The 115,343-nt window shown below is 64.5% G+C and carries 96 protein-coding genes, 1 tRNA gene and 1 pseudogene (2 of these 98 only partly in view); 49 read left to right on the forward strand and 49 right to left on the reverse strand.

Annotated features, from left to right (window positions below):
• Positions 1–1,564: the 3' portion of a LuxR C-terminal-related transcriptional regulator gene (locus OG874_RS25775; RefSeq protein WP_330249712.1), read on the forward strand. It extends 458 nt beyond the left edge of the window; the window shows 1,564 of its 2,022 coding nt (coding positions 459–2,022); its start codon lies off the left edge, out of view; its stop codon occupies positions 1,562–1,564.
• A gap of 159 nt (positions 1,565–1,723) precedes the next feature.
• On the opposite strand, the gene OG874_RS25780 is transcribed toward OG874_RS25775, so the two are convergent.
• Genes OG874_RS25780 through OG874_RS25800 form a run of 5 tightly spaced genes read right to left on the reverse strand, consistent with a single transcriptional unit; the run spans position 1,724 to position 6,217 of the window.
• Positions 1,724–2,095 (reverse strand): hypothetical protein, encoded by a 372-nt coding sequence (locus OG874_RS25780; RefSeq protein WP_330249713.1) that lies wholly within the window; start codon positions 2,093–2,095, stop codon positions 1,724–1,726.
• Positions 2,092–3,264 carry an aminotransferase-like domain-containing protein gene (locus tag OG874_RS25785; protein WP_330249714.1) on the reverse strand — a complete coding sequence of 391 codons (1,173 nt, stop codon included), beginning with the start codon at positions 3,262–3,264 and terminating at the stop codon, positions 2,092–2,094. The genes OG874_RS25780 and OG874_RS25785 overlap by 4 nt, the downstream gene beginning before the upstream one ends.
• Positions 3,261–3,719, reverse strand: a complete 459-nt coding sequence (locus tag OG874_RS25790) for a cupin domain-containing protein (protein WP_330249715.1) — start codon at positions 3,717–3,719, stop codon at positions 3,261–3,263. Before OG874_RS25790 ends, OG874_RS25785 begins: the two co-directional genes overlap by 4 nt.
• A gap of 24 nt (positions 3,720–3,743) precedes the next feature.
• Positions 3,744–4,976: an MFS transporter gene (locus tag OG874_RS25795; protein WP_330249716.1), complete on the reverse strand. Its 1,233-nt coding sequence runs from the start codon at positions 4,974–4,976 to the stop codon at positions 3,744–3,746.
• 17 nt (positions 4,977–4,993) lie between these two features.
• Positions 4,994–6,217 carry an ATP-grasp domain-containing protein gene (locus OG874_RS25800; RefSeq protein WP_330249717.1) on the reverse strand — a complete coding sequence of 408 codons (1,224 nt, stop codon included), beginning with the start codon at positions 6,215–6,217 and terminating at the stop codon, positions 4,994–4,996.
• Between the two features lie 294 nt (positions 6,218–6,511).
• Between OG874_RS25800 and OG874_RS25805 the strand changes: the two genes are divergently transcribed.
• On the forward strand, positions 6,512–7,519 hold the full coding sequence (locus OG874_RS25805; protein WP_330249718.1) for a DUF4389 domain-containing protein: 1,008 nt from the start codon (positions 6,512–6,514) through the stop codon (positions 7,517–7,519).
• A gap of 4 nt (positions 7,520–7,523) precedes the next feature.
• Here the strand turns inward: OG874_RS25805 and ligD are convergent, their stop codons facing one another.
• Positions 7,524–8,489 (reverse strand): non-homologous end-joining DNA ligase, encoded by a 966-nt coding sequence (ligD, locus tag OG874_RS25810; protein ID WP_330249719.1) that lies wholly within the window; start codon positions 8,487–8,489, stop codon positions 7,524–7,526.
• 9 nt (positions 8,490–8,498) lie between these two features.
• Between ligD and OG874_RS25815 the strand changes: the two genes are divergently transcribed.
• Positions 8,499–9,140: an SAM-dependent methyltransferase gene (locus OG874_RS25815; RefSeq protein ID WP_330249720.1), complete on the forward strand. Its 642-nt coding sequence runs from the start codon at positions 8,499–8,501 to the stop codon at positions 9,138–9,140.
• Here the strand turns inward: OG874_RS25815 and OG874_RS25820 are convergent.
• A complete protein-coding gene (locus tag OG874_RS25820) occupies positions 9,133–10,473 on the reverse strand; it encodes an MFS transporter (RefSeq protein ID WP_330249721.1) in 1,341 nt (446 codons plus the stop codon). The two genes, OG874_RS25815 and OG874_RS25820, sit on opposite strands and share 8 nt — an antisense overlap.
• Positions 10,474–10,570: 97 nt before the next feature.
• Here OG874_RS25820 and OG874_RS25825 point away from each other — a divergent pair, with 97 nt between their 5' ends.
• Both OG874_RS25825 and OG874_RS25830 read left to right on the forward strand, forming a co-directional pair.
• On the forward strand, positions 10,571–11,452 hold the full coding sequence (locus OG874_RS25825) for a LysR family transcriptional regulator (RefSeq protein WP_330249722.1): 882 nt from the start codon (positions 10,571–10,573) through the stop codon (positions 11,450–11,452).
• Between the two features lie 103 nt (positions 11,453–11,555).
• Positions 11,556–12,089, forward strand: coding sequence for a phenolic acid decarboxylase (locus OG874_RS25830; RefSeq protein ID WP_330249723.1), 534 nt, complete (start codon positions 11,556–11,558; stop codon positions 12,087–12,089).
• 5 nt (positions 12,090–12,094) lie between these two features.
• On the opposite strand, the gene OG874_RS44855 is transcribed toward OG874_RS25830, so the two are convergent.
• Genes OG874_RS44855 through OG874_RS25850 form a run of 4 tightly spaced genes read right to left on the reverse strand, consistent with a single transcriptional unit; the run spans position 12,095 to position 14,275 of the window.
• Positions 12,095–12,409 carry a cytochrome P450 gene (locus OG874_RS44855; RefSeq protein ID WP_442943103.1) on the reverse strand — a complete coding sequence of 105 codons (315 nt, stop codon included), beginning with the start codon at positions 12,407–12,409 and terminating at the stop codon, positions 12,095–12,097.
• Complete coding sequence (locus OG874_RS25840) at positions 12,358–12,993, reverse strand: SanA/YdcF family protein (protein ID WP_330249724.1); 636 nt, start codon at positions 12,991–12,993, stop codon at positions 12,358–12,360. Before OG874_RS25840 ends, OG874_RS44855 begins: the two co-directional genes overlap by 52 nt.
• Positions 12,994–13,011: 18 nt before the next feature.
• Entirely contained in the window at positions 13,012–14,031 is a 1,020-nt protein-coding gene (locus tag OG874_RS25845) for an ArsR/SmtB family transcription factor (RefSeq protein WP_330249725.1), read from the reverse strand.
• 49 nt (positions 14,032–14,080) lie between these two features.
• Positions 14,081–14,275, reverse strand: coding sequence for a hypothetical protein (locus OG874_RS25850; RefSeq protein ID WP_330249726.1), 195 nt, complete (start codon positions 14,273–14,275; stop codon positions 14,081–14,083).
• Between the two features lie 201 nt (positions 14,276–14,476).
• On the opposite strand from OG874_RS25850, the gene OG874_RS25855 reads away from it, so the two are divergent.
• Positions 14,477–14,893, forward strand: coding sequence for a lytic transglycosylase domain-containing protein (locus OG874_RS25855; RefSeq protein ID WP_330249727.1), 417 nt, complete (start codon positions 14,477–14,479; stop codon positions 14,891–14,893).
• Positions 14,894–14,960: 67 nt separating this feature from the next.
• Positions 14,961–15,140, forward strand: a complete 180-nt coding sequence (locus tag OG874_RS25860; RefSeq protein WP_330249728.1) for a hypothetical protein — start codon at positions 14,961–14,963, stop codon at positions 15,138–15,140.
• A 13-nt stretch (positions 15,141–15,153) separates the two neighbouring features.
• On the opposite strand, the gene OG874_RS25865 is transcribed toward OG874_RS25860, so the two are convergent.
• From OG874_RS25865 to OG874_RS25895, 7 genes are all read right to left on the reverse strand, one after another.
• Positions 15,154–15,747: a hypothetical protein gene (locus OG874_RS25865; RefSeq protein WP_330249729.1), complete on the reverse strand. Its 594-nt coding sequence runs from the start codon at positions 15,745–15,747 to the stop codon at positions 15,154–15,156.
• 93 nt (positions 15,748–15,840) lie between these two features.
• Positions 15,841–17,214 carry an aldehyde dehydrogenase family protein gene (locus OG874_RS25870; RefSeq protein ID WP_330249730.1) on the reverse strand — a complete coding sequence of 458 codons (1,374 nt, stop codon included), beginning with the start codon at positions 17,212–17,214 and terminating at the stop codon, positions 15,841–15,843.
• Positions 17,214–18,296 (reverse strand): phenazine antibiotic biosynthesis protein, encoded by a 1,083-nt coding sequence (locus tag OG874_RS25875; RefSeq protein WP_330249731.1) that lies wholly within the window; start codon positions 18,294–18,296, stop codon positions 17,214–17,216. The genes OG874_RS25870 and OG874_RS25875 overlap by 1 nt, the downstream gene beginning before the upstream one ends.
• A 248-nt stretch (positions 18,297–18,544) precedes the next feature.
• Complete coding sequence (locus OG874_RS25880; protein ID WP_330249732.1) at positions 18,545–19,750, reverse strand: cytochrome P450 family protein; 1,206 nt, start codon at positions 19,748–19,750, stop codon at positions 18,545–18,547.
• A 223-nt stretch (positions 19,751–19,973) separates the two neighbouring features.
• Positions 19,974–21,245 carry an ABC transporter substrate-binding protein gene (locus OG874_RS25885; protein WP_330249733.1) on the reverse strand — a complete coding sequence of 424 codons (1,272 nt, stop codon included), beginning with the start codon at positions 21,243–21,245 and terminating at the stop codon, positions 19,974–19,976.
• A gap of 37 nt (positions 21,246–21,282) precedes the next feature.
• The gene (locus OG874_RS25890; RefSeq protein WP_330249734.1) at positions 21,283–22,059 is read right to left on the reverse strand and encodes an ABC transporter ATP-binding protein; all 777 of its coding nucleotides are present in this window, start codon (positions 22,057–22,059) and stop codon (positions 21,283–21,285) included.
• The gene (locus OG874_RS25895; RefSeq protein ID WP_330249735.1) at positions 22,056–24,743 is read right to left on the reverse strand and encodes an ABC transporter permease subunit; all 2,688 of its coding nucleotides are present in this window, start codon (positions 24,741–24,743) and stop codon (positions 22,056–22,058) included. The genes OG874_RS25890 and OG874_RS25895 overlap by 4 nt, the downstream gene beginning before the upstream one ends.
• Positions 24,744–25,075: 332 nt before the next feature.
• On the opposite strand from OG874_RS25895, the gene OG874_RS25900 reads away from it, so the two are divergent.
• Complete coding sequence (locus OG874_RS25900; protein WP_330249736.1) at positions 25,076–26,125, forward strand: hypothetical protein; 1,050 nt, start codon at positions 25,076–25,078, stop codon at positions 26,123–26,125.
• Here the strand turns inward: OG874_RS25900 and OG874_RS25905 are convergent.
• The 4 genes from OG874_RS25905 to OG874_RS25920 form a co-directional block, all read right to left on the reverse strand.
• Complete coding sequence (locus tag OG874_RS25905; protein WP_330249737.1) at positions 26,103–27,083, reverse strand: helix-turn-helix transcriptional regulator; 981 nt, start codon at positions 27,081–27,083, stop codon at positions 26,103–26,105. The genes OG874_RS25900 and OG874_RS25905 overlap by 23 nt on opposite strands.
• A gap of 18 nt (positions 27,084–27,101) precedes the next feature.
• On the reverse strand, positions 27,102–28,346 hold the full coding sequence (locus tag OG874_RS25910) for a hypothetical protein (RefSeq protein ID WP_330249738.1): 1,245 nt from the start codon (positions 28,344–28,346) through the stop codon (positions 27,102–27,104).
• A gap of 96 nt (positions 28,347–28,442) precedes the next feature.
• On the reverse strand, positions 28,443–28,973 hold the full coding sequence (locus tag OG874_RS25915; protein WP_330249739.1) for an ROK family protein: 531 nt from the start codon (positions 28,971–28,973) through the stop codon (positions 28,443–28,445).
• 443 nt (positions 28,974–29,416) lie between these two features.
• The gene (locus OG874_RS25920) at positions 29,417–29,776 is read right to left on the reverse strand and encodes an Rv2640c family ArsR-like transcriptional regulator (protein WP_330249740.1); all 360 of its coding nucleotides are present in this window, start codon (positions 29,774–29,776) and stop codon (positions 29,417–29,419) included.
• 99 nt (positions 29,777–29,875) lie between these two features.
• Between OG874_RS25920 and OG874_RS25925 the strand changes: the two genes are divergently transcribed.
• The 4 genes from OG874_RS25925 (at position 29,876) to OG874_RS25940 (ending at position 32,014) form a co-directional block, all read left to right on the forward strand.
• Positions 29,876–30,406, forward strand: a complete 531-nt coding sequence (locus OG874_RS25925) for an ArsI/CadI family heavy metal resistance metalloenzyme (protein ID WP_330249741.1) — start codon at positions 29,876–29,878, stop codon at positions 30,404–30,406.
• 68 nt (positions 30,407–30,474) lie between these two features.
• Positions 30,475–30,852, forward strand: coding sequence for an ArsR/SmtB family transcription factor (locus OG874_RS25930; RefSeq protein WP_330249742.1), 378 nt, complete (start codon positions 30,475–30,477; stop codon positions 30,850–30,852).
• A complete protein-coding gene (locus tag OG874_RS25935) occupies positions 30,849–31,589 on the forward strand; it encodes an MIP/aquaporin family protein (protein WP_330249743.1) in 741 nt (246 codons plus the stop codon). The genes OG874_RS25930 and OG874_RS25935 overlap by 4 nt, the downstream gene beginning before the upstream one ends.
• Positions 31,589–32,014 carry an arsenate reductase ArsC gene (locus OG874_RS25940; RefSeq protein ID WP_330249744.1) on the forward strand — a complete coding sequence of 142 codons (426 nt, stop codon included), beginning with the start codon at positions 31,589–31,591 and terminating at the stop codon, positions 32,012–32,014. The genes OG874_RS25935 and OG874_RS25940 overlap by 1 nt, the downstream gene beginning before the upstream one ends.
• A gap of 212 nt (positions 32,015–32,226) precedes the next feature.
• Here the strand turns inward: OG874_RS25940 and OG874_RS25945 are convergent, their stop codons facing one another.
• The 3 genes from OG874_RS25945 to OG874_RS25955 form a co-directional block, all read right to left on the reverse strand.
• Entirely contained in the window at positions 32,227–33,540 is a 1,314-nt protein-coding gene (locus tag OG874_RS25945; protein WP_330249745.1) for a cytochrome P450, read from the reverse strand.
• A gap of 117 nt (positions 33,541–33,657) precedes the next feature.
• Positions 33,658–50,796: an amino acid adenylation domain-containing protein gene (locus OG874_RS25950; RefSeq protein WP_330249746.1), complete on the reverse strand. Its 17,139-nt coding sequence runs from the start codon at positions 50,794–50,796 to the stop codon at positions 33,658–33,660.
• Between the two features lie 652 nt (positions 50,797–51,448).
• Entirely contained in the window at positions 51,449–52,318 is an 870-nt protein-coding gene (locus OG874_RS25955) for an SDR family NAD(P)-dependent oxidoreductase (protein WP_330249747.1), read from the reverse strand.
• Positions 52,319–52,628: 310 nt separating this feature from the next.
• Here OG874_RS25955 and OG874_RS25960 point away from each other — a divergent pair, with 310 nt between their 5' ends.
• The 3 genes from OG874_RS25960 to OG874_RS25970 are packed head-to-tail and all read left to right on the forward strand — an operon-like array spanning position 52,629 to position 53,975.
• Positions 52,629–52,901, forward strand: a complete 273-nt coding sequence (locus tag OG874_RS25960) for a hypothetical protein (protein WP_330249748.1) — start codon at positions 52,629–52,631, stop codon at positions 52,899–52,901.
• A 41-nt stretch (positions 52,902–52,942) separates the two neighbouring features.
• Positions 52,943–53,287 carry a PEP-utilizing enzyme gene (locus tag OG874_RS25965; RefSeq protein WP_330249749.1) on the forward strand — a complete coding sequence of 115 codons (345 nt, stop codon included), beginning with the start codon at positions 52,943–52,945 and terminating at the stop codon, positions 53,285–53,287.
• A complete protein-coding gene (locus OG874_RS25970; RefSeq protein ID WP_330249750.1) occupies positions 53,262–53,975 on the forward strand; it encodes a hypothetical protein in 714 nt (237 codons plus the stop codon). Before OG874_RS25965 ends, OG874_RS25970 begins: the two co-directional genes overlap by 26 nt.
• 717 nt (positions 53,976–54,692) lie before the next feature.
• On the opposite strand, the pseudogene OG874_RS44860 reads toward OG874_RS25970, so the two are convergent.
• Positions 54,693–55,151, reverse strand: a pseudogene (locus OG874_RS44860) (MerR family transcriptional regulator); the annotation flags it as partial.
• Between OG874_RS44860 and acpM the strand changes: the two are divergent.
• The 3 genes from acpM to OG874_RS25985 all read left to right on the forward strand — a co-directional run bounded on the left by acpM (position 55,036) and on the right by OG874_RS25985 (position 56,848).
• Entirely contained in the window at positions 55,036–55,341 is a 306-nt protein-coding gene (acpM, locus tag OG874_RS25975) for a meromycolate extension acyl carrier protein AcpM (RefSeq protein ID WP_330249751.1), read from the forward strand. The pseudogene OG874_RS44860 and the gene acpM overlap by 116 nt on opposite strands.
• A gap of 41 nt (positions 55,342–55,382) precedes the next feature.
• Positions 55,383–55,826 (forward strand): SRPBCC family protein, encoded by a 444-nt coding sequence (locus OG874_RS25980; protein WP_330249752.1) that lies wholly within the window; start codon positions 55,383–55,385, stop codon positions 55,824–55,826.
• Between the two features lie 224 nt (positions 55,827–56,050).
• Positions 56,051–56,848: a hypothetical protein gene (locus OG874_RS25985; protein ID WP_330249753.1), complete on the forward strand. Its 798-nt coding sequence runs from the start codon at positions 56,051–56,053 to the stop codon at positions 56,846–56,848.
• Positions 56,849–56,989: 141 nt separating this feature from the next.
• Here the strand turns inward: OG874_RS25985 and OG874_RS25990 are convergent, their stop codons facing one another.
• The 4 genes from OG874_RS25990 to OG874_RS26005 all read right to left on the reverse strand — a co-directional run bounded on the left by OG874_RS25990 (position 56,990) and on the right by OG874_RS26005 (position 61,488).
• Complete coding sequence (locus OG874_RS25990; RefSeq protein ID WP_330249754.1) at positions 56,990–57,760, reverse strand: hypothetical protein; 771 nt, start codon at positions 57,758–57,760, stop codon at positions 56,990–56,992.
• A 195-nt stretch (positions 57,761–57,955) separates the two neighbouring features.
• Complete coding sequence (locus OG874_RS25995) at positions 57,956–58,510, reverse strand: N-acetylmuramoyl-L-alanine amidase (protein WP_330249755.1); 555 nt, start codon at positions 58,508–58,510, stop codon at positions 57,956–57,958.
• Positions 58,507–59,151, reverse strand: coding sequence for a DUF1906 domain-containing protein (locus OG874_RS26000; protein WP_330249756.1), 645 nt, complete (start codon positions 59,149–59,151; stop codon positions 58,507–58,509). Before OG874_RS26000 ends, OG874_RS25995 begins: the two co-directional genes overlap by 4 nt.
• Positions 59,152–60,723: 1,572 nt before the next feature.
• Positions 60,724–61,488, reverse strand: a complete 765-nt coding sequence (locus OG874_RS26005; RefSeq protein WP_330249757.1) for a class I SAM-dependent DNA methyltransferase — start codon at positions 61,486–61,488, stop codon at positions 60,724–60,726.
• A gap of 681 nt (positions 61,489–62,169) precedes the next feature.
• Here OG874_RS26005 and OG874_RS26010 point away from each other — a divergent pair.
• Entirely contained in the window at positions 62,170–63,066 is an 897-nt protein-coding gene (locus OG874_RS26010; protein ID WP_330249758.1) for a replication-relaxation family protein, read from the forward strand.
• Positions 63,011–63,253, forward strand: a complete 243-nt coding sequence (locus OG874_RS26015) for a hypothetical protein (RefSeq protein WP_330249759.1) — start codon at positions 63,011–63,013, stop codon at positions 63,251–63,253. Before OG874_RS26010 ends, OG874_RS26015 begins: the two co-directional genes overlap by 56 nt.
• Before the next feature lie 251 nt (positions 63,254–63,504).
• Here OG874_RS26015 and OG874_RS26020 read toward each other — a convergent pair whose 3' ends face one another.
• On the reverse strand, positions 63,505–64,665 hold the full coding sequence (locus OG874_RS26020) for a hypothetical protein (protein WP_330249760.1): 1,161 nt from the start codon (positions 64,663–64,665) through the stop codon (positions 63,505–63,507).
• 426 nt (positions 64,666–65,091) lie between these two features.
• Between OG874_RS26020 and OG874_RS26025 the strand changes: the two genes are divergently transcribed.
• The 3 genes from OG874_RS26025 to OG874_RS26035 all read left to right on the forward strand — a co-directional run bounded on the left by OG874_RS26025 (position 65,092) and on the right by OG874_RS26035 (position 75,372).
• Complete coding sequence (locus OG874_RS26025) at positions 65,092–70,146, forward strand: hypothetical protein (RefSeq protein ID WP_330249761.1); 5,055 nt, start codon at positions 65,092–65,094, stop codon at positions 70,144–70,146.
• A 329-nt stretch (positions 70,147–70,475) separates the two neighbouring features.
• Positions 70,476–70,973 (forward strand): hypothetical protein, encoded by a 498-nt coding sequence (locus OG874_RS26030; RefSeq protein WP_330249762.1) that lies wholly within the window; start codon positions 70,476–70,478, stop codon positions 70,971–70,973.
• Positions 70,974–70,983: 10 nt separating this feature from the next.
• Positions 70,984–75,372 carry an HsdR family type I site-specific deoxyribonuclease gene (locus tag OG874_RS26035; RefSeq protein WP_330249763.1) on the forward strand — a complete coding sequence of 1,463 codons (4,389 nt, stop codon included), beginning with the start codon at positions 70,984–70,986 and terminating at the stop codon, positions 75,370–75,372.
• A gap of 145 nt (positions 75,373–75,517) precedes the next feature.
• Here OG874_RS26035 and OG874_RS26040 read toward each other — a convergent pair whose 3' ends face one another.
• Positions 75,518–76,675, reverse strand: coding sequence for a helix-turn-helix domain-containing protein (locus tag OG874_RS26040; protein WP_330249764.1), 1,158 nt, complete (start codon positions 76,673–76,675; stop codon positions 75,518–75,520).
• Between the two features lie 184 nt (positions 76,676–76,859).
• On the opposite strand from OG874_RS26040, the gene OG874_RS26045 reads away from it, so the two are divergent.
• The 5 genes from OG874_RS26045 to OG874_RS26065 all read left to right on the forward strand — a co-directional run bounded on the left by OG874_RS26045 (position 76,860) and on the right by OG874_RS26065 (position 80,392).
• Entirely contained in the window at positions 76,860–77,036 is a 177-nt protein-coding gene (locus OG874_RS26045; RefSeq protein ID WP_330249765.1) for a hypothetical protein, read from the forward strand.
• A 3-nt stretch (positions 77,037–77,039) separates the two neighbouring features.
• Positions 77,040–77,297 (forward strand): helix-turn-helix domain-containing protein, encoded by a 258-nt coding sequence (locus OG874_RS26050; protein ID WP_330249766.1) that lies wholly within the window; start codon positions 77,040–77,042, stop codon positions 77,295–77,297.
• Positions 77,294–77,641, forward strand: coding sequence for a hypothetical protein (locus OG874_RS26055; protein ID WP_330249767.1), 348 nt, complete (start codon positions 77,294–77,296; stop codon positions 77,639–77,641). The genes OG874_RS26050 and OG874_RS26055 overlap by 4 nt, the downstream gene beginning before the upstream one ends.
• 319 nt (positions 77,642–77,960) lie before the next feature.
• Positions 77,961–78,179 (forward strand): hypothetical protein, encoded by a 219-nt coding sequence (locus tag OG874_RS26060; RefSeq protein ID WP_330249768.1) that lies wholly within the window; start codon positions 77,961–77,963, stop codon positions 78,177–78,179.
• Positions 78,180–78,349: 170 nt separating this feature from the next.
• The gene (locus OG874_RS26065) at positions 78,350–80,392 is read left to right on the forward strand and encodes a recombinase family protein (RefSeq protein WP_330249769.1); all 2,043 of its coding nucleotides are present in this window, start codon (positions 78,350–78,352) and stop codon (positions 80,390–80,392) included.
• 471 nt (positions 80,393–80,863) lie between these two features.
• On the opposite strand, the gene OG874_RS26070 is transcribed toward OG874_RS26065, so the two are convergent.
• Positions 80,864–82,147: a serine/threonine-protein kinase gene (locus tag OG874_RS26070; RefSeq protein ID WP_330249770.1), complete on the reverse strand. Its 1,284-nt coding sequence runs from the start codon at positions 82,145–82,147 to the stop codon at positions 80,864–80,866.
• A gap of 144 nt (positions 82,148–82,291) precedes the next feature.
• On the opposite strand from OG874_RS26070, the gene OG874_RS26075 reads away from it, so the two are divergent.
• The 5 genes from OG874_RS26075 (at position 82,292) to OG874_RS26095 (ending at position 85,056) form a co-directional block, all read left to right on the forward strand.
• Positions 82,292–82,636 (forward strand): type VII secretion target, encoded by a 345-nt coding sequence (locus OG874_RS26075; RefSeq protein ID WP_330249771.1) that lies wholly within the window; start codon positions 82,292–82,294, stop codon positions 82,634–82,636.
• Complete coding sequence (locus tag OG874_RS26080) at positions 82,633–82,932, forward strand: WXG100 family type VII secretion target (protein WP_330249772.1); 300 nt, start codon at positions 82,633–82,635, stop codon at positions 82,930–82,932. The genes OG874_RS26075 and OG874_RS26080 overlap by 4 nt, the downstream gene beginning before the upstream one ends.
• Before the next feature lie 4 nt (positions 82,933–82,936).
• A complete protein-coding gene (locus OG874_RS26085) occupies positions 82,937–84,244 on the forward strand; it encodes a hypothetical protein (protein WP_330249773.1) in 1,308 nt (435 codons plus the stop codon).
• Position 84,245: 1 nt separating this feature from the next.
• Positions 84,246–84,770 (forward strand): hypothetical protein, encoded by a 525-nt coding sequence (locus tag OG874_RS26090; RefSeq protein WP_330249774.1) that lies wholly within the window; start codon positions 84,246–84,248, stop codon positions 84,768–84,770.
• A gap of 124 nt (positions 84,771–84,894) precedes the next feature.
• A complete protein-coding gene (locus OG874_RS26095) occupies positions 84,895–85,056 on the forward strand; it encodes a hypothetical protein (protein ID WP_330249775.1) in 162 nt (53 codons plus the stop codon).
• Between the two features lie 715 nt (positions 85,057–85,771).
• Here OG874_RS26095 and OG874_RS26100 read toward each other — a convergent pair.
• On the reverse strand, positions 85,772–85,930 hold the full coding sequence (locus tag OG874_RS26100) for a hypothetical protein (RefSeq protein ID WP_330249776.1): 159 nt from the start codon (positions 85,928–85,930) through the stop codon (positions 85,772–85,774).
• 448 nt (positions 85,931–86,378) lie between these two features.
• Here OG874_RS26100 and OG874_RS26105 point away from each other — a divergent pair, with 448 nt between their 5' ends.
• Positions 86,379–87,041: a hypothetical protein gene (locus OG874_RS26105; RefSeq protein WP_330249777.1), complete on the forward strand. Its 663-nt coding sequence runs from the start codon at positions 86,379–86,381 to the stop codon at positions 87,039–87,041.
• Here the strand turns inward: OG874_RS26105 and OG874_RS26110 are convergent.
• Positions 86,932–88,503 carry a hypothetical protein gene (locus OG874_RS26110; protein WP_330249778.1) on the reverse strand — a complete coding sequence of 524 codons (1,572 nt, stop codon included), beginning with the start codon at positions 88,501–88,503 and terminating at the stop codon, positions 86,932–86,934. The genes OG874_RS26105 and OG874_RS26110 overlap by 110 nt on opposite strands.
• A 768-nt stretch (positions 88,504–89,271) precedes the next feature.
• On the opposite strand from OG874_RS26110, the gene OG874_RS26115 reads away from it, so the two are divergent.
• Positions 89,272–89,805, forward strand: a complete 534-nt coding sequence (locus OG874_RS26115) for a hypothetical protein (protein ID WP_330249779.1) — start codon at positions 89,272–89,274, stop codon at positions 89,803–89,805.
• A 216-nt stretch (positions 89,806–90,021) separates the two neighbouring features.
• On the opposite strand, the gene OG874_RS26120 is transcribed toward OG874_RS26115, so the two are convergent.
• Positions 90,022–90,094 (reverse strand) — tRNA-Ala (locus OG874_RS26120).
• A gap of 122 nt (positions 90,095–90,216) precedes the next feature.
• Here OG874_RS26120 and OG874_RS26125 point away from each other — a divergent pair.
• The 3 genes from OG874_RS26125 (at position 90,217) to OG874_RS26135 (ending at position 95,056) form a co-directional block, all read left to right on the forward strand.
• A complete protein-coding gene (locus OG874_RS26125; RefSeq protein ID WP_330249780.1) occupies positions 90,217–91,731 on the forward strand; it encodes an HNH endonuclease signature motif containing protein in 1,515 nt (504 codons plus the stop codon).
• A 610-nt stretch (positions 91,732–92,341) separates the two neighbouring features.
• On the forward strand, positions 92,342–92,674 hold the full coding sequence (locus OG874_RS26130) for a transglycosylase family protein (protein WP_330249781.1): 333 nt from the start codon (positions 92,342–92,344) through the stop codon (positions 92,672–92,674).
• A 423-nt stretch (positions 92,675–93,097) separates the two neighbouring features.
• Positions 93,098–95,056 (forward strand): MFS transporter, encoded by a 1,959-nt coding sequence (locus OG874_RS26135; RefSeq protein WP_330249782.1) that lies wholly within the window; start codon positions 93,098–93,100, stop codon positions 95,054–95,056.
• Positions 95,057–95,096: 40 nt separating this feature from the next.
• Here the strand turns inward: OG874_RS26135 and OG874_RS26140 are convergent, their stop codons facing one another.
• The 7 genes from OG874_RS26140 to OG874_RS26170 all read right to left on the reverse strand — a co-directional run bounded on the left by OG874_RS26140 (position 95,097) and on the right by OG874_RS26170 (position 102,230).
• Positions 95,097–95,798, reverse strand: a complete 702-nt coding sequence (locus tag OG874_RS26140; protein WP_330249783.1) for a DsbA family protein — start codon at positions 95,796–95,798, stop codon at positions 95,097–95,099.
• A 208-nt stretch (positions 95,799–96,006) separates the two neighbouring features.
• Positions 96,007–97,395, reverse strand: a complete 1,389-nt coding sequence (locus tag OG874_RS26145) for an MFS transporter (protein WP_442943105.1) — start codon at positions 97,393–97,395, stop codon at positions 96,007–96,009.
• Positions 97,388–99,028, reverse strand: a complete 1,641-nt coding sequence (gene pgm, locus OG874_RS26150) for a phosphoglucomutase (alpha-D-glucose-1,6-bisphosphate-dependent) (protein WP_330249784.1) — start codon at positions 99,026–99,028, stop codon at positions 97,388–97,390. Before pgm ends, OG874_RS26145 begins: the two co-directional genes overlap by 8 nt.
• A gap of 47 nt (positions 99,029–99,075) precedes the next feature.
• Positions 99,076–99,438, reverse strand: coding sequence for a fluoride efflux transporter FluC (locus tag OG874_RS26155; RefSeq protein ID WP_330249785.1), 363 nt, complete (start codon positions 99,436–99,438; stop codon positions 99,076–99,078).
• A complete protein-coding gene (locus tag OG874_RS26160; RefSeq protein WP_330249786.1) occupies positions 99,435–99,827 on the reverse strand; it encodes a DUF190 domain-containing protein in 393 nt (130 codons plus the stop codon). Before OG874_RS26160 ends, OG874_RS26155 begins: the two co-directional genes overlap by 4 nt.
• A gap of 31 nt (positions 99,828–99,858) precedes the next feature.
• Positions 99,859–100,284, reverse strand: coding sequence for a fluoride efflux transporter CrcB (gene crcB, locus OG874_RS26165; RefSeq protein ID WP_330249787.1), 426 nt, complete (start codon positions 100,282–100,284; stop codon positions 99,859–99,861).
• 446 nt (positions 100,285–100,730) lie between these two features.
• A complete protein-coding gene (locus OG874_RS26170; protein ID WP_330249788.1) occupies positions 100,731–102,230 on the reverse strand; it encodes an MFS transporter in 1,500 nt (499 codons plus the stop codon).
• Positions 102,231–102,347: 117 nt separating this feature from the next.
• Between OG874_RS26170 and OG874_RS26175 the strand changes: the two genes are divergently transcribed.
• Together OG874_RS26175 and OG874_RS26180 are read left to right on the forward strand one after the other, a co-directional pair.
• A complete protein-coding gene (locus OG874_RS26175) occupies positions 102,348–103,022 on the forward strand; it encodes a TetR/AcrR family transcriptional regulator (RefSeq protein ID WP_330249789.1) in 675 nt (224 codons plus the stop codon).
• Between the two features lie 55 nt (positions 103,023–103,077).
• Entirely contained in the window at positions 103,078–104,373 is a 1,296-nt protein-coding gene (locus OG874_RS26180; RefSeq protein ID WP_330249790.1) for a D-arabinono-1,4-lactone oxidase, read from the forward strand.
• A 31-nt stretch (positions 104,374–104,404) separates the two neighbouring features.
• Here the strand turns inward: OG874_RS26180 and OG874_RS26185 are convergent, their stop codons facing one another.
• A complete protein-coding gene (locus OG874_RS26185) occupies positions 104,405–105,151 on the reverse strand; it encodes an SIR2 family NAD-dependent protein deacylase (protein ID WP_330249791.1) in 747 nt (248 codons plus the stop codon).
• Between the two features lie 132 nt (positions 105,152–105,283).
• Here OG874_RS26185 and OG874_RS26190 point away from each other — a divergent pair, with 132 nt between their 5' ends.
• The 3 genes from OG874_RS26190 to OG874_RS26200 all read left to right on the forward strand — a co-directional run bounded on the left by OG874_RS26190 (position 105,284) and on the right by OG874_RS26200 (position 107,408).
• A complete protein-coding gene (locus tag OG874_RS26190; protein ID WP_330249792.1) occupies positions 105,284–106,189 on the forward strand; it encodes an oxygenase MpaB family protein in 906 nt (301 codons plus the stop codon).
• Positions 106,190–106,543: 354 nt separating this feature from the next.
• On the forward strand, positions 106,544–106,957 hold the full coding sequence (locus tag OG874_RS26195; protein ID WP_330249793.1) for an arsenate reductase ArsC: 414 nt from the start codon (positions 106,544–106,546) through the stop codon (positions 106,955–106,957).
• Positions 106,958–107,012: 55 nt separating this feature from the next.
• A complete protein-coding gene (locus tag OG874_RS26200) occupies positions 107,013–107,408 on the forward strand; it encodes a VOC family protein (protein WP_330249794.1) in 396 nt (131 codons plus the stop codon).
• Between the two features lie 26 nt (positions 107,409–107,434).
• Here OG874_RS26200 and OG874_RS26205 read toward each other — a convergent pair whose 3' ends face one another.
• Both OG874_RS26205 and OG874_RS26210 read right to left on the reverse strand, forming a co-directional pair.
• Positions 107,435–108,151 (reverse strand): helix-turn-helix transcriptional regulator, encoded by a 717-nt coding sequence (locus tag OG874_RS26205; protein ID WP_330249795.1) that lies wholly within the window; start codon positions 108,149–108,151, stop codon positions 107,435–107,437.
• Between the two features lie 72 nt (positions 108,152–108,223).
• Complete coding sequence (locus tag OG874_RS26210; protein ID WP_330249796.1) at positions 108,224–108,709, reverse strand: hypothetical protein; 486 nt, start codon at positions 108,707–108,709, stop codon at positions 108,224–108,226.
• Positions 108,710–108,888: 179 nt separating this feature from the next.
• Between OG874_RS26210 and OG874_RS26215 the strand changes: the two genes are divergently transcribed.
• The 3 genes from OG874_RS26215 (at position 108,889) to OG874_RS26225 (ending at position 111,025) form a co-directional block, all read left to right on the forward strand.
• Positions 108,889–109,335: a dienelactone hydrolase family protein gene (locus OG874_RS26215; protein ID WP_330249797.1), complete on the forward strand. Its 447-nt coding sequence runs from the start codon at positions 108,889–108,891 to the stop codon at positions 109,333–109,335.
• Positions 109,336–109,464: 129 nt separating this feature from the next.
• Positions 109,465–110,418, forward strand: a complete 954-nt coding sequence (locus tag OG874_RS26220; RefSeq protein ID WP_330249798.1) for a threonine/serine dehydratase — start codon at positions 109,465–109,467, stop codon at positions 110,416–110,418.
• A 58-nt stretch (positions 110,419–110,476) separates the two neighbouring features.
• Positions 110,477–111,025: a thioredoxin family protein gene (locus OG874_RS26225; RefSeq protein WP_330249799.1), complete on the forward strand. Its 549-nt coding sequence runs from the start codon at positions 110,477–110,479 to the stop codon at positions 111,023–111,025.
• On the opposite strand, the gene OG874_RS26230 is transcribed toward OG874_RS26225, so the two are convergent.
• Entirely contained in the window at positions 111,022–111,312 is a 291-nt protein-coding gene (locus OG874_RS26230; RefSeq protein ID WP_330257409.1) for a hypothetical protein, read from the reverse strand. The two genes, OG874_RS26225 and OG874_RS26230, sit on opposite strands and share 4 nt — an antisense overlap.
• A 327-nt stretch (positions 111,313–111,639) precedes the next feature.
• Here OG874_RS26230 and OG874_RS26235 point away from each other — a divergent pair, with 327 nt between their 5' ends.
• Both OG874_RS26235 and OG874_RS26240 read left to right on the forward strand, forming a co-directional pair.
• The gene (locus OG874_RS26235) at positions 111,640–112,323 is read left to right on the forward strand and encodes an SGNH/GDSL hydrolase family protein (protein WP_330249800.1); all 684 of its coding nucleotides are present in this window, start codon (positions 111,640–111,642) and stop codon (positions 112,321–112,323) included.
• On the forward strand, positions 112,320–112,973 hold the full coding sequence (locus tag OG874_RS26240; protein WP_330249801.1) for a TetR/AcrR family transcriptional regulator: 654 nt from the start codon (positions 112,320–112,322) through the stop codon (positions 112,971–112,973). The genes OG874_RS26235 and OG874_RS26240 overlap by 4 nt, the downstream gene beginning before the upstream one ends.
• 6 nt (positions 112,974–112,979) lie before the next feature.
• Here OG874_RS26240 and OG874_RS26245 read toward each other — a convergent pair whose 3' ends face one another.
• Positions 112,980–113,297 (reverse strand): META domain-containing protein, encoded by a 318-nt coding sequence (locus OG874_RS26245; protein WP_330249802.1) that lies wholly within the window; start codon positions 113,295–113,297, stop codon positions 112,980–112,982.
• A 188-nt stretch (positions 113,298–113,485) separates the two neighbouring features.
• A complete protein-coding gene (locus tag OG874_RS26250) occupies positions 113,486–114,259 on the reverse strand; it encodes a helix-turn-helix domain-containing protein (protein ID WP_330249803.1) in 774 nt (257 codons plus the stop codon).
• Between the two features lie 347 nt (positions 114,260–114,606).
• Here OG874_RS26250 and OG874_RS44865 point away from each other — a divergent pair, with 347 nt between their 5' ends.
• Positions 114,607–115,343, forward strand: the 5' portion of a protein-coding gene (locus tag OG874_RS44865) for a Rieske 2Fe-2S domain-containing protein (RefSeq protein WP_442943107.1). 199 nt of this gene lie beyond the right edge of the window; only the first 737 of its 936 coding nucleotides appear in the window; its start codon is at positions 114,607–114,609; the stop codon falls past the right edge of the window.

The raw sequence follows: 115,343 nt of genomic DNA on the forward strand, positions 1-115,343 counted from the left end.
CCAGCTCGTCTGTCTGGAATGGCGGATCAATCCCTCGACCCGCTCACGGCAGTTCACCCGGTTGCGGGCGGCGCTGCGGGCGGGCCGGGTGCCACATAGCGAATTGCCCGCCGCCATCATGTACCTGCTGTGGCACGGACAGGTACCGCAGGCCGATCACGCACTCGCCCAACTGAATTCCGGCAACCCGGACGAGGCGACACCCGAGATCGACTTCTTGCGCGCCTGGCTGCGGTATTCCTATCCCCCACACGTGCAACGCCATCCGCGACTGTTCGCGGCCCCGGCACGGCCACCGCGGGTACGCATCGATCAGCACTCGCCGCATCGCCACGGCGCCGATCTGCTCTCCGGATTGTTCACCCATCCGCTCGACGAGATCGCCACGCTCGCACAGCGTCTGCTCACCAGCCACCGGCTGACCTCGACCACCATCGAAACCCTGGTCGCCGCGGTGCAGTGCCTCATCTACAGCAACCGTCTCGACACCGCGGCGGCCTGGTGTGAATCACTGCTCGCCGAGGCCGACGCGCGCCGGGCGCCAACCTGGCAGTCGGTCTTCGCCGGCCTGCGTGCGGAGACCATGCTGCGCAAGGGCGCCATGCGCGACGCGACCACCGACGCGGCGCTGGCGTTGAATTACGTACCCGCCGAACATCTCGGCGTCTGGGTCGGCGCGCCGATCGCCGCGATGGTGCGCGCGCTCACCGTGACCGGTCGCCATGCCGAAGCGGCGGCGCAACTCAAAAGGCCGGTGCCCCGAACGATTTTCGAATCGCGCTTCGGGCTGCCGTATCTGCACGCACAGGGCCATCACCAGCTCGCCGTCGGCCACGCCGACGAGGCGCTGCGCACATTCCGCCGCTGCGGCTATCTCATGCGTCGGTGGAATATGGACTTCCCCTGGTTGGTGCCGTGGCGCAATGACATCGCCGCCGCCCATCTCGCACTCGGCGAGCACCGGCAGGCGCGCGAATTCGCGACCAGACATCTGGATCTGCTCGGCGCACCCGACCGGCATCGCTCCGGCGGCGTCTCGTTGCGATTGCTCGCCGCGACCAGCGACCGCTACCAAGGATTCCGATTGCTGCGCGAATCCGCCGCCATCGCCCGCACCGGCGGCGACGACGCCGAATTGGCGACAGTCCTCGGCGAACTCGGTAAGGCGCACCGAGCGGTCGGCGATCTGGACCGCTCCCGAGCGCTGATCCGCGACGCGATCCGCCTCGCCGAATCCTGCGGTGCGCAGGTGCTCCTGAGCGAACTGCTCGACGGCAAACCCCAGTCGGCCACGCAGCCGACCCAACCCATGCCCGCGCTGCGCCCGATCCCGGGCGGCCTCGCGACACTGAGCCCGGCCGAACGCCGCGTCGCCGAGTTGGCGGCCCGCGGCAAGGCCAACCGCGAGATCGCCGACAAACTCGCCATCACCACCAGCACCGTCGAACAACATCTCACCCGCGTCTACCGCAAGCTCGGCGTTGCCCGCCGCAGCGAGCTGTACTTCGTCCTGCCGACCAGCCGCACCGGAGCACCTGACACCGCGGTATCCGCCACTGGGTAATCGAATCGAATTCTCTGAGCGGACAGGCATCGCTCGACGCCGACGTCACTCCGGAGATGACCGCCCACTTCGAACACAAGTGGACACCACCCAGGCCGACCGCGCCTGGCAAGCCGAGGCCGCCACCAACCTCGACGAGCACGCGAACCTGATCGCCGATTACCCGGCGGGGTCGAACCGACGGCCGGTCAGCGCTGTGACGAGTGGGCCGCGCCGCAGGGGCCCGGCCAGATCGTAGAACTCCGCACTGGCGGATCCGGTGAACTCGTCACCATCGACGGTGAGCTCGAATCGCACGATCCCCTTCTCCACCTGCCGCGAATCATCGCGGGCGACAGTGAATTCCAGGAATGCGCCCGACACCTTCGCCCCGTCGGCACGCCAGGTGCCCATGCCATTGCTGTCGCTGGTGACCCGGTTGCCGTGGTCCGGATTCGACTGCAGCATCGTCCCGTCCGTGTGGAACGTCATGACGTGGTAGCCGAACGGCGCATCCGCGGCCAGCACCTCCCAGACACCGACGATGGTCACGGCAGCTCACACAGTCTCGCCAGCACCGCGATGCCGCGATCGATCTCGCCAAGCGGCGCGCCCGCGAAGCTGAGCCGCATCGCGTTGCGCGGCGCGGCATCGGTGAAGAACGCCGAACCCGGTAGAAACGCGACACCCGACTCCAGCGCCGGACCCAGCAGCGCATCGGCGTCGAATCCGGCTGGGCCATCGACCCAGAGGAACATTCCGCCGTCGGGCACTGTCCAAGTGAATTCGGCCGGAAAGTGTTTCGCCAGCGCGGTGACCACCGTATCGAGCTTGGCCGCATAGGCTGCGACGACGCGTTCCAGATGCGCGGAACCGACTGGGCTGGCGAGGAATTCGGCGGCAATCGCCTGGTTGAAGGCCGAGGTCTGCATATCGATGCCCTGCTTGAGCGCGAATACCGGCTCGCGCAGGTTGTCGGTGAGCACCGCGATGCCGATGCGCAGCGCCGGGGCGAGCGTTTTCGACAGCGACGTGATGTAGACGGTGTGCTCGGGCGCGAAGGACCAGAACGCGGGCAGCGACTCACCCCAGTACCGCAGGTCGACATAGACGTCGTCCTCCACAACGAGCGCCCCGCGCCGGGTGATCACCTCGGCGATCTGCTCGCGCCGTCGCGTTGGCATGGTGCGCCCGGTCGGATTCTGAAAGGTCGGCAACAGGTAGACAAAGGCCGGATCATGCTGCGCCAGTGCGACATCGAGCGCATCGGGCATGATGCCGCGGTCATCAGATTCGACCGCGACGACCGTCGCGCCGTGGCTGCGGAACACCTTCACGGCCGGGCCGTAGGTCGGGGTTTCCACCAGCACCACACTGCCCGGCGCGAGCAGCGCCATACACACGTTGTGCAGTGCGCCGGAACCGCCGGTGGCGATGTGCAGTTGCTCCGGCCGACATCCGATACCACGGTTGGACAACAGGATTCCCGCCTGGTCCAGTAGCGGCGGGAAGCCCTGGGTCAGTCCGTATTGCAGTGCCGCGCTCCCGTATTTCGCGATGGCGTCAGCCGCCAGCGAAGCGATCAAATCACCAGGCAACAGCGCCGGATCCGGCGCGCCGACCGCGAACGAAATCACATCCGGACGGCGCACCAGGGTCGCGAAGGCATCATCTATCGGCCCGCTGCGCACCTCCGCGACCCGGCCGAGTGCGCTGCTCATGCTCTTACCGAGGCGTTGTCGCGCCACAGCCGAGCCGCGACTTCCGCTGCCGGCGCGTCGTATTCGGGCGTCAGCACCAGATCGGCACTGAACTGCGGATCGGTGCGGATATCCAATGCCACCAAGCTCTCGGTCGCGCTGTGGTTCACCGCCACATGCACCACACCCTCGGGGATGTACAGGAATTCACCCGGCCCGTGCTCGTAAGGCACCAGATCCGGCCCGATCAGCGTCACCGCGCGCCCGCTCAGGCACACCACGACGGTCTCACTGTGCGCGTGATAGTGCGCCAGCGCCACCTTGCCGGGCACCATGTTCACCATGGCCGCCGAGATCCCTTCGGACCCACAGGTTTCCCGCGTCACGCACGGAATCAGGTGCTGCTGCTGCGGACCGACTACCTCCGCCATCTCGGCCGCGGCCACCACTCGCGCGGACTTGGTCACTTCTGCCATCGAAAATCCCATCTAACTTGTGAATTACCCTGCCGGGACCAGTGCGTACCGGTCACGCCGCGATTCGGCCCTGGCGACGACGATCGGCGCGAGCAGACCGGCGGCCAGCAGGATCAGCCCGGCCACCGACCAGCCGAGGACGCCGATCCCGATGCACAACCAGGTCAGCAACGCCGGCCCGAGCGCATCGGCCAACCGGAGTCCGGTGCCGAAGACGCCGAGGTACTGACCGATGGCCTCCGGTGGCGCCAGCGCGTTCGACACCTCGAAACCGCCTGCGGTCTGCCACAATTCGCCAATACTGAGGATCGTGGCGCCGGTCGCCAGAATGAGTACGGCGATCCAGCCGCGCTGGCCGTGGGCCGCCGCGAGCACCAGGCAGGCCAGCAGGAATGCCCATCCGGCCTTGCGTAGCGCGACACCGCCCGATCGGGCGTTATCGATCCGGCGGCTCGCGCGGACCTGGAAGAACACCACGATGAAAATGTTCAGCATGTCTATCGCGGCGATAGACCATCGCGGTGCGGTCGTCGCCTCGATGATCCACAGCGGAATCGCGACGGACTGAATGCGATATTGCAATGACAGCACCCCGTCCAACAGGGTGAGTGCCAGGTAGGGCCGATCACGCAGTACCGCCCAGCGCTCTGCGCCCGATTCGGCCTCCACCGCCACCGGCCCGAGCGCGGGCAGCCGTCCCACGAGCAGGGCGGACCCGCAGACACAGCCCGCGCCGATGACGATGGCCACATGGTAGAAATCCGCCGAATCCCACTGCACGGCAACAGCGGAAAGACCGATGCCGATGGCTATGCCCACATTCAGCACCGAGCGGATGTAGGCCCGGAATTCATTGGCCCGTTCGGTGACGACGCGAGTGACGATCGTCGAGATCATCAGCTGAACGCAGGTCTGCGCGGCCGCGGTGGCCGGGATGACGACGAGATAGAGCGCGAAGTCACCGACCGTGAGGAAGCCGAGAGTTCCGCAGCCCGCCAGAATCAGGCTGACCCGCAGCACACCGAGTGGGCCGCGGCGATCCGACAGCTTGCCGACCAGCACCGACACGATGATGCACACGGCCCCCGCGATACTGAGGCCGACGCCGACCTGCATCGGCGAGATGTGCACGATCCTGGTGAAGTAGAGAACGACAGTGGACAAATAGATCCCGCTGAAGACGGCGGACGCCGCCGTGATCAGCGTCAGCACACGCTGCGGGCCGACCGGCGGCAATACAGCGGACGAGCGCGACACGATTCGTTCCCCGCAAGTCAGACGACGGCCGCGTCGTATGCGACGCAGTCCATTCGGAAGCCCGCGGCGGTATATCGCATCGCATTCACGACTTCCGCCGTGGAGCTGCCCCGGAAACGGAAGGCGGCTCCGACATCGGCATAGCCGAACGTCTCGGTGATGGCTGTACCCGGCTGCGGCACCGAGGAGTGGTACGGCGCATGGGTCGGCGGGACCTCGAGTCGGACGTCGACCACGGTGCAGGGTGGAGTCACCGGCGGATGGATGAGCAATTCGCCGACAACCGAGTCGTCGATGAGCGGATCGGCGGCCGGAATCCGGCCCAGCTGGATGTCCACCGCCGCGCCGAGCAGATCGTAGCAATGCACCTCCCGCCACATATGGGTGGTTTCCCCGCCCGAAGCCCGCGCCGCCACTTCGAGGAACTGAATGCGCGGCGTACCACCGGTGCGGCCGAGGAAGAATTCGAGATGGAAAACCGTCGGCGTGCCCTTGCTGAGGGCGGTGAGCACGGCCTCGGTGAAGGTCGTCAGCGCTGCGATCACTGCGGGGTCATCGATCTCGACATAGCCGAGACTTGTTCCGCCACTGGCGAACTCGAGACAGGTACCGAGATATTGCGAGGCCCGCCATGGGCCGAGTTCGGTACCGGTCCAGACGCCATCGACGGCACCTACTTCGTCCGGGCAAAACCGCTGCACCAGAAACGGTTCGGAACTCAGATCGGGTAGCGCCGCGCAATCATCGATGGAATTCAGTCGGATGATGTCTTTGCTGCCGGCGCCCAGACACGGTTTGACGATGAGCGGGAAGCCGTGCGCGGACGCGAAGTCGGTGATGGCGGTGAGCTCGGTGGCCTGAGCGAACGGCGGTGTCGCCACGCCCGCCCCGGCGACGGTGGCACCCATCACCAGCTTGTCGCGAAACGGGAGAACGTAATCGGGGCGGTCACCGGCGATACCGAATTCCACCCGCAATTGGGCCGCGATCAGCAAATCGAATTCATGCAGCGCGACAATACGGTCCGGCGTGCCGAATCGAGCCGCCAGTGCACGCACGGCATCGGGCGCGCGAGTCATATCATCGAGCCGCTCGACGGCGGCCGCCGCATGCACCGGAATTCCGTCGATGAGATCCTTCGCGCAAACATAGGTTACGACGTAGGCATTGTGGTCGATGCGGTCGAGATAGGGGACTTCGACGCCGCGCACTCTATGAATGACGGTCACGTGTGGGGGCACAGGTTCCTCCGCTGACACTGTCACACCGAGCCCGAGGACCCGGTTGTCGGCTGTGGATCATTAGGTCCGACAACGGAATTGTGCGCGCCGCACACCGGCAACGCTTGTTCGGCGAACAGCTGTTTATAGTCCCTTAAGACAAGGTATGGCCCGGATAGCGCCCGGCCCGGCCGCGCTCGGCCTGCGCCGAGGTCGGCGCGGTTACCAATCGTTCAGCGAACCGCGAGCTACATTCGTCTGGCTCATCCGATTTCTGGACAGTTCCACTGGACGATGGAAGCGAGTGAGGTCGCCGTGGCTACGTACGAAGGATCGCCGACCATTAGCGAAGCTTTGGTCGAATTGGACGTCTTTCCGCCCGCGCAACAGCGCCGCTGGACCGTGCTGCTGCGGCTGCTGTTGGCCATACCCCAACTGATCGTGCTGTGGGCGCTGAGCATCGCCGCCTTCGTGGTGGTGGTTTGCGGCTGGTTCGGCGCACTTGTGCTCGGTCGGCTGCCGGACTGGTGTGGTGAATTCCTGCGTGGCTACTTCGGCTACACCGTTCGGGTGTACGGCTACACGATGCTGCTGGTCGACGACTATCCGCCGTTCGCGTGGACCGCGCCGGACTATCCCGTCCGACTGCTCTTCCCTGCGCCGACGCCGTTGAACCGACTGGCGGTGCTGTTCCGGCTCATCCTGGCCATCCCGATCCTGGTGCTGTCGAGTTGGTTCAGCACGGGCTGGGCGATCGTCTCGTTCATCCTGTGGCTGATCGTCCTGATCACCGGCCGGATGCCGGGGGCGGTCTTCGAGGCCAGCTCGGCGGTGCTGCGCATCGAAATGCGCGTGTCGACCTATCTGTACCTGCTGACTCCGGCCTACCTGAAGGGCGTCTTCGGCGATAAGCCCGCGGTCATGGCACCGGTGCCCGGTGGGCAGCTGACCGCCCCGCCGCCACAGTCCCCGACCCGCCCGCTGCTGGTCTCCAGCGGTGGCCGCACCCTGCTGATCGTCATGCTGGTCCTCGGCATCCTGGGCAGCGCGCTGCAAACGACGACGAGCGGGGGCGACAATGACGACGATGACAACGCCCTCGCCAGCTCACATCTCGCCGAGCAGGTCGCCGTCGACTTCACCGATCAGACCGGGCACACGCCCGACAATGTCTACTGCCCCACCAGTCTCGACGCCGATATCGGCGCGACCGAGATCTGCACGATCGCCGACCGCGGTGCCGAGTTCCGGGCCAAGGTCACCGTCGACACGATCACCGACGGCGCCGCGCACTTGCGCACCGTCATCGAACAACAGCACTGAAACGCTAAGTCGCCCTGCGTGCCCGGGCCCGGCGCTTGCCCTCGTGCATCGCCTGGACCCGGGCCACCGGGATGGTGTGGCCCTCTTCGATGAGATCAGCGGGTAGGGCCTGCGGCGCGGGCATCTCCTGCGCCCACGGATCGCGATCGCCCAGGAGCTTCGGTGCGGTACGCACGGTGAAATCGGTCGGGCTGATATCGGGGAGTTGGGACCATTCGATGGGGAACGACACCGGCACGCCGGGACGCACGCGCGGACTGTAGGCGGCGACCACGGTCGCGCCACCGGCACGCGTCGAGTCCAAGAAGACCTTGCCCGCGCGGTCCTCGCGGATGAAGGCGGTGGTGGCCAGCTCCGGGTCGATGCGTTCGGCCCTGGCGGCAATCGCCCTGGTAGCCGCGGCGACGTCCTCGATCGGGAGGCGCGGCTCGATCGGCACGAAGACATGCACGCCCTTCGCGCCGCTCGTTTTGACCGCGCCCGCGAGTCCGTCGTTCGCCAGTGCCTGCCGGATCAGTTCGGCGGCGCGCACGACCTGCCGGAACGGGCCGCCCTCCGGCGGATCGAGATCGAGGATGAGATGGGTCGGGCCCTCGGCGTGATCGGCGCGCAACAGCGTCGGGTGATATTCGACCGCGCGCTGGTTGCCGAACCACAGCAAGGTGCGCACGTCATCGCACAGTGCGTATGTCACTTCACGCTTGGAAGACTCGGCCCACACCGTCACCCGGTGCACCCAGTCCGGGGTGTATTTCGGCAGGTTCTTCTGCATGAACGGTTCCTGCCCCGGCCGGATGCGCACCACCGACAGCGGGCGGTCCCGCAGTTGCGACACCAGCCGAGCACCGGCGAATTCGAGATAGTCCAGCAGATCGCGCTTGGTGGCCTGCGCACCGTCGAACAGGGGTGCGTCGAGGTTGGTCAGTTCGACGCCCGAACGGACCTCGTCGCCGGGCTTCACCGAATCCATCGGCCAACCATGCCCCGCGTATGGGGCATGGTCAACCATCGGCGGCTAGCGCGGGGTGACCGTGATATCGGCACCGGATTGCCCACAGCGGGCAATGTGCACGAGATCGCCCAGGGCATTGCCCCCGAATCGCGCATCGTCTACGTGGACAACGACCCGATCGTGCTGGCACATGCCCGCACCCTGCTGAACAGTTCCACCGAGGGCGCCACCGCCTATCTCGACGCCGATGTGCGAGCGCCCGAACGCATTCTCACGCACCCGGATCTGCTCGCCACCCTCGACCTGTCGCAGCCGGTGGCGCTGATGCTGGTCGCCATCATGCATTTCATCACTGACGACGATCAGGCCTACGACCTGGTGCACCAGCTGCGTGCTGCCCTCGCGCCCGGCAGCTACCTGGTGATGTCGCACGCCACCGGCGACTACCTGACCGCCGAAGACCTCGACGAGACCATCGCGGCCAACCGGCGCAGCGGCGTTCCGTTCCGGCTCCGCTCTACTGCCGAATTCTCCCGCTTCTTCACCGGATTCGACCTCGTCGCGCCGGGGCTCACCTCGGTGATCACATGGCGTCCCGAACAGTGGCGGCCGCATCCACGCCCCGAGGCGGTCTCCATGCTCGGCGGTGTCGGCCGGCTGGCTACCTGAACCTGCGTCCGAAGACGGCGAAGGCGAGTGCGCAGGCTGCCGTGGAGGTCAGCATCGCCCAGCCGATGCCGGGACCGACGAGCGCGCCCATGACCGCGACGCCCAGCGTCGCGCCGACTTGGCGGACGGCATTGAGCAAGCCGCCGACCGCACCCGCCGTACCTGCCGGGGCCGCGTTGACGATGGCGGTGACCACCGCCGGAAGGGCAAAGGCGACACCGAATCCCGACAGCAGCAGACCCAGCGCCAGGACCGGATAGTCCAGGGTGGCGAAGATAGCGCACGCGAGCACCGTGCCGCCCGCCGTGAGCAGGGCGAGTCCGGCCAGAATCGGGCGACGCGCACCGACCCGGGACACAATCTTGCCGGCGATGGGCGGGATGACGGCGAACGGCACGGTGAGCGGCAGGAACGCGAGCCCGGTCTGCAGCGGGCTCAGGTCGCGCTGCTGTTGGAGCAGCAGCGGCAGGACGAACAGTGCGCCGGTGAGCGCGAAGTTCACCGCCGCACCCACCAGCAGTCCGGCCCGCACTCGGCCCTCACGCAGCAGTTCCCGGTTCAATACCGGTGCGGCACTGCGCCGTTCGAGCAATACGAAGACGATCGTCGCGAGTACCGCGCCACCGAGCGACCAGGCGGTGTGCCGCCACGACTGCGCGCCCGCCGCGATCAGCGCATCGGTGCACAGTGCCAGCGCGACGGCCGCGCTCAGCTGGGCGAACCAGTCGATGTGGCGATCGCCCCGGGCGCAGATCACCGCTGATCCGGTGCTCAGCGCCAGCACGACGACCGCGATGGGCACATTGACGAGGAAGACCGCCCGCCAGCCGGCCAGACCGACCAGCGCACCGCCGACGATCGGCCCCGCCGCGACCGCGGCACCGCTGATCGCCGCCCAGGTCGAGATCGCCCGTGCCCGCAACGCCGGATCCGGGTAGAGCCGGGTGATCATTGCCATCGAGGCGGGCACGCACGCCGCCGCGGCGGCACCCGACAACACCCGCAACCCCACCAACACCCACAGGCTCGGCGCGAACGCGCTCAGCAGCGAAACCAGCCCGAAAGCCGCTGTGCCGAAACGGAATACCCGATGCGCACCGTAGCGGTCGGCGACCGCGCCCGCCGAGAGCAGCAGCGCGGCGAAGGCGACGGTATAGCCGGTAGTCGCCCATTGCAGGCCCGCGATCGAGGTACGCAGCGACGCCGCCAGATCCGGTTCGGCGACCGACAGCACCGTCATATCCAGCAACACCATGAAGTACCCGAGGGATATCCCGAGCAGGGCGCGGGTCCGCCCGGCCGACGTGTCCACCCGAGATTGCAGAATGCTCATGGCGATCGACTCTGGCCGGGCGGGCGCGGCAGCTCCACCGGCTGCGGCGCACGCGACATTCGGAATATCCGAATGCTCCCGTGCGGTTGGCCAGTCCATGGAGTTACGTCAGCTGCGGACCTTCGAGGCCGTGGTGCGCCACCGCACGGTCACCGAGGCCGCCGTAGTGCTCGACCTCGCGCCGTCGTCGGTATCGCAGCAGATCCGCACGCTGGAGAACGCACTCGGCGTCGCGCTCTTCGTGCGCGATCCCAAGGGCATGCGCCTCACGTCCGCTGGTGAACGCCTCACCGGATGGGCGCGGCGGCTGCTCGAACAGGCCGAGCAGGCCGAGCGCGAGGTGCGCGAGCAACGGCCGGTCCTGCGACTCGGCGCGCTGGAAACCCTCGCCGGCGCCTACGTGCCGCGAGTACTCGCGCGGCTGGCCGAGCGGCGACCCGATATCGAGGTCGAGGTGCGCTCCGATCGGGCGCGCGACGGACTGCTCGCCGATGTGGTCGGCGGCGTACTCGATGCGGCGCTGCTGCTGGATTCCGGTGGCGCCGTCGGCGATCTGGGCTTTCCGGCCCCGGCCGAACCGCTGGCCTTCCTCGACCTGGACCCGGTACCGCTGGCCCTGGTCGCGGCGCCGACGCATCCGCTAACCGCGAGATCCAATCTGACGCCGGCGGACCTCATCGATGAGCGGCTGCTGGTCAATGTGCCCGAATGCTCGTTCTGGATGGCCGGGGAAAGGCTGTTGGGGTCGGGTCCGCGGCGCGTCAAGGCCGGCGCGGTGCCGGTGATGCGGGCATGGGCCGAACATGGACTCGGCATATCCCTGCTCCCGGAGTTCGCCGTCGCCGATGGTCTCGCCCACGGCACGCTCGTCCGGTTGGACTTTCCGATGCCCGATCTGAGCCTGCGGCTGGTGTGGCGGGCGGAGCAGGAGTCGATGCCGGGAATGCGCGAGATCCTCTACGCGGCCGCTCTGCCCTGATTTCATCGTTCCGGGCAAATCGGCCGCAACGCCCGCCGAAGTCACTAGGCTGACCTGAAAGACCCAGGTCCCGACGGCAGATGTCGACCGAGAGGAGTCACCGATGAGCGCGAAGCAGCGTGCCAGTACCACGCCATCAACCCTGATCGGCGATCTGTCGGGCATCATCGGCAAGCATCTGATCTACGCCTACGACAACGGCTGGAAATACGAGCTGTATGTGCACGATTGGCAGACGATCGAATCGCGGTGCCTGATGGGACCGAGATTCGGGAGCTGGTCCAAGAATGTGGCGGCCAAGCTGGTCCAACTCAACGACGATCTGTACAAAATCGCCTGGGTGGATCCGACCGGCACCACCACGGTGATCATCGTGTGGCTCGGAGACCGCCGCGTGCACGCCACGATCTCCTATCCGCAATGGATGCTCGACTATCCCGAGAGCACCCTCACCCGCTATGAGGACAACCTCGACGCGATCGTCGCCGACCGCGACAAGGGACCGACGTACCCGCTCACCCTCGTCTCCGCGACCGGACGCATCACGTTTCTGGAATCCCGGGATGCCGACGACGACACGGTGATCGACTGCCCGCCGAGCAAACTGCCACTCGGGTACGCCTGGCAAACCAACTGACCGCGTCAGCCGTCGAGGTGCACCGGGAATGCGGCCAGATCGTTCTGGGTGAGCACCGGGAGGTTGCGAATTTCCTCGACCGGCACCGCGAGCCGCAGATTCGGAAAGCGCGCGAACAGCGCGGGCAGCGCGATGCCCGCCTCGACGCGGGCCACTGCCGCGCCAGGGCAGATATGCGGGCCGTTGCCGAAGGCGAGGTGGCCGCAGTGCGTCGATCTTCTGTACGAGCCTAACCGCGCGAACCGACGAAGGGAATCGGCAGAATGAATCAGAGCAGCGAGGGTATCAGTGCGGCGACCGCTTTGGGTGCGGCCAACCATTCGCGGATGTTGTTGCGCACCTTGGTTGTTCGTCGGCAGTCGCAGTATGCGGTGACGCCGTCGGCGTCGATTCCTGCGGCGCGGCACAGGGCTACGGCGCGCGGGAGATGCTGGTACTGGGTGACGATGATCGCGCGATCGATGCCGAACAGGGTCTTGGCGCGTTCACATGTCGCCCGTGTCGACAGTCCTTCGCCGTCGGAGCGCACCAGCGCCGGATCGACGCCGTGGTCGGCGAGATACTTTGTCATCGCGGCGATTTCGTCACCCGAGGTACCCGCGGCATCACCGGACACCAGGATCTCGTGCGCCTTCCCGGTCCGCAGCAATTCGATCGCGATATCGAGCCGCCCACGCAGATACGCCATCGGCGCACCGTTCGGCCCGACCTTCGCACCCGGCACGATCACCACCGGGACTGTCGGTGCGGACGCGAGCCCGAACCGATGTCCGGACGACACCATCCACAGCCGGAGATTGGATCCGGCGACGACCAGCGCCGATCCGGCCATCAGCCCGACACCCACCCTGCGCACCCAATGCCGCTTACACGACCCCTGATCGTCTACCGCGGCGAACTGCACCTGCCCGACGATACTGGCTCACGCGCTGCGCACACCGCTGTCGAGATCGCCGTCGAGCAGAGCGATGCCGAGCGTCGTCACCTGGTGCCGCATGGCATTGCGGTGCCGCCAGCTCTCGATGAGCCCGGCAGCCCGCAGAATCGACGCGTGTTCGCTGGCCGTCGCGGGTGAAACTCCCAGTCGGCGGGCGAGTTCGGTCGTCGTACAGCCTTCCGCGATCACCTGTAGAGCGGCGGCTCGGGTGCGGCCGAGCAGCGCGGTCAGCGCCTCGTTGGTCGCGCGCGGACCCCACGCCGTCGCGAAATCGGCGATATCGCGCAGCACCGGAACGACCAGTGTCATCGGCGCGTCCTTGTCCATGGTGGACTTCAGCAGCAACGGTCCCGGCCAGGCGAACAGCGACGGAATGATGACCAATCCCCGGCCGTCGAGGTGTTCGTCGTGGCAGCCGGTTTTGGTGAGGACCTCCAGCACCGGCGCGTGCCACCGCGCGAAGGGCCGCAGCCCGGCGAAGAGCTGTTCGACACCTTCGGTCGCGATGGTGCGGGCCATCCGCTCGGCGGCTACTTCGAGATAGGACTGCACATGCGCCCACCGCCCGGCGAAGGCCACCTCGTGAAAGGACTCGACGGCAACCGCGACATCGCGGCGCGCGGCACTGTCGCGGTCGGATAGATTGCGCGCCCACGCGGGCAGCGGACGCCCGCTGTCGGCTCGTTGCCGATCCGTCGCCTCCACCTCGCGCCGGAGTTCATCCCGCGAGGCCAGATGCAATGCCTCGATCCCCGCGGACATCGACCGCCCACCCCGGGTGGGCGTGATGAGATCGACGAAATGCTCGACGCCGGGAACGATATCCGCGAGCACACCGAAGTTATCCGGAATCGCGGGCCGCACCTGGCTGCGCCAACCGTCGTACACCGGCGCGTCGGTGCGCTGCAACACCCTGGTGGCCAACACCGTTTCGCCCATCGCGCCGAGCGGCGCCCCGATCCGGACGCGCATGAGATCCTCGGGCGTGAACTGGATCCGCTTCATCCGCTGCCCCGCATCGCCGTGCTCCGATACCGCATCACCGTACCCGTGATCACCGCGGACCTCGCCACATCACCGCGAGGACCGGATCGAGTTCCGCTACCCGATCAGCCGTCGACGGCAGCGATATCCATCGCGACCACATGGACCACGACCGCTTCCGCTGCCCGGCCACCACCACCCGATCGGCCACGCGCCCGAACACCGGCCCGATACCGCTGGGCCGCATCACTGCATCCTTCAACATCTCCGACTCCTGAATCGTCACTGGTCAGAAGCCTAGGAATGACCGGGCCCAACCCCCACCATGTTTCGGCCGTGGCCTAAACACCCCGGCACGACTTCGCTGACACGCCGGAGTCGCTGCGCCGCCATCGAGGTAACTAATGGTTTGCTGACGTTCGTCATCGTTTGCACGGAGATCAAATGCGAAGGGATTGGATCGTCGATGTCGCATGTCATACGCGCAGTCATCGCAGCCGTCTTCGTGTCACTCGTCTGCGTCGCTCCCGCGGCGGCCGCACCAACCGACGAAGAAGTCTCCAGCTCATCGGTCGGGCTCGCAGTGACGCTGGTCCGTGCGAGCACCAAAGCCCTCGCGTTGACCATCGTCCCGATCCACCAGTTCGCGTCCTTCGACAACATCATCTCCAACGAGAGTGGCTGGGATGTCTTCGCCACCAACCCGAGCAGCGGCGCCTACGGCCTCGGCCAGGCCCTACCACCGGAAAAGATGGCCACCCACGGCGCCGACTGGCGCTTCAACCCGATCACCCAGCTCCGCTGGACCTACGACTACATGATCGCCCGCTACGGCGGCCCCGACCAGGCCTGGGCATTCTGGCGAGCACACCACTGGTATTGACAGCGGTGCCGCCGAATCCGGACAAGACTTGACCTTCACGTATAGGTCGATCTTTAGCGTCGGCGATATGACCACGATACGAACCACTCGCTCGGTGCAGCTCGCCCATCGCCCGTCCGGCTTTCCGGGTCCGGATGCCTTTCAACTGATCGTATTGTGCTGCCCGCAAGGCGGACCCAGCGTCGTGACATTCATCCTCAACGGAACCTCGGTCCAAGCGAAGGGCCAGTTCCCGCCGGACAACTGAGACCGGGAGCCCGTCACACGCAGTACTGGCAGGTACCGCTGGCGGGTAGCTGGATGAAGCATTGGGCGCATACCGCCGCCCGCGTCGGCTGCGGCTTGGCTTCGGCCTGTGCGGTCGCGCTCGCCGATCGACGACGGCCCGCCACTTTCGGAGTGAGCGGTGGGACGCCTCGATCGGCGGGCATGGCGGCCCCGTGGTACTGGTAGCACTGCCACCGGGCGTAGGCGGCATGCAACTCGAGATCGTCCGGGATCGGTAGTCCGGCAAGTTCCAGCACGTACTTGTAGGAGTCGCCGACGGTGTGGTTCTGCCGCACGCACAGCGCGGTGAGCGGTGGCTCGCCCGCCTTGTGGCAGCGCCGGGCGACCTTGCGCAGGATGGCTGCCACCCAGGTGCTCGTCGGCGCGGCCGTGTGCACGCCCGAGGTCTCCTGCACCCGCTCCGCCAACTCATCGATCGTGATGAAATGCCCATACCCCGTGGCGATTTCGGACAGCTCCGCATGCGCGGCCACCGCCCATGCCACCGTCGCCTCACGCAACGGCACCGCGATGCCGTCACCCGCCCGCCATGCGCCCGCCGTCGTGGATACCGAATTCCCGATCACCCGCCCAAGTTATCGCGCCACCCCGCGAACCAACGAATGCCCTGGCGAGCGCGACGGTCGCCGGCAATGCACTGCGCCAGACGTGCGGGACCATTACATCTCGGAGCGGATCATCCCTTTGGTGCGCATGAGGTGTTCGCCGAGGTAGCCGTCGTGCGGCACGCCGGGTCGTAGCCAGGTGGTGGCGTTGTCGCCGAGGTAGAGGTTGGTGATCGACGGCTCGTTCAGGAGTTCGTCGATCAGGTCACGCCGGGTGGTCATCGCGGTGAGCACCAGCGAATCCCGCAGCGGCGCAACACCTTCCTCCGGTCGCCACGGTCCCACCCAGACACATGGGAACGGTAGTTCGACATTGAGCTGAGGCGCGGTGCTGCGGTCGACGAGATGGACCGCCGGGCGCAGTACCGCGCCACCGGAGGACAACTCGTCCACGATGGTGTCGCCCCCCAGGAAGGCCCGCGCATCCGCGGCGACCGTGTGCAGATAGCGGTCGACCGCTCGCGCGGATTCGATGGGTTGGACTGTGAGAATTGCCTCGGGATCACTGGGCGGGAGGCTCGGGACAGCACGTAGTTTTTCGGCGACCGCCTGGGCGACGGGCTCAGGATCGCCTTCGACGAGTATCGCGGTAGCGCAGGTACACGCGGTTCCGCCGAGGTGACTGACCGAACCCGCGAGCAGGTCGAGGTGCTCGCGCCAGTCGACATCCGTGGTCACCAGGATTTTCGAACGGCCCGGGCCCTGCGTCAGGACCCGTGGGCTGGCGGAGTATTTGTCGACGACGTCTTGGCCGCCGTAGACGATGGCGAAATCGGCCTCGGCGACCATTACGTCGGCCGCGGCGTAGTCGGTCGGCAGCAACGTCACGGTCTCGGGTGGGAACCCCGAGTCGCGCAGCGCGCTGACCAACCGGAATGCCGTGAACGGCTCCCGGGTCGAAGGGCGAACGGCCACTTTGTAACCCATCGCGAGCGCCTCGGGCCACAGCCCGTGCACCGCGGGCGTATTGCCCGCGGCGTGCACGGCGAACAGCTCACCCTTGCGGGTCCAGACGGCCGATCCGGCAAGGGTCCGCGGATCGTGCCAGTCGCGCACCGCACCGCGCGGCATCGCCAGCTCGAGCGTCGATCGCTGCGACCGGAGCACATCCGTGACCCACTCGATCGACTGCCGGACCACGCCGACCGGAACACCCGACGCGGTCGATACGAGTCGCGCGTAGCCATCCGGATCGAGACCACCGATCTCCCCGTGCAGGAACAGATCGGCGGCCTTGTCCAATGCCGCCGATCGTTCGGCACCGGGCAGCACCGGCGCATCGCGCATCGCCGCCAGCGTTCGCCGCACATACAGCGGCGGAACCTGGCTGATCTCACCGACCCGCGTACCGGCGAGCGAGACCAATGGTTTGCGCTCACGGGAGCGATACACACCCGACGGTCCGAGTGCATCGATATGGACGAACATCAGTACACGCCCTCGATCACGGAGTTGTCATCGAAAACCTTGACCGGTCCGACATCGGCCACCGCGCAGCCGAACGCACCGGGTAACGGCTCGACCTTGTTCGCCAGATCGCGTTCGAGATTGTTCGGCAGCAACGCGTATCTGGTGAGGTGGTTCATCACCACCTGTCCGCGTTCACCGAATTCCACGTCGGCACCGGAATCGGGGTGTACGACGCGGAATGCGATGTAAGGGCTGGGGGCGTCGAATACCGGCAACCCGTCGGGCCGCTCCTCCGGCCGCTCGCGCGACATCCCGAGAATGGTCGTGCTTCCGTACAGACCCTTCAACGGAATGCCGGGAAAGATCTCCCGCCGGAAGATATCTCGCGAGTCAGCGTCCATATGCGCACCACTCCAGCAGATGAACTGGACCTGCTTACGCACCGACTCGACGAGGTCACCGCGTCGGGCGAGGCGCTCGAGCAGCGGCGGTGTCGTGATCAGGATTCCGACGGACTGGGTGGTCAAGATATCGGCGGCCTGATCGATGAGATGCTCGGCATACCGATCGGCTTCCTCGGTATCGCCGCGCGCGATCAGCCGCTTGATCCACCGGGGATCGATATCGACGGTGAACTTGACACCGTTGTGCCGCCGGGCGCGGCGAGTCGCGAACTCACCGAACATATGTGGCCCGCTCGGCGCGATCGCCAACGTATTCATCGTGCCCAGGTCGGCGTAGTGGAATTCGTCCCAACCGAGCGCGAATTCCATCCACCGCTCGAACATCACGAACCGCTTGGGCGCACCCGTCGTGCCACCGCTTTCGAATATCCCGGCGATCACGCGATCCTCGCCTTCGAGCCCCCGCGGAATCAGGTCTTCGACGGCGATATCCCGAAACTCATTGATGACATTGGGAAATCGGGCCAGATCGGCGAAGGTGCGGACATCGGTGATCGGATCGAAGTCCAGGGTCCGGGCCCGGCGCAGCCAAAAGGGGCTACCGGTCTCGGCGCTGAAGTGCCACTCCATCAATGCGCGGAGATATTCGTCCGGATCGGCGATGGGGTTGGCGATATCGAGAATGGCAGAACACATGCGCCCTCCAGCAGCGTGTATCGAACGGCACCAGCTTTACCCACACGACCGATGACACACCCACATCGGCGGCGAAGCCGATCAAACGATAGGAACCACCCCATTCACCCACCATGAACCTGCCTGCGCCCCAACCGAATTCATCCCGTCATCCGCTTACTGTCCAGGGCGACGGGGCCGACATCATCGGCTGATGCAGCCATCGGTCGGATGCGCTGGAGCCGACCCCATTCAGCCGATTTCGCCTGTCACGCAATGGGTTTCAAATGCACCGGGAGGCACAGCGGTCCGGACGTCATCATCTGGGGCGGGTACGGGAGCTCGTCGGGATCGCAGGCCAGGCTCAATTGGGGGAATCGGCCGAAGAGTGTGGACAATGCGATACGGATCTCCAGGCGGGCCAGGGGCGCGCCGAGACAGACATGCGGCCCGCGGCCGAAGGCCAGCTGATCGCGGTGATCGTGGTCGATATCGAAGGTATCGGCATCGGGATAGTGCTCCGGATCCCGGCCGACTCCGCCGTACCACGTGATGAGCGCACCCGCGGGAATGTCGACTCCGGCGATCGTGACATCCCGCAGGGGCCAGCGGAGATTGGCGGTGAACACCGACGAGCGGTAGCGCAGGACCTCCTCCACGACATCGTTCCACCGGTCCTCGGTGCGGGCTTTGGCCAGCTGTGCGGGGTGGGTGCACAGCGTGATGATCGCGTTGCCGAGCAGGTGCACGGTTGTCTCGTGCCCAGCCACGATCGCCAACCACAGCATGCCCACCATCTCGTCGGCTGTCAGGCCACTCCCGTCGGACTCGAGCAGCGCCGAGGTGAGATCGTCTCCGGGCGTGCGCCGTTTGCGCTCGATCAACTCCGCGAGGTACGCGGTCATCGCCTGCATCGCTGTCTGCATCTGCTCGGCGGTGCTGGTATGCGATACGAGCGTGGTGCTCCAGTCCCGGATCAGTTCTTGTTCGTCTCCGGGTACCCCGAACAGCTCGCAGATCACCCGCACGGGGAGCGGGGTGTTGAATGCGGAGACGAGATCGACCGGGCTGTTGTCGAGGGGGAAGGCGTCGATGAGTTCGGTGGTGATTCGCTGGATACGAGGTTCGAGCGCAGCCACTCTGGCGGGTGTGAATGCCTTACTGATCGTCTTGCGTAACCGTCGGTGCTCCTCACCGTCCTTGTTGAGCATGTGGTCCATGTCGGTGAGGGTGCGCATCGGCCAATCGGCCGGGATGGTGCCATCGTGCAGTGCTGGGCACTTCTTGGCATTCTTGCTGAAGAGCGTTCCGTCACCGGCGAGCAGCTCGCTGGCGGCGCGATGACTGACCGCCGCCCACACCGCAACACCCCCAGGAAATTCGATGGGAACGATCGGACCGCGCTCGCGGATGCGTTCATAGGTCTGCAAGACCGTCTCGCCGGGGGTGGGCAGCTGGATGACAGGTTCGGTCATGTCGGCTCCAATGGTGTGATCGACAGATGGCACGACAGATCGTGTGAGTGCGTGCCAGGTCAGTGTCGATCGTGGACGGATGGGTGGCCCGGCGAATCGGTATCCTGTGCCTGGTAAACGAATTCCCGGGCGCAAGAACATAACTCGGTGCCGGATCGTCGAAGTGGAGTGTGTCGGCGAGGCGGCGGAACGCCACCGCCTCGCCGAATATCGCTTCGGGTGGCTACGACGGCGTGAGTGCCTTCATCAGCGCAGCGGCAGTTGCCTGGTCGATGCACGTCGGCTTACCACCGTTGGCGGAGTGGAATACACCGTCTTTGGTGTTTCCGGTGAAGTAACACAGCGGGAACGCCGGTTGGCCTTCGGTGAAGGTCAGCGGCGGGGCGAGACCGTCGAGGGTCTCCTCGCGCAATGTGCGCAGTCCCTTGATCGCATCCGCGCTCGTCGAAGACGGCGAGAGGTTGGCTGCTTTGGCCGCCGCCAGGAACAGCTGCCCACCTGCCCACGGCCACAACAGCGGCGCGCTGAAGTCCCCGCTGCCCCGAAGGCCGGGAATGTATTTGTCGAGGGCGTCACCGAAGTCCTTGATGGCCGGAATCGAGTCATCGGTGTACAGCGCGTTCGAGCCCGCGAAGATGCTGCCCTCGAAGTTCGGGTCGGCGGCCCAGGCTCGCTGCAGGCTCACGCCGGTAGGAGCCTGAATCGGTTTGTAACCTTGCTGCGCACACGATGCCGCGATGCGCGAAATCGCCTCGACAGAGACGCCTGGGAATACGGCGTCGACACCTTTTTCCTTGAATGCCAGACAGGGCGCGATATAGTTCGGCGCGGCAATCGCGACTTTCTCCGCTGAGAATCCCAGACCGGCCTGTTCGGCCATCGGTTTCAGCATCTGCGGAAGCTGCTCGCAGACCGGGATTTCGGCACAGTAGTAGACGCCGAGGGTCTTCGCGCCCGCCTGCTTGGCCTGGGCTACCTCACCCAGCATCAACACCGGCAGCGTGGTTCCGGAGGCGAAGAAGTTCGGATCGGTGATGAACGGGGCATCGACCGGCTGTCCGCCGATGACCGGAATGCCCTTGCTGTCGACATAGTTCTGCCAACTCGAACTGACCAGGCTGGTCTGGCCGACGATGGCGACCACCTTGTCCTGTTCGACCAGTTTCTTCGCGACGGCCAGTGCTGTTGTCGGATTCTGCTCGTCGTCGTATGAGACGAGCTTGACCGGGTGCCCATTGACTCCGCCGTGATCGTTGGCCCACGACACCCAGGCCTGCAATACATCGGCGGTGTGTCCCACCGACGCGGCGGCCGGGCCGGTGCAGCTGCAAATCGACCCGATGAGGATCGGATCGCCCTTCAGTCCGCCGTCGGAAACCTTCACCGGGCCAACGGATTCGGGCCCGCCGCTGGTCGAGTCGGCGGAACACGACGTGAGCGCGAGGGCCGCCGCAAGCACCGGCGCGGCCCACCACAGCAACCTTGTTTTCTTCATTACTCCACTCCTGTACGGATACCGAGCATTCGATTCGCTACGCCCATGGCCCGGCCGCGGTTCCGGGTGGGTGTCCCGCCGGCAACGCCGGCAAGTCTGTGTGGCCGCCGTCGATGCCGAGATAGTTCTGCAGCACGGCATCTCGGTCGATATCTGCGGCGGGCCCGGCGAACGCGACCGTGCCGCGGCTGAGCAACACCACGTGATCGGCCATCGTCATGGCGTGGTCGACGTACTGCTCGACCAGCACAATCGCCGAGCCGGTGGTACGCAATTCGCCGAGCGCCGCGAAGATCTCGTCCACGACCAGCGGAGCCAGGCCCATGGACACCTCGTCGAGCAGGACAACCGACGGATCGGCCAGCCAGGCGCGCCCCAGTGCCAGCATCTGCTGCTGTCCACCGGACAGGGACCCGGCCGGCTGATCGAGCTTCGCTCGCAGCGCGGGAAAGACATCGAGCACGGCGTCGGCGCTGACACGGCGCCACGGCGGCGTCAGAAGGCGCAAGTTCTCCCGGACCGTCAAGTCCGCGAATACACCTCGGCCCTCGGGGATCAAGCACAGGCCCGCGCGGGCGCGGCGCACCGGGCGAGCGCGGGTCAGATCGGCCCCGCCTATCGACACCATCCCCGATCGCGCCTGAAGTAGTCCGGAGGCCACCCGCAGCAGCGTCGACTTTCCGGCACCGTTCGGCCCGAGCAGCGCCACGACCGATCGAGGTGCAACCGCGAGGTCGACGTCGTGGAGCACGATCGTGGTGCCGTATCCCGCAGTGATCGAGCGCAATTCGAGCGCGTAGTCGGTGCCGGTCATGCGACGGGCTCCGTCATCCGGCGTCCGTCGGTGACCGGCTCGCCGAGGTAGGCGTGCTGCACCACTTCCGACGCCCGCACCTGCGCGGGCGAGCCCCGGAATATCAGGCGACCGAAGTCGAGCACGAAGATCTCCTCGCAGATCTCGAGCACCAGCGACATGTCGTGCTCTACCAGAACGATTCCGACGCCACGTGCGGCGACGACCTGCCGCAGGATCTGCCCGAAGCGCGCGGTTTCCGAACGATCGAGGCCCGCACTCGGCTCGTCGAGCAACAGGATCCGGTACGGCCCGGCCAGACATCTGGCGAGCTCGACCAGTCTTCGTTGTCCGGTGGACAGTGCACCGACGCGAGAATCCGCGATGGATTCGATACCGCACAACGCCATGGCGGCGGCCGTCGCGGCGCGCACCCGCCGGGCCTGTCCGCGCGCCGAGACCAGTTGGGCCAGCGGGTTTGCCCCGGCGAGTGGACCTTCGGCGCCCATCGCGACGTTTTCGGCGACGGTGAGGGAGTCGAACAGTTCCGTCTGTTGAAAGGTTCGCCCGATGCCCAGCCGCGCCCGGCGCGCGGTCGAGGCTCGGCTGATCACCAGGTCCTGCAGTCGCACCTCGCCGGCGTCGGCCTGGACGAGACCGGTGCAGGCATCGAACGTGGTGGTCTTGCCCGCCCCGTTAGGGCCGATCAGTCCGGTGATCCGCCCGGTGTGCGCGTCGAACGAGAGGCCATCGACTGCCACGACGCCGCCGAAGCGAACCGAAAGATCGTGGACGTCCAGCACTGTTGCGGGCTGTTCGGTGGCGGGTTCCGCCGCGAAGACCGCCGAGGACCGGTTGCCGCGAAACGCGTTGTCCAGCCAGGATCGAATCGGGCCGGGCACCTCCAGGCGGCTCGCGGTGGCGGCACGCAGCACCACCAGGATGCCGAACACGACCTGGAGCCACAGCGACATTCCGGCGACTTGGACATAGGACGGCACCAGGATGAGCGCCACCGCGGCCAGCAGCGGATACCACGGCTCCCGGCCCACCACGATGACAATGACCGCGAAATAAGTTACCGATTGCAGCGGCTGGTAGTTTGCCGCCGAGGCGGTGGTCTGGGCCATTCCGGTGAGTGCGCCACCCAATGCGGCAAGAAATGCCGAAACGCAGAAGACGAGAACGCGGGTGACTTCGATTGTGACACCACTGGTCCGCAGCGCGGTCGGCGATTCGGCCAGACCCCGGAGCAATCGTCCGAGCCTGCTCTTGTCCAACGCCACCACAATCAGCGTGCCCAGCGTGGCCAGCACCAGCACGAGACGGTAGAACGACGGATCGGAGTCGAGTCCGAATACGCTGGGGCGCGGCATTTTCAGGCCCAGACCACTGGTGCCGAACATATAGGGCTCGCTGTAGAACATCATCTGAAGTACGACGCCGAATCCGAAGGTCGCCAACGCCAGATACAGGCCGCTGAGGCGAATGGCCGGAATCGACAACACCGCACCGATCGGTACCACCACCAGACCGCAGCCGATGAGCGCGAGCGGCCACGGCAACTGCTGATCGACAGCCAGGTGCGAGAACGCGCAGGCTCCGATCGCGGTGAAAGCCATGTGGCACAGCGAGACTTGACCGGACGTACGGACCAACAGACCGAGCGACAGAAAGACGAGCGTCATCGCCAGCGCCACCGTCCAATCCGTCAAGTGGATGCCGGCGAACAACGGAACCAGCGCCAGCACCACCAACACCACGACCCCACCCGCGGATTGCAACGCCGGTGGAGCAGTCCAGCCGGACCGGATCCGGCGGACCGCCCGGTCCCGGTCCAACAGGTAGCGACGCGGCATGAGCAGCAATACGAGGAACAGCGCCAAAAACGGCAATGCGGCGGGAACTCCCGCGGCCGGCCCGCTGGTGAAGTAGTGCGTAGCCAACGCGGCGAGCACCCCGATCAGCAGTCCACCGCCGAAACTCCAAGGCAGACTGGTGAATCGGCCGATGGCCGCCGCTCCGAACGCCTGGACGACCAGCAATGTCAACTGCATGGGATCGAGCGGAATCAACGGCGCGAACAGCACCCCGGACAGCGATGCCAAACCAGTGCCGACACACCAGGCCGATCGTCGCGTGCGCACCGAGCTCGTCCCGGCCAGATCCAGCAATGCCGCATTCCCGACGACCGCGCGCATCGCGATGCCACCTCGGGTGAACCGCAGCGCGGCCGATAACGCGGCGGTCGCGAGTACCGCGACGCCGAACGTTGCTACATCCGACCACTGCACCTGCACACCGAAGGCGGCGAATCCGCCCTGGGGCAGGAAGATCGGAACGATGCGCGTCGTCGTCTGCCCGTAGTACAGAGTCGCCCCCGCCTGGACAACCAGCAGAATGCCGACCGTCGCGGCGATCCGTAGTTCCAATGTCGCCCGGTCGACGACGCGGGCCACCAATTCCAGTGCCAAACCCATGGCCGGACCGATCCCGAGAACACAAATCGCCAGGGCGAGCTGCCATACGACACCATCGATGACGTGCAGCGTGTAGAACGCGTACGCCGACACAGTGGCCATAGCGCCGTGGGCGAAATTGAACACCCCCGACGTCTTATAAGTGAGCACCAAACCCGTTGCGGCCAGCCCATAAACCGAGCCGGATACAATTCCGGCGATCACGAACGGTAAGAGATCCGCCACGATGTACTCCAATTTTCGCTGATCGCCGACCGGCCACGACCATGCGGAAGTGCCGGCGCGGCTTGCCTGACCTGGTCGGCTGCTGATCGAACGGCTGGGGCGCGAGCTGTGCCAGGTCAGTGTCGGCGGCTGCCGCACGCCTCGCCACGCGAACCCACAGCTCCTGCCTCGCAACAGAATTCGACGGCACAAAAACAAAGCTGGGCAACGACGCCGAAGGCGGGAGCTGCAGTTGTGACACGAGTCCCCACTACCGAGAAGACTGGAACCGTCGCCGTGCCCTGTTCCGTCGCTAGAGTTCCCGCACCGCTTTGATGAAAGGACGGCCGACGGTGACGAATCTTTCTCTTCCAGTAACCTATCTGGTGGGCAGTGCAAACGCTCCGACACGCCAGATGGCGATGCGCAAATTCGAATCGCTGTGGCATTATCTGCCCTCAATTCCGGAAGGGGATACTGCTTTTCCCGGCTGGATCATGCCGCGCCTGCGTGCCACCTTCGCACTTCCTGGCATGACGAAAGTCGACAACGGAAATCTCGAGCTGGGATACGAAGGCATGCCGACCTACGAGTACCAGGGCGAAGCGGAACTCGAGATCCCTCCCGTATTGCTGGGGTATTTCGATCAGGCGGAGGCGGCCAAACCGATTCTGGACCGCTTGACCCAGGAGCATGGCGAACAGAAGCCCTATCAAGCGAATATCATCGACCCCTACGACCACGCCTTCTTCGCACTGGGAGTGGCCGGCGTCACCGAGCACTACGAGTCGTTCCGGAAACCGGCACTGGAGGAGATCGCGGCCATCCATCGGTTGTTCCACGGCGATGTGGTGTTCCAACTGGAGAGCCCCGGACGCCTGGTGACGATGGAAACCATCGAGTCGGACGAGGAACGCGCGGCAAAAGCTGTCGAGCTGGGCTCGGATCTTGCCGAGCTCGTGCGCCGTATGCCCGCAGGCGCCCGGGTCACCATTCATCTGTGCCGTGGCGATTGGGAACACACCAGCTGGATGAAGAGGATCAACGGATACGAACCGGTCGTCCTGCTGGCCAATGCGATTGTGGCGCAATGGCCAAAGGGCAGAACTCTGCAAGGAATTCATATTCCGTTTGCGGGCGCCGATGTGCTGCCATTCGTCGATGACCCGGACATATATCGACCACTGGAACAGCTGACCACTGATGTGCCGATCTACGCCGGTATCGTGCACGAGAAGGCCGACGCGGAACGAATCCTCACGGCACTGACGCAGGCCCGGCAGTACTACAGCCGCCCATTCGGTGGCCTGAGCACATCCTGCGGTATGGCTCGGATGACCGAAGCCGAGATGGATCGGGCATTGCGGTTGCTCGCCGAGCTCATGGAGCGAGTGACCGGGTAGTACTCACTGTTGCGGTGGTACTCGGGCCGAGAGCCGCTGTCGGACGGACGGACTCGGCCAACCGGCGTTTGCGGAATTCTCGCGGTGTCTCGCCGTATCGCGCCTTGAAGGCGGCGGAGAACCAGGTGAGGGTGAAGCCACTGCGCGCGGCGACCTCTCCGATTGTCGCTGTCGTCTCGGGGTTTTCGAGCATGGTCCGAGCCGCCCGCAGTGCTTCGTCCTGGCGCACTTCCCGATACGTGGTACCCGCCTGATGCAGTGCGGTGCGCAGCTGTCGCGGCGACCAGCCCAATGCCCGCGCCGCCTCGGGCAGCCGGAGGTCCGCTGCTCCGATGTGCTGGCGCACGTACTGTCGAACGGTCTCGGCGAGCTCTGTCAAATGAGTCTGCTGCGGGCGGGTATCACCCGCGGTCATCAGGCACAGCAGCTCGGCGATCCGGTCGCAGACCGCGTTGAACTCCCGGCTCGTCAGCGCGGATCGTTCGGCATGCAGATCGCGGATCATGCCCGCGGCGATCCTGCCGAGACCCGAGCCGAGGTCGAGCACCGGCTGTCGTAGGCCGGGTCGCGCGAACTCGACGCGCGGTACCTGGAAGGCGTGGGCCACCGAGCCGGGGATATGCAGCCGACACTGCCGATCCAGTGCCAACACCGCCGCCTGCCCCGGTCTGACCTGGGTGACTCCGTGCTCGTAGACCGCGGCGAACTGTCCCCGCTGCGGGACGACCACCCAGTAGAAGTCCTCGGCCGAAACCCGACGGATATTCGACGGGGTGCGGAAGGCCAGCCGGTCGCCGGGCTGATCCCAGCGCAGCAGACCGTAGGTGGTTGTCTGTTGCACAGTCATGGCCACCTGCCAGCGCTCGGGCTCGCGGTAGCGATGATCCATCGGGACGAAACTGTTGGAAGTTTCGGTCCATTCATCGACATTTGCGATGTCGAGCTCGTAGTACTCCATTGCGACACCTCGAACGGTTCAGCCGTTGACAATGATGACGTCGGCTCCAGCGAACAGCAAGTCGGACGGGCGTGCTCGAGACGGCTGCCGCGCCGGTACCAGACGTGCGGCCGGTACGAGAGCGTGCAATTCCCGCAGGAACACCTCGACTGCGAGCTGTGCCAATTGCTTACCGGGGCAGATGTGTTTACCGAATCCGAAGGTCAGCGGAAGTTTACCGGCACCGGACAGATCCAAGGGATTCGGGAAGGCCCGCGGATCCCGGTTCGCGGCGGCACACATCACCAAGACCGGCCCGGACGAGAGCACTGTGCCGCTGCGCAGCGTCACCGAGCCCACGACGTGCCGCTTCCAGGCCACCAGCCCAGGGTCGAGCTGAAGTACCTTGGCCGCGACGTGCGTGGCTGATGCCTGGTCGGCGAGGAGGTGCCACCACTGCCGGTCCGGATTGCTCAGCAAGCGCTGCAGGCCCTGTTGAATACTGCCACTGACAGTATGCACACCCGCGGCCAGCGAGTTGGCCACGGCGGACACGGCAACTCGACGTGGAATGCGGGCAGCGCGCAGACGGCCGGGCAATCCATCCGTCTGATCCCGTCCGCTGGATGCGATGGCGTCGGCGCTCACCGTGAACAGCCGACCGAGGCCGCCGACCGCCTCGGCCAATTCGCGGCCGCGCATCCGCCGACCCAGTAGTCCGGACTGGGCACCGCTCCATGTCGCCACCTGCGGCCAGTCCGCAGGCGGCAAGCCGACCGCTGCGCCGACGATCCGGGCCGCGTAATCGATCGACAGAGACGTCACGTCGAGGGGCTGGTCACTCGCGTCGCGTTCGGTGCGCAGCGCGTGCTGGAAATGCTCGGTCAGGTCCTCGATCCGTTGCGGACGTTGTGCCGTGGGCACTGTGAAATGTCCCGCCGGGCCGGCCAAGGTGTCCCATACCCGTTTGTGCAGGACGTCGTCGGTCAGATCCGCGGTCGCCTTCGCCGGCAGCGGGACCAGATGCCGGCAGAGATGGCCGACGGCGCGGGGATTGGCCGCGATGCGCCCGAAACCGACTAGCGGCTCCAGCGATTTCGCATTCGAGATGCCAGGGCGGGCCGCTTCCATCAGCTCCCGCACGTCGTCGTAGCGCCATACCATCTGCAGGCCGGAGTTGGGTCGATAGGTGGGTTCGGGCCAGTCGTGCAGCTGCCGATATCGCTCGTCACGTTCGGCGAACGACAGCTGGTTGGGGGTCAGCTCGTCAAAGGGGAATTTCATTGTCAGATCATCGGTTTCGCTGAGGTAAACGGCCATGTGCATCACCCATGTTGGAAGGTAAAGGTGCGTCGATGCACTCGCGGGATCGGAATTTGCTCACCGCGGCCGGTGGCGACCACATAGCGCCCGGCCGGCCGGGCGGTAGTCGGCTCGGTCGTGGAAGTGTCCGGTGACATGTTCGGCACCGAAGCCGGGCGGTGTGTTGCGGGCCACCCGCTCCGCTGCGAGTAGGGCGAGAATACCGGCGCCGGCCAGTATTGCTTCCGAGCGGTGCGCTCCGCCGAGGTTTCGTTCGGTCAGCGTCACGCACAGGCCGTCGGTCGCCACCTCGACGGCCGCGACCGGGAATAACCTCCGCACCGCTGTCACGATATCGAATCCACTGTGCCACTGCGGGATTCCTGCCGGGGCGATCATCCCGACCGACCTGTCGATCGGCCCTGGGCAGGCAATACCGACCGCGGTGATCTCGTCGTCGCGGGCGACATCGAGCAGCAGATCCCGGCAGCCGTCCCACACTGCGTTCGCCGGTATCGGGATTCGCTGAATATCCCGTATGCCGACGCCGCCGTCCACCCGGCTCGCAGCGAGTTCCGCAGGGCCGATATCCAATGCCAGAACGGTCATGAATCAGCCACCACCACAATGCCTTTCGTCCTGGTTGTGCAATGCGGGTAACAGGCGGGCCGGCTCCCTCATGGGACCTCCAAGGTTGGTCGACCGTGGCGTCGTGCGCCTACCGGAACAGTGTCGGCCACCGGCGCTCACTGCTTCGGCCGAGTACACATTCCGTGCCGATGAACGCAGATTGACTGCCCCCCACCGTAAATCGAGTGTGTATTCGCGCCGGGAATACCGCGATCTGGACCCGCGAGCAGCTCCAGATCTCTGCCTGCAAGGCGGGCGACCGGTCCCACGCCGTGTTCTTGACGTTCTGCTACAGCCTGCGACGCTCGGAGGTGTGCGGACGCGGCCGTGACACGCTGCGATGGGAGATCTGGCAGCTACCGCGCGGCAATGGAACAGACGGGTGACCGCTGCACGTTCCGCAAGTCCTGTCGGCCGAGGTTCTACCGGCAGCAGTTGGGGTCGAGGACCAGGCACAGCGCTGACAGCGCCTCGCGGAGGGCGCGGTGGTAGGTGTTCATGCCCCTGCGTTCGGACTCGATCAGACCGGCTTTCTTCAGCTGACCGAGGTGGTGGCTCACTGTCGACTCGGCAAGTCCGACCACGCCAGCGAGGTCGCCGGTGTTTTCCTCGGCGTGCGGGCTGGTGAGCAGTAGCGACATCAGCTTGACGCGGACCGGGTCGGCGATCGCTTTGAGTCGCAACGCGATTTCCAGCGCGGCGGCGTCGTCCACCGGTCCGGCGGCGACGGGGGTGCAGCAGACCGGAGCGGACATGTCGATCACGGGTAGTGCCTTGGGCATGCGATCGACTCTACCCACCTTCTTGACATATGTCGAAAAGGTGGCGCAGACTCGACCTCGACAGTTCTTCGATATATGTCTCACAGTGGAGGTACGACCATGTCCCGCGTCCAGCTCGCCCTCAATGTCGACGACCTCGAATCGGCGATCCAGTTCTACTCGACCCTATTCCGGACCGAGCCCGCCAAGCGCAAGCCCGGTTATGCCAACTTCGCGATCGCCGAACCCCCGCTCAAATTGGTGCTGATCGAGAATCCCGGCCAGGGTGGCAGTCTCAATCACCTCGGCGTCGAGGTGGAATCCAGCGATCAGGTGCACGCGGAGATCGCCCGCCTGTCGCAGGCCGGCATGTTCACCGAGGAGCAGATCGCGACTACCTGTTGTTTCGCTACGCAGGACAAGGTGTGGGTGAGCGCACCGGATGCCGAGCGCTGGGAGGTCTACACCGTGCTGGCCGACAGTGAAACCTTCGGCGTCGCACCACAACTGGCGACCGGTGCGACGGCGAGCGACGAACAGGCGGTTTCGGTGTGCTGCGGCACTGCTGAGGAAGCTGCCGCCGAGGGCGCATGCTGTGGGAGCGCCGCCAAGAAGGATGCCGTCGCCTCCGGCGCATCCTGCTGCGGCTGAACCCCTGCCGGGGTTCGTTCACCCGTTGTTCGCTTGCCCTCGGATTCGATGATCATCAATATTGATGCGTGTCGAATCGAGAGCTTCCGTTGACCGACGTGACCGCACTCGCGTGTGAGGTCACGCCCCTGGCCCGGCAACCCTTGACCCCGCAGGTCGCCACCGAGCTGGCGGCGGTGTTCAAGGCGTTGTCGGACCCGGTCCGGCTGCGACTGCTGAGTCTGGTAGCCAGCCACACCGGGCGGGAAGCCTGCGTCTGCGATATTTCCGACGGGTTCGACGTCACTCAGCCCACCATCTCCCACCATCTGAAGGTGCTGCGCGAAGCCGGGCTGCTCTCGAGTGAGCGCCGCGGGTCGTGGGTGTACTACCGCGTCGAGCCCGCCGCCCTGCAACAGCTCTCGACGCTGCTCGACATCACCGTGCCCGCCGGACTGAGCCGATGACCGCGCTGGCGCGGCGGCTGCTCGCCGAATTCGTCGGCACCGGTTTGCTGGTGTGCATCGTTGTCGGGTCCGGTATCGCCGCACAGCAGCTGTCGCCGGGTGATGTCGGTGTACAGCTGTTGGAGAACTCGACCGCGACCGTGTTCGGGCTCGGCGTCCTGATCCTGGTGTTCGGCCCGGTCTCCGGTGCGCACTTCAATCCCGTTGTGTCGGTGGCCGATTGGCTGACAGGACGCCGCCACAGCACCGGCCTCACCCCCGCCGAACTCGGCGCATATATCGGCGCGCAGGTCCTCGGTGGTGCGGCCGGGGCGGTGCTGGCGAACATCATGTTCGACCAGTCCGCGGTCCAGATTTCCACCCATCATCGGGTCACGACCGGGCATCTGGTCGGTGAGGTCGTGGCCACGGCCGGGCTGATCGCGGTCATCTTCGCGCTTGCCCGCACCGGTCGCGCCGCGCCGTCGGCTGCGGCGGTCGCGGCCTACATCGGCGCGGCTTACTGGTTCACCAGCTCGACTTCCTTCGCCAACCCCGCTGTCACGATCGGCCGCATCTTCTCCGATACCTTCGCTGGCATCGCGGCTGCCTCGGTGCCCGCGTTCATTGCCGCCCAAATCGTCGGCGCCGCAATCGGACTCACCCTGATCGGGCTCATCTACCCCGACCCGGCCCCGGCCGAGAACGTCGTCACTCCCCACCCCGAACGCCCGCTCACCGATCCCCGGAGCACCTGATGACCGACCACCCGACCGCCCTGCCCAGCGTGCTGTTCGTCTGCGTCCACAACGCCGGACGCTCCCAGATGGCCGCTGCCTTCCTCACCCACCTCGCCGGTGACCACGTCGAAGTCCGCTCCGCAGGCTCAGCACCCGCCGACCAGATCAACCCGGTAGCCGTGGAAGCCATGCGCGAAGTCGGCATCGACATCTCCACCGAATCCCCGAAGGTGCTCACCACCGACACCGTCCAAGCCTCCGACGTGGTGATCACCATGGGCTGCGGCGACGCCTGCCCCTACTTCCCCGGCAAGCAATACCTGGACTGGAAACTCGACGATCCCGCCGGGCAGGGCATCGACGCGGTCCGCCCCATCCGCGACGAGATCGAACAACGCATCCGCGGACTGCTCGACGAACTCGGCATCCCGCCACGATCATGAAACCATGACTCCCGCACCACCGCCCGTTGCGCTCCGGTCTGCCGCAGGGGCGGCGCCGACGGTCGCCGCATGCAGGGCGCCGATCGGATCGGAGGCCGATTTCGCGAGGATTCGGCGAGGGCCAGTCCACTGACGTCGCAGCACCCATCCCCGGTCGCATGGCCGCGCTGTTGCGTAGCCCATCCTGGCCAATAGGGCGCCCGACACAGAAGCTAGTCGGCAGTGAGTTTGGCGGGCATGGAGCGGTAGGCGTGCAGGTTGATCAGGCGACGCGGGATCGGCGGGCCGTCCAAGCGCAGATCCGGATATCGCTCGAAGAGGGTCCGCAGCGCGATGACGCCTTCCATTCGGGCCAGCCGGTATCCCAAGCAGCCGTGCACCCCGCCGCTGAACGCGAGATGATCCGCGGCGTTGATCCTGGTCACGTCGAATCGTTCGGGATCGGGGAAGACGCCGGGGTCATAGTTTGCGCCCGCCAATGACAGTAAAACCAGGGAACCGCGCTTGATGTGCTGATCGGCGATGTCGACGTCACAGTTGGCGATCCGGCCGGTCATCCGCACGGGGCAGTCGTAGCGCAGGATTTCCTCGATCGTGTCCGGCCACAGCTCAGGCTTCGCCATCAGCAGTTTCAGCTGATCCGGATGGCTGGTCAGCAGGGCGATTCCATTGCCGAGCAGGTTCACCGTCGTCAGGAATCCGGCGTCCAGCAGCAGGGCGGCGTTGGCCGTCTGCTCGCGGCGGGTGAGCTCACGACTTGTCGCAAGCACAGTGAGCAGGTCATCGCCCGGTTCGGCGGTGAGCTTGTCGATGCGCTGGTCGAAATATTGCTTGACCTCGGCCAGTTCGTCGGTGGCGTGGCGATACGTGGTCCAGGTCAGGGCGCGGTCGACCAGCGGCGCACTGTTGAGACCCCACCTCAGCAGGGTCGAATGCATGTCGGCGGGAAGCCCGAGAATCTCGGCGATGATCGCGACGGGCACCTGTGCGGCGAAGTCCTCGATCAGGTCCGGTCGCGGCTTCGACTCCAGGCGTTCGAGTAGGCCATCGGTCACTTCGACGGCCCTTTGCTTCAATTCGGCGATCGCACCCGGGCTGAATGCCTGCCCGACCAGGCGCCGGTACCGGGTGTGTTCCGGCGGATCGGTCACCAGCATCGAGGGCGGTTCGGAGAGGTTGGGAAGTTCCTGATCCGTTTTGGTCAACACCCAGCGGATCGGCTTCGGAATGATCGGATGGTTGGGCGTGACCACCCCGAAGCGATTGTCTCGCAGGATGCGACGGCACAGATCGTAGTCCGTGGTGACGTACGTCCCCGACAATTTGGTCAGACGGCCCCGCTGTCGGATTTCCTCGATGAACGGCGACATGCCGAGTAAGCGATCCTGGCCGAAGGCGATTTGCGCGAGGGGATCGCCGCGACGCGCCGACCACAGCAGATAGGACCGCATTATGCCGTGCACGAGCAGCCACCGAATCCACGCGCGAGTCAACATTACCGCCTTTCGGTCCGACATCGCGCTCATGATGGGTAATGATAGCCAGATCATATGATTTGCGCCTTGTTTGCTCGGTTGGCTGGTTCTGTCGACGATGTTGCTGGGAGCCCCGCCCCGGGGCACTGCTCGACGATTCGGTTCCGGCTAGGTGGTGAGGGTCGATCGGAAGTGCTCTGTGAGGACCAGTCCGATTGCGCGGAGCGCGTCGGGTTCGGTCATCCGTTCGTGCCGAGTGGGAATGTCGTGTTCGGTGATATTGCCGGTGATGTGGTCGTTCCATGCGAGCGCCGGACAGGGGTCGTCGTCCGTGTGGTCGGCGGCGTTGAAGTAGATCAGGTCACCGTCGAAGAGTGCCGGCCGGTGGTTCCAGGCGAGGTCGACCAGTCGGGTGTAGTCCTCACGCAAGATCACGAGATGTTCGGGGGTCACGGCTGTGAGGAGTCCGCCTTGGCGATGCAGCAACTCGATTGCGGCCTCGATGGTGAGGTCGGCGGGGTCCTGAGGTACGGCGAGGCCGCCGAACTCGGCGAGCATGTCCCCGATGCTCGGTGTGGGAGCGCGCACGCTGCGGGCGGTGACGACGCGGGTGTCCATCATGGCCAGGGTGGCGACAGGGTCGCCTTCGCTGCGGAGTTGGACGGCGATCGCGTGGGCGATGGTGCCGCCGAGTGAGTAGCCGAGCAAGTGGTAGGGGCCGTGCGGTTGGACGGCCCGGATCTCCTGTACATAGCGATCGGCGAGTCGGTCGAGCGTTTCGTACCGTGCGGTGGGCTCGGTGAACGCCGGGGACTGCAGCCCTCGGACGGGACGGTCGGGGTCGAGGTGCTGCACGAGTCCGCTGAAACCCCAGGCCAATCCGATGGCTGGATGGACGCAGAACAGTGGCGGGCCGGTTCCGGCGGCGCGCAGCGGGAGCATGACCGAGAGTGCTTCGCCGGGGTCTTGTTCGTCGATGATGTGCTGGCGGGTGTCGATGCGGTGGGCCAGTAACTGCGGCGTCGGGTCGGTGAAGATCCACTGAACCGGCACGTCGACACCGGTCGACTCCGCCAGCCGCGCCACCAGTTGGGTGGCGGCCAGCGAGTTGCCGCCGAGGGTGAAGAAGCCATCGTCGACGCCGGCCCGTTCGATGCCGAGGGTCTGGGTGAAGGCGTCGCAGACCGCGGCCTCGAGCGGAGTGGACGGTGCCCGGAACCGGGCCGGGTGCCCGTCGGGTGGGGGTAGGGCTTTGTAGTCGAGTTTGCCGGTGGTGGTGCGGGGGATCCGGTCCAGCACCATGATCGAGGTCGGGATCATGTGAGTGGGTAGCCGGGTTGCGAGGTGGGTGGTCAGTGCGGTGGTGTCGGGTGTGGTGTGGGGGGTGGGTACGACGTAGCCGGTGAGTTGGTTGGTGCCGTTGGGTTGGGCATGGACTGTGACGGCTGCGTGGGTGATATCCGGGTAGCTGCGCAGCGCGGTCTCGATCTCCCCGGGTTCGACGCGGTTGCCCTGGATCTCGAGTTGTCGGTCGCTGCGGCCCCGGTAGTGCAATGTTCGGTCGGCGGTCCACGCGACCAGGTCGCCGGTGCGATACATGCGCGTCCCGGCCGGCCCGTACGGGTCGGGGATGAATCGGGCTGCTGTCATTGTGGGTTGCTTGTGGTAGCCGCGGGCCAGGCCTGGTCCGGACAGATACAGTTCGCCGACTACCCCGGGTGGGACGGGGCACAGTCGGCGGTCGAGTACGACGGCGGTGAATCCACGGGTCGGGCCGCCGATCGCCATCGGGCTGTCCGTGCTCGTGGTCGAGGGAGTGTCCGCGCAGCTCGTGATCGTGGTTTCGGTAGCCCCGTAGCAGCTGATCACTGTGCGGCCCGGTGTCCATTGGTTCGCCAGGTCCGGTGGGCAGGTCTCGCCGCCGATGACCAGGGTGTCGAGGGTGTCGACGAGTCCGTCGGGGTGCATTGATGCAAGCACTGTCGGGGTCATCGCGGCATGGGTGACGCGTTCGGTGTTGATCACCCCGGCCAGTTCGGGGCCGGCGGCCACCAGTGGTGGAGCGAGGATCAGGGTGGCTCCGGCGGCGGCGGCGCCGAGCCATTCGAGGATCGAGACGTCGAAGCTCGGCGTGGCAGCCGCCAGCATTCGCGAGGTCGGGGTGAGGCGGAACCGTTCCCGCGTGTCGGCGGCCAGGTTCGCTATCCCGGTGTGGGTGACCACGACCCCTTTGGGGGTCCCGGTGGAGCCCGAGGTGTAGATCAGGTAAGCGGGGTGCTGCGGTCGTAGCGTGGTTGTTCGTTCGGGGTCGGTGACCGTGGCAGGGGACGCCGACGCTGTCGCCGAGGCGAAAGAGGGGTCGTCGAGGACGAGCCATCTGGTGGTGTCCGGTAGCTGGTTTCGGTGGGCCCCGAGGGTCAGCCCGACGGCGGCGCCGGAATCGGTCAGAATGCTTGTGATCCGGTCGTGCGGATGGGCGGGGTCGATTTGAACGAACGCGCCGCCGGTCTTGGCGACCGCCCATACGGCGAGCACAGCCTCGATGGAGCGCGGCAACGCCACGACCACGAACGATTCCGGCCCTATCCCGGCATTGATCAGTACCCGCGCCCACCGGTTCGAGGTTTCATCGAGTTCGCGGTAGGACAGTCGTGTGCCGTTGCATACCACCGCTTCGGTGTCCAGCGTCATCGCGGCCGTCAACACCTGCGGCAACACCGACATCGCCTCGCCGGGAGGACCGTGAACGGGTACCAGCGCTGCTCGCTCGACCGGCGATAGCAGCTGTAGTCGGTTGAGGGGGAGTTCGATATGTGTGGCCAGGGTGTCGAGCACTCGCAGCACCCGGTCGGCGATGGCGTCGATCTGGTGCCGTGTGAACAGTTCGGGCAGGTATTTGAAAGTCAGGTGCAGCCGGGTGTCGTGCTGGACCATCAGGCCGAGCGGAAAGTGCGCCGCGTCACGGCCGTGCACGTCCAGGACGCGCATTCCGGCGATATCGGTGTCTTCGGACAGCCCGGCCGAGTCGATCGGGTAGGACTCGAACACGGTCGCGGTGTCGAATATCGCGGCGGGACCGGCCACCTGTTGGATGCGGGCGAGTCCGAGGTGGTGATGGTCGAGCATCGCGCCTTGCTCGGTGTGTATTCGCCGTAGCAGCTGGGCGAGGTTTTCGCGGTGGTCGAGCCGGACCCGCACGGGCACCGTGTTGATGAACAGCCCGATCATCGATTCGATACCGGGGATCTTTGGTGGCCGCCCGGAGACTGTGGTGCCGAAGACCACATCTTCGCGGGCGGTCGCGCTCGCGAGCACGATCGCCCAGGCGGCTTGGATGACGGTGTTGAGGGTGGTCTCTTGCTGGTGGGCCACGGCGACCAGGGCCGCGGTGCGGTGTTCGCTCAACCGCACCTGGACCTCACGCGCGGCAGCGGACTGCTGGCGGCCGCGGGCTTCGGGCGCCAGCAGAGTCGGCTCGGTGACACCCTCGAGTGTCCGCGCCCATGCGGTTTCCGCCGCGTCCTGATCCTGGGCCTCGAGCCACATCAGGTAGTCGCGGTAGGGACGCACCGGGGCCAGCGTCCCGGGGTCGCTCTCGGTCGCGTAGAGGGTCAGCAGTTCCCGGATCAACAGTGGCGTGGACCAACCGTCGATCAGGATGTGATGAATGGTCAATACCAACTGGTACCGCTGGGGGCCGGTGGCAACAAGTGTCAGTCGCAGCAACGGCGCCGCGGTCATGTCGAAGTGGCGGTCGTTGTCCATGAGCCGATCGAGCGCGGCCGCGGTGTCGGAGCACTCGGCCAGGTCGATCTGGGTGAACGGCACCTCGACATGCCGATGTACCACCTGAACCGGATCGCTGGCGCCGTCGCGCACGAACGCGGCCCGCAGGTTCGGGTGCCGTGCGACGAGCGTCTGCACCGCACGGCGTAACCGGTGCGCGTCGACGCGCCCGCCGAGTTCGATACAGAGTTGCACGATGTAGCCGTCGCGGGCGTCGGCGGCGAGCTGGGCGTGGAACAACAGCCCCGCCTGCAGCGGTGTGAGCGGCCAGATATCGTCCAGTGCCGGATGCTGGGCCTCGAGCCGGTTGATCGCGGCCTGGTCGAGGTCGACGAGGCCGATGTCGGAGGGCGTCAGGCCCCCGGCCCCAGGCCGGGACGCGTGAGCGGCGAGAGCCGTCACCGCGTCGCGCCACAGGTCCGCGAGGTCGGTGACCTCGGCGGAAGTGAGCAGGCCGGCCGGATAGTCCCAGGTCGCGGTCAGAGCCGGCCCGTCCGGCGTGTCCACGGTGACCGCGTTGACGGCCAGCAGGGCTGCTATGGCCGCGTCGGGATTCTGCACACCGCCGCGGTTGGCGTCGCCTTCGGCGGGCATCCACTCGCTGTCGCGCAACGCTTCCGGAATGGTGTCGAACCGGCCCAGATAGTTGAAGCTCACCTGCGGGTCGGGCAGGGCACCCAGAATGCGGGCGGTATCGGCGTTGAGGTAGCGCAGCAGCCCATAGCCGATCCCGTGGTCGGGAACCTGGCGGAGTTGTTCCTTGATCGATTTGATGACCGCTCCGGCGGCAGCCCCAGCGGCGAACGCGTCGTCGATGTCGATGTCGGCCAGGTCGAGCCGCACCGGGTAGGTGGTGGTGAACCATCCGACGGTGCGGGTGAGGTCGGCACCCGGGAGCACCGTGTCGTGGCGACCGTGGCTTTCGAGGGTGAGCAGTGTCTCGGTGACGGTGTTGCCGTGGCGCCGCTGCCATCGAGTCAACGCCAGCGCGAGCCCGGCGACGAGGGCATCGTCCACGTTGCCGTGGAACGCCCCGGGCAGTGTGGTGAGTACGGCGCGGGTCACCGCGGTAGGTAACCGCACCTCGACAGTGGCGACGGTGCCCTGCACGTCCACGACCGGGTCGAGCGGGCGGGCCCCGATCGCCGGATCAGCAGCGCTGAGCGTGGACCGCCACCAGTCGAGTTCATCGAGGTTCCCCGCGGCGGTGTCCAGGCCGTGCGCCCAGCGTCGCATCGACGTACCGACCGGCGCGAGCCGCGGCGGTTGCCCGGCACTCACCTGGGCCCATGCCGCAGCGAGGTCGGGCACGAGGATCCGCCACGACACGCCGTCGGTGACCAGATGGTGTACGACGACGAGCAGCCGCCCCGGCTGTCCGGGCGAGTCGAACCACACCATCTGGAGCATGACTCCCGCCCCGGGGTCGAGGCGCTCGGCGGCCGCATTCGCCTCCGCGTCGACAATCGCGGCGAACGCACTGCTGTCCGGCGCCGCATCCACCGACGCGCGCCGGATCAGCCCGGCAGCGGATACCCCGGCCGGGGGTACCTGCAATGCCCAACCCGATGGATACTCGGGGTCGGGGTGCAATCGGGCCCGCAGCATGTCGTGGTGATCGATCACCGCTTGCACGGTGGCGCTGATTCCGGCGATGTCGATGCCGGTCGGCAGCGTGAGCATCACCCACTGGCAGAAGCAGTCGAATCCGCCGCGCTCGAACAACCAGCACATGATCGGCGTCGCCGGCATCGGACCCACACCCCCGCCGGGCAGTTCCGACGGAAGGGCGGTCGCCGCGGCGCTGTCGCGCACGGCGATCCGGGCCAGCCCGGCGACCGTTTTACACTCGAACACATCACGCACGGAGAACACCAGACCCGCCGCCCTGGCGTAGGTCACCAACTGGATCGACACGATACTGTCACCGCCGAGAGCGAAGAACGAATCGTCGAGGCCGACCGTGTCGACACCCAGTACCTCAGCGAACAGTCCCGCCAGCGTCGACTCCACCTCGGTGACCGGTGCCCGGAATCCGGCTCGGCTCCTGTGGAATTCGGGCTCGGGTAGTGCGGCACGGTCGAGTTTGCCGTTCTTCGTCATCGGCAGCGCGTCCAGCATCACCACGGTCGCGGGCACCATATGCGGGGCCAACCGCTGCGCCGCGAATGCGAGGACTACAGCCGGGTCCAGGTCGGCGCCGGACTCGGGCACCACGTACCCGATCAACCGCTCGCCGGTGCCCGGGCCTCGGTCCACGGTCGCTACCGCGCGGGCCACACCCGCGCAGGCCAGCAGACCCGATTCGACCTCGCCGAGCTCGATGCGGAAACCACGAATCTCGACCTGGAAGTCCGAGCGGCCCACATAGTCCAGGACCAGGTCCCCTTCCGGTTGCCGCCGCCAGCGCACCAGGTCCCCGGTCCGATACATGCGTTGTCCCGGGGCTGCGAAGGGGTCGGCGACGAACCGCGACGCCGTCAGATCCATCCGGTTGTGGTAACCGCGAGCCAGACCCGGACCCGCGAGATACAACTCACCCACAACCCCGACCGGTACCGGCCGCAAGCACGCGTCGAGCACAACATCACCGACGCCGCGGATCGGCCCGCCGACCGTCACCGCCGCCGACGGGTCCAGCGCCGCACTGATATTCGTCATGATGGTGGTCTCGGTCGGGCCATATCCGTTGTGGAACGCTCGGCCCGGCGCCCACCGGACGACCAGTCCCGGCGGGCAGGCTTCGCCGCCGGCGACGAGCACCCGCAGGCCGTCCAGTCCCGTCGGGTCGACCGACCCCAGCGCCGACGGGGTGATGAAGGCGTGCGACACCCGCTGCTCGATCACCAAGCGCCGCAGCTCTTCTCCGCCGTATGTAGTTGTCGGCGCGATCACCAGTGTCGCCGTGGCCTCGATCGCCATCAACTGTTCGAGCACGGCCGCGTCGAAGCTCGGTGAGGCGAGGTGCAGGATCCGCGCCGACGGCCCCACCGCGTACCGGTCACGTTGCTCGGCAGCGAAGTTCGCCAGTCCGGTGTGGGTGACGATCACGCCTTTGGGCCGACCGGTGGATCCGGAGGTGTACATGACGTACACCGGGTGGGCCACCTGCAGCGGTACTTTTCGTTCAGCCGGCGTGATGGCCGCCGCGGAGGTGGTGGCGAGATCGGCTCGAAGCTCGGGGGCGTCGAGTATCAGCCAGTCGATCATGCCGGGCAGCTCTGCCGCTACCGTCGATACCGTGATACCGATCCGGGTGCCGGAATCGGTCAGCATGAACGCGATCCGGTCGGCAGGGTAGGTGGGGTCGATCGGTACGAACGCTGCCCCCGACTTGGCCAGCGCCCATACCGCCAGTACCGACTCGATCGACCGCGCCAGCCCCACCGCAACGGTTGTTTCCGGTCCCGCACCCCGACCGATCAGGAGTCGTGCCAGCCGATTCGACTCGGCATCCAGCTCACCGTAGGTCCACCGGCGATCCCCGCACACCACCGCGACCGCCCCTGGATTCCTTTGCACCGCCTCGGTCAACAACTCCGGCAGGACTCGCCCCGGTACGGCCGGATCACCCGACACCGGCGTCAACTCCCGGTATTCCGCCGTGGAGAGCAGATTCAGCCGGGCCAGCGGCAGATCAGGGTCGGCGGTAACGACGCGGATCACTCGCAGGACCCGCTGCAGGGTTGCATCCATCGTGTCGTGGTCGAAGAGTTCGGGCAGGTACATGATTTTGAGGCGCAGTCGCGTGTCGATATGGGCAACCACTCCCAGCGGATAGTGCACGGCGTCGATCCCGGTCACGTCGATCAGCCGCATCCCGGCGATATCGGTGTCCGCGGTCAGCCCGCCACGATCCACCGGGTAGGACTCGAACACCGTCATCGTGTCGAACACCGCACCCTGCCCGGCCACCCGTTGGATGTCGGTCAGTCCCACGAGCTGGTGATCGAGCAGCGTGACCTGCTCCGCCTGGATTCGGTCGAGCAGTTGCCCCAGGCTCTCGGCGGGGTCGAGCCGGACGCGCACCGGCAGCGTGTCGATGAACAGCCCGATCATGGATTCGACGCCCGCGAGCTGCGGAGACCGCCCGGAGACCGTGTTACCGAACGTCACATCCGCTCGGGAGGTCAACCCGCCCAACACGATCGCCCACGCCATCTGGAGCACGGTGTTGAGGGTGACTCCACGGGACCGCGCGAGGCCGGTCAGCGCCGTGGTCTGCGCCTCGGTCAGTTCGCCTGCCACCTCACGTGATTCGGAATATCGACGGCCGGGATCGCCCGGAGCCACCAGGGTCGGCTCGTCGGCGCCGTCGAACGCGCGGGCCCAGGCATCCAGCGACGCAGCCGGGTCCTGCCCGGCGATCCACGCCAGGAAGTCCCGGTAGGGGCGAACACGAGGCAGCATCGAGGTGTCGCCGTCGGTGGCGTAGAGCACCAGCAACTCCTTCAGCAGCAGCGGCGTCGACCAGCCGTCGAGCAGCAGATGATGATTGGTCAGCACCAGCCGGTAGTGCTCCGGCCCCATGGTGACCAGCATCCAGCGCAGCAGCGGGGCGCGAGCCGGGTCGAGCCGGGTCGCGCGGTCCGCTGCCATCAGTCGATCCCACTCGCGATTGCGTGCGCCGTCGTCCAGCTCGGACAGGTCGAGCTCCGACCATGGAGCCTCGACGTCTTCATTGACCACCTGCACCGGTCCGGCAGCGGTGTCCGCGTCGAAGGCGGTGCGCAAATTCGCATGCCGGTCGAGCAGCAGCTGCGCGACTCGGCGCAGCCGCTCCGGATCGACGTACCCGCGCAGCTCGAGGACCAGCTGCATCACGTAGGCGTCCACAGCCTCCTCGGACACCAGCGCATGGAACAACAACCCCTTCTGCAACGGAGTCAACGGCCAGACGTCGCTCAACGCCGGATACCTGTCCTCGAGTCGCTCGATCTCGGACTGCCCGAGTCGGACCAGATCCAGATCCGAGGGCGTCCGGCCTCCGGATCCGGAACGATGGGTATGTGCCGCCAACGCGGTCAATACCCGACACCACGACTCCGCCACCGCACGCACCTGGACGTCGGTGAGGACCCCGGCGGGATACGACCAGATCGCCCGCAACCGTGGTCGGTCACCGTCGTCGAGGGTGAGGGCATTGATGTCGAGTACCGCGGACACCGGCATATCCGGATCCCGCGCACCGGCGAGCTCGCCACCGCCGAGGTCACCACCACCGTCCACCGGCATCCATCCGACCGCCGCCATCCCGTCGGGAATCCCCGGCGCACGGCCGAGGTAGTTGAACCCGATCTGCGGCACCGGCAGACTCCCGAGAATCGGTGCGGTGTCCTCATTGAGATACCGCAACAAGCCGTAGCCGATCCCGTGGTCCGGAACAACCAGAAGTTGCTCCTTGACAGATTTGACCGCCGCACCCAAAGCCGGCCCACCCGCACCTGCGTCGTCGAGATCGATGCCCGAAAGATCCAGGTGCACAGGAAAACTCGTGGTGAACCAGCCCACCGTCCGGGTGAGATCCGAGCCCGGTAAGGCACCATCCTCACGGCCGTGCCCTTCGAGACCGATCACCACGTCCGCGAGCGAACCACCGGATGCCTCCGTCTCGAACCCACGCCGCCACTTCGTCACGGCCACTGCCAGTGCGGCCAGCAGCCCGTCAGCGACACTGCCGTGGAACGCCGCGGGCACCTCGGTCAACAGCGCCTCGGTCACCTCGGGGGACACTTCGACCTCGACGGTGCGGGTGGTGGCAGCCACGTCGGTCACGGGGTCCAGGGGCCGGGACCCGATCACCGGGTCGTCACCGACAGTCATCGCCTGCCACAATTCGAGTTCGGCGACCCGCTCCCGGCGTTGGGCTGCCTCGACCAGACCGTGCGCCCACCTGCGCATCGACGTCCCGGCCGGGGCCAGATCGGGTGGCTCGCCGGACTCGATCCGCGCCCAGGCGAACGCGAGGTCCGGTACCAGCACGCGCCAGGAAACCCCATCGATCACCGAATGGTGCACCAGCATCAGCACCCTGCCCGGCTCTGCCGTATCCACCGGGTCGAACCAGACCACCTGCATCACGATCCCCGCACCCGGATCGAGCCGGTCCGCCGCGGCATCCAACTCCGCCGCCACCAACGCACGGAACTCGACGCTTCCCGGCCTCCCCTTCATCGCCACACGCTGGATGACGTCGTCGGCCCGAATCGTTGCGACCGGCAGCACCTCCCACGTCCAGCTCCCGTCCTCGCCCGGGCGCAGCCGCGCGCGCAGCATGTCGTGCCGATCGAGTACCGCCTGCACCGTGCCCGTCAGTCCTTGTCGGTCGATCCCCGCGGGCAGACCCAGAACCATTGCCTGCGACAAGCGGCCGAACCCCGGCTTCGCCCACTCGAGCAGCCATCGCATGATCGGCGTCAGCGATATCGGCCCCACACCCGCGCCGGGCAGTTCCGTCGGAGGAGCGATCGCCGCAGCGCCGTCGCGGGCGCCGACCTGGGCCAGCCCGGCGACCGTCTTACGCTCGAACACATCGCGGGGGGAGAACAAGACACCCGCCGCCCTGGCCCGTGTCACCAACTGGATCGACATGATGCTGTCTCCGCCGAGGGCGAAGAACGAGTCGTCGAGACCGATCGTGTCGATGCCCAGTACATCGGTGAACACTCGAGCGATCGTGTGTTCTATCGGCGTCTCAGGCGCTCGGAACGCCTTGTTGTCGGTGAATACCGGATCTGGCAGCGCCTTGCGGTCCAGTTTGTTCGTCGGTGTCAACGGAACGCGGTCCAGCACCATGATCGAGGACGGGACCATATAGGACGGTAACCGGGCGGTCAGATGTTCGGTCAGCGTGGCGGTATCGATCGAGTGATCCGGCGCGGCAACGACATACGAAACCAGCGACTCGGCCCCAGAGTCGTTGCGGTGGCCGATGGTGGTGGCGAACCCGACGGTCTCGTGGGCAGCGAGTACCGCATCGATCTCGCCGAGTTCTATGCGCAGGCCCCGAATTTTCACCTGGAAGTCGGTGCGGCCGAGATGCTGGATCGCTCGGTCGGCCGTCCACCGGACCCTGTCCCCGGTGCGGTACATCCGTCCACCGGGTCGCCAAGGGCAGGCTACGAAACGCTCGGCCGTCAGGCCCGCCCGGCAATGATATCCGCGGGCCAACAGCGGACCGGCAATATACAACTCACCCGCCACACCGACCGGCACGGGCTGCAGCCGCTGATCCAGCACCCATTCCGAGACACCGCGAATCGGGCCACCGATCGTGATCAGCTCACCCGCCGCCAACGGAGCGCTGTGGTTCGTCACGATCGTGGCCTCGGTCGGACCGTAGACATTGCAGAACTCACGACCGTCGCTCATCCAGCGGCGCACCAGCTCCGGCGGGCAAGCATCACCGGCGGAAACGACGAGCCGCAGATTGTCGAGTCCGTCCGGATCCACCGAACTCAGGGCCGCCGGTGTGATCACCACGTGGGTCACCCGCTCGCGGCGCAGCAACTCGGCCAGCTCCGCGCCGCCGTAGGTGCCGGGCGCGGCGATCACCATCGTGGCGCCGGGACCCGCTGCGAGCAGCAACTCCGAGACCGACGCATCGAAGCTCGGTGACGCGATATGCAGGGTCCGCGAGTCCGCGGTCATCGCATAGCGTTCCCGCTGTTCGGAATCGAGCGCGGCCAACCCGCCGTGCGTCACGGTCACACCCTTCGGCACCCCCGTGGAACCCGAGGTGTAGATCAGGTAGGCCGGGTGCTGCGGCCGTAGCACGGTTGTGCGTTCGGGATCGGAGATCGGCTGGGCACCGCAGGCCTCGTCGATGTCGTCGGGTGTCAGCCAGTCGATGTCATCGGGTAGTTGTGAGCGCACCGATGCCGTGGTCAGGCCGATGGCTGCCGTCGAATCGGTCATCATGTAGGTGATGCGTTCGGTGGGGTAGGTCGGGTCGATCGGCAGGTAAGCAGCTCCCGATTTGGTAACCGCCCATACCGCGAGGACCGAATCCACAGAGCGCGGCATACCGATCGCGACGATGTCTTCCGGGCCGATACCTCGTTGGATGAGCAGGCGCGCCAATTGGTTCGAACGCTCGTCCAGCTCTCGGTAGCTCAGCTGCTGCCCGTCGAACACGATCGCCGTGGCGTCGGGATCCTGCGCGGCCGCCGTGCTCAGCAGGTCGGCCAGGGGGGTGGGCGCCACGGTCGGCGCACCGGTACGTGTCAGCAGATCGGCTTGTTCGGCGGGCTCGAGTATCTCGATCGTCCCGACCGGAACCATGGGATCGGCGGCAACCGACTCCAGTACCCGGATCCACCGATGCACAAGAGAATCTATGGTCGTCGCGTCGAACAAATCCGTGGCATAGGTGACCGCTACCGCGATATCGCCGCTGTCATGGTTGTCCGACAGCACGAATTGCAGGTCGAAGCGAGACACCTCGGTAGGCAGGTCGACCACCGACACCGCGAGACCGGGCAGCTCGAGCTTCACCTGTTCCAGATTCTGGAATGCCAGAAGCACCTGGAACAACGGGTGCCGGGCCTGAGAACGCTGCGGAGCAAGGTGGTCCACCAACTGCTCGAACGGAACAGCGGCGTGCCCGAAGGCGTCCAGGTCGACCTGTCTGATCCGGTCGAGCAGATCGGTGAACGGTTCATCGAGATCGATGAAGGTCCGCAACACCAGGGTGTTGACGAACATGCCGATCACGTCGTCGAGCGCGGCTGCACCACGCCCGGCGATCGGCGTGCCGATCGGAATGTCGCTGCTACCACTCATCCGGGCGAGCAGGACCGCCAGCGTGCCGTGGATCACCATGAAGAACGACGAGCTATGTTGCTGTGCAAACTCTTTCAATTCTCCGACCATCCCGGCGCGCAACGAAAAACTCACAGTGGCACCCCGATTCGACATCACCACCGGCCGCGGCCTGTCGATCGGCAGACGAAGCTCCTCGGGAACTCCGTCCAGAGTTTCGGCCCAGTATCGGATCTGCTGGGCGCACAACGATTCCGGGTCGTCGGGCGAGCCGAGGCCGGCTCGTTGCCATAGTGCGTAGTCCGCATACTGGACAGGCAGTGGTGTCCACGACGGGGCTTCACCGCGAATCCGTGCGGTGTACGCAGTTGTCACGTCGCGGGCCAGAGGTGTCATCGAGAAGCCGTCCGCGGCGATGTGATGCACCACGACAGCCAGTACGTATTCGGGTTCCTTGCTGCCGAGCGCACGGAACAATCGGGCACGCACCGGCACCTGGGCGCTCACGTCGAAGCCCTCGATGACGAATTCGGTCACCGTTGCGATCAACTGGCTCGGCAGAACCGCTACCGGAGTCAGTTCGTGGTCGACGTCGTCGGCCGATTCGATCAGCTGGATCAGTACTCCATCACGGTCCGGGTACCGCGTTCGCAAAGACTCGTGTCTGCGCAGCACGTCGACCATGGCCGATCGCAGGGCCTCGACGTTCACCTCACCGCGTAGCCGAATGGCGATCGGCATGTTGTATGCCCCGGAGCCGGGTTCGTACTGATTGAGGAACCACATCCGTTGTTGGGCCGGTGCCAACGGCACGAGCACAGGGCGTGGCCCAGCGATCAGTGGCGGGCCGCGCCCCGTGCCTGCATTCCGCTCTACACGAGCTGCGAGTGCCGCGGCCGTGGACGCCTCGAACAACAGTCGCACGGGAATCTCGGTATCGAGCGCGGCCCCGAGCCGCGCGGCAATCCGCGTCGCTACCAAGCTGTCTCCGCCGAGGGCGAAGAAGGAATCGTCCACACCGACCCTGTCGACACCCAGAATATCTGCGAAACACCGGGCGACGATCCGCTCGGTCGACGTCCCAGGCGCCCGGAAAGGCCTGTCATCAGCGAACACCGGCTTCGGCAGCGCCTGCCGATCCACCTTCCCCGCCGGCGTCAACGGAAAACGATCCAGCACCATGATCGACGCCGGAACCATATACGACGGCAACCGATCACCCAGATACTCGGCCAACACCGCCGTATCGATCGAACACCCCGGCGCCGCAACGACATACGAAACCAACAACTGCGCCCCCGCATGACCACGACAACCGACAGTCGTCGCATATCCCACAGCATCATGAGCCATCAGCGCCGAATCGATCTCCCCCAGCTCGATACGCAGACCTCGAATCTTCACCTGAAAATCCGAACGACCCACATGCTCGACCGCCCCCTCGTCCGTCCACCGAGCCACGTCCCCGGTCCGGTACATCCGCTCACCCGGCGCCCAAGGACAAGCAACGAAGCGCTCCGCCGTCGTACCCACCCGAGCGTGATACCCACGAGCCAACAAACCACCCGCAACATACAATTCACCCGCGACACCGACCGGCACAGGCTCCAACCGGGAATCCAAAATCCACTCCGACACACCACGAATCGGACCACCGATCGTCACTGCACCACCCACAGTCAGCGGGGTGCTTTGGTTCGTCATGATCGTGGTCTCGGTCGGACCGTAAGCATTGAAGACCGCACGACCGTCGCCGGCCCAGCGCTGTACCAGCTCCGGCGGGCACACCTCACCGGCCACGACGACCACTCGCAGAGCATCGAGCCCGGCCGGATCCACCGACATCAACACGGTCGGCATAACCACCGCGTGCGTCACTCGCTCGCGGCGCAGCAGATCAGCCAACTCGGCGCCTCCGTAGCTGCTGGGCGGGGCGATCACCATCGTCGCCCCGGCGCCTACCGCAAGCAGCAACTCCCAGACCGAGGCGTCGTAACTCGGCGATGCGAAATGCAGGGTCCGCGAAACCTCAGTTGCCCCATAGCATTCCCGCTGTTCGCAACTGAGCGCGGCCAACCCCGCATGCGTCACCGTCACCCCCTTCGGTACACCGGTGGAGCCCGAGGTATAGATCAGGTACGCCGGATGCTCCGGGCGAAGTACGGTTGTCCGTTCCCTGTCGGAGATCGGCTGAGCACCCGAGGTTTCGTCGAGGTTGTCCGAAATCAGCCAATCGATATCATCTGGCAACTGCGCACGCACAGCTGCCACGGTCACGCCCACAACCACCCCGGAATCGGCCACCATGTGAGCGATCCGCTCCCTCGGATAACCCGGATCGACCGGCACGAAAGCCGCCCCCGACTTCGCAACGGCCCAGACCGCCACCACTGAATCCACACAACGCGAAATACCCACCGCAACCACGTCCTCGGGGCCCGCACCACGCCGAACGAGTAACCGGGCCAACCGATTCGAACGCTCGTCCAACTCCCGATAACTCAACCGCCGCCCATCGAACACGACCGCCGAACCATCAGGGTTGCGCCCCACCGCCGCAGCCAACAGCTCCGGCAACGTCATCACCGGCGCGGCGGCGTCACCCGAATGCGACAACAGGTCGGCTCGCTCGGCAGGCTCGAGCATCTCGACAGCGCCGACCGGAATCGTCGGGTCGGTGGCTACCGATCGGAGTATCCGTATCCATCGCTGCGTGAGGGAGTTGACCGTTGCCTCATCGAACAAGTCGGTGGCGTACGCGATCGTGGCTGTCGAGTCACCGCCGTCGTGGTCCTGCGAGAGTATGAATTGTAGGTCGCAGCAGGATATTTCGCTGGAGAGTCCGAGCGCCGGCAGTTCGAGGTCGAGTAGTCCCGGTTCGACCGGTTCCAGGTTCCGGAAGGCCAGCATCACTTGATACATGGCGTGTCGCGACCGGGATGGCGGGTCCACCGCTTGTTCCAACGGAACATCGGCATGATCGAACGCATCCAGATCAACCCGCCGAACCCGACCGAGCAAATCGACGAACGACTCGCCCGGATCAATCTCCGTCCGCAACACCAACGTATCGACGATCCCGAGCGCCCCCACACCACGCCCCGCAACCGGCGTACCAACCGCAATATCAGCGCTGCCACTCATCCGGGCGAGCAACACCGCCAACGCACCATGAACCACCATGAACAACGAAGAATCATGCTGCCCGGCAACATCTTCCAACGCCCGAACCAGTCCGGCGCCCAACGAATGGACGACGGTGGCGCCCCGATTCGACATCACCACCGGCCGCGGCCTGTCCACCGGCAAGCAAAGTTCCTCGGGAAGATGCGCAAGCGCAGCCCGCCAGAACGCCAGGTTCTCGCGGCGGCGGCGGATCCCGGCGGTGTCGGCGGCGCTGCCGGGGTCGACCTGTCCGAGCTCGGTGTCCGATGTGGCGGCAGTGAACTCGTCGAGGAACTCCATGAATCCGGTGCGGTGCGCCGACAGTTCGAGGTCGGTGTAGAGGTTGGGATTGGCCAAGAACTGGAGGATCGTCCGCGGCGGATCCCCGGTCTGATACACATCGACCAGCAAATCCTCGACCGGGCCGGAGCTGAGGATGTGGAATTCCCCGGTCACCGATCCGAACTGGATCTTCTGGGCGAAAAGCATGACGTTCACCACCGGGCCCGCGAAGCGGCGCTGTGTGGCACGGGTCCCGGTGGCGGCGCGGATGTCGGCGAGGCCGCACCTCTGGTGCCGCAACACACCCACCAGATCGGACTGCACCCGCAGGGCCAGCGTCGCGACGGTGTCCCCTGGATCGAGGACGATCGGAAGCGGTGCGATATTGACGAACACCCCCGCGGACCGCCGCAGCACGGCGGTCGTGCGGCCCGACACAGGAATGTTGACCAGGACCTCGTCCCGGCCGGTTTTCCTGGCCAGGTAACAGCCGAATGCGGCGATCACCACCGCGGCCGGGCTCGCGCCCAACGCTTTCGCCGAATGATCGATCCGCCCCACCGTCTCCGCCGACAGTTCGGTGATCGCGACAACACTGTCCGCGCACGCGGGGGCGTGCCCGGCAGCCAGGCCGAGTTCCTCGCCGACGCCGGCGAGTCTGTTCACCCAATAGGTCTGGTCGTCGGTGAACCGCTTCGACTCCCGGTAGCTGCGGTCGGCCTCGTACAGGGCGCGGATATCAGCCGCCCGGTTGGGCTCTGCCGTGCGGCCCTGCACCGCCGCCGTATACAGCGCCGCAATCCGATTCACGATCATCATCGCGCCGTAGCCGTCCAATGCGACGTGGTGGCTCCGGCAATACAGCAGATAATGCCGATCCCCGACCCGCACGATCGCCGTGGCGACCAACCAGTCCCGGGTCATATCCAACGGCGCGGTGTACTCCCGGCGCATCCACTCCAAGCCTGCCGCGACGGGATCCGGTGCGCTACGCACATCGATCACCGGTCCCGCCACCTGCAGCGACGGGTCGTACAACTGAGACGGCTGCCCCTCGGTCTCTACCAGTCGTAGATACCCCGACTGGAACTCGTGGCCGGCTCGAATCGCCGTCTTACGCAGCAGATCGACGTCGAGGTCGCCCTGGAACTCGACGTACTGCGCCTCGGATATCGGCACATCCGGACTCAATTTCTGCGCCAGCCACAACCCCTGCTGCCCGGCGGACAGCGGTATCGACTGTACGGCCGACGCGTCCGGCTCGATATTTCCGTTCGATCCGAGGTCGAGCTGCGGTCGCGGAACAGTCATTAGTCCTTCTCACCCCGACGTCGGCAATCATAACTCGAACCACGTTCGTGTACACGGCCGGACGCTGAAACAGTTTCCATATCCATGGCCGAACAGCAGAAACTTGGTGACTTTCGGCCTTCGATTAGACGGCGGAATATTCTTTCCGTTTCGGCATTTGTGCACTTCGTCGGCCTCGGGAGTGAATGTTATCAATTCTCGACCATTCGTTCATACCTGGCCGGCGGCCTGGCGTCATAGCCGAATATGCAGGTCAGAGCCTTGGAATCGCAGGCGGAAGAGTGGCCGCGGGCATCCTCACTGTCCGCCCCGCATGGCGTTCACGCTCTCGCCGGAATTCTCCGCACGTTGGCCGCCGGTGGTGAATACACACCCGAATTCGCATGTAATAGTACTACATTCGGCGATGACGGCCCGACTCCTTCGGATCGTGAATCCCACGGTCCCGGCCGCTGGAATCGGGAGTCGACCCAAGGCTCCGACAGACAGGTCGGATGGTCCATTTCGTCCGATTTTATACAATGGCTATACTTTTGCCATAAGAATGTCGTGGAAAAGTAACGGCGACGCGATGCCTACGAGTGCCGCAACAGACCGCGACCGCCGAGATCTTCAGCGTTAACCAGCCCGGACTGCACTTCCGCTCCGGTCGTCAGCGCTGGAACCTATGTTCCAGGAAGCGCTGGACCTGGTCGCGGTGGACGGCGGACCAGGCTTGCACCCGGACTGCCCACCACGGGGCCACGTCGCGGGGTTTGGCGGTGACAGCGTGCGCGATGAGGTCGGAGGCCTCGTCGACGGTCAGACCGGGGATGCGGCGAAAGTCGGTGGGGGCGCTCATTCTGGTATGGACCAGTGGCAAGTAGACCGAGGTGGTGGTGACATCGTCGCCGGCGATCTCGGCGGCGACGCTGTGCAGCCAGACGTCGAAGGCCGCTTTCGAGGCACCGTAGGCCGACCAGCGCGGACTCGACGGCAGGAGCACGCCCGCAGTGGAGACGTTCACGATATGCCCCTGCTTGCGTGCACGCATATCCGGCAGCAGAGTTAGCAGCAGCCGCACCGGGCCGAGATAGTTGATGTCGATGGTGCGGGTGAAATCGTGGAAGCGGTCGTAGGACTCGGCGATGGGCCGTCGAATCGACTTTCCCGCATTGCTGATCACGACATCGATGTGCCCGTACTCGGCCAGCAGCTTCCGGCCGAGCAGCTCGACGGCATCCATGTCGGTCAGGTCGGTCGCGTAGGCATGGGCTGCGCCGCCGTCGGCCGCGATGTCGCCGGCCAGCAGTTCCAGTTCGGGCCGAGAACGCGCCACCAGCAACATCACCGCGCCTGCCGCGGCCAGCTTCCGCGCACTGGCCTTGCCGACCCCGTGCGAGGCCCCGGTCACCAACACGACCCTGCCGTCGACGGCCGCCCGCAATGACTCCGCGGTAGGCCGGGATGTCGGGTACAGCAGCCGGACCGCCATCCGTTCAGCGAGCGACCGCTCACGGTTCGTGACCGGAGTCTCGTTCACAGCTCTCGACTCTATCGCTCGGCTAACCCCCACAACGAATGATCTGTTCGATATTGCGCTCGGCCAGCGCGCTGATCGTCAGTGAAGGGTTCACCGTTCCGGTGCTACCAGGCACAACCGCTTACGTCGTCTCTACCTCGCCGACGATCGTCTCGTCGACCACGACCCGCAGGCACGCGCAACAGGCGAACTCATTCACACCAGCCTCATCAGCCACAACATTCGACCAGCTCTGCGACCATCCACGAACTATCGCCATGCCGTCAACTAATAGTTGACGAGGACGCGATCGTCAACCTATGGTTGACGCATGGATCGACAGGTGCCACTGCGCGACGTGATCGCCGCGATCGAGCGGGCCCACCCCGATAGCAGCCTGGATCAGTTGGCGGCAGCGGTGATTCACGCTGCGCACTGGTTGCAGCTGGCCGATCAGCTGCTCGACTATTTCGTGGACCAAGCCCGGCACGCAGGCATGCCCTGGGTGGAGATCGGCGCCCACCTCGGTGTCTCCAGGCAGGCCGCGCAGCAACGATTCGCGACCCGCGTCGCAGAGCGCCATGCGGCTACCACGCGGCGGTGACGGGCCGAATCGTGGTGGCGCGGCGGACAGGAGAAACCAAGATGCCAGAAGCACCGATTGTCACCGGCGCCCCGGCCAGCCGTGGTGTTGTCGCCGGTCCGGTCCGGCTGGTGCACAGTGTTGACGACTTCGACGCGGTTCGGCCGGGCGATGTCATCGTCTGTCGCGCGACGGATCCGTCGTGGACAGTGCTTTTCGGCGTTGCCGCCGCGGTGGTGACCGAAACCGGGGGAATTCTCTCCCATGCGGCAATCGTCGCCCGCGAGTACGGGATCCCAGCCGTGGTGGCGGCCAAGGGTGCCATGAAGGCCCTAGCGAATCATCGGACGATCTCGGTCGATGGGACAAACGGACACGTTCATGCCGTTCGCTCAACCCAACGTTGATGTCGCTTCACCAGGCATGGCTGCTCAACACAGAAGGGAAAGGCCCGGGATGCCGCACGTTTCATACAGTTCGTTGCTCGCGTTGCACGCAATCCGCCTCGGCGGGTTCGTTGATACGCAGGCGGTGGCCGACAGATACGGAATGCCTGTCGGCCTCGCCGAGTCGCACGTGCGGGACTTCCGGGCTTGTGGCTGGATCAGCCGCTTCCGTTTCGGGGCGGATGCAGGGTGGTCGCTCACCGAGAGTGGGCGCGCGGAGAACGAGCGGCTACTCGCCGACGAGCTTTCCGCGTGTGGGGCAAAAGCGTTGGTGGAAGACGTCTATCGCATGTTTCTCCCGCTCAACGCACGGTTGGTGCAGGCCTGCACGACCTGGCAGCTGACCATCCTGCCCGACGGCAGCATTCAGGACAACGACCACAGGGACGCGCAGCGGGACCGGCGGATCCTGGCCGAACTGGAAAGCCTCGCAGAGGAATTGGTTCCGCTAACGATTCAGCTCACCGAACGACTCGCCCGGTTCTCCGGTTACGACACCCGTTTCGCCGCCGCCGTCTGCCTGGCCGCCGACAATTCCGAGATGGTTACCGGCACCAAACACGATTCCGCCCACCGAGTTTGGTTCGAACTGCACGAAGATCTGATTGCCACGCTGGGGATCGATAGGGCACTCAACTCCGGCCCCTAGGCAGGGTCTCGCAGCCCCGCACGTGGTGGAGTGAGCCAGCGCGTTGTACAACCAGTCGTGGGCTGGTCCGACAGTGACACGAGTTCCGAAGAACTGTTCTGTCAGAGCCCAGTAATGGTGAATCCGGTGGTCGGAATCGGTTGCGTCGATCAGCAACTGCTCGCGGAAACGCGGGGAATCATGTTCCCCTCGCGCGTGAGCATGGGCGTTGACGAACCGATCGAGTTCGCTTCCGGCGTGCGGTCGCACGCCTTCCGATACGAGTGGCACCACGTCCCTCAACACGTCGTCCACGTCGATGTATAGTCCGCGACAGTCGCGGATCAGTTCCGACTGATTTCGCCAGTATTGCTGTCGTACAGCACCATTCATGTCTGAATCGGCGACAAGAGCAGCCAACTCGGCATACGCGACGACCTCGTCGATGGACGGATCAGCAGGCGGCTCCGGGACATTCCAGTACACCCACATGTCGATGTCGCGCCGGGGTATCGGTGCGAGGATGCGCCGCCAGAACCCGACGAGGCAATCGTGCACGACGCCACCGTCCTGCGCGGCGGCCAGCAACGCGAGCCGCTCGGCCCGCTGCGTCGGGGTAGCCGTCTCGATGGCCCGCAGTGACGCCCGCCGCCACGCTAGCGACGTGAATTCGATATCGAGTCGCGCACTTTCGGTGGCGATGACTTCGGCGATCGACCGTTCGCCGTGCAGCACATCGATGATCGAACTCAGCCCGAGACCGAGCGCGCGCAACCGCCGCACCAATAGCAGTCGTTCGGTGGCACTGTCGGCGTCGAACATCCGATGCCCGCCTGCGCTGCGCTGGGATTCCAAAATGCCTTCGTCGCAGTAGAACCGGATCGTTCGCACCGCGAGCCCAGTGCTGCGCGCCAACTCCCCGATGCTCACCAGCACGCTCGCTTGTGTGTCGTCTGTCACAACCTGTTGCACCTCCACCCCACTGGAGCTCTTAGCGTACTGGGACTGCCGCTCGACCCCACCGAGGCACAGGGCCTCCGGCCGATGCGGATAGGTGATTGCACCGAGGAAAGGGTGATTCGTGGCTACCACGCAGCAAGAAATCGTCGCCGGCATCGCGGAGATCGTCGAGGAGGTGACCGGCATCGACGCTGCAGAGGTGGTGCTCGAGAAGTCGTTCGTCGACGATCTGGACATCGACTCGCTGTCGCTGGTGGAGATCGCCGTGCAGTTGGAGGACAAGTACGAGGTGAAGATCCCCGACGAGGACCTGGCGAGCCTGCGAACCGTCGGCGATGCGGTCGCCTACGTCCAGAAGATGGAGGCCGAGCAGCCGCAACTCGCCGCGGAAATGGAAGCGAAATACAAGGAAGGCCAGGCGAATTGAGCAGCCCTGCGCAATCTCGCCCTCGTTGAGGTGGTGAGCCGGTGATTGCTGATCCACAGTTGAATCCCGCCGCAGTTGAGCTCGGCAGCTTCTTCCGACAGCCACCAGATGCTGTATGGCGCGCATTGACGGAGCCAGATCTGCTGGAGCGATGGCTGCTTCGACCGACCGGGTTCGCCGCCTCGGTCGGAACCCACTTCCGATTCACCATCCCGGACTCATCGATCAACGAGATCATCTGCGAGGTGCTGGCGGCCCGGCCGTGCAAGCAGCTGACCTACAGCTGGATGTATCCGCAGGCTGAGCATCCCGCCCGGTGGATTGTCGACTGGACGCTGCAGCCGCAGGGTCGTGGCACACGACTTCTGTTGACGCAGACAGGTTTCGACATCGAAGATCGTCGACAGAAGATGGTGCGCAACGCTACTGAGCGCAGTTGGAAACGACTCGTCCTGCCGCGGCTCGGTGAGGTGATCCACCACTAACCTGAGTACGCAGATTGTGCCGACGCACCCTGACTGTCCCGCAGAATGCACGGAGATCGGCGATACCGCGTGGTCGAGGATGTCACTTCACCCAGGTCGATTGCCAACACCTCTACCAGCGGGAGCAAGCCGACAATTTGACGCACGACACGAGTGGACGAAGCAGAGGTGCTGTCCAATGTGCTTCTGCTACTCACTGATTGGTATTCGCATACGATCTGTTCGTGTCGTTCGTGCTGGCCGTGGCCACCAACCTCGTTGCTAACGTGGCTTTTTGGCTACTCCTGGGTCTGGGGTTTCTCGTCGGCGGCCGCACAGTCGAACGGCGGATCGTCAAGTTCTTCGGACTGGGCAACGGACGCCGGATCCAGGTCTATCTATCCAATGTCGCTGGACCACGCGCAGATGGCAGACCGCGAATGACGTTGGCATTCCACGAGTTTCAAGCGACGCAGAGTATCAACAAACTCTTTGGCGCCGCGCCTCTGCGTCTTCCGGAACTGGCCCGCGGGCTGGTCGACGGGATCTGGCTACGACGTCCGATCCGCTACCTGGTCGACGTCAGTCCGCACACCACAATCGGGACGCAGTTGTCAGATAGCTGCATCGTCGTCGGGAGCGGCGCACGCAACTCCATCCGCCGGTACAGTCTTGAGAATCGGCTGGTCAAAGCCACTCTGGTCGGAGAACTCGGTTCGACGCAACCGGCCTACGCTCCGGACGAGGAAGTCAACGTATCGATCCGCCTCGACGGGGATGACGTGCAGCACATCAAAGCTCGCAAGAACGTCGCGATTATCGAAAGGGTGAACCGCATCGGAGAGGATGCAGTCAACTTCTTCTGCGTCGGTGTGCGCGGCGACTCGTCCTGGGCGGCCGTGGAGTACCTCGTACGCAACTGGAAACATCTCGTCGCCGAGTTCGGCGACGGTGACTTCGTAATCGTCCTCGGATTTCCCTGGGGCACAGACTATCTCAACGACTACCCAGAACCAGCACGGGTCGCGACCGTACGAGGATGAAACGCTGGCTACCGACAACGGCACTCGCTCAGACACCCAGGGATTGTCCTGCACCGCAGCACAACCCGACCACAACGACCCACCGAACTACCGAAAGATCTTTAATTTAGCTAATTCTCCCACCCATAGAGGAACAGAGCACTAGCTGCAGTGTGCGCCGGTGACGGCGAAGCGTTCAACCGTTGCCGTGTGGCCGCTCGTTGCGACGGCGATCGTGAGCGTGCCGGGGCAGGCGTCGGTCAGCGGAACCGTTGCTGTCCACGGGGAATTGGTGCCGCCTGCAGGTATTCCAGATACCTCACCCGCAGGTTGTGACAGATCGCTGCGGCGGACCTGCACGCGCAGGCTTTCGTCCGCGCCGGTGATGCGGCCACCGACGGTCAGCGGCGAGGTGATCGCCGACCCGTAGCTCGGCGTGGTGAGGGTGAGCGTGGTGTCCTCGGTGCCCACCACTTCCCACGGGGCGTCCGTACCCCTCCCGAAGCGTGCCAAATGCACCACGGCCGCGGTGGCGGTCGTGCGGTTGGGGTTGTCGAATCCGACGCTCACCCGCGCCTCGTCGTCTCGGACATCGGTTTTCACGATCTTGTCGACATTCCTGTAGCCGAGATAGTCGCGCGTGAACATCTGGGCGACCTGATCGGCAGCGAGATGCCACGGCTGCTGCCCGTCCGCGCGGTAGGCCTGCTGCCACGTCGCCGCATCCTTGGCACTCCCGAACGGCCACAGGGGCTGATAATCGAATCGAATCGGAGTTGACGACGCATTCTCGCTGGTCGGCGCAGCGTCACCCGGTGACGAGGACGCCGCACCCCGCGACGAGACCGCCGATGTGGCAGCCGACGGATGGTTTTTCTCGGCCGTCCCGCAGGCCACTGCCAGTGGCACGGCCACCAGTGAAATGCCGATCACCGAGCGACAGTGCGGCAGAGACAATTTGGTGATCACAGGAGTAAGCATCGTCCGCCTATGCGATATTCGAAACCCCCCGAAATCACCCTTTCTCGGGTCGGCCCGCCCGCGGCCGGGGGCAGCGTTCCGAGCATGAGCCCACACGACCGAGTAGCTGCTTGTTGCAATGGCTGGTTCGGTGCCGATCCAGCCCTGTCAGGAGCCGGAATACTCGCTCAGTTTGGAGTGCAGATAGTCCCACGGGAAGTTCGGGCCCACGTCGGTGTGCGAACCGTTGTGCTTGCCGATCGTGTAGGCATTGTGATCGGCGATCCCGGCCTGGTCGTTCCCGAGCTCTTCCGGTGAGATGGTGCGGATGGGAATCCCGTACTTGCGGCAGTCCTGCACCGCGATCCAGACCGCACAGTCGATGCCGCGCTGCATATTCGAGAACCATTCGTCGCGGGTCCACGCGACCCGCGAGCCTGCGAAGCAGAGGTTGATCGATTGCGGGTTGCCGCTGAGCACCGACCACGACGCCAGATCCGTATCAACCACACCGATCACCGTGCCGGAGTTGTCGACCGTGTAATGGTAGGACACCCCGGAGTTAGGGTTCTGCAGGTAGTTCGCCAGCGACTGGGCGTCGCCGTCTCCCTCCTGCGTGTGCAACAGGAACCAGAGGATCGGCGCGCCGTTGCGGGATTCATAGTTCGGGCTGACGCCGGTCTGATCTTCTTCCTTGTTCATCGGCGATGTCATCATGGTCATGCTTTGTCCCCTCCTGGTTGCCGAGCAGCCGACCACTGTCCGTAGTCGTCCTTCAGAGCCTCGTTCACATCGACGCCGACGCCATCCACCGGGCGCTGGTCGATCTCGATCTGATGCAGATGTGCCTGCGGATGATCTCCATTGATGGACGGATCACCGGACCAGTTGTGTTGCCAGAACCACCGCGCCACACCATCTTCCAGCGCCCAATCGATGCAGCGGGCGTTGCAGTAGACGCCTGTCCATTCGAGGCCGACGACCGACGCCCAGCCGCGCAGGAACGGGGCGATGAGGTTGTTCCAGTCCTCCAGGCTCGGGTTGTCGTCAACCGGGGCATACAGCGGACGATAACCGGGTCCGCCGGCCTCGGAGTGCAGGCGCAGTGCGGTTTCCGCGTGCCGGGCACCGCCGTCGTAGCCGCCGCGCCAGTCCGCGGTCTCGCCCTTGCCGTATTGATAGTTGGTGACGATCTCCAGTCCCGCATCGCGCAGCCGATCACAGTAGTCACGGCGTAGCGGCTTGGCACCGAAGTTGATACCTGGACGCGACTCGGAGAAGTATCCGACCACTCCGGCGAAACCAGCGGCCCTGATGTCGGCGGGCTCGATAAGTGCCGCCGAGAAGTCGATCAGCTGAGTCACGACAGTCCTCCGGACGCCCGACGACTGCAGCCCGCGGATTGCGCACAGAAGCAGCGTTGATTACGCAAAATGTATTGTCCTTCCACATGTTCCGGCGACTCGAGTGATCACGCAAAGAGTGGCAATCCGGATGACAGCGCGCAATTGATCAGCGGACGAGCGGATCAACAGGGTTGACGGCACCAACCGTTGAACGGCGGGTTATCCCGGATCCACAGGTGCTGCCGAGCCGCGAGCTCGGCTGCCGATCCACGCGCGTGTCGAACGGATCAGACAGGGACGCAAGACAATTCGAAGCAAATCCGCACCTTGTTCCGCCCCCTCCGACGTACCTACGCTCCGCCCGGCAGCATACAACGCACATCAAGGGTTCGCGGCGCAATCACCAAACTTGCATCAGCACAACGCTCTTCACTCAGGTCGGGCGTGGTGCACCTGCGATGGACTGCGCAACCAGCCGCAGGGTCTGTCCAGATCACTGACAGTCCCCCTTCGCAGCGCCGCAGCGTCGTGAACACGAGCGCGAGCCGAAACCACCTGTAGTGCACAGGAGTTCGAGACAGCTGATGTTCGAAGTCCGATGCATTCGCGTCGAAATACCCCACGTCAGCAGTGCATGGGACTTCGAATATCGCCAATTCCGGACCGCGCCGCGCCGGACTGTCGGAATGACCCTGACTTCGGATAACCGGCGTCGCGCTGCGGTTATTCAACACACTGTCCTGCCACGACACGAGCGTTCCATCAGCAGGATCTCATCACCTGTCCGACAACGCATCTGGCATCGGAGCCAATGCTCGCTCCTGCCGAATACCATTCGTGACAAGGGGTCTGCTGCTTTCTCCAGAATGAGAGGCTTTTCGTGTGGACGAGACCCGAGCCGGGTGGCGAAACACCACCCACGACTGGGCGAGCAGCGTGCACCTCGACCACCTGCAACGCATCCGCCAGAGTCCCTCGACTTACGCACCCGGCGGTGTACAACACCCGATACTGGAAGCCGTTGCCTACGAGGCCGCGGAAGCCGAATACAACGGCGGTGGACGATGCACAATCGTCCGGCACACCGACGGCTCGATATCGGTCACCAACGACGGCCGAGGTACCGACACCCGCGTCGACGCTGCCGGTGACACTGTCAAGAAACCGATCATGGCGTCAAAGGATCTACGATTCTTCGACACTCCCGATACCCACCCCCGCCCCGATGGCTACTCCCGCCGTGGAATATCGGTCGGCGCAGCCCTCAGTCCCGGGCTGGTACACACCACTCGCCGCCAGCATGGCGGCCTGGACACAGGACTACGAGTACGGCATCCCGATCACCGATCTGCTTCCCATCGCGGCAGACGGCACAACCGGCACGAGCGTCAGCTTCCACGCGGACGACGCCCCACCCGCGATCGACGAACACGCGGCAGACGACTGTAGAGAAGTAGCCCAACGAACGCCCGCGAGGTTGTTATCTCAACAAGCACTACTTTGCCGAGTTGAGCGCGTTCGGTGGTGGCTGGGTTCGACCGATGCACGGCCCGCTGGTGGTGGGTGGCGGGCCCGCAGCGCATCTCACAGTCAGCCTCGCTGCTGTTTCGTTGTTCGATCAGATGGGCTGCACGACATGGCGAGCATGGTGGGGATGGTGCTGAACCATTTCTGATATTCAGTCCACTCGGTGCCTGGAATGTCGTTGTGCGGCAGGGATGGTGGTTCGTGGATTCCGGTGATCACCAGACCGTGGGCGGTCAGTTGCTCGGCGTACCACGACAGCGGGCGGTGGTAATGACGGTGCCCACCGAAGGATTCGATCCACCGTGTTTCGTGCTCCAGGTAACCGGCGACTTTGCGGTAGCGCTCTCCCGCGGGTCCTTCGTCGACGATGTCGCGGCTGAAGAAGGCCGGATGCAGGATCGAGAAGACGAACACGCCTCCGTCCCGCAACACGGCCGCGACGTCGGTGAGCAGGCGGTCCAGAACGGGCACGTCCATGAGAACCATGTGCGCGACGATCCTGTCGTATCGGCGGGCCGGGTCGGGCAGGCCGAGCGTGAGATCGTGTTGGTGGAAGTCGATTTCGGGATAGTGCGATCGCGCGGTGGTCAACAGAGCCTCGCTGCCGTCGATGCCGGTGACGCGGGCTCCGGCCTGTCGTATCTGTTCGGCCAGCCAACCGTGCCCACACCCCAGGTCCAAGACATCGAGATCGGCGACCGGACCCAGCTGAGACCACAAGAACCCACGAATCCGCCGATAGAAGCTGTCGACAGGACCCGACACCGTCGCGGTATAGCTGTCGGCGGCCGCATCCCACAAACGCAGATCCTCAGAACTGTTCGCCACCGGCAAAGCCTGCCCAGCACCGGCACACCGATCAAGTCGTTATACCGCGCCCACAGCCTCTCACCGCGAAATCGGTTGGTCCCAGGACGAATTGACCACCCACGCGGGTTCCAGATCATCCGGACCTCTGCGACCCGCGCAGCTCGAACGTCACGACACCCACCAGCGAACGCGCCAAAATGCCGCTGATCGGGCGCACCGAAACTCGGCTGTGCGCTTTCGGATGCCCTGGATCACCACACCCACCGGCCCATCCGAAGAGCCCGATACAAACCAGAATGCAAACCGCGGGGTTTCCGTGGGGTTGGGTCAAACAAAACAGGTCAGGCCCGGTTGAAAACCGAGCCTGACCTGATGTTTTGTGGACCTAACGGACCAGCATACGAACCGGGCGGTGCTGGTGGATGGGCCGGACATCATGATTCGGGCGGTTGGTTCCCGGCAACCGGTCGGCGGTGATGCCCGATGAACGGCCATGACGATCGGGCTGCGGATGGGGTGGCGTTTGGTAGCGCGGATGGGGTGGCGGGTGCTCGGCGTCCTATAGCCGCCACCCCAAACGCCGAACACGCTAACGGCGTCCGGGCCGGTCGGGCACACATTCGAGGTACGGGCGCGAAATCCAGAATGAATACCAATACTCATACATATTCTCCCGTAGGGCCGCGCGGCGGACGGTGCGTGCACCGAGGTGGGCACCCTGACGCAGGTCCCTGGTTCCGCCTCCTCGACCGCGACCGACGTCTTCTCTGTCTCCTTGCCGAACACAAGGTCCTCACCACTGACCAGATCGCCGCACTCGAATTCGCCTCCGTCCGCCGCGCACAGGACCGGCTGCGCAAACTCCGCGAGATGGGCATGCTCTTCGCCTTCCGCAAATCCCTCTACAGCGGCGGCACCAGCCAAACCCGCCATGCCCTCGGCTATCTCGGTGCACGACTGATCGCCGCCCAACGCGCCGAGAAACCACCCGCCCCTGGCGCTCACGCCTTGATGCTCGAGCGCCTGGCCTGCTCACCGACCCTCGAACATCGTCTCGGCGTGAACGACTTCTTCTGCGCTTTGGCCGCTCACCGCAACCCCACCCGCCACCACGACACCCCACGCCTGGAACAAGCCGAGAGACTGACACAGTGGTGGTCGGAGCGGCAGTGCAGTGAGTTCTTTCAGCTCTGCAAATACTCCGGAGAACGAGTCCGGCTGCGTCCGGACGGGTATGGCTGCTGGCAGCGGCAAGATCGCGCGGTGCGGTTCTTCCTCGAATTCGACACTGGCACAGAATCGTTGACCACCCTCACCCGCAAACTCGACTTCTACCACAGCTTCCCGACCGACGACTTCGGCATTCTGCTGTTCTCCCTGCACTCGACCCGCCGCGAAACCGCAGCACGCGCCGCGCTCCACAAGGCACTGGACGGTTACGAGCCTGGTCTCGTGATCGCTACCACCGCCCGTGACCACACCCATCCCGACGGCTCCGCAGGCCCGGTCTGGTCCCTACTCACCTCGACTCAGCAGCACCATGACCGAGCGGCTCGGGTTAGCAGACCTGCCCGAACGCGGCCCTCGCATCGCTGACCGCGCTGGCGCTGCACAGCCATACAACGAAGCCGCCTTTGACCCCTACGACCCGAGTATCTCCCGGATCCTCGCGCTGGACCGTAACCGGCGAACCCTGGCCACGGCCAACATCATCGACTACGGCGAGGAACCCGAGAACCCCGCGCTCGATGACGACAATGAGATCGAAATCCCTGACCGATAGCGACTGACATCGACCAACTCGGCTAAGCCGCAGTCTTCGCGGCAACGGCAACGGGGCTGACGATGGAATCTCCAACCGGCTGAGTATGGACGTGGAAAGTGAGCTCCATGCCCGGAATGTGTCGATTCCCTTGGCCCAAACGACGAGGTGCGCCATGAGAGCGGAACCTTCGCTGGGCGTCACCAACCCTCAGGGCCTATTCACATCGGTCGCAGCCAGGTCGCCGCAGCCGACCATAACGACTCCCCAGACTATCTGAGGTGGACATTCTCGCGCGGCCACCGGGATTGGTAAACGAAGCCCGTCATGTACTCACGGCAGTGGGCATGCATTTCGATCAATCGCCGCAGAGGGTTGATGTAGTAGCCGATTTCCGTGCTCGTCAGATCCTCCGGCCGCGCAGACGATTGATCAGCCGCTTTCTTTGTGGCGAAGACGCGGCGGTTCGCCTCCTGAAAGCGATCGAAGTCATGCGGGGCCTGGCCGGGGAACCACATGTGAGAGCTGAGGCTCCACGCCTGTTGACACAGCTGCTCGATGTCGTCCCAGTCAGAGATTTCCACTGTAGGTGCGCGCTGTGTCATCGCGTGGAACGACCGCAACTCCTCCACCGCGAAGATGTTGACGTACAACAGGATCAGCTCGCTGCTGTAGTGATCATAGGTGGGCCATGTCCAGGTGTTCCTGCCGTACAGCAACTCTGTCACGTTCGTGTTGGGGTGTACGAACGCGCTCAGAAACCGGTTGTGGACATCGATCATGCGTAGCGCCTCAGCATCGACAAGATCGTCTGCCTCCAGGCTCGCTTTGATGCTCAACCATCGCAAGTACGTGGTGTGCAACTGCCTGTGATACCCCGCAGTGGCCTCCCGCACCGAGAGGTCGGTCAACCCATCATCGAAGTGAATCTGCTCGGCCGGGGGGCCTATGTAGGGGGAATACTCGCCGAGCAGAAAGTAGACGAAGCCGATACCGACCGGCTGCTTCATACCCGCGTCGTCCTTGGTAGTCGGACCTTTGATCGTGGCGCGGACGTTGCCTTTGCTCCACTTCCAGTGGAGGACATCCTCCCAGCCTTCACCGGCCTTTCGCGCCCTCTCCCACCCTTGCCACGTCGTCTCGTCGACATTCTCGAATATCTGCACGAACTGTGTGCCCTGAAAGATCAGCTTGTCGAGGTAGACGTGTTCCAGCGACGAGCGGAGGGTGCCCAACGCTGGTGCGTAAGCGTCATTTTCGGTGTCCGCGACCGCCGAAGCCAAGTACAGCGCGAGGGACCGACACCGATCGGCCATGACGCCGTGCCATTCGTAGTGCGTCTCGCCGCGCACAAGTCTGCTGGTGAGGTTTCGAAGGATCCCGATCAACGACTTCGCGGAACTGTACAAATCCGCGTGCTCGACGGCGCCCACCCATGCATCCATCCCCACAAATTGCCACACCACTTTCCAGCAGCAGCACAGGCATGGCGGTCAGTCGGGTCGGACGGACCACACGAGCAGCCACGCAGCTGGCAGTGGGTGTCCACCTGATCTGCCACTCGGGGCAAGACAGACCAGTGGCGTCCCGATGAATTGGTCGAACAAGCTCGCTGGCAACACGAGACGTCGCGTCCACATCATGCCGCGCTGACCAAATCGCGCGGCGCGGCGGACTGGGGCGTCCGCCCAGCACCCACAATGTGATTCCGCCTGAGTCCAGACGCGATCCCGACGCCCGAGCTTTCGGAGGTTGATAGCCCCGCCGCTCAGCGACCTGTTAGAGTCGCCTGCTCGTTGCCAGACTGTGCATGCAGGCTTCTTGCCTGATGCGAAGCGACGCAGAGGGGTTGGGGCTACGTGGTTGATTCGATAGGCGGTTCGGAGCCGGAAGACTCTGTGCCCGTCGATGGTGGGAAGAGTGTCGAGCAAGCGAAGGTGATTAGCCCATACGCCGGCGGGGGCGGGGGCTCGACGTTTGCCCATTATGTCGCCGCCACGTATGTCGCCCGGATGCTCCTGGGAGAGGGGCATCTTGAGATCGATGGATTGCCCGTAACTCAGGTCCATTTTCAGGTTTCCGGCAGGCATGTCGATGACCTGCTGATAGTCGGTAGGTCCGATACGGACGAGGTCCGGATGCTGGTGGCCGCGCGACGATCACCAAGTTTTGTGCGCAGCCACGCGAAAACCCGAGAGCTCGTTGCATCTTTGGTTCGCGAAGTACAGAACGCAGGTGACGAGGACCTGATCCGGATTGCGGTTGCAGTCGCCGATTGGACTGATCCATATAGCCAGGTCCAGGAACTCGCGGTCCTGGCACGTCACAATCTCGATGACGAGGAATCCTTCTATCGGCAGGTGCACACTCCCGGTCGTAGGAGTGAGCCTCTGCGGAACCGATACCGACATCTCTCGGACCTCATCAAAGCCAGCAGGCCCTCACCCTTGCCTGAACTGGAAATCCGATTGCTCACGTGGCGAATGCTCAGGCGCCTTTGGGTCCTCCAGTTCAAAGTTGAAGTCTCCAATGAGTCGGATTGGTCTGCTATAGCCAATGCGCTAGACCGGATCGTATCTCCGCCGTATTCGGGTGTTCATGTGCGAGATCGTCTCTTCGCTCTGTGCGCGAAGTGGGACCTACTGGGGGTAGAGGTCGACGAGAGAGTCGCTCGACGCCACCTCCGCACTCTTCTCGGCGACCACGCTCGATCGTCGAATCGACTTCAGGCGGCCTTGGACGACGCGGAGAGCTATGCCTACCGCTCAGTTCGGTCGACCATCGGCGTAGCGACTGATGACACGCCACCTATTCGAGTCGAGCGCGCCGTTCTCGCGGCCGAACTCGGTGATGCTCTGCGGACCGCTGGAACGGGTGGTGACGCACTAGTGGTGACAGGCGAATCCGGCACAGGAAAAAGCGCCTTGGTTCTGTCGACGGTTCGACAGTTGGCGTCTCACGACCCTGACAGGTTCGACGCCGTGGTTGTGAACCTCCGATATCTGCTTGATTCGATGGGCGAAACCTCTTCATCGATGCGAAACGGCATCATCGATGCGCTGAACTCGTCGGTCGAGGCTCGCGTCGTTGTAGTAGATGCCGCTGACGCTGTACTCGAACGAGGCAGTGCCGTCTTCGGCGAATTAATCCACCACGCACGTGCAGCGAAGGCTGGACTGGTCGTCGTCTCGGCCGACACAGCGGTCAGCCAAGTGCAGGATCAGATCAGCACCGCGTTCAACTCTGTCGGCACCTTCGAGATACCGCCTCTCAATGATGAGGAGATCACTGAAGTCGCTGGCAAGGTGACCTCGCTCAGCGGTCTGTTGAGAGACCTGCCGCAACGGTCATTACTGCGGCGTTTGGTTGTGTTGGACCTGCTCGTCCGGTCTCGGCTCGCACTCGTCGGTTCCCTGACGGGGTGGGGTTGTCTCGAGATCGTCTGGCGCGGGCTCGTCCGGCGCAACGAGAACAGCGCATTTGGATCGTCGGAAGGACGCGAGCGGGTCCTTCTGATACTCGCCGAGCGCGAACTTGGTTTACCGGCCGCGTCGGACAAGAACCTTGCCGATCCATCCGCGGTCGATGCGTTGCGGCGAGATCATCTGCTCGCACCGTTCAATATTTATGATCCGCAACCCCGATTCGCTCATGACGAGGTTCGGCGGTACGCCGTGGCGCTAGTGCTCTTCCGTTCCGGCGCGATCGCTCAATCGCTCAAGGATGCTGACGTACCGCGATGGTCGATGTCGGCCGCGCAGTTGGCCTGCCAGTGGTATCTACTCCAGGTAGGTATCGGTCCGTCGGCCGCCTTCGAACGCATCAAATGGGATTTCCTCGGTCTCGGTGCCCAATTCGGGTCTAGATGGGCCGACGTACCCGTCGAAGCCGCCCTGGAGTCTCCACGCGCGTACGAGCATCTGCGAGGGCTTCCGTTGACTTCCTCTGTGGACTCGGGTCACGGGCTCCATGACATTGTTCGGGTGGTCGAGCAGCGTCAGACCTGCGATGGTCTGGTCGACACCGACCGTGGCGAACCTTTGGTGCGTATTCTCCTCGAGCGCGACAGATCCTGGTTGCGGTCGGAACCGATCTTCTCCTTCGTCGCTGCATGGCTCCAGGCGCTTGTGGCTGCTGAGACGCCAGCTGGCAATCCCACACGCCAGCTCATGCGTGCGCAACTGATCGACTACTGGCTGGAGTACTACGAGCCTCCCAACGAAGTCTCTAGTGTCGAGCAGCCGGACCCTGTGAACCGTTGGCTTAAGCGGGCGGGTCATCGTGGCAGGGCCCGTCGGCAACGCGGATACCTCGACTACAGGTTGACCGATGAGAAACTTGTGGAGTTGTATGCCGCGCTCGGCGCCGATATCGACGCTCAGGTAGAGCAGATTCTCACTGAGATCAGCCAGTGTGCACCCGCGCACCTGGCGCCAGCAGCAGATTCGCCGTGGAGTGCGCGTGCGGTCGCGCAACACAGCACTAGCCTGCTCCAGGTTCTGATGGAGCGCTACTACATCGACCTAGAACCCGACGGCGGAGGGCTGCGCGAGGATGGGATTCGTGAGCACTGGGGACGATGGGCCCCACTCGGACCTCCCTTCGCCGCCTATTGGTTTGGCGGGTTCTGGCAACTGTTCAACCGAGTCTCGCTGAGCCGCTCGGCCTCGTTGCTGAACCAGATTCTCAACCACGCGGCGCGCTACCGCGTCGAGGATCACTATCGCTTCACGTCGGACACGACTTCCGAAGATTCAAAAACGCGGGACTGCAACTATTCCATGAGCCTCTCTGGTGAAGAACGCTGCTATGTAGGCGATGGTGGAGTGTGGAATTGGTATCGCGGCGCAGCCGGCGGACCGTACCCGTGCATGAGCGCACTACAAGCAATGGAGCGCTTGCTCGACCAATTCCTTGATGCAGGCGTGCCCATGTCGGCGATAGTCCAGGTCCTTCTCAAGGACTGCGAGAACCTCGCCGTTCCCGCTCTGCTGCTGGGCGTCATGATCCGGCACATCGAAGTATCCCAAGACGCTATCGAACCCTTCCTCGCGGAGCCGATGATCTGGGCGCTGGACTCTAGCCGGGTGGTTCATGAGCACATTGGTGCACATGCCCCTGATTCAGATCAGCTAGTCAATTCCGAACGTCGCACAAGCAGCCTGAAGGAGGTTTGTATGCGGATGGTCCTCGGCGGAGATCAGGACAGCCAGGACCGTCTGCGTGCGGTCGGCCACCAACTCGCGGACAAAGGGAACGCAATCGGGATGGGTACCGAAGCATCGGGTTGGGCTGCATGTCTCGATGCGGACAGGTTCAAAGGGTATCGATCGGGTAATCAGTTCCTGGTCGAGGTAGAACCACCCGAGCACGTGGCGCAGTGGCAGGCACAGTGGGAACCTGATCTGGAACGCACTAATACGCTCTTGCGTCTCCAGAACCGCTACGCGACCTTCTTTCGTCGCTCGGATGAGAACTACGCCCCACCGACGGCCGAGGAAATCTCCACCGACCTGGCCGTAGCTGAGGACCTACTCAAGTCACCACCTGCGATGGCTGCAACCGACCCCATCAATGCCGCCGCACATATCGCAGCAGCAGCCATCCAGTGCGCGGCCTATGGAACTGACCAGGTGTTCGGCTCCGGGATGGCCTTCACACTAAGACTAGTCATGTCGATCACCTCTGCCTTCGAGGACGATGCAGATCGCAGCCACGAGGACCAGTATTTCGCGCTGGGTGCGGATCGCGCTGCGGCGACAGCCCTTCCTCTGCTGTTGCTTCCCCAACTTTCCGACAGTCTCGCTGCTGCTGGATTCGCTGTGGCCGACATTGATCGCGCTGCGTCCGCTCTGGCGAGCAAAGCCTCGATGGAGACGCGCCTATATCTCGCACGTGGATGCGATCGCCTATGGTCGAGCACGTGTCATGGAAGCCCGTGCTTCCACTACACGGCCGTCAATTGGCTGACTGACACCGCACGAGGTGCCGAAATTGGGCCATGGGATTCCGAGGGGCAAACGCGCACCCGGATACGCATCACGTCCGACCTGACCGACCGACTCTCCAAACTCGACGACGATTCCGTCGAGTCCGATGCCCTCGACGCTGCAATCCGCGGCTTCGGTGCCGCTGCTGCATCCAGCAGTTGTGTATCCGCGAAAGCAATCGCGCAACTTGATGTGCTGCTCCATGCGCACCGGCGCGCGATGGTTGCCCAGGATAACGAAGGGTGGTCTGTCGACCACAATCAAACCCAATCACTGGTGGCAGCACGCGCCCTCGCACAAGGAGCGATCGCCACCGGTATCGAGCCTTTGACTGTCCACCTCACTGCCCTCCGGGGAAGCGCCCACCTGCTCGCCAGTTTCCTGCACATGCTCGCAGCCGTCGGAGCCGAAACACCGGAACTCGGCCGAAGCGTTCGGGCGGCCTGGCCGGCTCTTGTTGAACACGCCCTCACGCTCTCGGTCGGAACACCCGATCCCTACACTGACGACACCTGGGGTGACTGGGCCCTGGCAGCGCTGATGCCCCGTCCAGCTGCATGGACTGAGGGCCTCTACAACGAGATCGCCACCAAACCCTTCGACTGGGTAGTGGCCGACGATCTGATCGATGTCATCCCACGATGGGTGGAACTCGCCCGCGGACACCGAAAATGTGTCGACGACCTCATCAGCCTCCTCCACCAACTCCCAGTCAGCCGGCAAATCACACTCGGCCTCCAATGGATCCAGGACTTGTGTGTACAGAACGACCAAGTCAGCGTCCCCTCTTCCCCGGTGCTGAATGAGTGGTTGATCGGTCTGCACCACAACGCGGACGCACGTGAGCAACTGCCCGGCTGGCAAAAGCTCGTGGATCAGCTAGTCGCCGCCGGCAACCGACAACTCGCACCCTATTCGGTCTGACAACGGCGTCGAACCTTCCCTTGGGGCAGTACGCAACTGGGTCGGTTCCGCGACCCGGCAAGCGAACCAGAACTCGTCGCGTTCGATACTCCACCAGCTAAAACCCGCGTGGCGCTACCGTCGCTCGGATGACCTCACCAAAGTCACCGACTGCTACGTGCGCAACTCGATCGGGGAGACCGTGTTCGCGAACTACTACACGGGCTTCCCGGTCGCGTGCATCGACGATGGTCATGTGTCGGCGTGGAGCAGCCGGATCACCTGAGCCACACGCCTTCTCACCGCACCCGACCACACGGTGGCGAGCCATAGCGCACCGACTTCATCAGGTGAGCTTCACCGCGCCCATAGCGCCCTCGTCGCCGATCAGCGTAGGCGTCTCGATACCGCGGGGTAACCTCGTCGCCGTTGATAGACTGCGGCCCAACTGGATTGCGGAGGGACACACAGTCATGGAACCGATCACGATCGGGCTTGCTGCAGCGGCGCTACTGGCTACGAAGTTCGGCGAGGGGATGGCCCAGAACGCTGGTGAAAGCGTCTGGGGTGCAGTCAAAGCTGTTTTGGCCAAGAAGTTTCATGCTGACGATGAGGTGACTCAGATGCTGGAATCAGCCGAAATTACGCCAAGTAGGGAGAATCTGACAATACTCACGCAGCGGATCGTCGATGCCTCGAGTACCGACGAACAGTTCCGGGACGAGTTGGCCGAGCTCCTCAGCAAGGTTCCTCACAACTCGCTGACGAACATCAGCGCACAGGCCTATGACAATGCGAAGCAGGCCATCATCACCGGAGGTACATCGATCGGAACGCTGAACCTCTGATGTACAACTCGTGAGCGCTGATCGCACCTTCCGCGCCACTGACCATGCCGTACAGATACATGTGGACGGCGATGGGCATGTGGGTGCTCTCCACATAAGCTCGCACCGCGGGGCTGTCATACCAACCGTCGGTCGGTTTGTCGTCGGTGAAATCCCGCGTGAGCCTGTGGCGTTCGTCCGTCGTGAGACTATCCGTCTACTTGAGGAGCATCTCGAAGGATCGCCCCGGGCGCTGGTTGCTGCTCTGGCCGGAATGCGTGGAATTGGCAAGACGCACGTAGCTGCAGCGCATGCGCGGCAAGTGCAAGAACGTGGGGGGTCGGTGTTATGGATAAATGCTGCTACTGCCCGGGACATCTTGGCAGGGCTGTCGCGGGCCGCTGTGCTTCTCGGTATATCCGAGCTTGACGGCGACCTAGAGAAAACCCTCGACCAGCTCTGGAATTGCATTGCTCAACTTCCCGATCCAAAGCTCGTCGTATTTGACAATGCTCAGGATCCGGATCTTGTCCATCGGCATCTTCCTCGCGATCCCAACACTCGCGTTGTCATTACAAGCACCGATCATCGATTCCATGAATTGGCGCCGCTGATCCCTGTTGATGTGTATACCCGCGAAGAATCGATCGAATACCTTAATCAACGCACCGCCATAAAAGACCAGCCGGGCGCCAGCGCGGTGGCCGAAGAACTTGGGAATCTGCCACTCGCTATAGCTGCGGCAGCATCGGTCATTAGAAATGATCACTTTACCTACGATGAGTATCTTCAGCTGCTGCGCCAGCCGAACTCCCTGGACGAAGCGTTGAAGAAGGCTGCCGGCCAGCATTATCCCGATGCCGTTACTGTGGCCTTGCAGCTCAACCTCGATACTGTTCGTGCACAGAGCATCGACGGCGGGGCGACAGTGGTCCTCGGCGTTGTCGCTGCACTCGATTCGAACGGTGCTGCGACAGAGTTGCTTGCACGCCTTGCGATTACATCTGTCAAGAGTGTCATCTCGCAGTGCGTCAACTCATCGGCGCTTACCTTCTCACGCGATGAACACTCGGTCACGATGCACAGTTTGTTCCGACGGATGGTCCAGAGGGATGCCGAACGATCCGGCCTTGTTCCTACGATCGCAACCTTTGCACATGACATCCTGCAGCCTGAACTGATTGGAAATTCTGGGGAGGTATGGAAACGAAGGATCGGTGTATCAATTGCAGCATCCCACGTAGAATCGCTTTGGTCTTGGGCAAATTCCCATATGTCCCACGCCGACAACGGCAATATCCTGAGATTGCTTCTCCACCAGAGAGCATGTACCGTATCTCAACTTACTGCTATTGCTGAATTAACCGAGGCAATTCGAATTGGCTCGATGCTTCTATCTGATTATGTGCGAGTACTTGGACCAGAGCATCCAGACACGCTCGCCTCTCGAGAAAATTTGGCTACCACGTATCGACTGGCCGGTCGAGTCGACGATGCGATTGAACTACTTGAGCGGGCAGTCGCAGATAAAGAGCGGATTCTTGGTCTCGGGCACCCGGACATATTGACACCTCGCAGCGATCTAGCTCTCGCGTATGAATCTGCCGGTCGGCTTAGTGAAGCTACTCTACTGCTTGAACAGACCCTCATTGAGAATGAGAGCGTTCTCGGACCGGAAGATCCCGAAACATTAAGAGTGCGAGGTGACCTCGCATTCACCTACCGATCGGCGGGCCGATTGCCCGAAGCCATACGATTGTTCGAGCAGACGGTCACTGAGAACGAACGTGTTTTTGGATCAGACGACCCTGAAACGCTCGCCACGCGTGACAACCTCGCGGGTGCCTATGAATTGGCCGGGCGAACCGCTGAATCTATCCGTCTCTTCAAACAAACTCTTGCGGACCGTCACCGTGTACTTGGTTCCGATCACCCGCATACGCTGATGTCGCGTCATAACCTCGCGTACGCTTATCGATCCGCGGGGAAGTTCGATGACGCCATCGAAAATTTCGAGCGTACTCTTGCCGATCAGGAACAATTGCTCGGTGCTGACCATCTGCACGCGCTTATGTCTCGCCAGCACCTTGCCGATGCCTACTTCTCCGCAGGCCGTCTTCACGACGCGATAACTCACTATCGGCGATCAATCGCGGACTGTGAGCGGCTGCTTGGGTCCGACCACTCGGATACACTCCACCTTCGGAGACGTCTCGCTAAGGCGCTTGGCGCAGGCCCGAACCTAGCGAGTTCTCTAGCAGAGGTTTTCGGCGCCCTTTCATGGGAGCCGGAAGCTGGTATGAACGTATCGACGGAGAATAGCGGCCGTGAGTCTCTGGAAGAGCTGATAATTCCGAGCCTGTTAAGAGCGTCGATCCGTCGGCTTAACCCATATCTTCCTACCCACGTTGCCGACAGCGTCCTGGATTTAATTCTGACCCCTCGATCACAAGATCTCGCAACCGAAAATGCTCGAATTCACGATTATCTCGTAAATGGAATTCGTGAAACTACCTATTTCGATGAATTTGGTATTGAGCGCAGTCCAACGGTGCATATAGTGGATAGGTTAGACATAAAATCGAATAGCTTCCTCGCCTTGCGTGAGGTCGTTGTGCAGAGCCAAGAGGGAATCTATACACTAGATGCTGTCTTATATGTAAATGGGATTCCTTTGGCGGTGGTGGAAATGAAGAAATCTGCAGCCACCGATTCGTCCGTAGAGTCCGCATATTCACAGCTCCAGCACTATCTCGAATGCGCTCCGCCGACTTTTCGGTTCAGTATGATGTTTTTGGTTTCCGACGGTGTACAGGCCCGTTACGGAACAGCCGGTTCACCTTATAGTAGGTTTGCGTCGTGGAACGTTGACGATGTTGGTCGTCCAATTTCTCAGCCCGGCACCGCTTGGGATGACTCCGAGTTGAGCCTCGCTTTGCGAGGGATCTTCGACAAGCATCGTCTTATCGATCTGATTTGTAGCTTTTCAATTGCTGATAGAGGAGGTGGTGGCCAGCCGTCCCGTATCGCTCGACCTCATCAGTACTTTGCAGTATTGAATGCGATTAATCGAACCGTGGAGGCGATGTCTAATGATGGCAGGGCGGGCGTAGTTTGGCACACTCCAGGTTCTGGTATTTCAACGACAATAGAGATGTTTGTAAATCAGGCGCTTAGAAATCCAGCGCTAGCGGCGCCCACGGTAGTCGTAATCAATGACCGTTCCATACTCAGTGATCAGCTGTTTAAAATCTTCCTAGATGACAATCTTATTCCAGATATGCCGATGCAGGTATCTACGCGACAAGAATTACGGACTGAACTGACGAATCGTCGCGTGGGTGGGGTGCTCTTTACTACGCTGCAGAAATTCAGTCGTACTGAAGACGAGATTCGGGCTGGACTTGCACATCCGCTCCTTTCTGATCGAAAAGATATCATTGTAGTCGCTAACGAGGGTCACCGCAGTCATAGCAACGAATTGTATGGGTATGCGCGCCATCTGCGAGACGCCCTACCGAATGCGACGATGATCGCCTTCACTGGGACTCCTGTTAATCAAAATGACAGGGATACGCGGGCAGTGTTTGGTGAATATATCGACATCTACGATATCGGTCGCGCGGTGCGTGACGGAGCAACGGTGCCGATCTATTACGAGAGTCGTCTAATTCCTGTAAATCTTCCCAGTAATGTCGAACAGCCTGAAGATATTGAGCTAGAGGACATGCCTGTCTTTAACGTTGTCTATGGGGCGCCTGATCGTCTCAGGCGGCTCGCGTCCGATATAGTCGAGCACTGGGAAAAGCGCTCGGCAGCGATGACTAAGGTGATTGGCGTTGCAGGCAAGGCGGTAGTGGTGTGCAGCACTCGCGAGATCTGCGCATCTCTGTATTCAGAAATAGTTTCCCTTCGTATGGACTGGCATGACGATCGACCGGGCTCAGGTATAGTTAAAGTTCTCTATAGCACCTCCTCTCGCGATAGTGGCCGTCTGCTCAGATATCGCCTGAGCGCGGCCGAGCAGAATATGATCAGGTTGCGATTTAAAAACCCGCGCGACAGCCTTGAGCTGGTGATCGTTACCGAAATTACTACGGTCGGTTTCGATGCGCCGTCGCTGCACACGCTTTACGTCGACCGACCTATGCGAGGTGCGCCTCTTATGCAGGCATTGAGTCGGATCAATCGAGTCTTTGAGGATAAATCTGATGGATTGATCGTCGCGTACACCCCATTGGCTGATCAATTGCAAGAAGTAGTCGAGTCGTATACGGAGACTGCCGGGCAGAATGCTTCTGCAGAAGTCCAATTGCGAGATCGTCAATCTCGTGGATTGTCCAGTCCCCAAACCGCAGCGTATCGATGGCAGTCTCTGTGCCGAGTTCGTACCTCTCTTGCCAATGATATCGATCAATGAATTTGTAGATATTCCGCTGGTTGATCGGTAGCTCTGAATACTCCTGTGCTAGTCGAATGTTTAAGGACATTCTTCGTCTAGACGCGGAGTCCCACTCGCTGGCTGAGGTCGCGTACATCGGTGCGCATACCCATCGGCGGCTTTTTCAGCAGGTTCCGGAGCATATCGCGGGCAAAGCCGTTATAGCGGATAGTTTCAGGCGCGGTCCGCTCCGATTTTGAGAGCATCGTAAGTGCCGCTGTATCTTCGTCGCGTTGATATAGGCCCGGGCGACCTCGATCAGGTGGCGGCCGCGGCGCGGTACGGACACGATGTGATCGGCGTCGATGGAGCGGGCCGCGCGCAGTGCCTCGCCGGGCTGGCGGAGTTCCACACCGAGAGTCGTTGCGTGCGCTGCCATCACAGGCTGGGAGAAGCTGGTCTGCACGTGCCGATAGGTTGGGCCGAGTTGTTGGGCGATGCGGTCGGCCTGTTCGAGGCCGCGCCAGGCGTCACCGGAGCGGCCACGCCGGCCGTGGACGTAGGCGATCTCGAATTCCAACGCTCCGGCGATGCCGTGCCAATCGTCAGGGGTTTCAGTGCGGTCGAGATAGGGGGTGAGCTGGTCGATCGCGTTGCGTGCCAGCGTGATTGCTTCCTCCCATCGGCCGGAATCGCGCAAGGCTTGCACCATCGCCCAAGCACTGCACGCGATGACATAGGGGTCGTCGGCCTCGTAACCTTCGTTCACCGCGCGGTCGGCGACCATCCACACCAACTCCGGTGCGGGCTGATAGGCGACGTAGAAATCGGCGAGCTGGTAGACGCCTGCCAGAGTCCGGCGTGCAGCGCGTCGATCTTCGGCGGTACGTGCGGCGGTCTGGGCGTCGCGGATCAGACCTTGCAGCAGTACGCCCAGTTGTGATCGGTGATCGGGGCTGGAGTGGCGGATCCGCCACGCCTTGCGTAGCCGCTCAGCGAGATGATCGACACTGACCGCCCGAACTCTAGGGGTGATGCGGTAGTCGGTCAGCGCAGCCTGCACCTCGGACAGGGCCGCGTGACGCTCACCCGCGAATACCGTCACCGGTACCGCGTGATCATCTCCGGTGAGCGTGGCGAGGTCGTCCAACTCCAGGACACGAGCAATGCGCAGCAACAGCTCAAGGCTCGGCGTGCGCTGAATTCGGCCGTTCTCCAAGGCTTTCAGCCATTCGGCGGACCGGCCGATCTGGGCGGCCAGCACGGGCCGTGCCATTCCGGCGCGTTCTCGGTACAGCCGAACCCGCTGTCCGATCTGCGAGGGAGCTTCGGAACCGCTCACGGGGACCACCTCCTGGTCGTGTTGTCACGACAATCGCCAGCGTAACGGCATTGGGGGTACGTTCGTACCCGTTCACGGCGTCCGCCGGGCATACGTTCCACATTGCCCCGGCGTCGGTTCGATCACCAGTCCCCGGCGTCGGGTGCACTCCAACACCGTTCCAGGGACATGGAGAACACCCGACATGGAAATCATCGTTGTCGCCACCATCATCGCGCTAGTGCTGTTTTTCCTCGCCGCCCATGCACTGCCGGACGCCGAACGCACCCAGCGGCCGAAGCGGCTGACCGTCGCCGACATTCAGGCGCGCCTGGCGGCCGAGCCGCCACGCCCCTATGTACCGATCACCAGGGGGTGGTGAGCGATGGCGTTCACCGAACCCGAGGCGAAAGTCCTTGGCGCACTGTCGAACCTCGACCCTCCGCACGGGCTGACCGTGCGGCAGCTCTGCCGAGTTACCGGGCTGCCCGAGACCTCGGTCCACCGGGCGCTGCTGCGACTGTCGCGCACCGGCCTGGCGATGAGCCCTTTGCACAGCCCAGCACGGTGGCGCTGCACGGACCGCGGCCGTCTCGCGATCACCCGGCCCGTGTACCGCGACTACGCAGGGATACAGCCATGAGCAACTACGTGATCGGATTCCTGCGACCGGACGTGTCCGGCGAGGCGAGTGGCCAAGACGAGGCGCGAATCCACGCCCTTGCTGCCGAGTGCGGGTGGTCCGTGATTCTCATGTACTACGGCGATCGGGATCGGCCGGGCGGTGCGGTGATCAACCGCCTGATGAACCTCGCCTACAGCGAGCGCGCCAACGCTGTAATCGTCCCGAGCGCAGACCATTTCGAGCCCGGCGACATCCCGGCACTGGTCAAGATCGTCGACGTGATCTGTGTGGACACCGGCACCAGGTACGCCAACTCCCGTAAGGACGGACAGGACCAGATCTGCCTGGTCAACTGGCGATAACGGCACACCCACCGCCGCGACCACGTCCAGAGCGCCCCAGTGGCAAGACAATCGCCACTGGGGCGCTCGCCTGTGGCGAGACACCGATCGTTATTGAACCGTTTCGCACTGAAATGTCGAAATCGGGCCTCTTCTTGGCAGTTAACAGGCGAACCCAACCCACACGCCGAAATCCGGCGGCCCACGTGATCGACTCCGAACCTTAACCGTCGAGCACGGAATTGCATCTATTCCAGTCCCGTACCGGAAAAAGCGCGAGTGCCCCTGCCAGTACATGGGTGACGCCACTCCAAACGCCGAACACTCGACAGGAGCCCCGATGGAACGTCCCGAACCCGAAACCCAAGCCCCGACCGGCCCCGAACCCGCCAAGCCGCATGCCTGCGACCGTGCCCATCAACGCTGGCACATCGACCGAATCGACACTGAAATCCTTACCGCCACCCAACATGACACCGCCGTCACCCTCCTCGCCGACCTCATCGCCACATGGACCCACCGCCACCAGACCGACAACGGTGAACGGAACGCGGCATGAAACGCCACGGCCGAAATTCATGCCACACCAATACATTCGAAAACCGATCGAGCGACAATAGAACCGGCGATATACCGGACCAAATCCAGAACGCGAATTCCGATTCGCCACAGGTTGTTTCGGACATACACGTTTGCGAGAAGCGTGTATCGAGGGGAAGGACCGGCAGCATGGCAGGCAGCAAGAAATCCTCAACTTCGCGTATCTCCACTGACACGGCCGCCTGGGAACAGGACGTGCGGGTAGGGACTTACACCCGCCGCTCCACCACCGAAGACAACCAGCCCTACTCCATCGAAGCCCAAGACGCCCGCCTCGATTCCTATATCGATTCCCAACCCGGCTGGCGGCGCACCACGTCCTTCACCGACGACGCCTCCGGTGCCAGCACCGAGCGGCCAGGTCTGCAGCGTGCCCTGCAGGCTGCGCGCGCCGGGGTCATCAATGTGCTCGTGGTCTACCGGGTTGACCGCTTCTCCCGCAATCTGCGCGACCTGGTCACCTTGCTCGATGAGCTGGACCGGGCAAAGGTCGTGTTCCGCTCCGCCATAGAACCATTCGACACGTCAACGCCCATGGGTCGCATGCTGGTGCAGATGTTAGGCATGTTCGCTCAATTCGAACGCGACACCATCATCGACCGCGTCATCGCAGGCATGGAACGCAAAGCCGCCAAAGGACTTTGGAAAGGCGGCAAACGCCCCTACGGCTACCGAGTCGACAAGACTACCCAAACTCTCGTCGTGGACGAAGCCGAAGCCGTGGTCGTACGAATGATCTTCGACCTCTACACCTGCCGCCGCCTCGGCGCCCGTGCTGTCGCCGCGGAGTTGAACACGCGTGGTCATCGCGCCAGCACCGGCCGCGAATGGTCGGGGCATCACGTGCTGCGCATTCTCAACAGCCGGATCTATCTCGGCGAGTTGACCTTCCGCGACACCACCGTCACCGACACCCACCCCGCCCTCGTCGACAACGACATCTTCGAACACGCCCAATCAGTCCTGGAGGCACGCGGGGAGTCCCATGCCCACCGCGCCGCGAACTCCTCGGACTATCTGCTTACCGGTCGCCTGCGTTGCCCGCGTTGCGGGCGCGCCATGATCGGCACCCGTGCCACCGGCCGCTCCCGCACCTACCGCTACTACACCTGCTTCAACCGCGCCCGCTACGACAGCGACAAGTGCGACTTCACCCGCCTCGATGCCGACTCCGTGGACGCTGCCGTCCTGGAAGCCTTGGGCAAGTTCTACCGCACCCGCCACGACCTGATCAGCCAAGCCATCCACGCTCAACAGCGATATCACCGCGACGCCAGCATCGACCTCCGCGCCGAACTGGCCACCGTCTCCGCCGAACTCGCCAAGGCCCAGCAGGCGATCGACCGCTATCTGAACGCCTTCGAAAACGGCACCCTCGACCCCGAACTCCTCGCCGGACGACTCAGCGAATTGCGCGCCCAGACAACCCAGCTCGCCACCCGCCGCGACGAACTCACCGCCACGCTGGCCAGCGAACCCACAACCCCGGAACCAGCTGCGCTGGATGGCATCGCCGACACCATTGCGGAAATCATCGCCACCGGCACCCACACACAGACCAAGGCACTGATAGAGGTCCTGGTCGCCCGGGTCGCCATTACCGGCCCCGACCGCTTGCTCCCCACGTTCCGCATCCCCCAACCCGGAAACGACATTGGGGCTGATACCGCTTCCGCGGTATCAGCCCCAATGGAGTCGGTTCGTGCAATGCCACGATTGGTGGACGTTGGGGGAACTTACTACAACACGAACATGCAGGTAGACGCACTGGAGAAGTTGCTGGCCAAGCTGCCGGACCTCACTGTCCCCGCTCCAACATCGCCAGTCCGGCCCGCACCGAAGCGGGCGCACCAACTTGAGCGACGACTCACCGACACCGAACGAGCAGAGATCATCGCGGCCTATGAAGCCGGGTCATCTGCCAAACGCCTCTCCGCCCAGTGGCAACTCGCTAAAGCCAGCATCCTTCACGTCATCCGCTCCGGCGGCGTAGCGATCCGACAGCAACGGCGGCTCACCGATGGCGAGATCGACCACGCCGCCACCAGATACCAAAATGGCGAATCACTCCACCGAATCGGTGACCACCTCGGGGTGGCCCACACCACGATCCGGTCCGCGCTCCAACGCCGCGGCATCCCCCGACGCGACACCCACGGCCGATCCCGATGAACCATCACGCAGGCGAATAGCCACTGGACAGGGAGAACACCTTGGCGCGTGCAGGATGCCGGAGTGTTCCCCGCATTTGCGCCCGGGCGGCCTTCAGCACGCGGGTATCTTCGCAATCCCGTACCAAGCTGAGAGTTGTTGGCACCATGGAGGACTGGTGTGGACTGCTGGCGACGCGAGCAACGAAGACCCTTGCTCTCCGCGGCGAATCTCGATTGCGACCATCCTATTTCGGTGATCACGTACCGATCCGGGGGTTCGGTGAATGCCTTGTGTAGCGCTGCCTAAAGCCACGCAAGGTCATCTTCGATTAATCAGTGAGCCGACGGAGTCTAGCGAGGAACCCATCGATTTCGTCGAGATCTGGAGCCTCCGGCCCTCGGTACCTTCTCATCGCATCACGTAGGACGATCGCGGCCGCTTGTGCTTGTTGGAACCGTTCAGCGCCAGCTTCCAACCGCATCATCTGGGCTAGTGCGTCGAGATGTCGATCGACTGCTCCCTCGTCATGCACGTCCGGCTCCCACCGGACAAGACGATGCCCGTGCTCTTGTAGAGCAGCCACAAATCCCCTGCCCCGGAGACTGCCATGTCCATCGTATAGTCGCCGTGGCCGTCGGACCTCAGTGGCGGTGGCAAGACCGAGATCCGCGTTGGGGTGGAAGCGGAACTGTCGTTGCCGGTGGCGTCGCGGTAGCCGAGGAACGCGATGACCGCAATCAGCACTGCAACCCCGATGGCCGGCATTGCGCTCAATAACGCCAGGCCCGGCCGGCCGGAGCGGGCATGTACAGCATGGCCTGGAACACGTTCGGGCACGGGTGATTCCCGGCGTGCCCGCGCGGCGAGGATGGTCTCTGCGTTCGGCTCGTTGACCGGACCGACAGCGGGCGGACCCGTCACCGGCAAGGGCGGCGGTGTGGCTGTGTCCCCGAGTGCCGAGGTTGCCGCTTCGGCCAACGCCCTACAGGTCTGGAAGCGATCGTCCGGATTCTTGGCCATGGCCCTGGCGATCACCTCATCGAACGCTTCCAGGGCGGGGTCGATCGCCGACGGTTTCGGCGGAGGCTCGGACAAGTGCGCATGCATCACCGCCAACGCGGACGATCGACGATACGGCTGTGTACCGGTGAGCATCTTGAACAGAGTGGCACCCAACGCGTAAACGTCTACCCGATGATCGACATCACCACGCTGTATCTGCTCGGGCGCAGCGTAAGCCAGTGTCGCCACAACCGCTCCCGTCGCGGTGAGCGACACCGAATCGTCCAAGGCGCGAGCGATACCGAAGTCGGTGACCAGCACTCGGTCTTCTTCATCGCGAACCGCCGCGACAAGGATGTTGGCGGGTTTGACGTCGCGGTGCCAGATGCCGGCGCGGTGTGCGTGGTCGAGGCCGCGCGCGACCTCACCGAGGATGTACACCGCTCTGGTCACCGAAACAGGTCCTTGCGCAAGGATCTTCGCCAGGTCTCGACCGTCGATGTACTGCATGGACAGCCACGGTTGGTTCTGTTCGATGCCGCAATCATGGACCGCGACGATGTTGCGGTGATCGAGGTGTGCGACATGCTCGGCTTCGCGTTCGAACCGGGTGGCGAACTCGCCGTCGCCCAAGGCGGTGTGGTGCAGGATCTTCAACGCGTCCCAGCGCGGCAGCCGTGGATGGCGAGCCATGTAGACCGCACCCATGCCACCGGAACCGAGCACACGCTCGATCCGGTATCCAGCGAAAACCGTCCCCCGTTCGAGCATGCGGCCAAGGATAGCCAGCACCACATCCCCACGAGCAGCTATCGCAACCCCAACTCACATGGCGAATCCACCCACAAGCCGGGTGGTACGACTCTCGCGGAGAGATCTCGACTTGAGCCGGAACCCTCCACTAGCATTCGGGTCATGAGCGATGGGGGGACACCGGCTTCTGGCCAAAACCTCGCTGTAGTACCCGAGACGGTGCGCGAGGTCGGCAAATACGTCTACGAGCTGGCAGAGGCGCTGCGCACGGCATTGGACACTGCGGCGAAAGAGGTTACCTCTCTGACCGACGGGAGTTGGACCGGAGATGCGGCCGCGGAGTTCTCCGAGGGGTGGACCGAGGTCCGCGACGGAGGCACTCAGATCATGACCGCCCTGACCGGGATGGCGGAAAAATTGGGCGTCACCGCCGCTACCTACCAGGCCAGCGACGAGTCCCGTGCGGCCGTATTGGGCACCGCGAGTTCGAGTTTGGATCTGCCATGAGCTCAGAATTCACCGTCGACCTGGACCATCTGGACGACATCGTGGCGAAGCTGTCAGGGCTTGCCGGGTACATCGAGGAACACCTCGATGAGATCGATGACCGGGTAGCCACTTTGACCGGCACTGGCTGGGAAGGTGTCGCCGCCCAGGCCTACACCGAAGCCCACACCCAATGGGCCACCGGTGCAAGAGAATTCGTCGAAGGCGTGAAGGACATGAGCGACGCCGCCAAAGCCGCGCATGCCCGCTACACGACTGCGGTCGACACCAATTACAAAATGTTCAACCAGGGGTAAGAGCATGGGTGTACTGGTCATCAACTGGCAGACCTACTACGACGCCGCCACGAAATGCCACGCCCTCGCAGCCGACCTGCGCACCGCGGACAAACCGGTCCACGACGCCCTCAAAGGTGAATGCGCGGGCATGGCCGGTGACACGGCGGGCTGCGAGCAATGGGGCAAAGAGTACGACCGCGCAACACTGGAAACCTTGCAGACCTGCACGAACCTCGCCGACGCACTGACGAACTTCGGGTACATGCTCTCGGCCGCCGGATACAACTGGGCGCTGGCCAACAAATCCAACCCGATGCCCGACCGGCCCAACGTGACGGCGATGACCGAACACAAGTTGTCGTTTCCGACCTCGGTGGGCAGGAACGGCGACGGCATCACCGAGGGCAATAACAGCGTGCCCGGCTTCTACGACGCGCTGGTCGGAAAGATCCAGGACGAGTTCGGCAGCAAGCTACCCAACGGCCACAAAGACAACCTCGCCAAAGCCACCTCGGTCTGGGAAACCTTCGCCGGACACGCCACCATCAAAGGCGCCGCCGGCCGGATCACCGAGATCAGCAACCTATTCAGCGACATCCAGGACAAGAAGGGCCTCGAACCCCTCCTCGGAAACCTCACCACACTCAATGGCGGCGCCACCCAACTCGCCTCCGCGTCCCTCAACATAGCCGCACCCGTCAAGGCCTACAGCGACGGCACGTCCGAGGTCCGGGACAAGTTCAAAGACGCGGTCACCAACGCTTTGATCGCGGCGGGCGCGACTGTTGCGATCGGAATCGCAGCGACCTGGATCACCGCCGCCCTCAGCGACGTCGCCGCCGGAGTCGGTGTCGTTGCCATCGCCGGCAACACGGCTAGGGTCCTCAAGACCACTTACGACGCAAGCAAACTAATCAAAATCATTGGCGTCGCGGCAGCAGCGGCGGGCGGCACTGCCGCCGCCATCACCGCATTCAAAGACGTCAACATCACCGAAAAAGTTCTGAGCCTTGCTGTGATCATCACCGCGAAGGTGCTTCTCAACGCCGATGACTCAGAGGACATCAACACAGACAGCAGTGGCGCGTTCACCACTGCTTCGCTGACCACCAAAGTCAATAAGATCGCGAGCCACTACGGTGTTCCCGCCCAGGAAGTGAGAGAGGCAATCCACAAAATCAAGGCGCAAGGAGCATGGCGCGGGGATGGCGCCAACAAGAACCCCGATGTCGTCGTCGACCTCGATACAGGCGAGGTCTATGTAAAGCTTCCCGGCGGCGAGGTGTCCGAGGACAGCCTCGGAAACATTCTCGACGAGTTGGGCGACTGACATGGACAAGAATCTCGACTCGGAAATCCGAGAGTACGAGGACCGGTGGGTCCTCCGACCAATGCGGGGCAGCCGCATCATACGGACGACCTGGCGGCCCGACCTGGTCGAATTTGAGACGGACACACCATTCCGGATAGCTGTCGGGTACGAATCCGAGATGGCGCCACGCTCTGTCGCCGAACACGCGCCTGAACGCCACACGATCAGCCACTGGCCCAGAACCGAAGTCGAGCGGAACGTATCTGCCCCGATTCTCTCGCCGGTATTTTTCAAGTCGGGCGGCATGCGGATCGGATTCGGCAACGGATGGAAGCTCTTTGTCTCCGACCGGCACCCCGAGGTGTCGGCCACCATATTCTTCGGTGACACCCTGATGTGGAGCCGCTCCGGACTGGCCAGCCCGGCAGAATTTCCCGTGGTCACGCTCGACCCGTGGACGGGCCAGCGGATCGAGGCACCTCCGTGGCCGTCACGCCCCCCCGAGCTCGAAATCGACAGCGGCTCGGACGACATCAACGGCTGATCAGGGCCTCGATCAGGCTGGTCTTGCGGGTGCCGGGAGGGCCACACAAATAGATCTGGGACGCATTTCGGCGGGCACGCGGGCCTGCACCCTCCACATTGGGCAGCCCAGCCAGCTTGCGCGGATGGTGGTGGCCGTGGAGGCGTTGGCGCGGACGGCGTTGGTTCGCTCGGCGTGCCCGGCCGCGACCAGTGGCGACCAGCTCGACCGCGATGTGGCGGGGGCCGTATTCGGTTTCGGGGTTATCGACAGGACGCGGGCAACCATGCGGCGCAGTGACCTGTAAGCCATTACTCAAACGGGCACTCGTATCAGGTGCCGGTGCAGCGGTGGGTGTGGTCATCTCTTCTCAGAAAGAATGGTTTTCGGTGGCCCGTGCGGTCTGGATAGTGGCATACGTTCGACGCGGTGGCTATTCGGATTCGGTGGGGCGATTTCCCCGGCGTTCCCATCGACGTCAGATCCGCACCGCGCCGGAATTCCACTCAATACGCGAACCTTTTCCGATCAATTTCCGAAAACGACCGGCAGGCTCGCGCCGGAGTTAGCAAGCAAGAATCAAAATTGCGTCCACGACCACGCCAGGGGCAGCCACGCAGAAAGATCAATAAGAGAATTAGAAACAATAGGGAGAAGAGGATGGAGAGAAAGGCAACCGGGAAGTGGTCGGGACTCGCACCCGCGGCCACGTCGAGGCCTGGCTGCCCCGCCGCGCGGCCCCCGTGTACTTGTTAATCCCCTCATCGAGGGAACCCTGAGCGAAACAGTCCAGGCGAATCCGGAGGTCTACCAGGAGTTTTGCGGCCTTGCTCCTGGGACGTTCAGAACGCCCCGGCGGGGCGCCACCGGCCGCCCCACCGCACACCCCGCCCGGCGACCACAAGGGTTTCGGGCACCTTCCAGACCAGTAGACTCGTCGCGAATCGCCAAATTTTCATCCGCAATGACGCTGCCCCGAAAATTGGTTACAGCACGAATGATTCATATGTTTCCGACGACATTCAAATATTGAACGGCGCACGGTCGGCACCATCCTCCACCGGCACCATGTGCCCATGCGCCGCCGCGGCCTGTCTCCCGACCAAGTCGAGACCGCCGTCCACCTCTACCAGCTCGGATGGTCCCTCACCCGCGTCGGACAGCATCTCGGCGTAGCCCACACCACCATCCTGACCGCACTCCGCCAACACGGAACACCGACCCGAGACACTCACGGAAGAGCTCGGTAGCGGGCGCATGACCGTGCCCTCCATCCGAGTAACAGCACTGGGCTAGCCTCGGCCCGCAGTTTCCTCGAAACAACCTTGATGCGCTTGCTGTAGCACTCGCTCGCGGCTGGTACTGGATAGGACGCCTACCGAAACCTACAGTGGCAGTGTCGAATCCGTCGTCTTTTGGGAGTGCCCCATGCCTCGCGATCTGAGTGACCTGGCCGTCGGCGAGCGGTGGGCCTACCGGCAAAAGCAGACGGACCCGGTTACATGCGTCGAAGTAGTTCGCCTCGGCACCACCAAACCTGCGCGAGTACAGATCAAATTCGTCGATGACGCGTTTGAAGGCCGACAGGAATGGGTTCCACCAGCCCGGCTCAAGGTCCCGCGGGCTGGTGTGGATGCGTGGCAGCGTCGGCAAAGCCAATGGTCGGCGGTGTATTCCGCGTCGGAGCTTTCCGAGAGGGAGGAGGACGCGTGGCACATGGTGTTCGACAACCTGCGCGGTGTCTCTCTGGTCAAGGAACTCGACTACCACGCCTCCGGCGTCCTGAGCATCTCGAACCTCGACGTCCTCGTCACCGATCTCGAACTGGACCGCAACGCCGTGATCGATGACGACTTGGCCTTCATCGACGAGGAAGGACGTTGGGTCCTGCCATGGCGGCTGTCCGAGACGATCATGCGTCGAATCGCGGAGAAGCACGCCGACATACTGCTAGCCGAGCTCGATGCTGACGAACAACGAGATCAACGGGAAAGTCGCTACGGGTACCAAAGCGGAAAGTACTGGATATCTCCCGAAATCTGCGCCGAAACACGCCAGAGATGGGTTCCCGTCCGTGACCTCGTCCGGCAGTGGTGCGGCGCCGAGGCCCGTGACCGACATGACGAACTCATCGCGCTGCGCGCCGAGGTGCTCCGCCTCGGCACGCTCATAGAGCGTGCGATCACCGCCCTCCGCCGTGCCAAAAGCGCCGACGCGGATGCCATTGAGAAGGAACTGGGTATCCCGCTAGAGACCCTCCGGCAAGCCCGGCAGCAGGAGACCCCTGGCTAGTCCCCGTGTATTTCTGCATGTGCCGAGGTAGATAGGGTTGCAGGTCGTCGAGATTCGGTTCCTTCTCGGCAGGAGCCACCGCGCCTTGCACCATCGGGTCGATGCGGTCTGCATAGTCACGACACCACTTCAACCACGCGTCTGTCCCCGTGGCATCCTGGCCGGCCGTCGAGCTGTTCTCGCATGCGTCGCAGAACTCGCGAATCATCGCGGCCTTCTCCCAATCGCCGAGTTGGGCGTCCAGCGCCGCGATCCTCCGATCTTCTCGAAAGCGGCTGGTTGCGCGTTCCATGGCAGCTTCCCGTTGGCGTTCTTGCTCCTTCCTATCTCGTTCGGCAGCGGCTCGGCGCTCACGTTCCGCTGCGACCCGATCATCGATCTTCGCCAGCATCGCCGGAATCTTGTCTTCGATGGTCCAGCGCTTACGATCTGCCCACTTGTGGTTGCTCCAGCGCGAACTGAACAGTGAAACCACCAGCCGCCCATTGGGCACCATCCGGGATTCGGCCTGAACCCGTTGCCAGGCATACGTTTTCCGCCCCGACAACTCGCCTGGAGACGGCAGGACGTCACGTTTCTCGATCTCTTCGGCAACCGTCAGACGATACTCGAGACCCTCCACCTCGATCCGGATCCCGTTCTTAGCACCCTCTGCCCACTGCACGACGCATCCGCGATTGGTGCATTCGGTTAGGAACACGTGGAGGAACCGCAACACACGCGGAACCAACGGCGCCGATACCTCAAACGCACCGTTCGGGTCCTTCAGGTCGACCAGCAAGGTATGCCACTCCTCGATGCTGTCCGGCACTTCGGCGGCAGGGGCCGGGCCGGCTGCCGCCGCGGTATTGAAGTGCACCCCCTTCACCAGCATGATCCGCAGATCGCCGCCATACATGCGTTGCTTCTCGAGACGATGCCCGTCCGGAACCATCTTGTGCCGCTTGGCGAAGTCCACGGTCCTCCGCCACCGCGCGACCTCCGATTCGTCAGGCTGGTGGACCACCAACTGCTCATTCGCTACCAACTCTTCGATCAGGTCCCGCGCGGCCGTCCGTCGCTCCAGCGATATGCGCGCCGTCGCATCCGGCGGCGCGCGGCGTGCCGTTACGGATGGTTTGTCATCCGGTGTCGGCGATTTCGCCGTGGTCGTCTCGAAAGCGGCTGGCGGACTGCCCTTCGCGCTGCGGGCGGCCGAACGGGTTGTTTGCTGCCGTAAGGGTCTTCTAGTCCCGTGACCGTCGGGGTAGCGGCCGTACTGCAGGTAGTGCCGGCCAGCCTCGGTGATTTCGGCCCGCCAGATCCCCTTCTTCTTCGACACCACAACCAAGCCACGCCATTCGAGCGCATTCGCCGTCAACTTGTAAGCGCTGCCTGTGATTACGCCATCCGGACACCCCGTGTCCACCCACCGAAGAACTTCCAGTTGATTGCGATTGATCGGATCGGTACGGGTCGCCATGGAGTTACAACCTTCCATGGAGTCAGCCATAAACGGACCGTTTTGACATGGCCTGACGGGACGAGGGATTGCCTCGGTCGACACCCACCTAGCCGGGCGCTCGCACCGGTCGGATCAAACTGATCTGTGGGCGATGGATGCACGCACCACACAGCCGGACGTCGGGTACGGCGATGCCGCCCCGAGCCGGTGGCTGTTCCCGGACGGTTTGACCCCTTCGGTTACATGGACGAGCTGGATAATCGGCAAACTGAATGATGAACGTGAATTGGTCAAGCGAAGTCTGCGTGACGGAATCCAGATCGCTGTGAAAGCGACCGAGGCAGGCAAGCGGGTCCGCGGGACTGCCCTGGCTTCGGTTGACTCAGATCCGGGGCAGTCCCCAGCGTGGGGCTGATCTTGGTGTCGACGAGTGCGGTGACGTCGGCGTGTAGCGAAGCGGCGAACGTACCCCGCGCAGGACATGTGAGGTGTTGTCGAGTTGATCGGCGCTCCTAGTCACACCGAGCCTGGCCTACATGACGTCAGAGATGCCTTCGCCGCCAAGGACGATCGTTCCACCGGTCTGTAGGACATTCTGTTCAGCTAGTGGAGCTGAGAGCAGTCGGTTAACAGGCAAGCCCAGAAGTTGAGGATCCAGCCCGCTGCCGTGCACAGCGTTGCAGACCGCCTGTAGTGCCGAGAGCGAAAGGGGCTGCTGCACGATTGGGCGACAGCCAAAGAGCGGACATCGTTGCCGTCCTTGTGGTGCGTGACGAGGATGGCCGTATGACAACTTCGAACAACGCCGCTACTCGATGGGGCGAGCTTCACATGCATGGCGTCCGTCGTGACCCGCCCGATGCCGAGACGATCGCGACGGTACTCATCGAACTCGCACGACAGCAGACGGCCGACCGCCCCGGTGCCTATGACGATCCAGCGGCGATCAACGACAAGAGTTCACCGCTACCGCCGATGTCCGCCGACCGGCTTCCGCCACGGCGGGCACGTCGACTGGATCAGGACCAAGTTCGGGTCCTGATCCAGGGCTATATTGCGGGCGCGACGACATATGAGCTGGGAGACAGGTTCGGTATCGATCGCCGAACCGTCGGCGCGATCCTCCATCGGCACAACATTCCGATGCGGCGGCGTGGCCTATCCCCCGGACAAGTTGACGAAGCAATCGACCTTTACAACCGAGGCTGGTCCCTCGTCCGAGTCGCCCGAGACCTCGCCGTTGATCCGGTCACTGTGCTAAAACGGCTGCGCGAACGCGGCGTCCGTACCCGCGACACCCACCGACGAGCCCGGTCCTGATGTCCACAGAATCGCAAGCAGACCCACACACTCAGTCAGCCAGCCGAACACCAACGACTCCTGACCCGATCAACACCAGGCGAAAGCAAGACACCCTGCAGGAATAGAACATGAAAAAGAGCCACTGAACAGGGAAAACCCGCAGAAGAGCGGGCCCTACATCCATGAGGGACTCGATACAAAGTCCCAGATCAATGCCACTATCGAACCAAAAAGTGGAGCTAAGGGGACTCGAACCCCTGACCCCCACACTGCCAGTGTGGTGCGCTACCAGCTGCGCCATAGCCCCGAGTGGTTGCTGTCAGGTTTGCCTGACTGCCTGAACGAAGTTACACCACTGGCGTGTCGGCAACCAAATCGCCTCGATTCGGGGGGTAGCGGAGGGGGTCGTTCGAACGTAGACTCGAACATATGTTCGATCGCGATGATCTCTCATCAGTGGACTTCGGGACCATGAGTGACGAGGGGCTGATCGAAGCCCTACGGGCGGCGCACGGACGGGCTGCGGTGGCGCAGGCCGCCGAGGTGTTCGCGGTGCGGGAGCTGTATCGGCGGCATCGGGCCGAGAGTGCGGAGCCGGGGCCCGACGGGGTGCGGGCCGGGGAGTTCGCGGCCAGTGAGGCGGCGGTGGCGTTGCAGATCGATGAAGGGACGGCGGGGGCACTGATCGATATCGGTCTGGCGCTGGAGGATTCGTTGCCGCGGACGCGGGCGGCGTTCGCGGCGGGGCGGATAGATCTGGCGAAGGTTCGGGTGATCGTGGATAACACCCGGGCGGTGGCCAGGGAGGTGTTGGACGTGCTGGAGCCGCGACTGCTCGAGGCGGCGGGGCGGAACAATGCGGTGCGGTTGCGACAGGCGGCGCGGCGGTGGGCGGCCCGGCTGGATCCCGGTGGGGTGCAGCGGCGGCGCGAGTTGCGACAGGATGAGCGGGACGTGCGGCTGCGCGCGGTACAGGACAGTATGGCGGTGTTCGACGGGTTGCTACCCGCGCCCGGGGCGCAGACCGTGGCGATGCGCTTGCGGGAGATGAGCATGCAGGTGTGCGCGTCGGATCCGCGCAGCATGCCGCAGCGGCGGGCCGACGCGTTGGTGGCGCTGGCGGATGGGTCGGGTCGGCTGCGATGCCATTGCGAGCGTGGTGAGCGCTGTCCGAAGTTCGGGGTGCCGATCGCGCGGCCGCGCAGACCGTTGATCCAAATCGGGATTCCCGCCGATACCCTGCTCGGCATACAGGACGCACCCGCCTTTCTGGCCGGCTACGGACCGATCGATGCGGCACTCGCCCGGCTGCTCGCCGAACACGCACGATTCCAAGTGATTCCGGAAGACTCCGCCGCCGAGGACGAGCCGGCCGCCGCGGAGGAGGAGGCAGCGCAATGGCGGCCGCCGCCGCGACTGGCCCGTGAGGTACGGGCGGTAGACGGGATGTGCCGCTTCCCTGGCTGCGTGATGCCCGCCGCGGAATCCGAACTGGACCACAATCGCCCCTTCGACCAGCAGCGGCCCGACCGCGGCGGGCGCACCATCCGCACCGATCTGGCCGTGCTCTGCTCGCGCCACCATCGCCTGAAGACTTTGGCGGACGACGAAAGCCTCCCCTGGCGCACTTGGCGGGCCGACCTCGATCGCCTCCAGTGGACCGCGCCGACCGGCGACATCCACACCACGGTCCGCGAAGGCGCCCGCTACCTGTTCCCGCGCACCGACACCGACGCACCCGTCGCCCCCTACACCGGCCAGCACCGAGCCGAACCCACCGACGCGCCCACCGCGGAATTCCCGATCACCGATCGCCGCATCGCCGCAGACATCGCCTATCCCCTCGATGGCTATATCGTCGTACACGGTCAGCTCCGCCGTATCCGACCGGAGGACGAGATCCCCGATGACGAACCCCGAGCTACGCAGACGCCCGGCCGCTAACCGTCCGGCGACGATCAGCCGCAGTAAGCACGAGGCACATCGCCGTTCTCGACGGCCGCATCGTCGTGGGCGGCGAGCTGCGCCAGATCCGACCGGAAGGTGAGTTCCTGCGGATGAAAACGCAGCCAACCCCGCGCCGAGTCGCGATTCTGCCTCCGGTTGCACGGAAGAGGGCAGTGCACAATCGACCCACTCGATAACAACTTCACCATCCGTAACCGGCCGAACCGGGATCCGAGCTGCACCGGAACCGGACATTCGTCCCAGGATTCGAGGGTTAAACGCGATCCGGATCACCATTTCGTTGTGATCCCGAACACATAACGTAACTATCACAGAGCGTAGTAGATATACATTTTTACGCATTCGAACTGGGTGAATGTCTATATTTCAGTACGAAGCTCGAGACAATTCATGCGTTATCTCAACGTGATCTGTCGCGAATTCTTCGCTACCGTCGTCGGCAGCCCTGATCAACGAGACGGGCTCGAACTCGAACCGCCGAACGCCGGTAACCCTGCCCCGCGGTTCTGAGGATCCCCGACATCACTGGGGGCAGGGACACGACGGAACCCCGTCGGAGCCGAGCGGGCGCAGCCAGGAATTCCACATGACTCAGAACCGCAAGTTCACCCGTGCCCTCGGTATCGCCGCCGTCGCCGGCGCCATCGCCGCTGTTCCGTTCGGCCTCTCCACCGCCACCGCGTCGGCCTCCGGCCACAACTGGGACGCCGTCGCACAGTGCGAGAGCAGCGGCAACTGGGGCGCCTCGACCGGCAACGGCTTCTCCGGCGGCCTGCAGTTCACGCAGAGCACCTGGGCCGCCAACGGCGGCTCGGGCGACCCGAGCAACGCCAGCCGTGACGAGCAGATCCGCGTCGCGGAGAACGTGCTCGCCACCCAGGGCCCGGGCGCCTGGCCCGTGTGCGGCGCTTACCTGTAAGCCGAGATCCACCGAACGGGGTCCGTGCCATCGGCACGGACCCCGTTGTCGTCGGCGATCATCTCCCGACCGAATACCTCCGAATCGACATCGCCGGAATTGTTCCCAGCAACCACCCCGATAAACGGGCGCAATTTTTCCCACGGATGCCCGCCAACTGCTCGCCGCGCACTAGGATCGAAACATACTCCGCGACGGCGGGATTCACGGTTCCAGCGCGCGACCATCCACTCGTGACGTCAACCATCAGTCTCACTCACCGGTACCGTCCATTTCAATTGCGCAATCAATCGTTCTCCTGGTTCCGAAACACCTGCGGACAGTGATCAATCTCACTAGCCTGTTTCCACCCGGCAACTCGTCCTGTACCGCAGACGGTTCAGGCCAGTTACGAAATGCCGTGGCTAGAAAGGCATCTCGACCATGAGCTCGACTCAGACCGCAGCCCCGCCGACCCTGCTCACCGGGCTGTGGCAGCGCAAGCTACCGCACTATCCCGATACTCCCGCCCGCTCCTGGTACTTGGCCGTCGTGGTCATCGCCTCGATCGCGCTCTATTACCAATTGTTCGTCACCGGCGCGGTGGGCAATGAACTCATCGCCTACTTCGACCTGTCCTTCACGTACTTCGTGTGGATCTTCATCATCGGCGCCGCCTTCGGTGCGGTCGCCTCGGTGCTGGCGGGTGTGCTCGATCGCTGGGGACGGGCGAATATCGTCGCCTACGGCGTGGTGATCTGCTCGCTGCTGACCCTGTTCGCGGTGCCCGCGACGACCACCAGGGAGCAGTACCTGTTCGTGTACATCCTGGTGAGCATCGTCGAGGGCGCGGTGCTGGTGGCGACACCGGCATTGATCCGCGACTTCTCCCCGCAACTGGACCGGGCATCGGCGATGGGCTTCTGGACGCTCGGGCCGGTCATCGGCGCGCTGGTCACCACGCAGATCTCCACGCGTACGCTCGACGCGCATCCGGACTGGCAGTACCACTACCGGCTGTGCGGTGTGATCAGCCTCGTCATCGCGGTGATCGCGGTGATCGGGCTGCGCGAGCTGAGTCCGCAGCTGCGCGATCAGATCATGGTGACGCTGCGCGACCGGGCGCTGATCGAGGCGCGCGCCCGCGGCCTGGACGTCAAGGAGCTCGAGCAGGGTGTGTGGCGACAGATGTTGCGCCCCAATATCATCGGCTCGGCGTTGGCGATCAGCCTGTTCCTCGCCTTCTTCTACACCATCGTGTCGTTCCTACCGGTCTATATGGCGACGAACTTCGGCTTCAGTCCGGCCAAGGCCAACGCACTGGGCAACTGGTACTGGACCGCGAACGCGGTCGCCCTGGTACTGGCCGGGATCGTGTCGGACAAACTCAAGGTGCGCAAGCCGTTCATGGTCGTCGGTGCGCTCATCAGCATTGTCGGCATGTATCTGTTCATCGGCTACACCGATCAACCGGATACCGACTACTACACGTTCGCAGCCATTTTCGTGGTGATCGCGGTCGGCACCGGTATCGCCTACTCGACCTGGATGGCGAGTTTCACCGAGACAGTCGAGGCGCGTAATCCGGCCGCGACCGCGGTGGGTCTCGCGGTCTGGGGTGGCACGCTGCGCGGCATCGTCACCATCGTATTGTTCGGATTGCTGATCGTGGTGAACGCGGCCGGTCCGCTGGTCAACTACGGACCGCGGCTATCGGAGATCGCGCACAAGTACGCCCAGCAACTGACGACCATCCAGACGGTCGGCACGGAAACCCTTGCGGCACTGCAGAAGAACCCCAATGATCAGGTCGCACAAGTCACCGCGCTGACAAAACTGACCGGCGCCTCCCCCGCCGATATCCAGGCCACCGTCGGCCTCAACACTCGCTACCCGCAGGAGCTGGCGACGCTGCAGGCCATCGATTCGGCCACCCTGGCCGCGCTGACCGCCAACCCCGCCGATGCGAACGCGGGCCTGGCGGCGGTCGGACAGGTCGCCAAGAAGTTCGGGATACCGGTGGATCAGGCGATCGCTCGCTTGCAGGCCGTCCAACAGATTCCGGCCGCCGACCTCGCGGTGGCGGCAACCGTCGGACCCAAGCTGGCGCAGGCCACTACCCAGTTGCAGTCGGTCGGCACCATTCCGGCCGACGATCAGGCCTATCTGGCCGCACACGCCAAGGAAGTGCAGCAGGCGCAGGCCGATTCGCCGAAGCAGTGGGAGCGCTGGTGGTGGATCTGCCTGGCCGCGCAGATCGTCTTCCTGCCGTTCATCTTCCTGATGGCCGGGCACTGGAGCCCGAAGAAGGCAGCCGCGGACGCCAATGCGCATGACGAACTCGTCGAGCGCGAACTCGCCGCGATCGTGAACGAGAAGCCGGAGCCCGAGCCGGTCGATTAGGAATGTCGGGTCGGGCGGGGTGCCGCCCGACCCGATCCGATCACTTGGTGAGGTCGACGACCCAGTCCTGGTTGTTCACATCAATCTTGGTCTTACCGTCGAAGACGGCAGGCGTGGCGACCTCGCCGTTCGCGTCGGTCAGCGCAGCGCGTGCCATCTGGGCGTGGATCTTCGCCCCGTCCAATTTCGCGCCGCCGCTGATGCACTGCACCGCCTCCAGCGACGCGCCGGCCTCCTTGGCGACATTGGCCAGATCCTCGTTGCTGAGGTCCGCGCCACCTTCCTTCGGCTGCTTGGACGTGAAGAGCAGGGTGTGGAACTTCGAGTAGACCGGACCCGAACCGGTCGCCGCGACACACTCGTTCGCGGCGACCGCACGGGTCGAGTAGTCCTTGCTCTTCGACTTGGTATCCAGGAATGTCACCAGGTGATAGCGCACGGCGAGTTTGCCCTCGTCCATCTTCTGCGCGATCTCCTGACCATAGATCCGCTCCAGCGCGCCGCAGGACGGGCACAGCGGGTCCTCATAGACGTCGATGGTCTTCGGCGCATCGGGGTGGCCGACCAGAATCGTCCCGTTGTTCTGGTCCAGCACCGCGTGCACGTCCGAATTCCGCACCGACCCGTACCCGTCATTGCGGATCGAAGTATCGTCGCGCCCCCACCGAAACGCGAGGATCACGATCAACACGACCAGCGCGAGCGCCACGCCCCCCAGCGCATACGTGGTCTTGCTGGACATCGGTCGCGGAGTGTAGTTCGAACGCGATTCGCTCACCCCGCACACTCTGCCCCAACGCACCCCGGGTCCCCTCCCCAACCCCCTCCCTCGCGCTGCGCGGTCCTGACCATGACCACCATGCGCTGATGCAGGTACACGTCGACATTTGCCTGCACCAGCGCATGGTGATCGAACGTCCAACTGCCAGGCCTGGGCGCAGACGTGGGGCTCAGGGGCGAGACGCGTACTGGTCGCCCGTCGCGTCGGCGTCGTATGGAGCATCGTCGGTGACCTTGTCGACCAATAGATGCTCGGCTCCATCAGGGCCGCAGATGTGGTCTGGTGGACAGTCCGCGACCGTGTCGATCGGTTCCGCAGCCACGGTCGCGGCCCGCTTGCGCAGTGGTTCTGGGACGACCGCCCAGACGACGGCGGCGACAGCGAGCAGTGCGCCCGTCAGCGCGAGCGCCACCCCGTAGGAGAAGTGTTGGGCCACAGCGCCTACCGCGACCGGTCCGATGACGGTGCCGAGATCGGCGGCCATCTGGAAGCCCGCGAGTACCGGCCCACCGCGCGCCTTCGGCCCGATCACATCGGCAACGGATGCCTGCTGCGCGGGGGTGAACATGCCCGAGCCGAGACCGGCGACGAACGAGGTCGCCAGCAACCACGGCAGATTCGACGCGATACCGAGTCCGGCGGTGCCGACCGCGCAGATCAGGGATCCGGCGATCAGGAACGGCTTGCGCCCGAACCGGTCCGAGTACCTGCCCGAAGCGAACAGCACCGCCACATTGCCCGCCGCGAACACCGTCAGCGTCACACCGGCCATACCGGGTTTCTGATGCAGCACCTCGACGACCAGCAGCGGCACCAAAGCCATCCGCACACCGAATACCGCCGCGCCGTTGGCGAAGTTCGACAGCAGCACCGCCCGATACTCCGGCCGGTCCAGCCCCTCCCGGAACGACATCAGCCGCAGCCCACCGACCGGCTCCGGCGCGGCCAGCCGCGAATTCCGCAGGCTCACATAGACAACCGCACTCGCCAGCAGCAACGCCGCCGCGTAGATCAGGAACGGCGCCCGCAACCCCAGTCCGGCGAGCACACCGCCGACCAGCGGCCCGCTGACCGATCCGATCAGAAAGCTCGTCGACCAGAGCCCGGACACCCGACCGCGCTGCCCGGGCGGTGACATCCGGATCACCAGCGCCAACGACGACACGGTGAACATGGTCGACCCGACACCGCCGGCCGACCGCAAAACCAGCAGCTGCCAATAACTCTGCGCGAACGCACTCGCGCCCGTCGACACCGCGACGATCAGCAATCCACCGAGATATACCGACCGCTCCCCCAGCCGCTGGACCAATCGACCGCTCACCGGCGCGAACAGCAGCCGCATCAAGGCGAAAGCACTGACGATCGCCGACGCGGCGGCAACACCGACCCCGAAACCGCGGGCGAACTGCGGCAGTACCGGCGCCACCAGACCGAACCCGACGGCGATGACGAACGAAGCCCCGACCAGAACCCAGATCTCGACCGGCAGCGCATTCGACCGTCCCCCGCCCGAGCCTGCCCCCCAAGAAACAACCACGGTCGATCTATCACTCACCGGACAGCGCCTGCCCCACCATCTCCTCGGCGGCGGCCTGCACCTGTGTCAGATGCTCGGGCCCTTGGAACGACTCCGCGTAGATCTTGTATTTGTCCTCGGTCCCCGAGGGCCGCGCCGCGAACCACGCATTCTCGGTGGTGACCTTCAAACCGCCCAACGGCGCACCATTGCCGCGCGCCCGGGTGAGCACCGCCGTGACCGGCTCACCGGCGATCTCCTTCGTGCTGATCATGTCCGGTGTCAACCTCCCGAGCAGCACTTTCTGTTCCGGAGTCGCGGCGGCGTCGATGCGCGCATAGGCCGGGGAGCCGTAGCGCTTCTCGAGTTCGACGTAGCGCGCCGACGGACTCTGCCCGGTGACCGCGGCGATCTCGGTGGCCAGCAGCGCGAGCAGAATCCCGTCCTTATCGGTGGTCCACACGGTGCCGTCCATCCGCAGGAAGGACGCGCCCGCGCTCTCCTCACCACCGAAAGCCAGACTGCCACTGAACAATCCGGGCACGAAGAACTTGAACCCGACCGGCACCTCGTACACATCGCGCCCGAGCACGCCGACCACCCGGTCGATCATCGACGAACTCACCGCCGTCTTACCGATCTTGGTCAGCGCATCCCAGCCCATCCGATTCGCGACGAGATACTCGATGGCGACCGCGAGGAAGTGGTTCGGATTCATCAGCCCGCCATCGGGGGTGACGATGCCGTGCCGGTCCGCGTCGGCGTCATTGCCGGTGGAAATGTCGTAATCGTCCTTGATCGCGATGAGCGAAGCCATCGCATACCGCGAGGACGGATCCATCCGGATCTTGCCGTCCGAATCCAGGGTCATGAACCGCCAGGTCGGATCGACGAACGGGTTGACCACCTCGAGCTCGAGGTCGTAGCGCTGCCCGATCTCCTCCCAGTAGTCGACGCTGGCCCCGCCCATCGGATCGGCGCCGAGCCGGATCCCGGCGCCGCGAATAGCGTCCAGGTTCAACACATTCGGCAGATCGGCGATGTAGTGGTCGAGGTAGTCGTAGCGCTCGACGCCGGTCTCCAGCGCGTGCCGCAGCGTGGTCCGCCGCACACCGGCAAGCCCGCCGCGCAACAGTTCGTTGGCGCGGTTGGCGATGGCGTCGGTCGCCTTGGTATCGGCCGGACCACCGTGCGGCGGATTGTATTTGAAGCCGCCGTCGCGCGGCGGATTGTGCGAGGGCGTGACGACGATGCCATCGGCCTGATGCCGGGTGCCGCCCCGATTGTGGCGCAGCACCGCATGACTCAGCGCGGGCGTCGGAGTGTAGCGATCACGGGCGTCGATCACCGCGGTCACGTCATTGGCGGCGAGCACCTCCAGCGCGGTGGTCCACGCGGGCTCCGAGAGCGCGTGGGTATCGCGCGCCAGATAGATCGGGCCGGTAATCCCGCGCGTGGCACGGTATTCCACGATCGACTGGGTGATGGCCAGAATATGCGCCTCGTTGAACGCGCTGTCCAGACTCGAACCCCGATGTCCCGAGGTGCCGAAGGCCACCTGCTGCGCTGGATCCGCCGGATCCGGTATGCGGCTGTAGTAGGCCGTCACCAGATGCGCGATGTCCTCCAGGTCGGTGGGACGCGCGGATCGCCCGGCTCGATCATGGGCCATGCTCGGGTCTCCCTTCCGGGTCGGCTGCGCCCGGCTCGTCATCAAAATCATGTCCACAACCACTGGGTCGTGGCCGCGGCGACGAACACCGCGGTCAGGCTGGTCACGACGCTGAGCACGACATTGCCCGCCGCATAGGCGTAGGCGCCCTCGGCGACGAGCCTGATCGTCTCGTAGCCGAAGGTGCTGAATGTGGTAAGCGCACCACACAAGCCCGTTCCCGCGACGGCGAACAACCAGTTGTTCGCGCCAGCGCCGATCAGTCCACCGAGCAACGCCGAACCGACAATATTAACGGTCATGGTGCCCAACGGCAGCAGAGATCCGAATCGCGCGGCAACCGCACGGTCGATGAGGTACCGCGCGGGCGCGCCGAGCATGCCGCCGACCACGACGAGTAGGGCGATCATCGGCCCACCCCCGCGGTCGGATGCCAGATCTCGACCTCGGACAACGCGACGTGCACCGCGGCGAGCACCTCGGCATTCTGCTCGACGAAGGCGCGCAGCCGCTCGGCTTCGTCGACGATCATCACCAGCACGGGTAGGTGTTCGGCGAGATCGAGGATGCGGCTGGTGTGGATGCGCGAGGACGCGCCGTAGCCCTCCACGCCGCGCCACACGCTGGCACCGGCCAGTCCGGTGTCGCGGGCACGCTGCACGATCTCGTGGTATAGGGGCCCGTGCCGCCACTTGTCGTCCTCGTCGAGCAGCACCGTCAGCCGCGCGGCCGGTTGCCACTGGCCCGCCGCGGGTCCACCGGCCGCCGCCGACATGATTCGCTCGCCGCGATCGCTCACCGCCTAACCCCCTTCCGTCGTGCTCCACTGTTCAACTCGTCGGTCGTGCCGTTCCGGTAGCCCACCGCGTCACGCTCATTCCGAGCACGACCGCCCCCAAAGCCACTACCACCGTCCCCCCGAGATAGCCGAGCGCCTCGACCACGGCACCCGATTGGAGCAGTCTACGAACCTCGAGGCTGTAGGTGGAAAAAGTGGTGAAGCCGCCGAGCAGGCCGATGCCGAGAAACGGGCGCAGCAGTCTGTGGGCTACCCATACTTCGGTGATCAGAACCATCAGAATTCCGATCGCAAAGCATCCCACGACGTTGATCACGAACGTCGACCAGGGGACCTGATGCGGTTGCGACGGCCACCACCAGCCGATGGCGTAGCGCAGCAGCGAACCGAGACCACCGCCGAGAGAGATCACCACGAGCACCAACGGCTCGACGGCAGGGGTGGCTCGCTGACCCATGCACTGACCTCCTGCCGAGCCGAAATGCCGCCAGCGCAATGCTAACGGTCACACCCGGCCGCAGAGATATCCGGGACAGCGCGCACTACGAACAGCGCCGTTCACTGACATGGCGGCCCATCCCACGTACGAATGCCTGGAAGGTTTGGCCGGGAGTTCCCACCTCACCCCTACGGACTCGGGTCGGGAGCGATATGGCGGCACGACGGGCAGTACCCAACGCGCCTCGGCACCGGGCGGAACCCCGCCGAACCGGGCGTCAGCAACTGTTCGGCAGAGCTACTGCCGAAAGCGCGGTCATCGAACACAGCCGAGCCGTCGAAGCGCATACGACGAAGTCGTATGTCTCGACGGCTCGACCGCTAGCGACTGCTTGCAGGTCGCTCGAAAGGGTCAGCGAGACCGAGGGGCCGCGAACACGCCGCGGCCCCTCGGCCAAAACACAGTCAGTGCACGATCACCGGCTCGCCCTCGGACGGGGCCGGAACCGTATTCGGCATCAGGAACGCGGTGATCACCGCACCGGCCACGAAAATCGCGGTGGCCCACCAGAAGCTGGTCGTGTAGCTCTCGATCTGGGCCTGTGCCACGGCCAGCGGACCCGGCGTATGCGATGACAGGTAGTCGGTCGCGGCCGAGGCGGCGATGGTGCTCAGCAGCGCTGTGCCGATCGAACCGCCGACCTGCTGGCTGGTGTTGATCATTGCCGAGGCGACACCCGCGTCCTCGTGGTGCACACCGGCCGTCGCGCCCTGGAAGGCGGTCGACATCGCACCACCGAGGCCGAGACCCATCAGGATCAGCGCGGGCAGGATATGCGTCACATAGCCGCTGTCCAGGCCGATCTGGGTCAGCCAGGCCATGCCGAGCGCGGCAACCAGGAAGCCACCGCTGACCACGATCTTCGGACCGACCTTCGGCAGCAGCAGCGAGGGCACCGTGGTCGAGGACACGACCATGCCCGCCACCATCGGCAGGAACGCCAGACCGGTCTTGATCGGCGAGTAGCCCATGCTCAGCTGCATGTAGTAGGTGAGGAACAGGAAGATCGCGAACATCCCGATGCCCATGACGAACACCGTCAGGAACGAACCACCGCGAGTGCGGTCCAGCACGATGCGCAGCGGCAGCAGCGGATTCGCGACCCGGGTCTCGATGAATACGAACACCGCGAGCAGCACCGCGCCACCGATCAGGAAGCCGAGGGTGACCGGGTTGGTCCAGCTGGTCGACTCGGCGTGCGAGAAGCCATAGACGATGCCGAACAGCGCGGCCGTCACCACCAGGGTGCCCGGAATATCCAGCTTGGGCCGCTCGGTGACAACATGCTTGGCCAGCAACAGCACCGCGCCGACCAGCGCGACCGCGGCGAAGCCGAGGTTCACGAACATCACCCAGCGCCACGACGCCCATTCGGTGAGCATGCCGCCGAGCAGCAGGCCGATGGCGCCACCGGCACCCGCGACCGCACCGAAGATGCCGAAGGCCTTGGCCCGCTCGGACGGTTCGGTGAAGGTGACGGTCAGTAGCGACAGCGCGGCGGGCGCCAGCAGTGCGCCGAACACACCCTGTCCGACTCGGGCCGCGACCAACATTTCGAAGCTGGTGGCCGCACCACCGATGGCGGAGGCAACGGCGAAACCGACCAGGCCGATAATGAAGGTGTTGCGCCGGCCGAACAGGTCACTGAGTCGGCCACCGAGCAGCAGCAGGCTGCCGAAGGCCAGGGCGTAACCGGTGACGACCCACTGCCGGTCGCCGTCGCTGAAACCGAGGTCGAGTTGCGCTGCGGGCAGCGCGATATTCACGACGGTCGCGTCGAGCACGACCATGAGCTGGGCTACGCCGAGGACGGCGAGCACCCACCAGCGCAAGGCATGTGAGCCGCGACGGCTCGAGTCAGCTTTCTCGGGGGCGGGTGCCCCACGGTCCAACGTGGTAGTCATTTGTCCCCTTTGTCTCGAGTCTTGATGCGGAGGAACCATCTCCGCTTATCGCGTTAAGCTAACACAATAACGGAGACAATGCCTCCGCTTAATCCCGCTTATTGCTAGGATGTGCCTGTGAATCACGCCACTACCGTGCCTCCACCTCGGCGCCTGCGCGCCGACGCTGCCCGCAATCAGCAGCGCATCGTCGAGGCAGCCCGCCAGCTCTTCGCCGATCACGGACTCGAGATCACCCTCGACGATGTGGCCGAACGCGCCGGTGTCGGCGTCGGCACCGTCTACCGGCGCTTCGCCAACAAGAGGGAATTGATCGCCGAGGTCTTCGAACAGAACGTCGGCGAGTTCGCCGTCGCCGCGGAGGCCGCCGCCAAGCATCCCGACCCCTGGCTGGGCTTGGTCCAGATCTTCGAGTACGCCTGCACCCATCTGGCTACCAATCGGGGCTTCAGTGAGGTCATGCTCGAGCTGGAGGAAGATCTGCAGCGCTTCGCCGAGCTGCGCGACCGGATCAAGCCTACGGTCGCCGCGGTCATCGATCGCGCGCGGGACGCGGGCGCACTGCAGCCCGATATCGCACCGTCGGATTTCTTCGCGCTGATCCACATGGTCGACGCGATCGCCGACTTCTCCAAGCCGGTCAATCCCAATACCTGGCAGCGGTATATGGCCATCGCGCTCAACGGCGTACGCAGCGACAACACGCCGCGCCGACCACTGCCGGCACCCCCCTTGACCGATGTCGAAGTGGAACAGGCCAAGTCCGTCGTCTGCACGGGCCGCAAGCGCTAGCGCAAAAATCGGACATATCTAGCAAGTCACTGAGCCGTCCCTTACAGTTGGACGTATGACCAACTCGTGGGGGAACTGGGCCGGGGATCAGCAGTGCGCACCGGCCACTATCGCAGCCCCTCACAGCACTGAAGAACTGGCCGAAATCATCGGCCACGCAGCCACCACGGGACAGACAGTACGCGTCGCCGGAGCGGGTCACTCCTTCACCGATGCCGTCCTCACCGACGGTGTCCTGCTGAATCTCACGAATCTGAACCGCATCCTCAATGTGGACCGGGAGACCGGCCGCGCCCGAGTCGAGGCGGGCATCACCCTCAATGCCGCCAGCAACGCACTGCATCCGCTCGGCCTGACCTTCCCCAATCTCGGCGATATCGACGTGCAGACCATCGCGGGCGCGACCGCTACCGCCACCCACGGCACCGGCGCCACCTTGCCGAACCTCTCGGCCGCATTGCACTCCATCGAACTGGTGCTCGCCGACGGCAGCCGGGTCGAAGTGAATGAACAGACAGATCCGGAGGGCTGGCGCGCGGCGCGGGTCAGCGTCGGCGCGCTCGGCGTCGTCAGCGCGGTCACCCTGCAGTTGGTGCCGTCGTTCGTGCTCGAGGGGATCGAGCGGCCGATTCCGGTCGAGGATGTCCTCGGCGATCTGGATTCCTATGTCGACGGCAATGAGCACTTCGAGTTCTATATGTTCGGGCACAGTTCGTTGGCGATGACCAAGCGCAACAACGCCGTCGACCTGCCGGAGCAACCGCGCGGTAAGGCCGCCGACTGGTTCGCCGACATTCTGATGTCCAACTACGCCTTCGATGCGCTGTGCCGACTCGGCAAACGGCGGCCGGGGCTGGCACCCTGGATCCACCGCGGCGCGGCGTACGCGGGCAGCTACCGCCGTCAGGTCGACCGGTCCTATCGAGTCTTCGCCTCGCCCCGGCTGATTCGGTTCACCGAGATGGAGTACGCGATCCCGCGCGAGCGTTCGGCGGCCGCGATCCGCGAGATCAAGGAACTGTCGACCCGATTCGATACGCTGATGCCGATCGAGGTGCGCTGGGTCGCCCCCGATGACGCGTTCCTCTCCCCCGCCGGCGGCCGCGACACCTGCTACATCGCGGTGCACCAGTATCGCGGCATGGACTTCGAACCGTATTTCCGCGCCTGCGAAGCGGTTTTCGACAAGTACAACGGCCGCCCGCACTGGGGTAAGCGCCACTTCCAGACCGCGGAGACGCTGCGTCCGCGCTATCCGGAGTGGGAGCGCTTCGCCGAGGTCCGCCGCCGCTTCGACCCGAAGGGTCGCTTCACCAACGCCTACATTGAGCGAGTACTCGGTAGCGTTTGATCTGCCGCTCCGCGGTGGTCCGGACGGGTCGTCAGGTAGCCAATATCTCGGTTACCAGCTTTGGGATGGTGGTGCCGATGGGTTCGCGGATGACCTCGGTGGCGATGCCGTCGTAAGGGGTCGGCTCGGCATTGACGATGACCAGGTCGGCGCCGCCGTCGACGGCGATGGCGCACATCGACGCGGCGGGTTCCACCTGCAACGAGGAACCGATGGCCAGGAAGATATCGCTGGCCTCGGCGGTCAGCGCGGCCTTGGTCACGGTGCGGCGGTCCATCTGCTGGCCGAACATGATGGTCGCGGACTTCAGGATGCCGCCGCACGCCGGGCACGGCGGATCCGCCTCACCCGCGGCGACACGCGCCAGGGTGGCGGCCATGGTCGTCTCGTAATCGCAACCGATGCAGACGACTTCGAACATATTGCCGTGGATCTCGATGACCCGGCTCGGCGAGGATCCGGCGCGCTGGTGCAACCGGTCGATGTTCTGGGTGATGATCGTGATCGTGCGTCCCGCACGTTCCAGGTCGGCGAGCGCGGCGTGCGCGGCATTCGGTTCGGCTCGCCAGGCCGGGTTGTCGCGCCGGGCCAGCCAGGACCGTTGCCGAAGCTCCGGGTCGGTGAGGTAGGCGTCATAGGTCGACAGCAGTTCGGCGATGGGATCTTTCGTCCATACCCCGCGCGGGCCGCGGAAGTCGGGAATGCCGGAATCGGTGGAGATGCCCGCGCCGGTGAGCACACCGATCCGCCCGTCACGCTTGCGCCAGTCGGTCGTCACATCGAACCAGCCTAGGACGCGGGGCCCTGGGCGACCAGGGGCCGCGGCGGCAGTTCAGGGCGGACGAATCGATGAGAGATTGCTATGCTAAATCTCTCATGCTCTTGGATGGGATGATCAAAGGAGATCGCAATGACCGCCGCAGCACCCGACACCAGCTCGCGGACCGCACCGCAGCGCCGCCCGTTCGGGCCGGGCACGCGCATGTGGGATGAGACCGGACTGATCACCTTCTCCCTGACGGCCGGGTCGGCGTTCCTGCTGCAGACGATGGAGCCCACCATCTCCGCCGTCGTCGACGAGCATTCAACCTTCCGGACCGATCCGCTCGGGCGCGCAGTGCGCAGCGTCGGTTCAGTGATGATGTGGATCTATGGCGGCGACGAGGCGATCGCCGAAGCGGATCGACTGCGCAAGATGCACACCACCCTCAACACCACGACCGCCGATGGCGTCCGACACCAGGCGCTATCGTCCGGACCGTGGGCCTGGGTGCTGCACACCGGCACCTTCGCCTTCACCATGAACTCCGAGTACTTCGCCCGCCGTCCGCTCACCGCGGCCGAGAAGGAGGCGTACTACCAGGAGACGGTGCAGCTCATGCGCAATTTCTCGGTGGCGCCCAAGGAGATTCCGGCCGACTACACCGCATTCGAGAAGTTCTTCACCGACATGGTGGAGAACCATTTGCAGGACACCGGCACCGCACACGACTATCTGCGGGTGATCCGGTCGATCGCGCCGCCCGCACAGCTGCCGCGTGCGCTGCGGCCGGTGTGGAAGCGCGCGGTCGCGCCGGTCGGGTGGCTGCAGTATTTCGTGACGGTCGGCACCACTCCCGAGGTCGCACGCCGCAAGCTGGGGCTGACCTGGTCGGCGTCCGATGAGCGGAAGCTGAAGGCAGTGGGCTGGTTCATCGCTCGCGCGGTGCCGCTGCTGCCCGAACGGGTGCGCTACTTCCCGATCGCGTACGAGGCGCGTCGGCTCGAGCGTGATCGCGCACGGCTGCGCAAAGTCATCGATCTGCGTCCTATGTGAGTTGTCCGGGCCGCGACGAGCGTCGGCCTGTCATCGTCAACGGCCCGCGGTTGCCGGTTCGGCACCGCGGGCATCGCTGTGTCCAGGCGAAATACCGATTTCCTGACCGACCGGTTTCTTCTTGGTCCATATCCCGCGCGCGGCAACAACTCTCGGACGACGACCCGCGCGCGGACCTCGAGATGCGTTGGCGGACAGCGTCGGCCCCCTCGTCGAGAAACACATTCGACCCGCCCTGGTATACGTATCACGCACACACTACGACGCCGATCACCCGTGCACCATTGCCCGACTATTCCGACATAGCACCCAGCATCGCTCCGATTTGCACCAGCCTGAAAGGTATTCCCGCACATGGCTCACAAGCCCAGCGTGCTGTTCGTCTGTGTCCACAATGCGGGCCGGTCGCAGATGGCCGCCGGATTCCTCGGCACGCTCGCCGGTGACCGCATCGAGGTCCACTCCGCGGGCAGCGCACCCGCCGATAAGCTCAACCCGGCCGCGGTCGCGGTGATGGCCGAACTCGATATCGACATCTCCGACCAGACGCCGAAACTCCTGACCATCGACGCGGTCGCGATGTCCGACGTGGTCGTCACCATCGGGTGCGGCGATGTCTGCCCGTTCTTCCCCGGCATCAGCTACCGCGACTGGATGCTGCCCGATCCGACCGGCGAGGACATCGCCATCGTGCGCTCGATCCGCGACCGGATCCGCATCCTGGTGGAGAACCTCATCGGCGAACTGATTCCGGCGACCGCGAGCTGAGCGCGCTGTCCGATTTGTTCAAGACGCGTGCCGCGGTGGTGCATACGCTGCGGATATGACTCCACAACTCAACGTCATCGGCATCGTTGTCACCGATATGGCCGCCTCGCTCGCCTTCTACCGACGGCTGGGGCTCAAGTTCCCGGAGGGCGCGCAGAGCGAGGGGCACAACGAGGCCGCGTTGTCCGGCGGCATGCGCGTCACGCTGGACACCGAAGCGGTGATCAAGTCCTTCCACGCCGATTGGCAGCAGCCGACCAGCACGGGCCGGATCGGGCTCGCATTCCAGTGTGCGGACCCCGCCGAGGTCGACGCGGTCTACAACGAACTCGTCGAGGCCGGTTACCACGGCGAACTGAAGCCGTGGGATGCCTTCTGGGGCCAGCGCTACGCCTCGATCCAGGACCCGGACGGTAACGGCGTCGATTTGTACGCGCCGCTGCCCGGTTGAGCGACCGCATACCAGTCGCCCTGACGCTATGAGCGGGCCAGCAACTCGCTCAACGGCATGCCTGCCAGTTCACGCACATCGCGCGCGAGATGGGCTTGATCGGCGAACCCGGTGCGAAACGCGGTGTCCGCCAGTGGCACTCCGCTGCGGGCCACCGCGAGCGCCCGCTGCAGCCGCAGGATCCGCGCCAACGTCTTTGGCCCGTACCCGAAGGCCGCGAGCGAGCGCCGATGCAGCACCCGCGCCCCCAGCCCCGCGGCTTCGGCGGTCGCCGCCACCGACCATCCGGCCGACAATGCGTCCACGATCCGCCGCAATACCGGATCCGGCGGGTCGGTGTCGTATGCGCGTCGCATCGCGATCACCTCGAGCGCGGCCAGCGGATCCTCGGCGGCGCCGACTTGTTCCGCGAGCCGACGAACCGTCGCCGATGGCCACAGATCCGCCAACTCGACCCGGGCATCGCGCAATTCGTGCGCGGGCACCCCCAGCAGCGCGGGCGCGCTCCCCGGCGCGAACCGAATCCCCGCCCACCGGGTCTCCGCCCGGCCCTCGGCCATATACGCCCGAGTGTCCGGCCCGGCGACCAGCAACCTGCCGTCGTGCCACAACAGATCCATACAGCCATCCGGCAGCACCGGCAGCGCCTTTTCCCCGGTGGCGTTGGTGTTCGTCCACACAACGGCACCCGGAAGCCGCGACCGCCGCTCCCGATAGCCCGCCGCCACCTGCGCGCCACTCACGAATCCGAGGCTACGCCCGCTGATTCGACGTTCGCCGTTGACGGTTTGCCTCAATCACTGAATCACCCCGAATCAGTGCGGGGTGATACCGCGCGGGATGACCCGGATCACCGGATTATCGCCCGCGGCGATCTTCGACTCCGGATCCTTGCATCCGACGGTGACCTCGGCGCCCGCCGCCGAGGAAAAGGTCCACAGCGTCATCCACTCTTTCCCGTCGATTGTTTCCTGTTTCGTCGCATTGGTCGACCGCAGATCTTCGTTGCGGCCGGTGCTGTCGGTCACCGTGCACCGCAGGCTCGTGGTCGCGTTGCCCCAATCGACGGGTACCTTGATATCCATTACGGCGTCGGCGGGAATGGGCACTTTCTTGGTGTCCCCCAGTGGAATCCGCATCCCGCTACCCGGCTGCTCGTGTTCGGCCGCATCGGGCGTAGCGCTCGTCGAACGCGATTCGGCAGCGGCCGATGTCGATGCGGCGGTAGTGGATTTGTCTTCGGTACACCCTGCTACGGCAACGGCGAGCAACGCCGGAACCGCCATCCAGATCAGTTTCACAGGTCAACCTCTCTTCGCGTCGAACAGAGCGTGACTACAACTTCCAGATGCAGGCAGACTACATGGCACGAAAATCGGCAATTTGTTCGCAAATAAGAGGACTCGGCAGATATCGAAAGTCCCGATAGCGCGATACTTGTCGGCGTCGCTCTCGCTGCTATTCACTTCGAAGGAACTCCATGACGATGTCCGTCGCATTCAGCACCCTCGATGTCCCCACCGCCGACGGCAATGCCGATTCCTACCTGGCCCGACCCGATGACGGCACGGCTCACCCCGGCGTGCTGTTCTATATGGACGCCTACGGCCTGCGGCCCTGGTTGCGCGAAATGATGGAAGCCATCGCGGCCCATGGCTATACCGTGCTGGCACCCAACATTTTCTACCGAACCGGACGCGCGCCGATACTGCCCATGCCCGATTCCGCGGATCCGGCGGCGCACGCGAAATTCTTTGTCGCACTTGGTCCGGCGCGGGCGGCGCTCACACCCGATAAGGCGGTCGTCTACCCGAATACCCGGCACGGCTTCACCATGCGCGATACCCCGGTCTTCGATCAGGCGGCCTACGACCGCCATCTGACCGACCTGCTCGCGCTCCTGCGGCGGGCCTCCCCGAGTACATAGGTCGCGCATAGCCAGTGGCTCCCGCGCACAGGGTGCGACCTCTGCGCCGAAGCCACTGGGGCTGTGGCCGACACCGGGGAACCCACCTCGGGGCAAGATGGTCGGCAGGGCCTAGTGCGAGGAGCACCTATGGAGTTGACCTACGGCGACGTCAAGACCGCGAGCGATCGGATCAGCGGATACGTGCGGCCGGTCGCGCTGGCACCAGGGGACGCGGTCCCGACGACCGGATCCGGCCCCTGCGAGCTGTGGCTGGCGCTGGAATTCATGCAGCACACCGGTTCGTTCAAAGCCCGTGGCGCGCGCAACTTCATCCAGGCACACCGAGATGATGGCACCCTGTCGGACGCGGGTGTGACCATCGCCTCCGGCGGGAACGCGGGACTCGCGTGCGCATGGGCGGCGCGCGGACAGGGCGTGCGGGCGACGGTGTTCCTGCCGACCACCGCACCGACGGTGAAGGTCGAGCGGCTGCGCGGCTACGGCGCGGACGTGCGCCTGGTCGGCACGGAGTATGCCGAGGCGCTTGCCGCCTGCCGCGAATATGCCCACAGCAGCGGCGCTCTGCTCTCCCACGCCTACGACAACCCCTGCATAGCGTCTGGTGCGGGCACGTTGATGATGGAGATCCACCGCCAGCTCCCCCGGCTGGATACCGTCGTCGTCGCGGTCGGCGGCGGCGGTCTGTTCGCCGGAATCGCCACCGCCGCACACCACTACGGCGTCCGGACGATCGCGGTCGAACCGGAGAACTGCCGGGCGCTGCACGCCGCGATCCAAGCAGGCACGATCGTCGACGCACCGGTCGACTCGGTCGCCGCCGATTCCCTCGGCGCCCGCCGCGCAACCGAGCTGGCGCTGTATGCGGCCCAGAACTACGACGTCACCTCGGTTCTCGTCCCCGACGAGGACATCATCGCGACCCGCCAGGCGTTGTGGCACGACCGCCGCTTGGCCGTCGAACACGCTGCCGCAACCGCTCTCGCCGCCCTGACCACCAGCACCTATCGCCCCGAACCCGGCGAACGGGTCTGCGTCGTGCTGTGTGGCGCCAACACCGACCCTTCGGACCTGGCGCGCTAGGTCCGGGACGAGGGGCCGGGCGAACTATGCTCGATATCGACTCGGATGGAGGCAACTCATGTCGGTCCAATCCCTTATGGTCCCGGTCGGTACGCCCGCCCCGGACTTCGCCCTGCCCGATCTCGACGGTCGCACGCACGCCCGCGCCGACTACCTGGGCGGGCCCGGACTGTTGGTCATCTTCGCCTGTAACCACTGCCCATACGTGCGGCACATCGAAGCCGAGCTCGGCCAGGTGCTCGCCAGCGTGGCAATGCCGACCGTGGCGATCTGCACCAACGATGCCGACGCCTACCCGGACGACGCGCCCGATCGGCTGCGCGCCCAAGCCGACCGGGCCGGATGGAAGTTCCCCTATCTGATCGACGCGACACAGGAGGTGGGCCGGGCGTTCCACGCCGCGTGCACGCCCGACTTCTTCCTCTACGACGCCGACCTCGCACTCGCCTACCGTGGCGCGTTCGACGAATCCACGCCGGGCAACGGTAAGCCGGTGACCGGCAACGACTTACGCGCCGCGATCGAGTCCGTACTCGCTGGAGCGCCTGTGCCCGAACCGCATAGGCCGAGCATGGGCTGCTCCATCAAATGGCGTGCGCGCGGCTAGGTTCCGATCACCGCGTTCATGATGGTGCCCGCGCTGGTCGCGACCACGCCGCCGATCATGGCCCCCGCCACCATCTTCGGGGACTGCAGGCCGCCGCCGGACCATTTCTCCCACGCGAACCGGCCGCCCGCGTAGGTGATGGCGGTGACGCCCGCCAGCAGAATGAACCAGGTGAAATAGCGCACCAGCTGCAGGATTTTGTCCGCGACGGGCGGCGCCTCCGGTGTCGGGTTACCGATCTGGGCCAGGACTGCTCCGTAGGTGTCATGTGCCGCGGCGAGAATCATGCTCACAGTCGTACCCCTCTTCTGATATCGGCGACGCCGTGCGAGCGTCTAGCCAGATGATAGCCCGTCAGCGCGGGACAGACTGTGCACCAATCGGATTCAACTACAGACCGGTCATCTGGATTCTACGACGCGCATGCGGTCTCGCCGCAGGATGTGCAGCGCCACCACCAGACCCGATACGGTGAGGACCGCGGCGATCAGGTAGATCGAACGCAGTCCCGGTCCATCTCACTCAGCGGGGCCCAACAGAAAACCCTGCGCGACCTGCTGCAGGCGATGGTCACACCTCTTGTTTAAACATACGATCGGCCGTATTGTTTAAATATGACCACGGCAACGCTCCCGACCACCGAGGAAACCGATCCCTTCTGCCTGCCGCCACTGGACGCGGCCGCGCTGCTCTTCGACGCGCCGTGGCGGCGGTTCGCGGTGATCGGAGATAGTCTCTCGGCCGGAACCGGCGACCCGAGTCCCGGCTACGCCAGCATCGGCTGGGCCGATCGGGTCGCGGATACCCTGCGCCGGGTCCACCCCGACCTGGCCTACCTCAACACCGCGCGAGATGGGGCGACCACCGCACAGGCGCTGCGAGACCAAGCGGATCGGCTCACCGCATTCGCACCCGACCTACTCCACCTGCCGAGCGGCGCGAACGATATCGTGCGGCGCACACCGGATTTCGCCGAGATCGAGGCGACGCTGCGGGATATGTACCGCTTCGCGGCCGGGACCGGCGCCCAGCTGTTGACCTTCACCCTGGGCAAAGCCTATGTCGTGCCAGTCTTTCCGGACTGGGGCTCGCGGGTACGGGCAGTCAACGACATCACCCGCCGCCTGGCCGCCGAATACGGCGCACTCGTCGTCGATATGTGGGCGCATCCGATCAACGACCGGGAGAACCTGCTGAGCGCGGACCGCATCCACTTCTCCGCCTCGGGGCAAGCGGTGCTGGCCGCCGAAGTCGTCAAATGCCTTGCGCACCAACTCGGTGAGCGCGTGCCCAAATGAGGGAAGCATCGCGCAGCGATTCGATGAGGGGTGGTGGCCGGGTGGCGGGTGGGCCCGAGGACAAGCGGCTGCTGCGCGGTGCGCGCAGTCGGCAGCTGGTGCTGCGTCAGGCCGTCGACACTGCCTCGCTCGACGGTCTCGACGGGCTGAGCTTCGGCAAACTTGCCGCCGACACCGGCCTCAGCAAGGCAGGCGTGCAGACGTTGTTCAAGACGAAGGAGACGCTGCAACTGGCGGCGCTCGACTTCGCCCGCGAGATGTTCATCGACGCCGTCATCCGCCCCGCACGCACGCGACCCCATGGGGTGCAACGCCTGCGCGCCCTGATCGACTACTGGATCAGCTACGCCGAAACCCCGCTGTTCGCGGGCGGCTGCTACCGCGTCGCCAATATGGCGGACTTCGACAGCCGCCCCGGCCCGGTCCGCGATGCCCTGGTCCGCGACCAGCACGACTGGACCGCCACCATCGCCCACGAACTGCGTCATGCGGTCGACGCGGGCGAAATCGCCGACCTGGATACCGATCTCGCGGCCTTCCAACTCGACGCGGTCCTCTGCGCCGCCAACACGGCCCTGCGCCTCGGCGACACCGAGGCGGCCGACAAGGTCCGCCGAGTTGTCGAATCCTTCCTTACGCCACCGGCATAACCGCGGTCAGGGGCGGTCGGGGGTTTGTTGAAGTTCGATGGTGGTGCGGTCGCCGGTGAGGATGAGGGTGCCATTGGCGGTGGTCCAGGCGGGGGCCCGGAGTAGGAATTCGGTGAGCCAGGCGTCCTGGTCGATGAGTGCCGGGGCGAAAGACAGGACAGTCGAGAAGGGGGATCGCGTTTTCAGCACACCGCTGTCGGTGTCCACCTCGAACATCACCGTATTGCCGCCCGCGTGGGCGGACAGGCGGTGCGTCTCGTCGACGAACCACAGGGTGATCCGGGTGCCGCGGACCAGGAATCGCGGCCTGCCGTTCTCGGTCACGGACGAAGAAACATAGCAATGGCCCCAGAGCTCGGCATCGGACCCACCCGTCGCCCGGCCGCCACCCCTTATCGAATCGCTTCGCGATGCTGTACGCCCACCCGTCACCCGACCGCCACCCCTTATCGAATCGCTTCGCGATGCTGTACTCATTGGTGGATCAGACCTAACTCATGGCGTTCGACGGCTCACTCATCCTGGTTCCCTTCCGGCCGCTCAGAAATGACCCGGTCCACTGAGCGAACCGATCCGCGAAGATTCTTCTCGATTTCACGCGCGGCGCGCGCGACCAGACCGGGCAGGTTCGGCGGAAACTGTTGCGACAGCGACATACACCCGATCGCGGCGGCATCACAGCCGACCGGTTGACGTATTGCCGCTGCGGCACAACAGATCCCGGCGATCAGTTCGTGATGATCGACGGAAATCATTCCGGCATCGGCGATTCCGGCGCTCACCCGCTGCCATTCGGCGGCCGAATAGGTCGGCGGCGGCACGGTGTTATCGGCACGCCCCGCGAAGAGCACCTGCGCCAACGCGGTCCGATATGTCACGTCGGGATCAGCGGTGGTGCCGAGGTAGAACTCCGCACCCTTGATCCCGGTGACCAACCGCATCTCGCCGGCATCGAGAACACATACCGCCACAGTCGATTTGGTCAATGCCGCCAACACCCGGGCCGGTCGTTGCGCGGCCCGCCGCAGCATCGGCGCGGCCTGCCACTGCCGCCCCAACTCCGCCATCCGGGCACCGACGAAATACCGCTGCTCGACCCGCTGCACCGCGCCGAGCGCCACCAACTGCTCGGCCAACCGATACGCGGTGGCCTTGGCCAACCCCGTGGATCGGGACAGCTGCGAGAGACCACAGCCTTCCGGTGCCGCCGAAATCGCCTCCAATATCTGGAAACCGGCGTCGAGCACGCCACGGCCTGCTCCGTCAACCAATGGGCTCCCGGCCATCGTGCCTGCCTCCTCCATACCGCCGGGCGCGCAATGGCCCACAGCAAGAAGAAATGGTACGCCCGTTGTCGTTCGCAACAAGGCGATCTTGCGGGTCGACCGGGACAGTCGCCTGATCCGCACCAGCTCAGGGGACAGGGGCCCGGATTTTCTCAGGAGAGTCTCATGGAACACCTACCCGTGGTCTCAGGACCGATCCGTTCAATGTCCGGTAGCTGCCCCGCCCGGTCCCAGTCTCACCCGGGCGGTAGGCAGCGCCAACTTCCTCGGCAAATGCGAAACGACCTCGAACCGAATCGGGGGCTACCTCGTACCACCTACAACAACGGGTCGAGAACGCCGAGGTCATGATGAGCGTCGAACACTTCAACCGTCGGACAATCGTCATCGGAGCAGGAGCTGCCGCCTTTGTCGCGGCCTGCTCGACGAGCGAACGCTCCTCGACACAGCCGAGCACCACCGCCAGCACCGCACCGCCCCTGACCACATCGAGTTCGGCCACCGCCGTACCGACCGCCGAACCGCCGCCCCCGACAACCGAACACGTGCAGGCGGGCCCCGAACCGGTGCCGGGCACCGCCCTCACGCGCACCTCCGATGTGCCGATCGGCTCCGGGGTACTGCTCGGCGATACCGTCGTCACCCAGCCGAGTGCCGGTAATTATCAAGCCTTTTCGGTAATCTGCACGCATGCGGGCTGTGCTGTCAACACCATCGGCGGCGGCACCATCAACTGTCCTTGCCACGGCAGCAGATTCAACCTGGACGGATCCGTCGCCACCGGCCCCGCGACCCAGCCGCTCGCCGCGCGCACCATCTCCGTACAGGGCGAATGGATTGTCGCGGGCGCCTTCGCATCCCTGCCGGCGACCCAGCAGATCCAGGAACAACCCGCACCGGCGCCACAAGTCGTCGAGCAGGGCGCACCGGACAACGCCATCGCCCGCGCCTCCGACGTACCCGTCGGCTCCGGACTCATTCTCGCCGACACCGTGGTGACGCAGCCGAATCCCGGTGATTACCAGGGCTTCTCGGTGATCTGCACGCATCAGGGCTGTGCTCTCAACGAAATCGCGGGCGGCAC

The organism is Nocardia sp. NBC_00565, from assembly GCF_036345915.1.
In the GTDB taxonomy this organism is placed as follows: domain Bacteria; phylum Actinomycetota; class Actinomycetes; order Mycobacteriales; family Mycobacteriaceae; genus Nocardia.

Coding starts and splice junctions, on each gene's coding strand:
- OG874_RS26155 (WP_330249785.1), bottom strand. CDS start 99,438: ATGATCGCCCTACTCGTCGTGGTCGGCGGCATGCTCGGCGCGCCCGCG.
- OG874_RS26190 (WP_330249792.1), top strand. CDS start 105,284: ATGACCGCCGCAGCACCCGACACCAGCTCGCGGACCGCACCGCAGCGC.
- OG874_RS26110 (WP_330249778.1), bottom strand. CDS start 88,503: ATGGCGACCCGTACCGATCCGATCAATCGCAATCAACTGGAAGTTCTT.
- OG874_RS25950 (WP_330249746.1), bottom strand. CDS start 50,796: ATGACTGTTCCGCGACCGCAGCTCGACCTCGGATCGAACGGAAATATC.
- OG874_RS25940 (WP_330249744.1), top strand. CDS start 31,589: ATGACCGACCACCCGACCGCCCTGCCCAGCGTGCTGTTCGTCTGCGTC.
- OG874_RS26125 (WP_330249780.1), top strand. CDS start 90,217: ATGTTCGATCGCGATGATCTCTCATCAGTGGACTTCGGGACCATGAGT.
- OG874_RS26065 (WP_330249769.1), top strand. CDS start 78,350: ATGGCAGGCAGCAAGAAATCCTCAACTTCGCGTATCTCCACTGACACG.
- OG874_RS25855 (WP_330249727.1), top strand. CDS start 14,477: ATGTCGCATGTCATACGCGCAGTCATCGCAGCCGTCTTCGTGTCACTC.
- OG874_RS26090 (WP_330249774.1), top strand. CDS start 84,246: ATGGACAAGAATCTCGACTCGGAAATCCGAGAGTACGAGGACCGGTGG.
- OG874_RS25860 (WP_330249728.1), top strand. CDS start 14,961: ATGACCACGATACGAACCACTCGCTCGGTGCAGCTCGCCCATCGCCCG.
- OG874_RS25915 (WP_330249739.1), bottom strand. CDS start 28,973: ATGACCGTTCTGGCATTGGATATCGGCCCTGCGGAACTCGCTGCGAGC.
- OG874_RS25880 (WP_330249732.1), bottom strand. CDS start 19,750: ATGACCGAACCTGTCATCCAGCTGCCCACCCCCGGCGAGACGGTCTTG.
- OG874_RS26250 (WP_330249803.1), bottom strand. CDS start 114,259: ATGGCCGGGAGCCCATTGGTTGACGGAGCAGGCCGTGGCGTGCTCGAC.
- OG874_RS26220 (WP_330249798.1), top strand. CDS start 109,465: ATGGAGTTGACCTACGGCGACGTCAAGACCGCGAGCGATCGGATCAGC.
- OG874_RS25910 (WP_330249738.1), bottom strand. CDS start 28,346: ATGAAATTCCCCTTTGACGAGCTGACCCCCAACCAGCTGTCGTTCGCC.
- OG874_RS26170 (WP_330249788.1), bottom strand. CDS start 102,230: ATGACTACCACGTTGGACCGTGGGGCACCCGCCCCCGAGAAAGCTGAC.
- OG874_RS26050 (WP_330249766.1), top strand. CDS start 77,040: ATGGCGTTCACCGAACCCGAGGCGAAAGTCCTTGGCGCACTGTCGAAC.
- OG874_RS26130 (WP_330249781.1), top strand. CDS start 92,342: ATGACTCAGAACCGCAAGTTCACCCGTGCCCTCGGTATCGCCGCCGTC.
- OG874_RS25785 (WP_330249714.1), bottom strand. CDS start 3,264: ATGAGCAGCGCACTCGGCCGGGTCGCGGAGGTGCGCAGCGGGCCGATA.
- OG874_RS25965 (WP_330249749.1), top strand. CDS start 52,943: ATGCCAGAAGCACCGATTGTCACCGGCGCCCCGGCCAGCCGTGGTGTT.
- OG874_RS26055 (WP_330249767.1), top strand. CDS start 77,294: ATGAGCAACTACGTGATCGGATTCCTGCGACCGGACGTGTCCGGCGAG.
- OG874_RS25935 (WP_330249743.1), top strand. CDS start 30,849: ATGACCGCGCTGGCGCGGCGGCTGCTCGCCGAATTCGTCGGCACCGGT.
- OG874_RS26080 (WP_330249772.1), top strand. CDS start 82,633: ATGAGCTCAGAATTCACCGTCGACCTGGACCATCTGGACGACATCGTG.
- OG874_RS26140 (WP_330249783.1), bottom strand. CDS start 95,798: ATGTCCAGCAAGACCACGTATGCGCTGGGGGGCGTGGCGCTCGCGCTG.
- OG874_RS25815 (WP_330249720.1), top strand. CDS start 8,499: ATGCCCCGCGTATGGGGCATGGTCAACCATCGGCGGCTAGCGCGGGGT.
- OG874_RS26045 (WP_330249765.1), top strand. CDS start 76,860: ATGGAAATCATCGTTGTCGCCACCATCATCGCGCTAGTGCTGTTTTTC.
- OG874_RS25890 (WP_330249734.1), bottom strand. CDS start 22,059: ATGACCGGCACCGACTACGCGCTCGAATTGCGCTCGATCACTGCGGGA.
- OG874_RS44855 (WP_442943103.1), bottom strand. CDS start 12,409: ATGGTTGGCCGCACCCAAAGCGGTCGCCGCACTGATACCCTCGCTGCT.
- OG874_RS25995 (WP_330249755.1), bottom strand. CDS start 58,510: ATGACCATGATGACATCGCCGATGAACAAGGAAGAAGATCAGACCGGC.
- OG874_RS26015 (WP_330249759.1), top strand. CDS start 63,011: ATGACCGAGCGGCTCGGGTTAGCAGACCTGCCCGAACGCGGCCCTCGC.
- OG874_RS25905 (WP_330249737.1), bottom strand. CDS start 27,083: ATGGAGTACTACGAGCTCGACATCGCAAATGTCGATGAATGGACCGAA.
- OG874_RS26215 (WP_330249797.1), top strand. CDS start 108,889: ATGACGATGTCCGTCGCATTCAGCACCCTCGATGTCCCCACCGCCGAC.
- crcB (WP_330249787.1), bottom strand. CDS start 100,284: ATGGGTCAGCGAGCCACCCCTGCCGTCGAGCCGTTGGTGCTCGTGGTG.
- OG874_RS25885 (WP_330249733.1), bottom strand. CDS start 21,245: ATGAAGAAAACAAGGTTGCTGTGGTGGGCCGCGCCGGTGCTTGCGGCG.
- OG874_RS25790 (WP_330249715.1), bottom strand. CDS start 3,719: ATGGCAGAAGTGACCAAGTCCGCGCGAGTGGTGGCCGCGGCCGAGATG.
- OG874_RS25850 (WP_330249726.1), bottom strand. CDS start 14,275: ATGTTGAAGGATGCAGTGATGCGGCCCAGCGGTATCGGGCCGGTGTTC.
- OG874_RS26135 (WP_330249782.1), top strand. CDS start 93,098: ATGAGCTCGACTCAGACCGCAGCCCCGCCGACCCTGCTCACCGGGCTG.
- OG874_RS25920 (WP_330249740.1), bottom strand. CDS start 29,776: ATGCCCAAGGCACTACCCGTGATCGACATGTCCGCTCCGGTCTGCTGC.
- OG874_RS25830 (WP_330249723.1), top strand. CDS start 11,556: ATGAGCGCGAAGCAGCGTGCCAGTACCACGCCATCAACCCTGATCGGC.
- OG874_RS26235 (WP_330249800.1), top strand. CDS start 111,640: ATGACCACGGCAACGCTCCCGACCACCGAGGAAACCGATCCCTTCTGC.
- OG874_RS25820 (WP_330249721.1), bottom strand. CDS start 10,473: ATGAGCATTCTGCAATCTCGGGTGGACACGTCGGCCGGGCGGACCCGC.
- OG874_RS26075 (WP_330249771.1), top strand. CDS start 82,292: ATGAGCGATGGGGGGACACCGGCTTCTGGCCAAAACCTCGCTGTAGTA.
- OG874_RS25945 (WP_330249745.1), bottom strand. CDS start 33,540: ATGAGCGCGATGTCGGACCGAAAGGCGGTAATGTTGACTCGCGCGTGG.
- OG874_RS26085 (WP_330249773.1), top strand. CDS start 82,937: ATGGGTGTACTGGTCATCAACTGGCAGACCTACTACGACGCCGCCACG.
- ligD (WP_330249719.1), bottom strand. CDS start 8,489: ATGGATTCGGTGAAGCCCGGCGACGAGGTCCGTTCGGGCGTCGAACTG.
- OG874_RS25960 (WP_330249748.1), top strand. CDS start 52,629: ATGGATCGACAGGTGCCACTGCGCGACGTGATCGCCGCGATCGAGCGG.
- OG874_RS26070 (WP_330249770.1), bottom strand. CDS start 82,147: ATGCTCGAACGGGGGACGGTTTTCGCTGGATACCGGATCGAGCGTGTG.
- OG874_RS26240 (WP_330249801.1), top strand. CDS start 112,320: ATGAGGGAAGCATCGCGCAGCGATTCGATGAGGGGTGGTGGCCGGGTG.
- OG874_RS26115 (WP_330249779.1), top strand. CDS start 89,272: ATGACAACTTCGAACAACGCCGCTACTCGATGGGGCGAGCTTCACATG.
- OG874_RS25825 (WP_330249722.1), top strand. CDS start 10,571: ATGGAGTTACGTCAGCTGCGGACCTTCGAGGCCGTGGTGCGCCACCGC.
- OG874_RS25870 (WP_330249730.1), bottom strand. CDS start 17,214: ATGTTCGTCCATATCGATGCACTCGGACCGTCGGGTGTGTATCGCTCC.
- pgm (WP_330249784.1), bottom strand. CDS start 99,028: ATGGCCCATGATCGAGCCGGGCGATCCGCGCGTCCCACCGACCTGGAG.
- OG874_RS25845 (WP_330249725.1), bottom strand. CDS start 14,031: ATGAAGCGGATCCAGTTCACGCCCGAGGATCTCATGCGCGTCCGGATC.
- OG874_RS26095 (WP_330249775.1), top strand. CDS start 84,895: ATGGTGGTGGCCGTGGAGGCGTTGGCGCGGACGGCGTTGGTTCGCTCG.
- OG874_RS26225 (WP_330249799.1), top strand. CDS start 110,477: ATGTCGGTCCAATCCCTTATGGTCCCGGTCGGTACGCCCGCCCCGGAC.
- OG874_RS26195 (WP_330249793.1), top strand. CDS start 106,544: ATGGCTCACAAGCCCAGCGTGCTGTTCGTCTGTGTCCACAATGCGGGC.
- OG874_RS25875 (WP_330249731.1), bottom strand. CDS start 18,296: ATGTGTTCTGCCATTCTCGATATCGCCAACCCCATCGCCGATCCGGAC.
- OG874_RS25925 (WP_330249741.1), top strand. CDS start 29,876: ATGTCCCGCGTCCAGCTCGCCCTCAATGTCGACGACCTCGAATCGGCG.
- OG874_RS26200 (WP_330249794.1), top strand. CDS start 107,013: ATGACTCCACAACTCAACGTCATCGGCATCGTTGTCACCGATATGGCC.
- OG874_RS26180 (WP_330249790.1), top strand. CDS start 103,078: ATGACCAACTCGTGGGGGAACTGGGCCGGGGATCAGCAGTGCGCACCG.
- OG874_RS25970 (WP_330249750.1), top strand. CDS start 53,262: ATGCCGTTCGCTCAACCCAACGTTGATGTCGCTTCACCAGGCATGGCT.
- OG874_RS26060 (WP_330249768.1), top strand. CDS start 77,961: ATGGAACGTCCCGAACCCGAAACCCAAGCCCCGACCGGCCCCGAACCC.
- OG874_RS26230 (WP_330257409.1), bottom strand. CDS start 111,312: ATGATTCTCGCCGCGGCACATGACACCTACGGAGCAGTCCTGGCCCAG.